Annotated in this window: 94 protein-coding genes and 2 tRNA genes (2 of these 96 cut by a window edge); 58 read left to right on the forward strand and 38 right to left on the reverse strand. The window is 39.4% G+C overall.

Annotated features, from left to right (window positions below; translation table 11 throughout):
- From J0A69_RS16630 to J0A69_RS16650, 5 genes are all read right to left on the reverse strand, one after another.
- Positions 1 to 112: the start of a glycoside hydrolase family 3 protein gene (locus J0A69_RS16630; protein ID WP_206587747.1), read on the reverse strand. Its footprint begins 1,451 nt before the window's first position; 112 of the gene's 1,563 nt are visible here — the first part of the coding sequence; the start codon lies at positions 110 to 112; its stop codon lies off the left edge, out of view.
- 102 nt (positions 113 to 214) lie between these two features.
- Entirely contained in the window at positions 215 to 1,477 is a 1,263-nt protein-coding gene (locus J0A69_RS16635) for an MFS transporter (protein WP_206587748.1), read from the reverse strand.
- The gene (locus J0A69_RS16640) at positions 1,458 to 1,952 is read right to left on the reverse strand and encodes a GNAT family N-acetyltransferase (protein ID WP_206587749.1); all 495 of its coding nucleotides are present in this window, start codon (positions 1,950 to 1,952) and stop codon (positions 1,458 to 1,460) included. Before J0A69_RS16640 ends, J0A69_RS16635 begins: the two co-directional genes overlap by 20 nt.
- A 10-nt stretch (positions 1,953 to 1,962) precedes the next feature.
- The gene (locus J0A69_RS16645; RefSeq protein WP_236032969.1) at positions 1,963 to 3,594 is read right to left on the reverse strand and encodes a glycoside hydrolase family 10 protein; all 1,632 of its coding nucleotides are present in this window, start codon (positions 3,592 to 3,594) and stop codon (positions 1,963 to 1,965) included.
- Positions 3,595 to 3,604: 10 nt separating this feature from the next.
- Positions 3,605 to 4,276 carry an N-acetylmuramoyl-L-alanine amidase gene (locus J0A69_RS16650; protein WP_206587750.1) on the reverse strand — a complete coding sequence of 224 codons (672 nt, stop codon included), beginning with the start codon at positions 4,274 to 4,276 and terminating at the stop codon, positions 3,605 to 3,607.
- 217 nt (positions 4,277 to 4,493) lie between these two features.
- Between J0A69_RS16650 and J0A69_RS16655 the strand changes: the two genes are divergently transcribed.
- Complete coding sequence (locus J0A69_RS16655; RefSeq protein ID WP_206587751.1) at positions 4,494 to 5,243, forward strand: DeoR/GlpR family DNA-binding transcription regulator; 750 nt, start codon at positions 4,494 to 4,496, stop codon at positions 5,241 to 5,243.
- A 69-nt stretch (positions 5,244 to 5,312) separates the two neighbouring features.
- Here J0A69_RS16655 and J0A69_RS16660 read toward each other — a convergent pair whose 3' ends face one another.
- Entirely contained in the window at positions 5,313 to 6,302 is a 990-nt protein-coding gene (locus J0A69_RS16660; protein WP_206587752.1) for a c-type cytochrome, read from the reverse strand.
- 230 nt (positions 6,303 to 6,532) lie between these two features.
- Between J0A69_RS16660 and J0A69_RS16665 the strand changes: the two genes are divergently transcribed.
- Positions 6,533 to 7,957, forward strand: coding sequence for an amidohydrolase (locus J0A69_RS16665; protein ID WP_206587753.1), 1,425 nt, complete (start codon positions 6,533 to 6,535; stop codon positions 7,955 to 7,957).
- 16 nt (positions 7,958 to 7,973) lie between these two features.
- Complete coding sequence (locus tag J0A69_RS16670) at positions 7,974 to 10,322, forward strand: patatin-like phospholipase family protein (protein ID WP_206587754.1); 2,349 nt, start codon at positions 7,974 to 7,976, stop codon at positions 10,320 to 10,322.
- On the opposite strand, the gene J0A69_RS16675 is transcribed toward J0A69_RS16670, so the two are convergent.
- Positions 10,303 to 11,406, reverse strand: coding sequence for a glycoside hydrolase family 43 protein (locus J0A69_RS16675; protein ID WP_206587755.1), 1,104 nt, complete (start codon positions 11,404 to 11,406; stop codon positions 10,303 to 10,305). The two genes, J0A69_RS16670 and J0A69_RS16675, sit on opposite strands and share 20 nt — an antisense overlap.
- Positions 11,407 to 11,610: 204 nt before the next feature.
- On the opposite strand from J0A69_RS16675, the gene J0A69_RS16680 reads away from it, so the two are divergent.
- The 5 genes from J0A69_RS16680 (at position 11,611) to J0A69_RS16700 (ending at position 17,636) form a co-directional block, all read left to right on the forward strand.
- Positions 11,611 to 12,168, forward strand: coding sequence for a gluconate 2-dehydrogenase subunit 3 family protein (locus tag J0A69_RS16680; protein ID WP_206587756.1), 558 nt, complete (start codon positions 11,611 to 11,613; stop codon positions 12,166 to 12,168).
- A gap of 12 nt (positions 12,169 to 12,180) precedes the next feature.
- Positions 12,181 to 13,878, forward strand: coding sequence for a GMC oxidoreductase (locus tag J0A69_RS16685; protein ID WP_206587757.1), 1,698 nt, complete (start codon positions 12,181 to 12,183; stop codon positions 13,876 to 13,878).
- A gap of 26 nt (positions 13,879 to 13,904) precedes the next feature.
- A complete protein-coding gene (locus tag J0A69_RS16690; RefSeq protein ID WP_206587758.1) occupies positions 13,905 to 14,768 on the forward strand; it encodes a sugar phosphate isomerase/epimerase family protein in 864 nt (287 codons plus the stop codon).
- A 115-nt stretch (positions 14,769 to 14,883) separates the two neighbouring features.
- Positions 14,884 to 16,152 (forward strand): alpha/beta fold hydrolase, encoded by a 1,269-nt coding sequence (locus J0A69_RS16695; protein WP_206587759.1) that lies wholly within the window; start codon positions 14,884 to 14,886, stop codon positions 16,150 to 16,152.
- A gap of 74 nt (positions 16,153 to 16,226) precedes the next feature.
- Positions 16,227 to 17,636, forward strand: coding sequence for a sulfatase (locus J0A69_RS16700; RefSeq protein WP_206587760.1), 1,410 nt, complete (start codon positions 16,227 to 16,229; stop codon positions 17,634 to 17,636).
- A gap of 14 nt (positions 17,637 to 17,650) precedes the next feature.
- Here the strand turns inward: J0A69_RS16700 and J0A69_RS16705 are convergent, their stop codons facing one another.
- On the reverse strand, positions 17,651 to 18,334 hold the full coding sequence (locus tag J0A69_RS16705) for a response regulator transcription factor (protein WP_206587761.1): 684 nt from the start codon (positions 18,332 to 18,334) through the stop codon (positions 17,651 to 17,653).
- The gene (locus tag J0A69_RS22745; RefSeq protein ID WP_206587762.1) at positions 18,331 to 19,893 is read right to left on the reverse strand and encodes a sensor histidine kinase; all 1,563 of its coding nucleotides are present in this window, start codon (positions 19,891 to 19,893) and stop codon (positions 18,331 to 18,333) included. The genes J0A69_RS16705 and J0A69_RS22745 overlap by 4 nt, the downstream gene beginning before the upstream one ends.
- Positions 19,894 to 20,005: 112 nt before the next feature.
- Between J0A69_RS22745 and J0A69_RS16715 the strand changes: the two genes are divergently transcribed.
- From J0A69_RS16715 to J0A69_RS16735, 5 genes are all read left to right on the forward strand, one after another.
- Complete coding sequence (locus J0A69_RS16715; protein ID WP_206587763.1) at positions 20,006 to 20,836, forward strand: GLPGLI family protein; 831 nt, start codon at positions 20,006 to 20,008, stop codon at positions 20,834 to 20,836.
- A 29-nt stretch (positions 20,837 to 20,865) separates the two neighbouring features.
- Positions 20,866 to 23,550, forward strand: coding sequence for a carboxypeptidase-like regulatory domain-containing protein (locus J0A69_RS16720; RefSeq protein WP_206587764.1), 2,685 nt, complete (start codon positions 20,866 to 20,868; stop codon positions 23,548 to 23,550).
- A gap of 172 nt (positions 23,551 to 23,722) precedes the next feature.
- Positions 23,723 to 24,826, forward strand: coding sequence for a Gfo/Idh/MocA family protein (locus J0A69_RS16725; RefSeq protein WP_206587765.1), 1,104 nt, complete (start codon positions 23,723 to 23,725; stop codon positions 24,824 to 24,826).
- Between the two features lie 273 nt (positions 24,827 to 25,099).
- On the forward strand, positions 25,100 to 26,083 hold the full coding sequence (locus tag J0A69_RS16730; protein WP_206587766.1) for a c-type cytochrome: 984 nt from the start codon (positions 25,100 to 25,102) through the stop codon (positions 26,081 to 26,083).
- A gap of 131 nt (positions 26,084 to 26,214) precedes the next feature.
- Entirely contained in the window at positions 26,215 to 27,213 is a 999-nt protein-coding gene (locus J0A69_RS16735; RefSeq protein WP_206587767.1) for a cytochrome C, read from the forward strand.
- 4 nt (positions 27,214 to 27,217) lie between these two features.
- Here J0A69_RS16735 and J0A69_RS16740 read toward each other — a convergent pair whose 3' ends face one another.
- Entirely contained in the window at positions 27,218 to 28,312 is a 1,095-nt protein-coding gene (locus tag J0A69_RS16740; RefSeq protein ID WP_206587768.1) for a Gfo/Idh/MocA family protein, read from the reverse strand.
- 91 nt (positions 28,313 to 28,403) lie between these two features.
- On the opposite strand from J0A69_RS16740, the gene J0A69_RS16745 reads away from it, so the two are divergent.
- The gene (locus J0A69_RS16745; protein WP_206587769.1) at positions 28,404 to 28,964 is read left to right on the forward strand and encodes an aspartyl/asparaginyl beta-hydroxylase domain-containing protein; all 561 of its coding nucleotides are present in this window, start codon (positions 28,404 to 28,406) and stop codon (positions 28,962 to 28,964) included.
- A gap of 11 nt (positions 28,965 to 28,975) precedes the next feature.
- Here the strand turns inward: J0A69_RS16745 and J0A69_RS16750 are convergent, their stop codons facing one another.
- Positions 28,976 to 29,446 carry a hypothetical protein gene (locus J0A69_RS16750; RefSeq protein ID WP_206587770.1) on the reverse strand — a complete coding sequence of 157 codons (471 nt, stop codon included), beginning with the start codon at positions 29,444 to 29,446 and terminating at the stop codon, positions 28,976 to 28,978.
- Positions 29,447 to 29,568: 122 nt separating this feature from the next.
- Between J0A69_RS16750 and J0A69_RS16755 the strand changes: the two genes are divergently transcribed.
- Positions 29,569 to 31,203: a M28 family metallopeptidase gene (locus J0A69_RS16755; RefSeq protein WP_206587947.1), complete on the forward strand. Its 1,635-nt coding sequence runs from the start codon at positions 29,569 to 29,571 to the stop codon at positions 31,201 to 31,203.
- Positions 31,204 to 31,235: 32 nt separating this feature from the next.
- Here J0A69_RS16755 and J0A69_RS16760 read toward each other — a convergent pair whose 3' ends face one another.
- From J0A69_RS16760 to J0A69_RS16790, 7 genes are all read right to left on the reverse strand, one after another.
- Complete coding sequence (locus J0A69_RS16760; protein ID WP_206587771.1) at positions 31,236 to 31,802, reverse strand: mycothiol transferase; 567 nt, start codon at positions 31,800 to 31,802, stop codon at positions 31,236 to 31,238.
- Between the two features lie 17 nt (positions 31,803 to 31,819).
- The gene (locus tag J0A69_RS16765) at positions 31,820 to 32,203 is read right to left on the reverse strand and encodes a VOC family protein (protein ID WP_206587772.1); all 384 of its coding nucleotides are present in this window, start codon (positions 32,201 to 32,203) and stop codon (positions 31,820 to 31,822) included.
- A 1-nt stretch (position 32,204) separates the two neighbouring features.
- Positions 32,205 to 34,100, reverse strand: coding sequence for a DUF4153 domain-containing protein (locus J0A69_RS16770; protein ID WP_206587773.1), 1,896 nt, complete (start codon positions 34,098 to 34,100; stop codon positions 32,205 to 32,207).
- 95 nt (positions 34,101 to 34,195) lie between these two features.
- Positions 34,196 to 36,481, reverse strand: a complete 2,286-nt coding sequence (tamL, locus tag J0A69_RS16775; RefSeq protein WP_206587774.1) for a translocation and assembly module lipoprotein TamL — start codon at positions 36,479 to 36,481, stop codon at positions 34,196 to 34,198.
- Entirely contained in the window at positions 36,471 to 41,372 is a 4,902-nt protein-coding gene (locus J0A69_RS16780; RefSeq protein WP_317194882.1) for a translocation/assembly module TamB domain-containing protein, read from the reverse strand. Before J0A69_RS16780 ends, tamL begins: the two co-directional genes overlap by 11 nt.
- A 316-nt stretch (positions 41,373 to 41,688) precedes the next feature.
- A complete protein-coding gene (locus J0A69_RS16785; protein ID WP_206587775.1) occupies positions 41,689 to 42,123 on the reverse strand; it encodes a VOC family protein in 435 nt (144 codons plus the stop codon).
- Between the two features lie 18 nt (positions 42,124 to 42,141).
- On the reverse strand, positions 42,142 to 42,750 hold the full coding sequence (locus tag J0A69_RS16790; RefSeq protein WP_206587776.1) for a hypothetical protein: 609 nt from the start codon (positions 42,748 to 42,750) through the stop codon (positions 42,142 to 42,144).
- A 222-nt stretch (positions 42,751 to 42,972) separates the two neighbouring features.
- On the opposite strand from J0A69_RS16790, the gene J0A69_RS16795 reads away from it, so the two are divergent.
- The 4 genes from J0A69_RS16795 (at position 42,973) to J0A69_RS16810 (ending at position 48,350) form a co-directional block, all read left to right on the forward strand.
- Complete coding sequence (locus J0A69_RS16795; RefSeq protein WP_206587777.1) at positions 42,973 to 45,351, forward strand: TonB-dependent receptor; 2,379 nt, start codon at positions 42,973 to 42,975, stop codon at positions 45,349 to 45,351.
- The gene (locus J0A69_RS16800) at positions 45,351 to 46,508 is read left to right on the forward strand and encodes a PepSY-associated TM helix domain-containing protein (protein WP_206587778.1); all 1,158 of its coding nucleotides are present in this window, start codon (positions 45,351 to 45,353) and stop codon (positions 46,506 to 46,508) included. The genes J0A69_RS16795 and J0A69_RS16800 overlap by 1 nt, the downstream gene beginning before the upstream one ends.
- A gap of 139 nt (positions 46,509 to 46,647) precedes the next feature.
- A complete protein-coding gene (locus tag J0A69_RS16805; protein WP_206587779.1) occupies positions 46,648 to 47,187 on the forward strand; it encodes a hypothetical protein in 540 nt (179 codons plus the stop codon).
- Between the two features lie 50 nt (positions 47,188 to 47,237).
- The gene (locus tag J0A69_RS16810; protein WP_206587780.1) at positions 47,238 to 48,350 is read left to right on the forward strand and encodes an endo-1,4-beta-xylanase; all 1,113 of its coding nucleotides are present in this window, start codon (positions 47,238 to 47,240) and stop codon (positions 48,348 to 48,350) included.
- Positions 48,351 to 48,426: 76 nt separating this feature from the next.
- Here J0A69_RS16810 and J0A69_RS16815 read toward each other — a convergent pair whose 3' ends face one another.
- The 10 genes from J0A69_RS16815 to mltG form a co-directional block, all read right to left on the reverse strand.
- Entirely contained in the window at positions 48,427 to 49,149 is a 723-nt protein-coding gene (locus J0A69_RS16815) for a 3-ketoacyl-ACP reductase (protein WP_206587781.1), read from the reverse strand.
- A gap of 68 nt (positions 49,150 to 49,217) precedes the next feature.
- Positions 49,218 to 49,949 (reverse strand): subclass B1 metallo-beta-lactamase, encoded by a 732-nt coding sequence (bla, locus tag J0A69_RS16820; RefSeq protein WP_206587782.1) that lies wholly within the window; start codon positions 49,947 to 49,949, stop codon positions 49,218 to 49,220.
- A gap of 101 nt (positions 49,950 to 50,050) precedes the next feature.
- Positions 50,051 to 53,056 carry a PVC-type heme-binding CxxCH protein gene (locus J0A69_RS16825; RefSeq protein WP_206587783.1) on the reverse strand — a complete coding sequence of 1,002 codons (3,006 nt, stop codon included), beginning with the start codon at positions 53,054 to 53,056 and terminating at the stop codon, positions 50,051 to 50,053.
- Between the two features lie 180 nt (positions 53,057 to 53,236).
- Positions 53,237 to 55,030 (reverse strand): hypothetical protein, encoded by a 1,794-nt coding sequence (locus tag J0A69_RS16830; RefSeq protein WP_206587784.1) that lies wholly within the window; start codon positions 55,028 to 55,030, stop codon positions 53,237 to 53,239.
- 198 nt (positions 55,031 to 55,228) lie between these two features.
- Positions 55,229 to 57,889, reverse strand: a complete 2,661-nt coding sequence (locus tag J0A69_RS16835) for a DUF7133 domain-containing protein (RefSeq protein ID WP_206587785.1) — start codon at positions 57,887 to 57,889, stop codon at positions 55,229 to 55,231.
- Between the two features lie 202 nt (positions 57,890 to 58,091).
- Positions 58,092 to 59,474 carry a purple acid phosphatase family protein gene (locus J0A69_RS16840; protein ID WP_206587786.1) on the reverse strand — a complete coding sequence of 461 codons (1,383 nt, stop codon included), beginning with the start codon at positions 59,472 to 59,474 and terminating at the stop codon, positions 58,092 to 58,094.
- Positions 59,475 to 59,710: 236 nt separating this feature from the next.
- A tRNA-Ser gene (locus tag J0A69_RS16845) sits at positions 59,711 to 59,795 on the reverse strand.
- Positions 59,796 to 59,957: 162 nt separating this feature from the next.
- Positions 59,958 to 60,941: a YihY/virulence factor BrkB family protein gene (locus J0A69_RS16850; protein WP_206587787.1), complete on the reverse strand. Its 984-nt coding sequence runs from the start codon at positions 60,939 to 60,941 to the stop codon at positions 59,958 to 59,960.
- A gap of 12 nt (positions 60,942 to 60,953) precedes the next feature.
- The gene (locus J0A69_RS16855) at positions 60,954 to 61,358 is read right to left on the reverse strand and encodes an acyl-CoA thioesterase (RefSeq protein ID WP_206587788.1); all 405 of its coding nucleotides are present in this window, start codon (positions 61,356 to 61,358) and stop codon (positions 60,954 to 60,956) included.
- A 2-nt stretch (positions 61,359 to 61,360) separates the two neighbouring features.
- Entirely contained in the window at positions 61,361 to 62,404 is a 1,044-nt protein-coding gene (gene mltG / locus J0A69_RS16860) for an endolytic transglycosylase MltG (RefSeq protein WP_206587789.1), read from the reverse strand.
- An 89-nt stretch (positions 62,405 to 62,493) separates the two neighbouring features.
- On the opposite strand from mltG, the gene J0A69_RS16865 reads away from it, so the two are divergent.
- From J0A69_RS16865 to J0A69_RS16880, 4 genes are all read left to right on the forward strand, one after another.
- The gene (locus tag J0A69_RS16865) at positions 62,494 to 62,907 is read left to right on the forward strand and encodes a (deoxy)nucleoside triphosphate pyrophosphohydrolase (RefSeq protein WP_206587790.1); all 414 of its coding nucleotides are present in this window, start codon (positions 62,494 to 62,496) and stop codon (positions 62,905 to 62,907) included.
- Between the two features lie 21 nt (positions 62,908 to 62,928).
- Complete coding sequence (locus J0A69_RS16870; protein ID WP_206587791.1) at positions 62,929 to 63,558, forward strand: L-threonylcarbamoyladenylate synthase; 630 nt, start codon at positions 62,929 to 62,931, stop codon at positions 63,556 to 63,558.
- Between the two features lie 45 nt (positions 63,559 to 63,603).
- Complete coding sequence (locus tag J0A69_RS16875) at positions 63,604 to 64,224, forward strand: WbqC family protein (RefSeq protein WP_206587792.1); 621 nt, start codon at positions 63,604 to 63,606, stop codon at positions 64,222 to 64,224.
- A gap of 84 nt (positions 64,225 to 64,308) precedes the next feature.
- Positions 64,309 to 66,840 (forward strand): ATP-dependent Clp protease ATP-binding subunit, encoded by a 2,532-nt coding sequence (locus J0A69_RS16880; protein WP_206587793.1) that lies wholly within the window; start codon positions 64,309 to 64,311, stop codon positions 66,838 to 66,840.
- Between the two features lie 73 nt (positions 66,841 to 66,913).
- Here J0A69_RS16880 and J0A69_RS16885 read toward each other — a convergent pair whose 3' ends face one another.
- Both J0A69_RS16885 and polX read right to left on the reverse strand, forming a co-directional pair.
- On the reverse strand, positions 66,914 to 67,201 hold the full coding sequence (locus J0A69_RS16885; RefSeq protein WP_206587794.1) for a hypothetical protein: 288 nt from the start codon (positions 67,199 to 67,201) through the stop codon (positions 66,914 to 66,916).
- Between the two features lie 73 nt (positions 67,202 to 67,274).
- Positions 67,275 to 68,984: a DNA polymerase/3'-5' exonuclease PolX gene (polX, locus tag J0A69_RS16890; RefSeq protein ID WP_206587795.1), complete on the reverse strand. Its 1,710-nt coding sequence runs from the start codon at positions 68,982 to 68,984 to the stop codon at positions 67,275 to 67,277.
- Positions 68,985 to 69,085: 101 nt separating this feature from the next.
- Between polX and J0A69_RS16895 the strand changes: the two genes are divergently transcribed.
- From J0A69_RS16895 to J0A69_RS16910, 4 genes are read left to right on the forward strand one after another with little or no spacing between them, the layout of a single operon-like run.
- Positions 69,086 to 69,484 (forward strand): EVE domain-containing protein, encoded by a 399-nt coding sequence (locus J0A69_RS16895; RefSeq protein ID WP_206587796.1) that lies wholly within the window; start codon positions 69,086 to 69,088, stop codon positions 69,482 to 69,484.
- Positions 69,481 to 71,103: a transcriptional regulator gene (locus J0A69_RS16900; RefSeq protein WP_206587797.1), complete on the forward strand. Its 1,623-nt coding sequence runs from the start codon at positions 69,481 to 69,483 to the stop codon at positions 71,101 to 71,103. The genes J0A69_RS16895 and J0A69_RS16900 overlap by 4 nt, the downstream gene beginning before the upstream one ends.
- 34 nt (positions 71,104 to 71,137) lie before the next feature.
- Complete coding sequence (pyrR, locus tag J0A69_RS16905; RefSeq protein ID WP_206587798.1) at positions 71,138 to 71,686, forward strand: bifunctional pyr operon transcriptional regulator/uracil phosphoribosyltransferase PyrR; 549 nt, start codon at positions 71,138 to 71,140, stop codon at positions 71,684 to 71,686.
- A gap of 2 nt (positions 71,687 to 71,688) precedes the next feature.
- Entirely contained in the window at positions 71,689 to 72,615 is a 927-nt protein-coding gene (locus J0A69_RS16910; protein WP_206587799.1) for an aspartate carbamoyltransferase catalytic subunit, read from the forward strand.
- Between the two features lie 51 nt (positions 72,616 to 72,666).
- Here J0A69_RS16910 and J0A69_RS16915 read toward each other — a convergent pair whose 3' ends face one another.
- Complete coding sequence (locus tag J0A69_RS16915; protein ID WP_206587800.1) at positions 72,667 to 73,287, reverse strand: outer membrane beta-barrel protein; 621 nt, start codon at positions 73,285 to 73,287, stop codon at positions 72,667 to 72,669.
- A gap of 108 nt (positions 73,288 to 73,395) precedes the next feature.
- Between J0A69_RS16915 and J0A69_RS16920 the strand changes: the two genes are divergently transcribed.
- From J0A69_RS16920 to J0A69_RS16935, 4 genes are all read left to right on the forward strand, one after another.
- The gene (locus J0A69_RS16920) at positions 73,396 to 74,112 is read left to right on the forward strand and encodes an ABC transporter ATP-binding protein (RefSeq protein ID WP_206587801.1); all 717 of its coding nucleotides are present in this window, start codon (positions 73,396 to 73,398) and stop codon (positions 74,110 to 74,112) included.
- Positions 74,105 to 75,739, forward strand: a complete 1,635-nt coding sequence (locus J0A69_RS16925) for a putative ABC exporter domain-containing protein (RefSeq protein WP_206587802.1) — start codon at positions 74,105 to 74,107, stop codon at positions 75,737 to 75,739. Before J0A69_RS16920 ends, J0A69_RS16925 begins: the two co-directional genes overlap by 8 nt.
- Positions 75,740 to 75,838: 99 nt before the next feature.
- On the forward strand, positions 75,839 to 77,206 hold the full coding sequence (locus J0A69_RS16930; RefSeq protein ID WP_206587803.1) for a cystathionine beta-synthase: 1,368 nt from the start codon (positions 75,839 to 75,841) through the stop codon (positions 77,204 to 77,206).
- Between the two features lie 9 nt (positions 77,207 to 77,215).
- Entirely contained in the window at positions 77,216 to 77,878 is a 663-nt protein-coding gene (locus J0A69_RS16935; RefSeq protein ID WP_206587804.1) for a hypothetical protein, read from the forward strand.
- Here J0A69_RS16935 and J0A69_RS16940 read toward each other — a convergent pair.
- Positions 77,856 to 78,575: a lysophospholipid acyltransferase family protein gene (locus J0A69_RS16940; protein ID WP_206587805.1), complete on the reverse strand. Its 720-nt coding sequence runs from the start codon at positions 78,573 to 78,575 to the stop codon at positions 77,856 to 77,858. The two genes, J0A69_RS16935 and J0A69_RS16940, sit on opposite strands and share 23 nt — an antisense overlap.
- A gap of 313 nt (positions 78,576 to 78,888) precedes the next feature.
- Between J0A69_RS16940 and rpsA the strand changes: the two genes are divergently transcribed.
- The gene (gene rpsA / locus J0A69_RS16945; RefSeq protein WP_206587806.1) at positions 78,889 to 80,658 is read left to right on the forward strand and encodes a 30S ribosomal protein S1; all 1,770 of its coding nucleotides are present in this window, start codon (positions 78,889 to 78,891) and stop codon (positions 80,656 to 80,658) included.
- Positions 80,659 to 80,915: 257 nt separating this feature from the next.
- Positions 80,916 to 81,530, forward strand: coding sequence for an outer membrane beta-barrel protein (locus tag J0A69_RS16950; RefSeq protein ID WP_206587807.1), 615 nt, complete (start codon positions 80,916 to 80,918; stop codon positions 81,528 to 81,530).
- Positions 81,531 to 81,595: 65 nt separating this feature from the next.
- On the opposite strand, the gene J0A69_RS16955 is transcribed toward J0A69_RS16950, so the two are convergent.
- A tRNA-Cys gene (locus J0A69_RS16955) sits at positions 81,596 to 81,666 on the reverse strand.
- Positions 81,667 to 82,020: 354 nt separating this feature from the next.
- Between J0A69_RS16955 and J0A69_RS16960 the strand changes: the two genes are divergently transcribed.
- The 21 genes from J0A69_RS16960 (at position 82,021) to J0A69_RS17060 (ending at position 108,827) form a co-directional block, all read left to right on the forward strand.
- Positions 82,021 to 83,286 carry a c-type cytochrome gene (locus tag J0A69_RS16960; protein ID WP_206587808.1) on the forward strand — a complete coding sequence of 422 codons (1,266 nt, stop codon included), beginning with the start codon at positions 82,021 to 82,023 and terminating at the stop codon, positions 83,284 to 83,286.
- Positions 83,287 to 83,325: 39 nt separating this feature from the next.
- Positions 83,326 to 86,409 carry a TAT-variant-translocated molybdopterin oxidoreductase gene (locus J0A69_RS16965; RefSeq protein WP_206587809.1) on the forward strand — a complete coding sequence of 1,028 codons (3,084 nt, stop codon included), beginning with the start codon at positions 83,326 to 83,328 and terminating at the stop codon, positions 86,407 to 86,409.
- A 17-nt stretch (positions 86,410 to 86,426) separates the two neighbouring features.
- The gene (nrfD, locus tag J0A69_RS16970; protein WP_206587810.1) at positions 86,427 to 87,791 is read left to right on the forward strand and encodes an NrfD/PsrC family molybdoenzyme membrane anchor subunit; all 1,365 of its coding nucleotides are present in this window, start codon (positions 86,427 to 86,429) and stop codon (positions 87,789 to 87,791) included.
- A gap of 2 nt (positions 87,792 to 87,793) precedes the next feature.
- Complete coding sequence (locus tag J0A69_RS16975) at positions 87,794 to 88,324, forward strand: DUF3341 domain-containing protein (protein WP_206587811.1); 531 nt, start codon at positions 87,794 to 87,796, stop codon at positions 88,322 to 88,324.
- Between the two features lie 13 nt (positions 88,325 to 88,337).
- Positions 88,338 to 89,039, forward strand: coding sequence for a c-type cytochrome (locus J0A69_RS16980; protein WP_206587812.1), 702 nt, complete (start codon positions 88,338 to 88,340; stop codon positions 89,037 to 89,039).
- A 2-nt stretch (positions 89,040 to 89,041) separates the two neighbouring features.
- Positions 89,042 to 90,334, forward strand: a complete 1,293-nt coding sequence (locus tag J0A69_RS16985; RefSeq protein WP_206587813.1) for a quinol:cytochrome C oxidoreductase — start codon at positions 89,042 to 89,044, stop codon at positions 90,332 to 90,334.
- Between the two features lie 22 nt (positions 90,335 to 90,356).
- Positions 90,357 to 91,388 carry a cytochrome c oxidase subunit II gene (locus J0A69_RS16990; RefSeq protein ID WP_206587814.1) on the forward strand — a complete coding sequence of 344 codons (1,032 nt, stop codon included), beginning with the start codon at positions 90,357 to 90,359 and terminating at the stop codon, positions 91,386 to 91,388.
- Positions 91,389 to 91,402: 14 nt separating this feature from the next.
- Positions 91,403 to 93,289, forward strand: a complete 1,887-nt coding sequence (locus tag J0A69_RS16995; protein WP_206587815.1) for a cytochrome c oxidase subunit I — start codon at positions 91,403 to 91,405, stop codon at positions 93,287 to 93,289.
- On the forward strand, positions 93,273 to 94,343 hold the full coding sequence (locus J0A69_RS17000; protein ID WP_206587816.1) for a COX15/CtaA family protein: 1,071 nt from the start codon (positions 93,273 to 93,275) through the stop codon (positions 94,341 to 94,343). The genes J0A69_RS16995 and J0A69_RS17000 overlap by 17 nt, the downstream gene beginning before the upstream one ends.
- Before the next feature lie 7 nt (positions 94,344 to 94,350).
- Positions 94,351 to 95,256: a heme o synthase gene (gene cyoE, locus J0A69_RS17005; RefSeq protein WP_206587817.1), complete on the forward strand. Its 906-nt coding sequence runs from the start codon at positions 94,351 to 94,353 to the stop codon at positions 95,254 to 95,256.
- A gap of 2 nt (positions 95,257 to 95,258) precedes the next feature.
- Positions 95,259 to 95,840, forward strand: coding sequence for a cytochrome c oxidase subunit 3 (locus J0A69_RS17010; protein ID WP_206587818.1), 582 nt, complete (start codon positions 95,259 to 95,261; stop codon positions 95,838 to 95,840).
- 27 nt (positions 95,841 to 95,867) lie between these two features.
- Positions 95,868 to 96,644 carry a cytochrome c oxidase subunit 3 gene (locus tag J0A69_RS17015; protein ID WP_206587819.1) on the forward strand — a complete coding sequence of 259 codons (777 nt, stop codon included), beginning with the start codon at positions 95,868 to 95,870 and terminating at the stop codon, positions 96,642 to 96,644.
- An 18-nt stretch (positions 96,645 to 96,662) separates the two neighbouring features.
- Positions 96,663 to 96,992 (forward strand): cytochrome C oxidase subunit IV family protein, encoded by a 330-nt coding sequence (locus tag J0A69_RS17020; protein WP_206587820.1) that lies wholly within the window; start codon positions 96,663 to 96,665, stop codon positions 96,990 to 96,992.
- A gap of 71 nt (positions 96,993 to 97,063) precedes the next feature.
- Complete coding sequence (locus tag J0A69_RS17025) at positions 97,064 to 97,732, forward strand: SCO family protein (protein WP_206587821.1); 669 nt, start codon at positions 97,064 to 97,066, stop codon at positions 97,730 to 97,732.
- A complete protein-coding gene (locus tag J0A69_RS17030; RefSeq protein WP_394369890.1) occupies positions 97,719 to 98,273 on the forward strand; it encodes a DUF420 domain-containing protein in 555 nt (184 codons plus the stop codon). The genes J0A69_RS17025 and J0A69_RS17030 overlap by 14 nt, the downstream gene beginning before the upstream one ends.
- Before the next feature lie 31 nt (positions 98,274 to 98,304).
- Positions 98,305 to 98,556, forward strand: coding sequence for a hypothetical protein (locus J0A69_RS17035; protein WP_206587822.1), 252 nt, complete (start codon positions 98,305 to 98,307; stop codon positions 98,554 to 98,556).
- 56 nt (positions 98,557 to 98,612) lie between these two features.
- Complete coding sequence (locus J0A69_RS17040) at positions 98,613 to 102,317, forward strand: ATP-binding protein (protein ID WP_206587823.1); 3,705 nt, start codon at positions 98,613 to 98,615, stop codon at positions 102,315 to 102,317.
- Between the two features lie 46 nt (positions 102,318 to 102,363).
- On the forward strand, positions 102,364 to 105,828 hold the full coding sequence (locus tag J0A69_RS17045; protein WP_206587824.1) for a hypothetical protein: 3,465 nt from the start codon (positions 102,364 to 102,366) through the stop codon (positions 105,826 to 105,828).
- Positions 105,829 to 105,891: 63 nt separating this feature from the next.
- A complete protein-coding gene (locus J0A69_RS17050) occupies positions 105,892 to 106,596 on the forward strand; it encodes an SDR family oxidoreductase (protein WP_206587825.1) in 705 nt (234 codons plus the stop codon).
- A gap of 5 nt (positions 106,597 to 106,601) precedes the next feature.
- Complete coding sequence (ispG, locus tag J0A69_RS17055) at positions 106,602 to 108,584, forward strand: (E)-4-hydroxy-3-methylbut-2-enyl-diphosphate synthase (protein ID WP_206587826.1); 1,983 nt, start codon at positions 106,602 to 106,604, stop codon at positions 108,582 to 108,584.
- Between the two features lie 48 nt (positions 108,585 to 108,632).
- Positions 108,633 to 108,827 (forward strand): DUF6728 family protein, encoded by a 195-nt coding sequence (locus tag J0A69_RS17060; RefSeq protein ID WP_206587827.1) that lies wholly within the window; start codon positions 108,633 to 108,635, stop codon positions 108,825 to 108,827.
- A gap of 54 nt (positions 108,828 to 108,881) precedes the next feature.
- Here the strand turns inward: J0A69_RS17060 and J0A69_RS17065 are convergent, their stop codons facing one another.
- From J0A69_RS17065 to J0A69_RS17075, 3 genes are all read right to left on the reverse strand, one after another.
- Positions 108,882 to 109,985, reverse strand: coding sequence for an acyltransferase family protein (locus J0A69_RS17065; protein ID WP_206587828.1), 1,104 nt, complete (start codon positions 109,983 to 109,985; stop codon positions 108,882 to 108,884).
- A gap of 285 nt (positions 109,986 to 110,270) precedes the next feature.
- Positions 110,271 to 111,155 carry a sterol desaturase family protein gene (locus J0A69_RS17070; protein ID WP_206587829.1) on the reverse strand — a complete coding sequence of 295 codons (885 nt, stop codon included), beginning with the start codon at positions 111,153 to 111,155 and terminating at the stop codon, positions 110,271 to 110,273.
- 157 nt (positions 111,156 to 111,312) lie between these two features.
- Complete coding sequence (locus J0A69_RS17075; RefSeq protein ID WP_206587830.1) at positions 111,313 to 111,513, reverse strand: dodecin family protein; 201 nt, start codon at positions 111,511 to 111,513, stop codon at positions 111,313 to 111,315.
- A 175-nt stretch (positions 111,514 to 111,688) separates the two neighbouring features.
- Here J0A69_RS17075 and J0A69_RS17080 point away from each other — a divergent pair, with 175 nt between their 5' ends.
- From J0A69_RS17080 to J0A69_RS22670, 4 genes are read left to right on the forward strand one after another with little or no spacing between them, the layout of a single operon-like run.
- Complete coding sequence (locus J0A69_RS17080; RefSeq protein ID WP_206587831.1) at positions 111,689 to 112,039, forward strand: MmcQ/YjbR family DNA-binding protein; 351 nt, start codon at positions 111,689 to 111,691, stop codon at positions 112,037 to 112,039.
- Positions 112,036 to 112,989, forward strand: a complete 954-nt coding sequence (locus J0A69_RS17085; protein ID WP_206587832.1) for an ABC transporter ATP-binding protein — start codon at positions 112,036 to 112,038, stop codon at positions 112,987 to 112,989. The genes J0A69_RS17080 and J0A69_RS17085 overlap by 4 nt, the downstream gene beginning before the upstream one ends.
- Positions 112,990 to 113,007: 18 nt before the next feature.
- Entirely contained in the window at positions 113,008 to 114,027 is a 1,020-nt protein-coding gene (locus J0A69_RS17090; protein WP_236032972.1) for an App1 family protein, read from the forward strand.
- Positions 114,018 to 114,140 carry a hypothetical protein gene (locus J0A69_RS22670; protein WP_262897725.1) on the forward strand — a complete coding sequence of 41 codons (123 nt, stop codon included), beginning with the start codon at positions 114,018 to 114,020 and terminating at the stop codon, positions 114,138 to 114,140. The genes J0A69_RS17090 and J0A69_RS22670 overlap by 10 nt, the downstream gene beginning before the upstream one ends.
- A 60-nt stretch (positions 114,141 to 114,200) precedes the next feature.
- Here J0A69_RS22670 and J0A69_RS17095 read toward each other — a convergent pair whose 3' ends face one another.
- Both J0A69_RS17095 and J0A69_RS17100 read right to left on the reverse strand, forming a co-directional pair.
- Complete coding sequence (locus J0A69_RS17095) at positions 114,201 to 114,725, reverse strand: FKBP-type peptidyl-prolyl cis-trans isomerase (protein ID WP_206587833.1); 525 nt, start codon at positions 114,723 to 114,725, stop codon at positions 114,201 to 114,203.
- A 7-nt stretch (positions 114,726 to 114,732) separates the two neighbouring features.
- A protein-coding gene (locus J0A69_RS17100; RefSeq protein WP_206587834.1) for a class I SAM-dependent methyltransferase crosses the window boundary here: on the reverse strand, positions 114,733 to 115,343 show its 3' portion. Its footprint extends 106 nt past the window's final position; the window shows 611 of its 717 coding nt (coding positions 107-717); its start codon lies beyond the right edge, outside the window — the gene reads right to left on this strand; it ends in the stop codon at positions 114,733 to 114,735.

Below are 115,343 nucleotides of genomic sequence, written 5' to 3' on the forward strand. Positions count from 1 at the left end.
CGTTTTGAATCAGATTTTCCAAAGCTTGGTAATTCTCCTCCGTATCATGGACAAAGGCAGCAGGGAAGAAAATCTGAGCAATTTTTTGCTCTTTTGAGAGGCTTGGGTTCATTGTGAGAATTTAAGAGATCCTTTTTTACCTCTAAGAGGAAAGGTTAGAAGATACTATACGGATCAAAAGGATTGTGGATTAGAATAAATCAAGGCAGCATACTTAGGAAGATTTCTTCCCAAATTCTTTAGGGTAAATTACTGAAGCGGCCATGGCTAAAGCTGGAATCATGGCGACTCCAACCCATACGAAGAATCCTGTGTACCCGAGCCATTCCTGAACATATCCAGAAAGCATTCCGGGTAACATCATTCCCATCGCCATAAAACCTGTTGCAATGGCATAATGGGAGGTCTTGAATAAACCTTCTGCAAGGTAGATTAAAAAAACCATGTAAGCAGCAAATCCAAAACCATAACCAAATTGCTCAATGATGATAACAGCCCCCGGATAAAGGATGCTATCTGGTTGGAAATAAGCAAGAGCAATATAAAGTAGGTTTGGCAAGTTCAGAGAAAGAGCCATAGGTATCATCCATTTGCCCAGTCCGTCTCTGGAAATGACGATTCCGCCTAAAATGCCTCCAATAAGTAAGGCTATCACTCCAATTGTTCCATAAAGAAAACCAACTTCTGAAGTACTCAATTCAAGACCACCTGTCGTTTTCGTATCCAAAAGGAATGGCGAAGCCATTTTGACAAGCTGGGATTCCCCTAATCGATATAGTAAAACAAACCCGAGGGATAAGCCAATATTTTTCTTGGTGAAGAAGGTGAAAAATACGGTTCCGAAGCTGGCTTTCTCTTTCCCTTCTTTTTTTACTTCCTCTACTTTTGGAGTAGTTAATTGATTAATAAGCGTTAGCAAAAGCATCAAACCCGCTACTATGGTCATGGTGTATGACCAAGCTTTTGTATTATCTCCCAAAGTTGTTTCCAAATACCCGGCAACTATAACTATTAAGCCCTGCCCGGTGATCATTCCGATGCGATAGAAAGTTCCTCTCAACCCCACGAAGAAAGATTGTTGCTCAGGTTTTAAGGCGATCAAATACATTCCATCAGAAGCAATATCATTGGTGGCAGATGCAAAAGCACCCATCCAGAAAAAGGCTAAAGTCAAAAAGAAAAAGTTGCTCCCTGAAGTTGTCAATCCCACTCCAAAAAACACGATTGACAGGATAAACTGCATGGAGAGGAACCATTTTCTTTTGCTTCCAATAAGGTCCACAACTGGACTCCAAATTGGTTTGATGACCCATGGCAGATAAAGTAAACTCGTATACAAGCCAATGTCAGTATTCGAAACGCCAAGCTTTTTATACATAATCACCGATACTACAATGATCACGATGTAAGGAATCCCCTCTGTCAAATACAAAGAAGGAATCCAGATCCAGGGGTTTTTAAGATTTTTTTGGGTCATTTTTTCGGATCAAATTTTCATAGATGCTGGTTTCGGAGCCTTCAATAACTTTGGCTTCCACAGCTTTTTGGTAAAATTCTGCTGGGCCTACTCCGCCGATTATTGCATAGGCATAGCCCATTTCACGCATGGATTCCAATGCCTTGATCAAAAGGATTTTTCCGATTCCTTTTCCTCGCTCTGATTCAAGTGTTCCAGTCGGACCAAAGAAGTTTCGGGCTGTGGTTTCATAGCAGGCAAATCCTAAAATATCGTTTCCTCTTTGAGCAATCCAACAAGATACAGGTTGTCTGCTAAATGCAATCTCAACTTCAGATTTCCAATATTCCCCAAACTGATCTAGCACCCATTCCGAAACCAAATGTTTTTCAGGAGCAATGGCTCTGCGAAAGACAATTTTCTCTTTTTTGAATAAGGTTTTTTCTACCTCTGAAATGGTAGGAAGTCCAATCAATCTGACGAGCATGTCTTTCATAATGCTGAATTTAAGGGATTTGATACACTTGGGTTTGGACTATTCTGCCAAAATGATCAATCCATCGGATGGCAAGATATTTAGTGTTCAGGCTGCTAACTTCCAAAGCTCTTGCTCTCATACCTCCTACCCAAACGGGATGAATTTCAGCATCCGCAAGTAAATTTAACTCATCAGCACCCTGAATCAACGCATAACGAATCGCAGGATCTAAAGGATTTGCCATCCTGATGGAAGTGACTTCTGAGTTGGCTTCCACACTAAAAACTACCGGAATATCTATTATCGCAGGAGACTTTGGTTGGAAAGCAGGAGGTAAGGTAGGCTCATTATACAGTTCATTTTTCAGCAATTGCGCGACATCCTGATTTTTGATTTTCATGGATTTGGCTGAGAAAAATGCATTTCCCTGAATGGTAGGAAGTGTTCTTGTATAAGAAATCTGATTATTTATTTCTTTTGGGTCCTTCCATGCTTCATCAGAATCATCTCTAATTTTATAAGGCCCATTTCCAATATAAATATTGGTGTTGTTATGGTTTCGAGCCCACCAATCATTCAAGATCCTGTGAGATGCCAAAGGATGCTCCATGCTCCAATATAATTGTGGAATCATGTAGTCTACCCATCCATTTTTCATCCATAGCAGCACATCTGCGTATAGGTCATCGTAATTGGTTTGACCTGCTCTGGTTGGCGATCCTTTGGGATCTTTATCCTGATTTCTCCAAACTCCGAAAGGCGATATCCCAAACTGTACCCAAGGTTTACTTGCTTTAATGGTTTCATTGAGAGCAAAGATGAGTTGGTTTACATTGTCCCTTCTCCAATCATCCTGCGATTGACCGGGTTTTTTATACTTGTTATAACTGGCCTTGTCAGGAAAATCCTCTCTTGGGATTTTGTATGGATAAAAATAGTCGTCAAAGTGGATTGCATCGATGTCATAATTATCCACGATCTCTTTGATGACTTTCAGCAAGTGATTTTTCACTTCCGGCAAAGCAGGATTATAGTAATACTTGGTTCCGTATTTCAGCATCCAATCCCGATGCAGATTGTAATCGTGATCTGGGCTCAGTTCCTCCGTTTTCAAATCCATCGTTGCCCGATAAGGATTCAACCAAGCATGAAATTCCATTCCCCGCGCATGAGCTTCATTGATCATCCAAGTGAGTGGATTCTCTGTGGTTTGTGGAGCTTTTCCCTGTTTACCAGTCAGGTATTTAGACCAAGGTGCCAAATTACTTGGGTAAAATGCATCCCCTGCTGTTCTGACTTGTACGATAACGGCATTGAAGTTGAGACTCTTATAGTAATCTAGGATTTCGAGGAAATCTCTTTTTTGTTTTTCGTAGGGATCATCCGGAGAAAGAGGCCAGTCAATATTCGCCACAGTAGCTATCCAAACTCCACGGAATTCCCTTGGCATTTCCGGCATTTGGTAGCTTAATGGTGCGAGTGCAACAGGAGTTTTTGGAAGAGTTTTAGTCGGAAGGTTGGAACCTGAATTAGGCGAAGGATTTGATCCGATCGGAGCTGAGGGACGAGTCCCAGGGCTTGTTGGCTTGGTTGATTTACAGGCGGATAAGATAAGGCCAAAGGCCAAAAGAAGGAAGAGATACCTAGAAAGGAATTTCATAAAAGGGTAATCAGTGCGTTGGTATAGGTTTCAAATTGAGATCTTCAAGATTTTTTCTCAGTCTTTTCATAAATGAATCCCCGGGATCCGTTTTGACAGTTCGGTAGTTTGGATCAGCTTCTTTCCACAGGTCTGTGTCTTGGAAATTTTGATATTCATGATGTCCAATGACATAATCAATTGGATACTTTTTTCGAAGGTGACGGATTAACATTTCATTTGCCTTCAACTGAGCTTTTGTAAGAGGATCCTTATCTCCACCTACATTTTCAATGCCAATTGCCAAGTAATTCAAACCGATGGTATGTCTTGCAAAAGTGGTTTCTGGTAATAATCTGAAAATCGTCCCGTCTCTATCAATCAAAAATTGACTGGAAACATTCAGGTTACTAGCTCCTGTCAAATCAGCTCTTCCTCCCAAAGTTGGCGAGTCAAAAACGTCAAAAGTAGACTCGATCGAATTGATTGCCGTCCAGTGAACCACCACCATTTGGGGTTCGATCACGGCTTCCTTTTTATCCAATCCATGTCTCTCTTTGAGGTATTTTAAAGAAAGCTCTTCGCGTTCTTCGTTCCAAGTGATTGGCTTTTCGAAGATTCTAAATGTAGCCTTTTGACTGCATGCAAATGAAAATGAGGCGATGAGGATAGCCCAAAGAGGAAGATTTTTCAAAAGTCTCATAATCGGCGAACTGGGTTTTAGATTTGTAAAAGTCAGAGAAAACCAAAATTCGATTTGGGATCTGCTTCTAGGAGATTTTTAAATCTTAGCTAAACTAGCATGAAAATGACAGGAATGGGAGGATCCGGACGCTAATTTTTGCAGTATTTTACCAATCAATCCTATTCCTTGCATGATCTTGCAGCTTTTACTAGTTTAAGCTTTCAATTCTAAAACTATGCTGAAAGAAGAAAGGCAGAAATTTATTCTCGACCAAGTTCATCTACATCACCGGGTATTGCTGAATGATTTATCTGAAAGCTTAAATGTGTCGATTGATACGGTCAGAAGGGATGTAAAAGAACTCGCAAAAGACAAAAAGCTTAAAAAAGTCCATGGAGGAGCGACTTCCTTTGGATTCATGAATTTCAGAAAGGATGAAGGGAATGTGTACCTGCAGTCCAAGAAAATAGCCATCGCAGAAAAAACGGTTTCCTTGCTTTCGGAAGGGCAAGTGATTTTAATGAGTGGTGGTACGACGAATATGGAGGTTGCCAAGATGATCCCCAAAAAATTGGCGCTGACTGTTTTTACTCCTAGTCTTCATGTAGCCATGGAATTGCTAGACTTACCTGAAGTAGAGGTGATTTTTTTAGGAGGGAAATTACTCCATGATGCCAAATTTGCCGTGGGAGGGACAGTTGTCAACTCACTTTCTCAACTTCGAGTGGATATGTGCATTCTCGGAACCGGATATCTGGATGCTGAATTTGGGTTGACGGAATTTGACTGGGAAGTGATTCAAGTAAAGCAAGCCATGATCCGCGCAGCAAAGAAAACCGTGATTTTATCAGTTTCAGATAAACTTCATTCGGTGCAAAAATATAAGACTTGTGATATGTCTGCTGTAGATGTTTTGGTTACAGAATTGGATCCTGAAAACGAAATGTTGGATGCTTTTCGTCCTTTTAATTTGACGTTAGTCTAAAAACAAAAAACTTACTCAAGAGATAAGTCCAGAGTAAGTTTTAGGCTTAACAGGTACTATTATTTTTAATTATTCAGAGCTTCCTGCAGGTGTGAACTTCACCACTTCTTTGGAAATAGGCTCAATGGTTTTCAGATATGCATAGATTGCTTTTAGATCTGATTCTTCCATTCCGGAATACATTGTCCAAGGCATCAAGCTGTTGAAATCACCTCTTGGGATTTTAGGAATCACATAGCCTGAGTCTGCATATTGCTTAAACTGACGCACAAATTGCTCCTCAGTCCAATTCCCGATTCCAGTTGGATCTTGGGTGATATTAGATGATCTCAAAACTGATCCATCCGGGTTACCAAATTCTCTTCCTCCTGAAAATGCAAACTCAGGAATGATTTGACCTTGATCGTTTACCGGTGTATGGCATTCAATACAACCTGAGGCATTGACCATATATGCTCCATAAGCTACCTGATCAGATGGATCAGGAATTTTCGCTGGAGTAGCGGCTGTAGGGATGGTTTTGATGATGAAATTCACTGGAAAATCAGCCTTTGAATCTGGAACTTCATATTCGATTGGATCCAAAGATCGAATGTATGCAATAATTGAATAGATGTCTTCAGGATCCATTTTTCCATAATAGAGATAAGGCATTAAAGGAAACATGGCTCTTCCGTCATTTGTAACTCCTGTGGTGATTACTCGGTAGAGTTCCCCATCGGTATAGTCCGAAATTCCGGATGGAGTGATGTTTTTAGCATAAAATACTCCTGGAAATCCCATGCTGTGATCAAATCTATCTCCTCCTTTACCCAAAGTACCTGGGCTAGGAGGACCTGAGAATAAAGAAAAGTCACGAGTGGAATGGCAATCCATACAAACGGTGACATGGTTTGCCAGGTAAGCCCCTCTTTCAATTCGCTCTTGACTATAATCCAATGTCAGGGGCTCGGGATCGGGAACATTTGGAAATGCAATTTGTAAATAGGCCAGACTTCCTATGATAAGGATGGCTACTATTCCAAAAAGGTAAGCGATAATCTTTAAAACTTTCTTCATAAAAAATGTATTAGGTTGGTTCTCTTGAAATTAGGAATAATAATTATTTCTGAAAATCAGCCGTAAGAATCTTCTCTAGATTATTTGAAACTTAAAAAAAAATCTTTGATAGGTGATAAAATGCAGTATTTCATTTTAGCAGATCGGGATATTTCAATTTTTATTTCTTAAAAGGCAGATTCTCTTTTACATTGATTATTTTCAGACTTTAATCAACCACACCCTTGAAAATGAAGAGAATTTTAACACTAGCCTTAGCCTTTTTTGCATTCGGTGCGATGGCTCAAGAAGATCAGGTACTAAAAAAACTAGATGAAAAAGCCGCATTTTACGGTGATATTTCAAAACAAATATGGGATCTAGCTGAGCTAGGATATTTGGAAAACCAAAGTTCTGCTTTGTTGCAGAAAACATTGACTGATGCAGGATTCACTGTGAAAGCAGGAGTGGCAGATATTCCTACCGCATTTATGGCAGAATATGGATCAGGGAAACCAATCATTGGAATCATGGCGGAATTTGATGCTTTGCCTGGCGTATCCCAAAAAGCAGTTCCATTCCGTGATCCAGTTATCGAAGGCGGGGCAGGACATGCCTGTGGACACCATTTATTTGGAACAGCATCTGTAGCTGCCGGTATTTCCACCATGGAGTGGATGAAAGAAAATAACATTAAAGGTACAATCCGAGTGTATGGCACCCCAGCCGAAGAAGGCGGTGGCGGTAAAGTTTATATGGCTAAAGCCGGAATCATGGATGATGTGGATGCAATGTTGCATTGGCACCCATCTTCTGCTAATAATGCAGGGGCAAACTCCTCCTTAGCTAATATTTCTACCAAATTCAGATTTTATGGTGAGGCTTCGCATGCTGCAGCTGCTCCGGATCGGGGTCGTTCAGCATTGGATGCTGTAGAAGCGATGAATTTTATGGTTAACCTGATGAGAGAGCATGTGCCACAGGAAACAAGAATGCACTATGTAATTACCAGAGGTGGTGAAGCGCCAAATGTGGTTCCAGCTTTTGCAGAATCCTATCATTATGTTAGACATCCAGATGCGATGAAAGTGAAAGAGATTTTTGCCAAAATGGTAGATGCAGCTGAAGGAGCTGCTCAGGGAACACAGACTAGGATGGAATATGAAATCATCAATGGTGTCTATAATTTATTACCGAATGAAACCCTAGCTACTGTTATGCATAAGAATCTGGAGCAAATCGGTGGGATTTCTTACAATGCTGAAGAGCGTGCTTTTGCGGAGGATATTATCAAGACCTATCCTGCAGGAGTGATGGTTTCTCCAGAAGATGCGACCAAAATTGCTCCTTTCGAAGTCAATGAAAAAGGTTCTGGTGGATCAACTGACGTTGGTGATGTGAGTTGGTTGGTTCCTACTGCTGGTCTTGGTACTGCCACTTGGGTACCAGGAACTTCTGCTCATACTTGGCAGGCTGTAGCTGCTGGAGGAACAAGCATAGGAAGAAAGGGAATGATGGTAGCCGCGAAAACGCTGACTTTGACAGCAATGGATATTTTCAAGGATCCATCGATCGCTGAAAAAGCAAAGGTAGAATTGGATAAAAGAAGAGGTGCTGGTTTTAAATACGAAGCTTTGACAGGAGAAAGATCTGCTCCATTAGATTACAGAAAATAACTCAAATCAACATTGAATGGCGGCTTTTAGATCTTTTCAGATTATTCTAACACTAGGTTTTTTACTCAGTATAACTTTTCCCAGTGCTGCTTTTCAAGAGAATAATTCCTCCGAAACCAGGCCTAAAATAGGTCTGGTTTTGAGTGGAGGAGGAGCTAAAGGAATGGCCCATATCGGAATCATCAGGTCCATGGAAAAGGCCGGGATCAGACCTGATTATGTCGTGGGGACCAGCATGGGATCTGTTGTCGGAGGCTTGTATGCTTTAGGGTATAGTGCGGATGAATTGGAAGAAATCATTCTGAATATTGATTGGGATCTGATTATTTCCAATCGGGTTGAATTCAATACCATAGCCTTCGAGGAAAAAGAGTATTACAATCGCTATTTATTGGAGTTTCCTGTAGTGAATGGGAAAATAGCTTTTCCTTCGGGTTTGATTGAAGGTCAGATGCTTTCGGAAGTATTGCATTATTATACCTGGCCTGCGAATAATTATAAGAGTTTTGATGATTTTCCGATTCCATTTCGATGCGTGGCAACTGATATTGCTACTGGTCAACCCATAATTTTTGATGATGGATACCTGCATGATGCCATGCGATCCAGTATTGCGATCCCTACAGCATTTACAGCATTTGATTTGGATAGTACCGCAGTGGTTGATGGAGGAGTTGTAAATAATTTCCCAGTTGATATCGCCAAAGAAATGGGAGCAGACATCGTGATTGGAGTTAATGTTTCTGATGAGGATTTTTTGGAAGTAGACCAATTAGGAGGTTTCGGAGGTATTTTGATGCAATTGGCGATGTCACAATCGCTTGCTAAAACTAAGGGGAATATTGAGCAATGTGATATTTATATCAAGCCTGACCTAGGGATTTATTCTACAGCAAGCTTTGGGAATTACAAAGAGATTTTGGCTTTGGGCGATGAAACGGGTCAGCTTTATTTTGATGATTTTAAGCAATTGGCGGATAGTCTGGGAAGAAATGATAAAGTGCTTGGAATAGGGTTCAAAGAAGCTCCGATTCAAATTTCAGGAGTTTCTTTTGTTGGAAATAGACTGTTTTCCACAAGTTTGCTTCAATCAAAATTAGGTATTAGTGCAGGAGAAACAGTTTCACGGGAAGAATTGGAAACAGCAATCCGACGGGTTTATGGAATCAATGGCTTTTATAAAGTGGATTACTCTTTGGTTCCTTTTGGTGAGGATAGATACAATTTAAAAGTCCGACTAAAGGAAAAGCCAGCCACACTTCTGAGTACAGCGATCCACTATGACAATCGATTTTCTGCAGGAATTCTTTTTAATTTAACTGCTAGGGATTTTATAGGGAAAAATAGCAGAACAGTGTTTTTGCTGGATGTATCAGAAAATCCAAAAGCTCGAATCGACCATTATAAATACTTTGCTGGAAATAAAAATTTAGCGTTTAATGCAAGATTGAATCTACTTCGCCAGCAATTGCCTCAATATGAAAATGGAGAAGAATCTTTCATTCTTGTGGATAGGAATTCAAGTCTTGTGGCGCAAATGATTACCACAGGATCACTCAAGCAATTTTTTGCCCTGGGAGCGATTTACGAATACAGTAAATCAAGGCTTCAGTTTAATTTCAACTTTTCCGACGCATTAAAAAATGGCGTTCAAAGCTCCCTTGGATTGAGATTTCGTTATTATAGAAATTCTCAAAACGACAGGAATTATCCAACTAGAGGTGCAGAGGGATTATTTGAACCTACCTTTCATCTGACCAATAATCTAACTATAAATCTGAAGTCTGGATTCGATGAATTAGTCCTGAATTTGGATGGAATTGAGATTCCGATTGCAAAAGAAGATCTTCCTGGATTTACAGATGCTTTGGAGCCAGATCCTTATTTTTCTATCCTTGGCAGATATAGTAAATTCCTGTATTTAAGCCCAAAATTTCAATTTAAACCAGAAGTAGCTGGTGGATTGACTTTGACTAATACTGCAGGTAGAGTTTATCAGGAATTTTTTGTGGGAGGCTATCAGAATATCCGATTTTCGGATACCAATTTTTGGGGATTGAACTATGCAGAAGTCCAATCCCCAAATTTTGCCAAACTTGGAATGAGTGCTCAGTTTATCCCTCTTAAAAAGATATACCTCCGAGCTGGTGCGAATTATTTGGGTTTTAGCGATACGTTCGCATTAAACGATGAAGAGTTTTTTGACAAACTTTTTCAGACTGATTCTTTCTTTGGTTTTGGAACAGATATAACTTATCAATCTATTATCGGACCGATCACAGTAGGAGTCAGTAGCAATAGTTCAGACAAAAAGCTTCGCTCTTATTTTTCCCTTGGTTTCTCCTTTAATTATTCGGATCGATAGTTTGAATGGACCCATCAGGCAAATGGGTCAGCTTAGTCATCTTGATATTTCGCAGGTGCGTTTCTCCAGAAAGCTGTGTGTCGTGGTAGAATAAATACCATTCGCCATTTACCTCCACGATGGAATGATGATTTGTCCATCCTTCCACTGGATTTAAAACTACTCCTTGATATGTAAAAGGTCCATAAGGATTGTCAGCTGTTGCGTATGCTATGTTATGGGTATCTCCTGTGGAATAGGATAAATAATATGTTCCATTATACTTATGAACCCAGGCTGCTTCGAAGAACCTTCTTTCATTGTCACCATTCAAAAGCGGATTTCCGACTTTATCCAAAATCTTGATTTCTTTGGGTGTTTCAGAAAATTCCAACATGTTATCGCTCATTTTGGCGATAATTGGTCCTAGGGCAGGCTGGTCATCTGCTGGTAGGCCATCAGTAGGTGCTGGACCTTTATCGTCAAATTTATTGTCTCGGTATTTCTGAAGTTGGCCTCCCCAGATTCCGCCAAAATACATGTAATACGACCCATCTGTGTCTTCAAAAACTGCAGGATCGATACTATAACTGCCTTTGATTGGCTCAGGTTGAGCAGTAAACGGACCGGTCGGAGAATCTCCTACTGCAACGCCGATTTTAAAAATATCCTGTTCATCCTTTGCAGGGAAATACAGATAATACTTGCCGTCTTTTTCTGCTGCATCCGGTGCCCAAAGTTGCCTCTTAGCCCAAGCAACATCTTCCACTCCCAAGACTTTTCCTGCGTCTACCACTGGTGAATCAGGAGAATCCATGGTATAAACATGGTAGTCCATCATATTAAAATGTGAACCTAAATCATCTTGAGAGACATCGGACTCAATATCATGAGAGGGATAGATGTATATTTTCCCATCAAAAACATGTGCTGAGGGATCTGCAGTGAATAGATCCGTGATCAAAGGTTGGGAAAGATACTTTGCAGCAGTACTGTCCACTACTACAGTTTCTTCTTCGACTTCAGAAGTTTGAGAGGAGTTGTTGCAAGCTGAAAAGCCAATGCTTACAGCTACCGCAGGTAGGATTCTAAATAGGTTATTCATAGGTTGGTATGTTTAGATATTGAGCTCAAGTTAAATTGAAAAAAAGATTTTTCAAGAAATCCTGGTGGAATTGCTTCCGCTACACATACCGTTAATTTGAAGCAAACCATTGATCTAAATGTCGAGCCAGATATAGTATTTGATATTCTGAATATCAATGAATTCGGTATATTGGACATACAAAAACCCATTTTAACCTTTCGTATGAATCGTAGAAAATCACTCAAAGTCCTTGGGGCTTCGGTTGCTGGTATTGCCGGTTTGGCACTTGTCGACTGGAAGTGGCAAATCATTGACAACCTCACTCACAAAGGATTTTTCACCTTGGAGGAGGAAAAATTAATCTCAAGTATTGCCGATACCATTATCCCAGAAGGTCTTCCCCCAATTGTTCCAAGTGCTGAAGCAAAACCTATTGGAGCATTAAGCACAGGAACTGATAAATATCTTATTAAACTTTTCGAGCAATGCTATGAAAAAGAAGATCAGGATCTGATCAAGCAGGAATTAGAGATCTTGAATAGTAATGCCAATTCCCAAATGGGTGATGATTTCTATAAGCTACCAAAGTCGGATCGTGAAAATCTACTCACCATGATGGGAACTTCAGAGGATGAGAATCAGAAAAAATTCTTTGACCTGATGAAAGAGCAGACCATTGTAGGTTTTACTACTGTCAAAGAAGTGATGGTTGAATACCGAGATTATAAAGTCGCTCCGGGCTTTTATACCGGATGTGCAGATGTTCCAGCCAAAGCTTAAACCACCCAGAAAATGCTACAAGATTCAAAAGAAAAGCGCACATACGACGCCATTGTGATAGGTTCTGGAGCCAGCGGAGGTTGGGCCGCCAAAGAACTAACAGAAAAAGGACTGAAAACCTTGGTTCTCGAAAGAGGAAGGATGGTCAAACATATTGAAGATTATCCTACAGCTTCCAAGGCACCTTGGGAATTTGAATTCCGTGGGGCCGTCCCTTTGGAAAAAAGATCAGGAATCGGTGGAGGAAGATGGTTGAGAGAAGAAACAGCTCATTGGGCTTTGGCAGATGATGAGCAACCTATTATCCAGGAGAAGCCATTTCGATGGTTTAGAGGCTATCATGTTGGTGGGAAATCTCTGCTCTGGGCAAGAGCCACGCAACGCTGGTCAGATTATGATTTTGAAGGTCCAGCTAGAGATGGATTTGCAATTGATTGGCCTATTCGCACCAAAGATCTAAATCCTTGGTATGAATATGTGGAGCGCTTTGCAGGTATCGCAGGAAGTAAAGATGGATTACCCGAACTTCCGGATTCTGAGGTGATGCCAGGCTTTGAACTGAGTTGCATTGAGCAATATTATAAAGAGCAGTTGCAGGCAAATTATGGAAACAGGCATTTGATACAAGGGCGATGCGCTCATTTGACTGATCCACAGGAAATCCATAAGCAGCAGGGAAGAAATAAATGCCAGAATCAAGCCATGTGTAATCGGGGTTGTGTCTACGGCGGTTACTTTTCTGCCAATGCATCTACTTTGCCATGGGCAGAGAAAACTGGAAATCTAACTGTCAGACCTGATGCTGTGGTAGAATCAATTATTTATGATGATGCAAAAGGAAAAGCAACTGGAGTAAGAATCATCGATCGTCATAGCAAAGAAGCCATCGAGTTTTATGCGAAAATCATCTTTGTAAATGCATCCACGATAGCTTCCAATGCGATTTTACTGAATTCAAAATCCAGTACATTTTCCAACGGAATTGGAAATGAAAATGGATTGATGGGTAAGTTTCTGGCTTGCCATAATTATCGAGGCAAAGGCTATGCAACTTTCGAAGGATTTTTAGATAAAGCCAACATGGGTAGAAACCCGGGCCATGCTTATGTGCCGAGATTCCGAAATGTTTTCAAACAAGAAACTGATTTTCTTCGAGGCTATTCCATTGGAATGTCTGGCGGAAGAAGCATGGGTTCGGATACTAGCATGATTGGAGATGAACTGAGAGATAATTTGCTCAATCAAAAATACAATGATGTCTGGGGATTGGCTTCTTGGATGCAGGGTGAAACTGTTCCTGTGGAAGATAATCACATGCGACTCAGCCCAGATCAAGTGGATAAATACGGGATTCCACAAATCATTCTTTCAGTTGAGTGGAAGGAAAATGATGATAAAATGGCAGCAGATTTCGTTGCTCAGCAAACAGAAATGTATGAGCGGGCAGGTTTCAAAAACATCAAAGTAGAAGATTCACATTCTGATCCTGGTTCGGACATCCATGAAATGGGAGGAGTGAGAATGGGGAAAGACCCTAAAGATTCTTTGCTCAATGAATGGAATCAATTGCATCTCTGTAAAAATGTTTTTGTAACGGATGGAGCATGTATGACTAGTACAAGTACCCAAAATCCAACATTGACTTTTATGGCGCTGACTGCAAGAGCGGCGAACCATGCAGTTGAAGAACTGAATAAATTGAATCTATAATAATTGAATACAAGTTTCTATTAAAAATGAAAATCAAACCTGTTTTACTGCTCCTTTTATTAATCGGACCTTTGATCTTTTTTGATGCCAATGCGCAGGAAAAAGGAGATCCTTTGATGCAAGTTCCACTTGGAGTCCAATCTTATTCTTTCCGGAATCATTGGGCAAATGGAGTGGAAGCTACACTCGATATAATCCAGAAAATGGGTTTCAAAGAGTTGGAAGGTGGAGCACCAAGAGGTGTAACAACAGAAGAATTCATTAAACTTTGCGAAGCTAGAGGAATAAGTATTCCATCCACAGGAACCGGCTTTGAGCAATTGGAAGAAAATCCACAGGCAGTAGCGGATCGAGTGAAAGCGTTAGGAGCAAAGTATGTAATGTGTTCTTGGTTACCTCATAATGGAGATTTCACCAAGGTAAATGCAGATCGTGCGATCAAGGCATTCAATGAGGGAGGAAAAGTATTGAAGGAGAATGGGATTGTTTTCAAATACCATGTTCACGGCTACGAATTTCAGCCTTATGAAAATGGAACTTTGTTGGATTATATCATCGAAAACACCGATCCAGAATATGTGTCTTTCCAGATGGATGTGATGTGGACTCATTTTGGAGGAGGGGATCCAGTGGCTTTACTCAAAAAGTATGGAGATCGATGGGTGTCATTGCATTTGAAAGATTTCAGGAAAGGGGCTCCAAAAGACATGACGGGCCTCACAGGACCAGAAAATGATGTTCCATTGGGGACAGGCGAACTGGATATTCCTGGTATACTTCGGGAGTCCAATAAAATCGGGATCAAGCATATGTTTATAGAAGATGAAAGTGATAACGAACTCGAGAATCTTCCGAAAAGCATTGCTTACTTAAAAAGCCTTAAATACTAAATTCTAGTGTAGAACAGGGTCGGGTTCTTCAGGTTAAAATTTGTAAAACATTGATCATTAGTGTGTAAATAACAATTTTAGTTTGTAAATTTTAGTTCGAACTAATCCAATTGTTATGAGAAATACATTTTTAACTGGGCTCTTTTCTTTTCTATTAATCAGTTTTTCAGGTTTCTCACAAGTTAAATCAAGACTTGTTTCCGTTGACGGGCGGATGGTGGAAGTGAAAACATCTGGTTTGGAGGAAAGGAAATTAATGCAACCTGTTGTGATTTTTGAATCAGGACTCGCAGAGGATTTATCGATTTGGGATCAGGCTTTTGCTCAAGTTTCTGATTATGCTCCCGTTTTATCTTACAATCGAGCAGGTATCGGTCAATCAGATTTATCCTCTGATTCAATAAGTATCTCCAGCCGAGCCCATGAGTTGAAAGCTTTATTGGAAGGAATGAAAATTGACCCCCCTTACATTTTGGTTGGCCATAATTGGGGAGCACTGATCAGCAGGGAGTTTGCAGCTAATTTTTCCAATGATGTAATGGGCTTGCTTTATTTGGATCCGATCACTGATTTAGATAATCAAGAGGATCTGACTGCTTTACTTACGAAAGATGGATTGGATGGAGCGCTTCTCTCAGAAGAATACCTTGAATTTTTAGAAACCCGAATGAATCGCCATAACCCTGGAGTCCAAAAAGAAGTTTCCGCATTCATATCCTTATTAAAAAACAACCAAGTGGATTGGGAGTCAAAAAAAGTAGAATTCCTCAAGTCCTCGGTTATGATTGGAAGAAAAGCTGATATGTTCCCAATGATGGGAAGATTGTCGATGGATTCGAGAGAGTTCTATAAAAAACTTATTGCTGGGAAAGTAGATTATTTTGAAGAATTCCTTCTAGACAAAACCAAAACATCATTGGTTTTATCTTCTGGTTCTATGAATATTTTGCCTTATCAAGAGCCACTTTTGATTTCTTCCAATGTTCAAAATCTAATTTTCAGCGATGTTGAATTTCAGATTTTGAATGCAGGACTAAAATTAGATGCGGATTCTTATGGTGAATATTTAGATGGTTTAGTTACCTACATGCCTAAATCACTGATTACTGAAAGGACTTATAATATGTTGGGCTATAGCTTGATGCGACATGATCAGTACGAACAGGCTCTGGTGCTTTTTGAAAAGAATTTAGAAAGATACCCTCAGTCCGCTAACGTTTATGATTCTTACGGAGATGGATTGCTTGCACTGGGAAAAGTAGAAGAAGCTATTCCTTATTTCGAAAAAGCAATTGAATTAGGGACTGATGTTTCCCACCGTGATTTGGAATTATTCCGAAAAAATCTTGCTAAGAGTAAAGAAATGCTGGCAAGTCAAAATTGATATTTGTTGAATTGCTTTTAATTGAATTCCGGGTTTTCGCTCGGAATTTTTACTTTTAGGCAAATTCAATATTAATGAAGAGAATATTTCTGGCGGTTGTACTAATCTGTTTAAGTGCATTTTCTGCATTTCCCCAAGATTTCAATGTTCTGATCATTCATGTAGATGATTTGGGCTGGGCGGACATAGAGCCATTGGGAAGTGATTTTTACGAGACACCCAACATTACCAAATTGGCAAAAGAGGGGATGCTTTTCACCAATTCCTACGCTGCAGCGGCTATTTGTTCTCCAACTCGAGCTGCTATGCTGACAGGAAAATATCCGGCAAGATTAGGAATTACAGATTGGATCAGAGCGAAATTTCAAGGAGTATCAACTTCTGGTCTGCCTGGAGAATATGAAGTTTTTGAAGATAAGCCATTGAAAACTCCCAAAATCCAAGGTTATCTTCCATTGGAAGAAGTCACCATCGCAGAACGCATGAAAGAGCATGGCTATCAAACCCTACATGTGGGAAAATGGCATTTGGGTGAAGAGGGTTATTGTCCTACTGATCAGGGCTTTGATGTGAATATTGGGGGCAATGACTTGGGACAACCACCTAGTTATTTTGATCCTTATTTACCTGAAAAGCCAAGGGAGTTTTATGAGATTACCACGCTTAAACCCAGAAAAGAAGGAGAGTTTCTGACTGATCGGGAAGGGGATGAGGTAGTAAATTTCATTCGAGAAAAAAAAGACAAGAAGTTCTTTATCCAATGGGCACCTTATGCAGTACATACTCCTATCATGGGTAAGCCTGAATTGGTGGAAAAATATAAGCAAAAAGAGCCCGGTGACCAAAGGAATCCTGTTTATGCGGCCTTGGTAGAAAGTGTCGACCAAAACGTCGGCAAAGTAATGGAAGCCTTGGATCAAATGGGATTGAGAGAAAATACCTTAGTGATTTTCACCTCTGATAATGGAGGTTTGATTGGAAATTACGATAATCCAATTACCAATAATTATCCGCTTAAATCGCAGAAAGGCTATCCTTACGAGGGCGGGATTCGCATCCCAACGATTGTAAGTTGGCCGGGCGTCATACCAGAAGGAAGCATAAATGATACACCTATCATCACCATGGATTGGATTCCGACAGTATTGGATTTTATGGGAGAAAACCCAAAGCTGGATGAATTCGATGGTGTAAGCTTGAAAGGAGTTTTAACTCAGGAAAGTGAGCTTTCAGCTAGAGATTTATTTTGGCATTTCCCCCATTATCGTTTATCAGATATTGTTCCGTATGCGATTGTAAGGTCCGGAGATTACAAGTTGATTCATTACTTTGATGGAAGTCCTGGAGAACTTTATGACCTGAATCTAGACCTCCAGGAATCAGTCAATGTGATATCAACCAGAAAGGCAATAGCAGATCAATTGCAGATGAAAATTGAAAACTGGTTGAAAGAAACCGGAGCTAGGTTGCCCGTAGGAAAGTAATTCAATTGACTTTCTTAGCACACCAATTTATAGCCATATCCTCGAACATTCAGGATTTGGATGTTGGGGTCGTCTTGAAGTTTTTTTCGGAGCTTAGTGATGAAAACATCCATGCTTCTTGCATTAAAGAAGTCATCGGCACCCCAGATTCTGGTCAGGATCAGGCTTCGATCAGTAATGTCATTGCTGTTTTCAAGTAGGATTTCCAGGAGTTGGGATTCCCGGGCAGTCAAGGGAGATTCTTTCTCTCCCAATTTTAAAAGCTGTCTAGTTGGATGAAATTCAAATTCACCAAGTTCTAACCAGTCCCGCTGCTGATTTTTAATCAGTTTTCGATCCAGTTGTGCATTGATTCGAACGATCAATTCCTCCATGCTAAATGGCTTTCGGATATAGTCATTTCCACCTTGCCCAAATCCTTTGACCACATCTTCTGTCTGGCCTTTTGAAGTCAGAAAGATAATGGGAGTGAAAGGATCAATTTTCCGGATTTGCTCAGCTAAAGTGAACCCATCCTTTTTAGGCATCATCACATCCAAGACTAAAATATCGGGTTTTGAGGCCTTGTATTTTTCCCAAGCGATGTCTCCATTGGCGCAAAGCAAAACCTCAAAATCTCGGCTTTCCAGACTTTCCTGAACGATCATTCCCAGGGAAATCTCATCTTCTGCTAAAAGGACTTTGGTTTTTGAGTTCATGGCCAAATGGTGGTAAATGAAGTACTATGAGGGGCGGTTTGCAAAATGATTTCGCCTCCATGTTTTTCTATAATTTTTTTGACATAGTAGAGACCGATTCCAAAGCCTTTGACATCATGGACATTGCCTTGAGGGATTCTGTAAAACTGCTCAAAGATTCGTTCTTTCTGGCCTGAACTGATTTTTCCGCCATTATCCCAGATTCTGATTTTGGTCTGGTTACTCTGATCCAAAGTGATCTGGATCTGATCTCCCCCGTATTTGATGGCATTGTCCAAGAGATTGGAAAGTGCATTCTCAAAGTGAAAAGTGTCTACTAAAATTGGCTTAATAGTAGAAGGAAGTGATAACTCGATTTTCTTCTCAGGTGCCAGTGTTTGGTATTTTTGAAGCAAAGATCTCAAAACAGGTTCCGGATCGATTTCTTCTGTTCGCAGCATCAATTGCTCCGAGTCCAGCGTGGCAGTTTCCAATAATTTCTCCACCATCAGATTCAGTTTATGCAATTGCATTTTGGAAATACCCAAATACCTTTTGTTCTTTTCCGGATCATTGGAAGGGTTAAATTGCTCGATACCTTCAATGGCTGAAAGGGTAGTGGCTATCGGAGTTTTAAACTCATGAGTAATATTTGAAATCAGATCCTGCTTGATTTCTGCGATTTCCTTCTGGTTTTTGATGGTTTGATAGAGGTAATAAAATGCAAAGGCAATAATCACTAAAAACAGCACAGAAGTTAGGATTTCAATGATTCCTCTCCTTAAAACGGTCAAAGCTGTATTTTCAAAGTACATTTCTAGCCTTTGACCTCTAGGTAAAAAAGTGGATTTTGACTGGGTTTTGAAAGGCATTTCCAAGGCCTCTTTTTCATGATAGGCTCCGTTCAGACTGTCTCCATCATAGTGCAGCAAACCATAATTAATATCGATTTTCTTTCGGGCAAGTTCTGCTTGTAGGTAGTTGTTGATTTTGTCAAAATCCAAGGAATCCCGGGTGATGGAAATGATGATTTGACTTGTAAGCTTTTTGATACTTCTTAAGCTATCTGCAGCTTCCAAACCTCGGAAAATGTTGATTTCGTTTATTTCATCAACTTGAAAATTATGTAAAGTATCCTGATGAAGTCTTAATTCATGATTTCCGGAATCTGTACTATCCTGAAATATTTCACCCGTGCTGGAGAGAGCTTTTAGTATCAGCTGACTTTTTCCAACACGCTTAAAAAAGCCCAAAGAACTCTTTGAGGTGTCGGAAACAATAAGGGAATCAGCCGAGCTATCATTCAAGAAAAACTTGGTTTTAACAGAATCGGGATGAAGAGATGGGGCTTGTTTCCATTCTAATCGTTGTAAATTATCTGTCAAGGTAACCACATCACTTTTTGCTATTTCAGCATAATACTCATCCAAAGCGGTATCCAAACTCCCTTGGATATCATTCACCAATTGGTTTTCGATGAGCTGAAACTGAGAGATGTTCCGATAGATCTGAACACCAATACTGATGCATAACGTAAATGCAATCAGAATCCCTATCCGCTTGAATTGTAGTTGTTTCACGACGCTAAATTAGGAGCAAACTGATTGAAAAACCGAATGTTAACACACGTTAACACTGCTTAACTCAGTTGTTTGGCTTGTTTTTATTGGTTTGTGTCAAAGAAAATAGACTATGAAAACCAAAATTTTACTACTCGCCTTTATTGCCTTCATGAGTTTTGTTGGGACTTCTTTTTCCCAAGGATTAACAGGAAGAGCGTATTACAAATCATCCTCCAATATCAAGTTTTCCATGGATAGCACCAAGATGGCTCCAGAAGTGATGGCTGATCTTCAAAGGCAACTCAAGAAACAGATGGAAAGAGAATACATTCTTTCTTTCAATCAGGGAGAGTCCAATTGGAAGCAAGCCGAAAGCCTAGGATCTGGTCCAGCTTCTGCCTCATCAGGTGGTGCGAGCATCGTGATCAATACTGGAAGCAGTGATTTGATTTTATATAAAAACCTAGCAGAGCAAACTTATTTGAAAGAAGAGGATCTCATGGGAAGAGAGTTTCTGGTAAAGGACAATTTGAATCTTTATGATTGGGAACTTACTGATGAAACAAAGAAGATAGGCAATTACGAATGCCAGAAAGCCACCTATTCAAAAATCGTGGATAGCAAGCGCTTTTCTACAGGTATGGAAGAAATGGAAGTCGTAAAAGATACTGTTCAGGTAGTGGCTTGGTTCACTTCACAAATTCCAGTTAGCCATGGACCTTCTGAATTTTGGGGCTTGCCAGGTTTGATTTTGGAACTGCAAAACAATGGAAGTACTCTAATCGCCGAAAAAATTGTGTTGAATCCCGAAGAGCCAGTTGAAATAGTAGTTCCTAATAAAGGTAAAGAGATGAGCAGCGAGGAATATCGTGCCCTTGCAGACGAAAAGATGCAGGAGATGATGAAGAAATATTCCGGTAAATCAGGAGAACATCAGATGACTATCAAAATCGGAAATTGATTTCTAAAACCTCCGAAAACTAAACCAACATGAAATTGATTTTTAAAAGTTTTGCAGGGGTAGTTCTCCTGTCCCTGCTCTCCTTTGCCTCTTTTTCCCAGACTAGAAATCTGACAGGGCAAGTGCTAGACTCCTTGAATCAGCCGATTAGCTATGCAAATGTGGTTGCAGTCAACCAAACAACTCAAAAAATCGGAGCTTTTGCCATTACTAATGGAGAAGGTAGATTTAAGCTTGCTCTGGTTCCAGGATCTGAATATTTACTTCGGATTTCATTTGTAGGATACAAGCAATTTGAGCGGGTGATTACAGATTGGTCGGCCGATGAATCGATCCAAGTGATTCTGACCAATGATGAAACTATGCTCGATCAAATCGAAGTAGTTTCTGAACTTCCTGTTACTATGCAAGGGGATACTTTGACTTACAAAACGGATGCATTTACGACTGGAACAGAGAGGAAATTAAAAGACGTTTTGGAAAAGCTTCCAGGCTTTGAAATTGATGATGAGGGGGGAGTTAAGGTCCAAGGAAAGAAAGTAGACAAAGTCATGGTGGACGGGAAGAACTTTTTTGATGGGGATACCAAGTTGGCTACTAAAAACCTTCCAGCTAATGCAGTGGACCGTGTTCAGGTACTTAAGAATTTTAACGAAGTGGCACCAGTAAGAGGCTTGGATACTGATGAGTCTTTAGCTTTGAATATTCAGTTAAAAGATGGAAAGAAGAAGCTGGTTTTTGGGGATTTGACAGCTGGTGCTGGGCCAAAGGAGCGGTATTTAGGCCATGCAAATGCATTCTATTATTCCCCAAAGTTGAATCTGAATTTGATCGCGGATGGAAATAATGTAGGAGAGCTTCCTTTCACCCTGCAGGATTATTTCCGGTTTAGTGGAGGGTTGGCTGGGCTTACGAGTAGAACTGGAACTTCTATTTCTATGAGTGGAGAAGATATGGGGATTCCGATGGCACAGCGAAATAATGCAGCTTCTTTGGAGACGGCTTTAGGCGCTTTCAATTTGAATTATAATCCAAGTTCAAAATGGAGACACTCAGGATTTGCAATTGGTTCTACTTCTAAAAATAGATTGGGGAGCATTTCCCAAAGAACCTACTTAAGAAGCGATGAGAATCAGCAGGAAACACTAAGTTCTGCTAGTACAGTTGAAAACAGTTCAGGTTTGATGAAGTACGCTGTGACTTATACTCCAAAAGAGGAAACTTATGTCAAATATTCCGTTTTCGGAAAGCTTGCGGACATTCAAAACAGGAATTTGCTGGATTCTGATTTTGGAAGCATCAGGCAACAAATAAATAACTTCCAAACCAGAAGACCTTATAGTGTACAGCAGAAAGCTGAATGGTATCATGCTCCTTCAGAAAAAAGAGTTTTCTCAATGGAGTTTAACTGGGAGAAAAAATACCAGGATCCTTTGTATGATCTGACTACAAATCAAAAGCCTTTTATGGGAGTTCTTCCTATCCTTGATCAGGAAAATTATCGATTCCTTCAGCAGCAGGAAATTCATTCCAGAACTTTGGAGGGATCATTTAACTATTATCATATTCTGAATGCGACTAACCATTTGAATTGGAGCTTGGGATATTCCGATACTAGACAGGAAATGATTTCTGATCTGAATCAGATTTTGCCAAGTGAAAACGAATCCTATGCAGAATTTGAGAATGACAACCAGTTTGGTATTCAGGATTTGTCCCTTGGGATGACTTATAAAACTAAGTGGAATGATTTCATTTTGAGTCCTTCTCTTTTTGCACATCGCTATGCATGGCAAGACCAGCAGTTTGAGAATGAGTTGACCCAACAAAAAACCTTGCTGCTACCTGGGATGTATGCCAAATGGGCGATTAAATCGAATAAGTCTTTGACCTATAGATTCCAGACTACAGCCAATTTCATGGATATCCAGAAACTGGCGAAAGGTTATATCATTCAAGATTATAACTCGATTTTCACTGGAAATAGGATGCTGGATAATGGGTTATTTACCAATCATTCTTTGAATTACAGCCATTATGATTTCTTCTCCTCTGTAAGTTTATATGGATCTTTAAATTGGCAGCGGAAGAGAAATGATATTGTCAACACCACAGATTTTCAAGGGATTAATAGGTTTTTGACCGTATTGAATATTACTCCAATTAATGAAAATCTAAACGGGAATCTGAGCTTTGATAAGAAATTCAACACGTTTAAAGTCACTGCAAGTGGGCAATGGAATTCATTTACTACGAATAACTTGATCAATGATGAGGTTAACCAAAACAAACAGTTTTCCCAAACCTATAACATGAAGGCTACGACTACTTTTTTCAAAAAAGTAGAAGTTGATTTCGGTTATACATTTTCAACCAATAAGTATAACGGTTTAAATTCCCAGAATACATTTAATACCCACACTCCGAAGTTTGAAGTGGATTGGGATATCTGGAAAGGTTTGAAATTAAATGCAGATTATGCCTTTAATACCTATACTAATACAGGAGCTGGAACGCAAAGCGAATTTGATTTCCTCAATGCATTATTGAGTTATCAGGGAAAATCCAGTCCATGGGAATTCAGATTTACCGTTTGGAATATTCTGGACACCCGCTCAATTCGAAGAGATAGTTTCAATGATAACTTGATCAGTACCTACTCTTATTTAGTCCAACCGAGGTACGGTTTATTTACTATCAAATGGGATATTTAAGTCTTTAGAGGTTGTTTTGGCAACCTCTTTTTTTTGCCTTTTGAGGTTTAAATCTTGACTAGAGAGGAGTTGGAGTTTTGGCTCTTACTTTAAATTGATTTTTGAACTGGAATAAGTTTCTTGTAACTTATAGCTAGACAAATGTTTCCACCCCAACCAAAATCAGTTTTTTATGAAAGAATTTTCAAGAAGAGATTCTCTTAAAACCATGTCGCTTGCGGCAGGAGCAAGTATCATTTCTCCCCTCAGTTTATTTGCAAATTCAAGCCGGCCCAAACGAGCAAAATTAGGAGTAGCGCTTGTCGGATTAGGTTATTACAGTACTGATTTATTGGCACCGGCTCTACAGCAAACAGAAAACTGTTATCTAGCTGGTATCGTGTCAGGTACTCCATCCAAAATATCGATGTGGAGAGGGAAATATAATATCCCAGCCGAAAACGTATACAACTATGAAAATTTTGATACGATTGCAGACAATCCGAATATTGATGTAGTCTATGTGGTTTTGCCACCTTCTATGCACAAAGAATATGTGATTAGAGCTGCCAAAGCTGGAAAGCATGTTTGGTGTGAAAAGCCGATGGCGGTCACAGCCGAAGACTGTCAGGCGATGATCGATGCCTGTAAAGAAAACAACGTTAATTTGTCCATTGGTTACAGATGCCAGCATGAGCCAAATACGCAGGCATTCCAAGAAATTGTAAAAAATGGAAAGTTAGGCAAAGTGTTGAATGTGGACTGTGCTGCTGGTTATAGGGAAGGAAGAACAGATCACTGGAAGCAAAAGGCTGAAATGGGTGGAGGTGTGATTTATGACATGGGTGTTTATGCCATTCAAGGAGCCAGGTTAGGATTCGGAGAGGAACCGATTGCTGTGAATGCTGCAAAAGTTTGGGCGGAGAGACCTGAAATTTATAAAAATGGATTGGGTGAAATTGTAGAGGCTCAATTGGAATTTCCTGGGGGAAGGATGGCAACTATAAAGACTTCTTTTTATGAAAACACTAATTTTTTAACTATTCAATGTGAAAAGGGAAAGATTGAGATGGAGCCTTTTTCGGGATATAATGGAAACAAGGGCAAGAGTCCTTTAGGAGAAATTAATTTCCCTTATCAAGTACCATGGCAGCAGGCAAATCAAATGGATCATGATGCGATGGCAATTATGGAAAAGACTCCGGTGCTTGTTCCAGGAGAAGAAGGACTAAGGGATATTAAAATAGTACAAGCGATTCTAAAATCTGCCAAAACAGGAATGAAGGTTACTGTTTAATTTTAACTAGCTCAAATTAAGGAGGTTTCTGATTTCAGAAACCTTTTTTTGTTTCAAAAAATATTTTTCAATAACTAAGAATAATACAATGTGTAATCGAAAAATTATACATAAATTATCTTCTGTTCATGAAAAGTGATTTTCATACCATTAAAAAAGTTGTTTGCAGTTTAGTTTTTTAAATCAATTCTTCAGTATTCCCAGTCATTTTTTGAAGGCTTGATCTCATTCTTAGAGTATGAATTTTTGAATTAGCAGCTAATAAATATTCTTATGAAAACAGTTTTAAAAATTTTTGCATGGGTAGCTGGAGTGTTACTCTTCGTTGTTTTAGCTTTTGTGAGCTTTGTCCTTTTAAAATGGGATCAAAAATATGACGCTCCCTACCCAGAGTTAAGTGCCACATCTGATTCCACAATGATAGCCAGAGGTAAGTATTTGGTCTATGGTCCAGCGCATTGTTCTGTTTGCCATAACTCAATGGATAAAATGGAAGCTTTGGAACGTGGAGAAATGCTTCCTTTAGCAGGTGGAATGGAGTTCGTTTTTGAACCCGGAACTCTTCGCTCACGAAACTTGACGCCTGATGAAGAAACTGGAATTGGGAAATTGACGGATGCTGAAATTGCAAGAGTGATGCGTTACTCTGTTGGTGCAGATGGTCGGCCACTATTTCCTTTAATGCCTTTTCAAAACATGTCGGATAGCGATGTGATTGCTATTATTTCCTACTTAAGGTCACAAGAAAAAGTTAAAAATGAAATCAAACCCAGTGAATATTCTTTTCTCGGAAAAGCGATCTTGGCTTTAGGTATGATTAAACCTGAAGGCCCAATTGAAACTCCCCCAACAACTATTGCTGTTGAACCAACCCCAGTTTATGGAAAATATCTGGCAAATTCAGTAGCCAATTGTGTAGGATGCCATTCACCAAGAGATCTCATGAGTGGCGCATTTATAGGCCCCAAGTTTAGTGGAGGGCTGATTTTAGAAGATGTGCCTGGTGCACCATTTATCACTCCAAATTTAACTCCAGATCCTGAAACAGGAGTGATGGCAAATTGGACTGAAGATGCTTTCATAGAAAGATTCAGAGCCGGTAAAGTTTACGAAAACACACCAATGCCATGGTCAAGTTTCGGTAATATGAGTGACGTTGATTTAAGAGCATTATATCGCTACATCATGTCCTTGGATCCTGTTTCAAATAAAGTTGAAAAAACACCATACATGCTGGAAGTTGGAGCTTCTGAATGAAGGATTCTAATTTCTAAATCTTAAAAACCAATCATTTCTTTCTACCCCGTTTTAAATCCTGATTTTTCTGGACTGGGATTTCTATTGCCAAAAATTAATGAAGAGTTTAACCCATTTAACCTTGACGCATTATGAAAAATCTAATCAAAGTGATTGCAGTGATTATTGGTTTGGCGTTGACAGCATTTATTTTTTTGATGCTATATGTTCAAACTAATTGGGACAGAAAATATGATAGTCCTTACCCTGATTTAAAAGCCAGTACCGATTCTGCCGCTATAGCACGAGGAAAGTATCTGGTTTACGGACCTGCACATTGTGCTTCCTGCCATATTTCATTAGATGATTATGAGGCGATGGAAGCCGGAGAGCAGGTTCCTTTGAAAGGAGGGGAGGTTTTTAATTTGAAAATAGGGGTTTTGACTGCTATCAACCTTACTCCAGATAAGGAAACAGGAATAGGGAATTTAACTGATGGTGAAATAGCCAGAGCGATGCGGGATGCTATAGGACATGATGGAAGAGTTCTGCCTCCTTTTATGCCATTTAAATTGATGACGGACGAAGATGTGATTGCAGTTCTTTCATTTTTGCGATCACAGACCCCAGTATCAAACAAAATCAATAAGCCAGAATATACAAGAGAAGGAAAATGGCGATTAAGTACTGGAAGTCACCAACCAAGAATCATTGAAGGAACACCTAAAAAATCAATTCCTAGAGAAGCTTCCGTTGTTTATGGAGAATATTTGGTCAATACTGTAGCAAATTGTGTGGGTTGCCATTCGGTAGCATCGATTGAGTATGGAGTGAAAGAATTTGAGTTTGGACCACTATCTGGTGGAGTTCAATTCGGAGGAACCAATGTGAACAATTATCGATTTATTACCCCAAACCTAACTCCTGAAAAGCAGACTGGAATTATCGCCAATTGGGGTGAAGAGGCTTTTTTAGCTAGGTTCAAGCAAGGAAGGATTTATGAAAATTCTCCAATGCCTTGGGGAAGTTTTGCAAGAATGGATGAGGTTGACATCAGAGCAATTTATAGGTATTTGAATTCCATACCACCTATTGCTCACAAGATTGAAAAAACCGTTTATGGTCCTGGAGAGGAGATTCCAAGTTTCTAAATCATCATTTTAGGAATACAGTTTTATTGGTTTTCGAACTTTCTACCGCTGCCTCTAAGATTTCGACTACAAGCAGGTTGTTTTCGAGGGAGCTTAGATCGTATGGAGAAGCTTTGATCTCTCCACGGATTATTGCTTTGAAATAAGTAAAAGGATCATCGTAGGGGCTTTCTCTTTTCTCTAGCTGAAAAACTTTCTCATCGAAACCATCATAGCCTTGAGCCATTCTTAATCGTAACGTTTTGCCATTGTCAGCAAATAGGGCGCCTGTCATGCCATAAATTTCCATGTCTTTTCTGCCAATGGGCCAGTTCCAGGATGGTTCTAGAATAACTTGGGAGTTTTCATAAGCTAGGATTATAGTGGCATCATCGTCTACTTTAGGATTATTTTCTGCTTGCAGCTGTTGCGCTACTGCAGTCACTGAAATTGGTCTCTCGCCTTTGTGAAGCCATGTGGATAAATTGGCGCCGTAGCATCCAAAATCTATAATAGCTCCTCCTCCATTTAGTTTTGGGTCAGTGAGCCATTCCAAGAATTCTGCACTTACTCCAATGTTTTTGGGCCCTCGATGTCCATCCCGAACGATTAATTTTCTCATTTCACCGATCTCTCCTTCTTCCAGGATTTCTTGAGCTTTTTCCACGGAAGGATACCAGGTGGTTTCATAGTTAGTGATTAAATGGATTCCATGCTTTTTGGCTAATTCTTCCATTCTTGATGCATGGGCTGCACTGACTGCCAAAGGTTTTTCTACCATAACATGCATCCTTTTTGGAGCTGCAGCCTCTACCACTGCTAGATGATCGTAAATATTTCCGAATGCAGTGACAGCTTCAGGACGGGTTGCAGTCAGCATTTCCTCTAAGTCATCATAAACCAGATCCATCGAAATCCCATACTGTTTGGTCAACCTTTCAGCTAGAGTTTTATTGGGCTCCGCGATCCCGACAATTTCTATGTCTGTTCTTTTATTTGCATCCAAAATCCACCCAACATGGCCGTGAGTCAGTCCTGCGACTCCAACTCGTAATTTATCCTGAGAAAAAGTCAGGTTGACAGAGCTTAAAAAGATCAATAAAAGGAGAAGGTATCTCATGGTTTTAAAGGTTAATTGATTCAAAATTTGGACAAAAGAGATTGAAAAGACAAATGATTTAGTTTATTTGGATAGGATCGTTTACAATAAAATGATTGACAAAGACAGAATTAAATTGCCATTTCAGTTCGATGTAGAAAAACTTCAGAATGAAGTTGAGGGGCTTGAGCATGTCGAATGGACAGAGCATTTTGTTAGGCAGAATTATAATGGAGATTGGTCGGTTATTCCGTTGACAGCTCAAGAAGGAAGAAACCATCCCATCCTAATGGCTTCTGCTATTCCAAATGGAGGTAAATTTATTCCAACACCCTATTTGGCTTTGTGTCCTTATATTTCTTCAGTTTTGGATAGCTTTTTATGTGAAAAGGCATCTGTTCGCCTGATGAAATTATCTCCAGGCTCTGAAATCAAAAGGCATCAGGATTACGATTTGGATGAAACAGAGGTAAGAATACATTTGCCTGTTTTTACCAATGAGAAGGTCAATTTTTTAGTAAATGATGTTCCTGTGAAGATGAATGAGGGTGAATGTTGGTATTTGAAGCTTTCTGACCCTCATCAAGTGGAAAATAAAGGAGATAGTGCAAGAATACACTTGGTTCTTGATTTGGTTTTGAATGACTGGTTGAAAAGGTATTTGGAGAATTAACACGCTAATGATTATGACCTAATCCATTTTTTCATTTTTGGGAAGCTTTCATAATCGGTTAAGTCCATCCAGACTAAAAGAGGCAAACCCCGATACTGTCCATTGGTATATTCATGGATTAGCATCTGTGAATCCCCTTTGTAACCATCTGGATGAAAAACGACTTCTGGAGGTAGACCCAAATGAATCAAAGCAGCGTAGGTCCAGCACATTACGCCCATTTCGTCATCTTGACTGGGGCTTCGATAGTTTTTTACATTCCCAATAATTGTCTCTTTTTCCTCAGCTGTCATCAAAGCAATATGCCCAGCTTCATGAAGTAAATCCCCAGGATATTTCAGCTTTTCAGGATCATAATAAAGTTTGCCACTATCTATTTTGAGGCCAGGTAAAAAGGTTTCTTCCTCTAGAGAGGAACTAATCGTGTGGATTCCAATTTCATCCAAAAATGTAAGAATTTGGGCTTGGTAGTTTGAAGTCATTTTAAAAATTTTTGATTTTCTAATTTATCAGATTAAAGGAAAGAAGAAAATGAAATAATGAGCAAATATTCAATTCAACCATTTTTTAAATTGTATTTTAGGAAGAACCAAACAAGACTATGATGAGAAAAACTTCATTTTTAATACTGGCTTTGGGTATACTCGGTGCCTGCAGCCAATCGGAAGAGACTAGCTATAAATTTCAGGTTTCCGATATAGAACCTGCTTTAATAAAACTTGCTTCTGATGAATTTATGGGAAGAATGCCATTTACAGAAGGGGAGGAAATCACGGTGGATTACCTTGAAAATGAATTTAAATCCATGGGTTTAGAACCTGGAAATGGCGATTCGTATTTTCAGGATGTTCCAATGGTGTCAATCCTAAGTCTTCCTTCTGAAGAGATGACTATTAGTTCCGCAAATGAATCTATCACTTTAGAAGGGCTCAAGGATTATGTCCTTTGGACACAGCGAACAGATTCCCTTGTGAGCTTTGAGGATGTTGAAATGGTCTTTGCAGGTTTTGGAATTGTAGCTCCTGAATATGGATGGGATGATTATAAAAACATCGATGTCAAAGATAAAATTGTGGTTATCCTAGTTAATGACCCTGGCTTTGGGACGGAAGATGAGGCATTTTTCAAAGGAAACACAATGACTTATTATGGCAGGTGGACCTACAAATATGAGGAGGCAATCCGTCAAGGAGCTTTGGGTTGTCTGATTGTTCATAATACCATCCCGGCTGGATACGGCTTCAATGTAGTGCAGGGAAAATGGAAAAATCCTCTATTATACTTGGACGAAAGAGGATCTGAAAAATACACTCCTGCCTTTGAGGGATGGGTGACCTTGCCTACAGCAAATAAGCTTTTTGAAATGGCAGGGCTCAACGGAAATGAATTATTGGCGAAGTCAAGAAAAGCAGATTTTCAGGCAGTTCCGATGAATTTGAAAGCCAGTTCTTCTATCCAAGTGGTTGCAGAATATGATGTCTCTAAAAATGTAATTGGGAAAGTGACAGGTGCTTCCAAGCCAGATGAGGTAATAATTTATACTGCACATTGGGACCATTTTGGTTTTGGGGCACCAGATGAAACTGGAGATAGCATTTACAATGGCGCACTTGATAATGCGTCAGGAACTGCGGCGTTATTGGCATTGGCAAAAGCATTCACAACTGATCCGAAACCTGAAAGAACGGTGGTTTTTCTAGCCGTGACAGCTGAAGAGCAGGGACTTTGGGGATCGGCTTATTATGCCCAAAACCCGATTTATCCAAAAGAAAACACAGTTGCGAACATCAATATGGATGGGATCAATCCTTATGGAAAAATGAAGGATGTTTCCCTGATTGGAATCGGTCAGTCTGAAATGGAAGATTTGCTCAATGTTGAATTGGAGAAAGTAGGAAGATATTCTGCTCCTGATCCTACTCCTTCAGCTGGTTACTATTTTAGATCAGACCACTTCAATTTTGCGAAGATCGGTGTTCCTGCACTTTATTTTAGTAATGGAATTGATCACTTCGAAAAGGGGAAGGAATTCGGAAAAGCGTTGGATGATGAGTATGTCCAAAAATATTACCACAACCCATCTGATGAATATGACACTTCCCGATGGAATCTTGAGGGAGCCGTAGATGATGTTCAGATACTTTATGAAGTTGGAAGGAATCTAGCCAACTCAGATACTTGGCCTAAATGGAAACCCAATTCTGAATTTAGGGCGATCCGAGAAAGCTATATGAAGTAAAAAAAAGAGGCAGTGTCAAACTGCCTCTTTTTTTATTGAGGTAATCTGGATCTTAGCAAAGCAATTTGACCCATGTGATTGGATTGGTGCTCCATGACATGAAACCATGCCCAGTGATTATTTGCCTGAGTCCCTTTTAATTTTGAGGAGAACCATTTATCGTCTTTCTCTTTTAAAAGTGCTTTCGTTTTCTCTCTTACCTCATCCCAGATCCCGAAATAATAAGCGATAGGTTTTCCTTGAAATTCAGCTCTAGCTGTTTCTCCAAGCTCTAGAGCTGTCATCCATTTTGCAGTTTCTTCTTCATTAAATTCCCTGCCTTCAAAAGTATACACTTGATAGAAAGCTTCGGTTGCAGCTAGATGCATAACCATGGCTCCGATTCTATTTGCTTTTTCATCTAGCAGAAAATCCACCTGGTCTTGGGACATATTCATTGTCAAGCGATGGATTCTTCCTTTGATATCATCCAGCATCGCCACCATATTTCCGATGTCTTGAGAATATCCTTTTGGAGGTTCGATTACTTGGGCATTTGATTTTATTTGAAATAGGAATAAACAAAATGTACTGAGGACAAAAATCTTTAACGTTTTCATTTTATATAGATTAAAGTTTAAATAGTTATTTCAATGGCATTTCCTTCCGGATCTAAAACAACACTTTCAAAGTAGCCATCTCCCGTTGTTCTGGGTTCTCCGGTTACTTGGAATCCATCAGTTCTTAGTTTCTCAGTTAGACTCAGAACCTTTTCTTTGCTTCCAGTAGAAATGGCTATGTGGGCAAATCCAAAGGAATAGTTTCGGTTTTGACTGGAATGGATTTCCGGTTTTTGCATCAGTTCGATTTGAGCTCCGGATTCAAAAGAGAGGAAATAAGAGGTGAAATTTTTGTTGGGATTGTGATATTTCTCTCCTGGAATCAGGTCAAAATAATGACAATAGAACTCCTTCATTTTTTCTACATCTTCCACCCAAATAGCCAAATGTGCAAGTTTCATTTTAGTTTTTTATACCGATCAAAATGACTCCAGAAAAATCCTCCACAATGCTTTCTTCTGAATTGTTGTTTTGAATATTTGTGAACAAAATTTTTAATTCAATGTCCTCATCTGAATAACTAAGAGTTAGATCTTCTTTTGGAATGTCATTTTTATATCCATTTCCATATTGATCCCTCAGGGTTGAAACAAAGGAGGCCAAATCAAATTCAGCATTACTGTTACCAATTTTAAAATTCAAGAAATTGGTTTCAGGGTCAAAGGACAAAGTTGCTTCTTCAAATCCAGGCACATCCCAATTGTCTTTGTAAAATCCGGGATTAAAATTGAAACGAATTTCAAAATCATACCCTTTGAGAATTCGAACTTTATCGTTTTCAATATTATATGAGAAATATTGCCCATCAAGGGAGTTTTCTTGACCTATCATATAATTTGGAATATACTTCAAGCCCATTGATTCTACGATGAACTGGCTATAGTCCAAATAGGTATAAGTGCCATCTTCTTTGGCTTTTATTGCCTCTTTATATAAAGTTGCCAGATCTTGATCAAACCAATTTAAAACTGAACCTAAACCATGGTAATCCTCGAGGTATTGAATAATTGAATTGACTTCTTCTAGTTGTTCCTTTTCCAACTGATTAGTGTTTTTGGAGTTTATGGCTTTTGGCTTTCCCTTATCTGAAAACTCCCAATAGACTTCATTTTTGATTTTTTCTTTGGATAATATCTGGTGTTCTTTAAGGATGGTTTCCAGACGGGACAGCTGATTTGATTCGCTTAAGCTGAACATGCTCCAAGGACCAAAGGATCCGAAAATCATAAAAGCAGCTAGAGAAATTGGGATTGTTTTGATTTTTCCTTTTCCAAAAATGAAGTAAAGTGCAATAAAGGTGAGCCAAATGCCCATTAATAAAATTATGTATCGATTGACCGTTAAGCCATATTCTTGAACCCTAATACCGATTGCTAAAAACAGTAATACGATCAGAGGAAATAATAAAAAATAAAATGCACGGTAAAAGGTTTTGATCCAGGAACTTTCCTTTTGATCCCGGATTGGAAATAATAGGAGGTAAGTAAATATGCCCAATACCGAAATCGCAATAATCATGTAGCTCACGATTCCTTTTGGCCAATCCCAAGTGAGAATGATCTTTCCTCCATAAAAATAAAGGATGGTCAAGTAAACTAGTAAAAGCGGAATCAGGATAAATTGTGTAAAGACTTTCAATCCTTTCGGATAGCTTTCTTGGGAGATAACTGCTCCCTGGTTTTTTGGAACTCCAGCCAAGAAAAACCAAGTGTTGAACACTCCTATGATTAAAATATAGATTTGAAAATATGTTTTGGGATCTATTTCAAGGGAGAAAAGCAAATGGATGGCACCTAAGGCCAAGGCAATTCCTATATAAAGGACAAACGAATACAAAGCCCCAAGGGCGATTCTGAGGAACAGACTTTCATTGAACTTCCAAAATGCATGATCCTCTTTCTCTTTCCAGTAGCCTATAAAAGAAACAAGGAGGTGTGCCGTGAGATTATAAACCAGATAGCGGATGTAAGGGACTCGTGTAGTAGAAAAAGTGTTTTCCTTGGGGAAAGAGAAATAAATAATAATCAAAATTACCAGTGCCAATACCCGGCCTATTATCCGATAACTTGGCTCAAGTTCTTTCTTTTCAGCATAAATGTCCACACAGAAAAACAAGGGGATACCAAGCGCGAAAGTTATTAGGAGATTGATCCATTCGAGGTTTTGATCGCCTAGGTCTATTTCAATAAGATATATCAATAAAAAAGAGCCTAAAGCAGCAGAAACTATACTTAAAGGAAACCTTAGAAAAGAATTTTCAGCATCACTTTTAAGTTGACTTATCGATGGGAATTTCATCTTTGGATGGATTTATTAGAAAAATAGTTTTTTCCCTCAACCGAAAAAAAGGAAAACGATTCAATCTTTATTAATTCATGTTAAACCTGTAAATGTTAGAATGGATATCCGATTGCAAAATTGAATATCAGATTTTCCTTTCTCCAGGTTTTACTGCCTAAGTCAAAAGTATTGCCCCAACGCTGTCCCTCTTCCAAATAAGGAACTCGTAATGGAGTAGCCAAATCAAATCGGATCACAAAAAACTGAATGTCTACCCTGATACCGAAACCGGTACCCACTGCAATTTCTTTCCACCAGCTGGAGCTAAACTTTCCTCCAGGCAATGCTTCATTTTCATTCATCAACCAGATATTACCGGCGTCCAAAAATAACGCCCCTTTCAGGTATGGCACTAGCGGGAATCTATATTCTACATTTCCTTCCAATCGAATATCACCAGATTGGTCAAAGTAAGAGTTGACATCAAAATTTTCAGGTTTATAAGTTCCAGGGCCAATGGATCTGATCCGGAAAGCCCTGATACTATTGGGACCACCCGAAAAATATTGCTTGGAATAGGGAAGCGAGGAAGAGTTTCCAAATGGTACGCCAACTCCACCAAACAATCGAGTGGCAATGGTTTGATCTTTAGCAAAGTTGAAATGATATCTCAAATCCAAATCTGTCTTCCCGTATTGAGCATATTCCAATCCAAAGATTTTCCCATTATCCTGACCAAATAAGTTGTCCAATGCATGCAGGGTATTCCCTGCAAAATCCAGGTTCAAACCTAAAAAATAAGCATGTGTTCGGAATTTATCATTTAGCTTATTGAAGTTGAAAGTATAAGTAATTCCAGCAATAAAATTCTGATCAAAACTTCTTCTTAAAAATGGATTGTCTTCCAGAATCTGCTCAAACTCAGGAGAAGTTTTCGACAAGTTGACAATATTCAGATTGATCGGATTGATTTCATGGTAGGCAAAGCGGTTTGCATTCCAGAAGTAACCATACTTTGCGTAGAAGGAATTTAGACGATATAAGCCACCTCTGCTGAGGTATTCAGTTCCTAAGCTGATTTTGGTTTTAGGCACGGAATAGCTGAATTTTTCCTTGATTGGTACAAAGAAAATAACCCGAGGGAAGATCAAATCTCCTCTTAATCCGAGTTCTAAGGATTGTAGTCCGGTACGATCTCCGCCAGCAATCTGAAACTCATATCCAATATTTGCTGAGATATTAATCGTTTCTCCTCCTTTGAAAGTGTTCCGGTTTCTATACACCAAATTCAAGGCTGGACCGGCAAAATTATTGGATTTGGAAACGCCCAAAAGCTCAGCTCTTACCGACCTTTTCGTCATGGGTGAGAGGTAAAAATAAGCAGCCAAATGACCGATGGAATCTTTCAAATCCATCTCTTCATACCTCAGGTTTACAAATTTGTAATTACCAATCGAGCTGATTCGATTGCTGGAAAGCCTTGACTTGGTAGGGTCGTAAAGATTGTCTTTTTCAATTAAGATGTAGTCATTTAACAAATGGGGCTTGAATACCAATTCACTTTGAATGAATTCTTTCCCATCCAAACTTACTGTGTCCGCATTTTCTTCCTCATTGTCTAAGGAATAATTTGGGAAAACCTGAATTTGATCTACTTGGTAAGGAATGATTCCTTGCGAAGGGACATTGTTTTTTAGCCGTAAGTAGAGTTTGAATTGTCTGGCAGAATCAGAAATATTGGTGTCTGCTTCGAAAATCAAATAGTCATTATTGAAATTGTAATAGCCTCGCTGTTTTAATTCTGTGTCCAAGCGATCTCTTTCTTGGTTCAATGCATTGAGGTCAAAACGACTTCCCTCTTTTAGCTCAGAGTCGGCTAAAAGCTCCTTGATTTCATGTTCAATTGGCAAAGAATCCCTTTCCAGAACCAATTCGGTTAAGGCATATGGATGAGATATTTCTGCGAAATAGGATACTTCTGCAAACTTGTTTCCCCGGTTAACTTCTGAACTGGCAGTCCCATAGAAAAAGCCTCTGTTTTCAAGTCTATTTAAAATCAGTTCTTCCGTTCGGGCAGGATCTACATCGCTGAAATAGACTGGCTCCTCACCAAATTTTTTATTTAAAAAGCGGTTAATGAATCCAGGTTTTTCTTTCTGGTTTTTATAATGTGCCCAAAGCCCCACATACATTCCTAGAAATTTGGAGTTTGGCTCCGGCCTTAAAAGCCCTTCGAGCTCTTCTTCTACTGCTTTAAAATCCTTAAGGTCTTTAGGGTGGTCCACTTCCAGTGATGCACCTTTGTACAGCAATTCATCCTCTGGAATGAATTTTTTCACACTACAGCTGCTGATTAGCCAAAGCATCAATAGAGGAAATAGAGGTTGTTTATTTTTCATTTTCCTCCTTCTTTTCATTTTCCTTTTTTTCTTCTTCGCTTGGACTTTCAGTGGATACCGGAGCTTTCCATAGTTCACTAAACTCATTAAACTCCCGGTTGAAAATCAATCCAGCTCCAGTAATGACTAATTGCCCATCAATCACACTTTCGAATTGATTTTTTCGGAAAGCTCGGATTCTCCATCTTCCATCTTCCGTCAGCATGTATTCAAAACTGATATTTGCCAAAATGGAATTACCTGACTGGGTAGAGGAGCTTTGGGAGCTGCCTTCCAAATCGACTTGGCTTCCAACTTGCACCACAAGTCTATCGTCAAAAAGTGTTTGTTGTGCGTTGATGTTCAAATCAGTACGATTTTGTCCTGTACCGGATTCATATTCTCTATAAGTATCCAGATCCACGCCCAATTGGAAACCACTATCTCCAAAAATTCTACTTGAAAGAGCATTCATTTGATCGGAAAGTACTTGACTGGCGCTGTTTCTAGCGATTGCAGCTGCTCCACCATTTGAGCCGTCACTTCCCTGAGAAGGGAAAAACCGATTCAGCACTAAAAGCGAAAACACTTGCTTGTTTAATTCATCTTCTTGTTCATTGATCTGAAGAACTTGTGAATAGACACTTCCTCCAAAAGATCCCCTTTGGTTTTCCGGCATATCCAGCGTAAATGAAATCTCAGGCTTCAGCAATTCTCCGCTGACATTCAAATAAACCAGAAATGGAATTTTCCTTTTGTATTGAGATTGAGTCTCTTGATTACTTCCAGTCAATTGGGAGGACATCAAGTCTGAAGCTGCAGTTTCAACTTCATAGATCGCTCGGATTTCCAGGTTGGCATCCATTGGGTCGCCATTCCAAGTAATTCTACTTCCCGGGCTAATATCAAATTTCTTACTGATCAGATTATACAAGGACATCTCATAATGTCCGTCAGTGATTTCGTAAGCACCACTCAGCGTTATTCTACCATTTGGATTGATGTCCATCTGTAAATCTGCGCTTCCAGAAACGAGTAGGTTATCCCCTGTTTTTGGGTCTATGACAATGGTGAATTTTGCATTTGGATCTGCAGATAAAATTGCCTGAATATCATATCCAGAAAATGCAGTGGTAGTTTCTTCCAGCTGAGCCGTCAGAATATCATCTGGGTTCTGCTTGTTGACAAATAAAACCACTCCATCACGCTCCACAAGATCCAATTCGGTTTCAGGAATAATCAACGTAAGATCTGTATTATCCTTGATGGTTAAATTTGCGCGTACAATCGGTAAGACCAGATCCCCTTTGATACTGACATCTGCATCAATCGTGCCTTTGCCATACAATAAATCACTTTCCTCATCGGTAGAATTGACTACCATAAAGTTTTTGGCAGTCAGATTTAGGTCAAAACTTGGATTGGTCAAGTCCTCTGTAAGTACTTTACCATTGATGTCAAAGGTATTGTTATCCGTATCTCGAATGGTAAACTGATCAAAATAAATCCCTTCATTATCTGCCCTTATGGTTTCATTGGAAAGCAGGTATTTGGTATTGATCTCTGTTGGGACGAAAGAAGCTTCATTGAATTTGAATTCCCCTTGGTATTTGGGCTCTGTGGTTGAACCACTGACATTCAAAGTTCCGGAAATAAAACCTGAGGCATCCGTAATTTGATCTTGAGAGAGTTCAGCTATTTTCTCCATTTGTGCTTTGATCAAGTCAAGCTTGATATCAAGATCTCCACCGTTTTCGCTGGCTACAAATCCACCGTTCAAATCCAGATCAATTCCTCCATCTCTTAGCTTCAAATCCAGAATATAATTCCCAAGACTTTTGGCAGTGGCTTCTAAATCCAAATTCCCAAGCGGCACGCCTATAGCTTTTAGACTGTCAATTTCAAGTTTACCCATTAGGCCAATAGCAGTAAATGGATTTTCAACTACTAACTGACCGTTCATTTTTCCTCCAGCAATCAACTCATCGGGATTCAATAAACTGGTGAAGGTTCCAAGCCTGAAATTGTTAAAAACAACAGCAATATTCTCCTCAGTGAACCCCGGGATATTTCTATCGAAAGTGAGTTCTTGACTGTTTCTGGTAAAGCTAAAATCTTGGAATCCCAGGTAATTTGTGGCATAGATTACCTCATTCGTTTCTGGAATGCTCCACTCCGCTTTATTTAGAATCAGATTTTCCGGATTGATATGAATGCTCATAGAATCTCCCGAAAAGCCAATATCAGAAGCAATATGTGCCAGTTTCTCTTCCTCTACGAGCGAGGTAAAATCAAAATAAACTCTTGAATCGGAAAGCTTTCCTGTCAAAGTGGTTCTATCCATATTCAATGGTCCTGAAGTCAATTGCTGGAAACCAAAGACCAAATTCATGGTATCTCTGTTGGAAATTAAATCCAACTTGATGCTGTCAAGTTCTGTTCCTGCGTAATTGATGTAGGGTAAATCGATGGATGCCGTAACAGAATCCAGATTTTGATAATAGGCAAGTTGAACACTGCCAGAATCCAATTGCTCCAATCCCTGAAAAAGCACTTCGTTCAATAATGGATCTTCCGAAATCCGAAGCTCCATGTTCATCACAATATTGGTGTCCAAAGGCACTAGCGTAGAATCAGCCTGACCGAAATAGGCCAAGAAATGATTCTGAAGCGCTTCAGCCAAAGCCTGTGGATTGGTGTTGGTTTGAAGAAATCCATTCAGCAGTTTACTGGCAACGTTGATGCTGGTAGAATCTTCTTGGATTTTGGCTTGAAGGTCTAGGGTTCCTGTGGGATAGGTTTTGTCATCATAAAGAATCAAACCATCATGTAAAGTGGTGCTGATATCAAAATCGTTTGGATTTCCTGTGAATTTTGCCTCTAGCTGTAGCCTGGCTCTGGATTGTTTTTCTGTGAAACCGAGGCGGTAAAAATCAGCTCCTTTCAAGTCCAGATTCAAATCAATAACTGAATTGACAGAGTCTAAAACCAGCTCACTTGTGAGATCAAAATCCAGGAATTCATCTTTCAAGTTTAAGGATAGGTTGCCATTTCCATTTTCCATGTCGCCGGCCAGCTTTAGTCCAGAATAATCCGAACCATAAAGTTTCAGACGTTTGAAATCAGATTCTAAGTTTGCAGTCAGGTCATAGATTGAAGTTCCTTGGCCTTTAGCTTTGATTTCCAAACTGAGGGTGTCAAGATCTGGATTCTTTAAGAGTGTTTCTAATTGCAGCTGATTGACTTGCAGATCCAAATCAAAGCTAAGTTGATTTGCATCCTGATAGCTTGCGTCTAGTGTTATATCTCCCAAATCAGAATCCAGTTCTAGCTTGGCCAACATGTCCTGTAGACTTCCTTTAGCCTGAGCCTGAATGGCAATAGTCTCAGGAAATTGGATTCCATAATCTGCTTCATTGATAAATGCTAGCAGCGTTTTTCTGTTTGTTTTAAGCCCTATTTCTGGGAAATCTACTTCCATCAAATCTAGGTTTGAGGCATTTGAAACAGAACCATAGGTTTGTAAGGATGTCTCTCCCCATTGAAAATCAAGTATCGGAATCTTAATGATTTCTAAGTTTCCATTTGCCTCAATCTCACCCGTAAAAGGGTTTTTTGCCAATTCTTGAAGAAGGGTATCCTGTGCTAAAGATGGATCAAAAAAGTAACTGTCTTTGATGTCAAGGCGAACTTCCGTTATAGCTAACTGTAACTCAGATTTGTCTGGATTATCCAGTAAATTTTGAATCGAAGCGTAGCTAAGCTTTGCATTTGAGGAAAGAAAACTCCGATTGGTTTCAATTGAAAAATTCTCAATAGCCAATTGGTTTTCGTCAGCGGTAAGGGCAATGATTAAATCTTTTAATTCAAAACCACTGGCTTCTGTAAACTGGGCTTTTTCAAGATTCAATGCCAATGAATTTTCTTGCAGATTTAAATCCTTTGCTTCAAGATTCAGGTTTTCAAAATGAAGAACCTCTGGATTAAAAAAGCCTGAAATAGGAGCTTCGTCTTTGGTTTTATATTCCAAAACATTGTCTTGAAGGGATAAGGATTTTACGTTAACCAACCATTCTGGCCAAGTGAATTCCGATGTTTCGGCGATAGAATCAGAAGTAGGGGGAGCAGTTGAAACAGAAAAATCATGGAATAATATTTCAGAATTTGCCAATGAAACCTGATCAATCACAACTTTCTGATTAGGTAGATCTATCTCTGGAATCTGTAAAATAAAATCACCGATTTTTAGCTGTGCAACCTGCTGATCAACCGTGTTTTCATAGTTTAAATTGATGTCATTGAGACTTAAATTCTCTATGCTGATTTTTGGTAAAATGGATTCTTCTTCCGTTTCTTCTGATGGAGGAAATGGTTTTGTTTGTTTGTAGCTAAGACTAGTTTCAGTCAAGGAAATCTCCTTGATTCCAAATACATAATTCTCCAGATCTAAGGTTGGAATAGCCAATTCAAAATCCCCCAATTTGAATTTCACATCCGTTCCCATTACCTCATCTTGGTAGCTGATGTCCATATTTTGGAGAGAAATGGGAGATAAGGTGATGTTTAGAGGGCTACCCTCTGTTAAAACACTGTCTTGAACTGCCGTGCTGTCTGTAGAGCTAAAGGCATCAATCAAAAACTCATAATTGAATTTGCCTGTACTTTCTGGTCTTTTTATTCGTGCGGTCAATCCATTCCACTGAAATTGACTCACTTGGATAGCGCCATTTTGAATTAATGGGATCAATTCAAGACCAGCTTCCAATTCATCAGAATAAACTAATGTATCCCCAAGATTGTCCGAGATGTAAAATTCTTCCAGGCTGAGATTGCCGGAAAATGTGATAAAAAGTTTGCCTATTCTGACTTCTGCACCGGTTTTATCTTGGAGATAAGAGGTTGCTTTGTCCACAATGATTCCCTGACCCCACGGGCTTCTTACAAACAAGACCAGGACTACAAATAGGAATAATAAAATGCCTATCGTAATGCCCAGTATCTTTAAAAACTTTATCAGGTACTTTTTAATGGCTTCAGATTAAAGAATGAAACTTTTGCGAAGTTTTCACATCTTGATTAAAAGACCAAGAAGTAAGCCAGAATGTTACAGGAATGATAATTAAATGACCAGTTTTTTTATTCTGTGTGAATTAAATCCAAGCAATCCTAAAAAAATGCCAAGACTTCCAACCGGAAATCTTGGCATTTGAACTTTTATATGCTAAGGGTTATTCTTCACCTTCTTTCAAATTATAATTTACCATCCAGCCATTTCCATATTTATCTATAAAACTCCCAAAGTAAGAGCCCCAAAATGCTTTTTCATAAGGCATTTCGATTTTACCGCCGGCAGATAAACCATCGAAGAATTTTTTACCCTGTTCTTTACTGTCTGGCATCAGGGAAATGTAATTATGGTTACCTACGTTCAGTTTATGCCCCATACTGGGCATGATGTCACTAGCCATGATTTTTACTTCATCAGAGATTTTTAGGGTTACGTGCATCACACGATTTTTCTCTTCGTCAGAAAGATGATCCATTCCTGGAATTTCGCTGAAGTAGTTGAATCCTCCGTCAAAATCACCTCCAAGGATGCTTTTGTAAAAAGTTATGGCCTCTTTGGCTTGACCGTCAAAATTTAAATAAGGATGAATTTTCATAGTACTTGGGGTTATAGTTTAAGATGCTTCAAAAGTAGGTTTGGATGCTGTCCTTTTTTCCAGGTAAAAACTTAAAGTTGACAATAGTAGTCCCAATAAAACTACGGAGCAGGCAGCGATCCAATTGATATAAGAAATCTGAATGGCAATAAGCTGAAGAGAAAGTCCCGCAAGCCATACTAAATGGCCATTTAAAGTTCTTCCGCTTCGGGTTTTTAAATCATACTTACTTTTCCCTTCATCAATCATTGGTCTAAAAAAATCCCGATACTGCCAGAGCAGAATCAAATTCAGGAGCATTAAAAAACCAAGGACGAAAGGTGTCCCTCTCCAGTTTAGGGAAATAGTTACTATCAAAATGTTTCCAATCATCGGTATCATCATGATGCTTCCCAATAATTTATAACGCGTAGTTACCAGCAAGTAACCGATTACGATTTGGCTGTAGGCAATAAACTTCCCGTAAAATCCTAAGCCATAAGGTTCAAGTTCTTCGATCAGCCATACCGGTCCGATCCAACCGAAGAACTGATGTTCATGGAATAATTTGGCCATTCCGGCACCCCAAAAGGTAAATCCCAAGAAAATCGAAATTCCCTGGATCATTAAGAATGGGATTTTTTTCATAGTGATTGGCTGGATTAGATATAAAAATATTCAATTATTCGTGAAAAAGGTACTCCCGTGAATTTCCTCCTACTGGTTACAATTTGTGATTGGAGATTTAAAAAAGGTGATATTCAGTGGAATAAAACTTTTTCTTAATTTTCCTTAGATTAATTCTAAATAAGTCTTGTTTAGAATCATTCTAAGCAATAAGTTTGCGACATCATTGAAAACTAAACCATCATGAATCGCAGATTTATATTATTACTGAACCTATTTTTCCTAGTTGGGTATCAAGTTTTGGCGCAGAATGCCGTCATAAAAGGGACTGTCCTGACGGCGGATAAGCAGCCGCTAGAATTTGTCAATGTGGGAATAAAAGGTCTTGCTAAAGGCTCAACAACAGACCGCAATGGATTTTTTGAAATCAAAAACATAGAGCCTGGGACTTATTCTGTTTTTGCATCTTTTGTGGGTATTGAAAAACAAGAGAAAAAAGTAAGCCTGACTGCAGGACAAACAATCACCTTGGATTTTTCGATGGCAGAAACATCTACAGAGCTTTCAGAAATAATTGTGACGGATTATAATTCCAACCGCTTTTATGCCGACAGCAATTTTACAGTTGCAAAATTACCTCTGACAGATCTTCAAAATCCCCAAGTCTACAACTCTATCTCTCAAAAATTATTGAAAGAACAGGTTGTCACAAATATGAATGATGCATTGAAAAATGCGACTGGCGTGGCAAGGCTTTGGGAATCTACCGGAAGGGGAGGAGATGGAGCTGAATATTACTCTATGCGTGGATTTGCAGTACAGCCTACCATGGTCAACGGGATGCCAAGCTTGAATAATGGTAGCTTGGATCCAGCCAACGTGGAAAGTGTAGATGTAATCAAAGGTCCATCGGGAACGCTTTTCGGAAGTTCCGTTATTTCTTATGGTGGATTGATCAATATCACTACAAAGCGTCCAGGCGATTTTTTTAGAGGTGAAGTTGGTTTTATTACCGGAAGCTTCGGTATGAACAGATTGACTGCAGACGTAAACGTTCCATTGAATAACAATGCTGCTTTCCGTGTGAATACCGCATATCAATCCAAGAATTCATTTCAAGATGCAGGAGAAAGCAATTCACTTTTCATCGCTCCATCATTTAAGTTTAAAGCAAGTGAAAGATTGACCTTCTTGATCAATACAGAGTTTTTGAATGCCAATTCTGTCAATGCTCCGATGATCTTTTTGAACAGAAACAATCCATTGACTTACTCTTCTATAGATCCTTTTGAGAAACACTATGATCGTTCTTTCACCGGAAATGAGCTAAGCATCAATAATAATTCTTACAGCCTACAAGCTCAGGCTTTTTACAAATTGTCAAATAGCTGGACTTCACAGACTGTCATCTCCAGAAGTTCGTCCAAAACTGATGGATACTACCACTACCTCTACGATTTCAGTGATGGAGATACTTTCGGAAGGTATATCTCAGATAGAAATGGTCAGACTTTGACTACAGATGTTCAGCAGAATTTTATCGGAGAGTTCCAAGTGGCAGGATTGAAGAATAAGATGATTGTTGGCTTGGATTATTATGACCAAGACGTGCTGAATGGGAGTACTGGTTGGGTTGCTAATGGAGCAATGACGCTTTCCGACGGAAATGATACAGGAGTTTTGACCCAGGCTGGTGTCGATGAGTTGTTGAAGGGTTCTTTCGAAGGAAATTCTACTGCCTCAACTAGAGTGCTGAGTGCCTATGTATCAGATGTGGTTGAATTGACTTCACAGCTTTCTCTGATGGCAAGTGTGAGAGTAGATAATTTCAAAAATGAATCTTGGGGTGCTGAATCAGACCAAAACACTCAAACAGCAGTTTCTCCAAAATTTGGAGTGGTTTATCAGCCGATTAAAGACAAGGTTTCTGTCTTTGGAAACTACATGAATGGATTCGTGAATATTGCGCCTGCCGCGGTAAGCGATGCAGATGGTACCAACACCCGATTCAAGACTTTTGATCCTGAAATTGCTAATCAATTGGAGTTTGGCGTGAAAACGAACCTGTACCAAGATAAGATTTCTGCAACCGCCAGCTACTATAATATCAAGGTAAAGAACAGAGTGATCACCGATCCTAACAACATCAATAATTCCATCCAAGGAGGAGAAGTGTTGAGCAAAGGCTTTGAGTTTAGTTTGATTGCTAGCCCTGCGAAAGGCTTGAGTTTAGTTGCGGGGTATTCTAAAAATAATGCTGAAGTGACTGAAGACAATCCTGAAAGTGGATACTTGGGTTTGAGACCAGAGTCAGCTGGACCAGATCAATTGATCAATTTCTGGGCAAGCTATAATTTCTCAGCAGGTTCTTTAAAAGGTTTCGGTCTTGGCTTCGGAGGAAATGCTGCCAGCGAATATTTGACTTTGAACAGAGAGAATATCGGGACTTTTGCATTGCCTGCCTATCAGGTTTTGAATGCCTCTCTTTCTTATACAGGTTCGCAGTATTTTTTAGCCCTGAAAGTCAACAATCTGACTGATCAAAAATATTATTCGGGTTGGTCTACCGTGACGCCACAAAGCCCAAGAAACTTCTCTTTAAGTCTCAATTATAGATTTTAATGAATTTTAAAAAGACTCTTCATAAACTACACCTGTGGCTCGGACTTTCGTCCGGGCTGGTGGTGTTTATAGTTGCCATCACAGGTTGCATTTACGCTTTTCAGGCAGAAATCAAGGACTTGACTTATTCTTTTCTTTTTGTAGAAGCTCAGGATAAAGCAGTTCTTCCTCCCAGTGAAATCAGTGAAATTGCTTACGATGCTTTTCCTGAAGGGCATCTTCATGCTGTGCTTTATCCTACCAAAGAAAAATCAGTTCAGGCTATTTTCTTTAGCTATGGAGAGGGGAATGATCATTATAAAATTGCCTACATCAATCCCTATTCAGGTGAAGTATTAAAACTAAACGATGAGTATGCAGACTTTTTCAGGATTGTATTGGACGGTCATTTTTATCTTTGGCTTCCTCCGGAAATCGGTCAACCCGTGGTGGCGTCATTTACTTTGGTATTCTTATTCATGGTGATTTCTGGTTTGATCCTTTGGTGGCCAAAAAAGAAAAAGAACCTAAAACAAAGCCTCAAAATCAAATGGTCTGGAAGATGGAGAAGGAAGAACTATGACCTACATCAAGTTCTGGGATTTTATGTGATGACATTTGCCTTGGTTTTTGCAATCACAGGACTTGTTTGGGGATTCAGCTGGTTTAGAAGTGGTCTGTATTCAGCCATGTCAGGTGGTGAGGAATTTGTGGAATACTATACTCCTGCCTCTGATTCTTCTCAGGTTTATTCAGGCGAAATTCCGGTATTGGATGCGGTTTGGATGAAAATGAATGCCTATTATCCAGAGGCAGAATGGATTGAAGTTCACCCTCCAGAATATGAAGGAGCCGCCATCGCTGCCAATGCCAATCCAGATGCCTCTACTTATTGGAAATCAGACTACCGGTATTTTGACCAAAACACACTCGAAGAACTTCCTGTAGACCATTTTTACAATCGCTTGGAGGAGTCCACTTTTGCCCAAAAAGTCATGCGACTGAATTATGATGTGCATGTCGGAGCGATCGCAGGTTTGCCTGGGAAAGTATTGGCTTTTTGCTTAAGTGCCATCATCGCGTCTTTACCAGTGACAGGCTTTTTGATTTGGTGGGGGAGAAGAAATAAGGAAAAAAGGAAAGCTGTCAAATCCAAAAGAGAATTGGAAATGGCCTAGTGGAGAATTATTAAGATTGGATTAGTAAGGCTTTGAATTGCGAAACGGCGAAGGATTTTAATTCTTCGCCGTTTGTGTTTATTTCTAAAACTAATTCTATCAAAATCATTATTTTGGATTCCTAAATCTTTTTAAAAATATGGCAACTGCAAGTGAATTAGCTCCTGGAAGTAAACTCAATCATCCAAAATTCGGAACAGGGATGATTTTATCAGTAGATGAGACTTATTACAAAATCTATTTTTACAATACAGAAGAAGTCAAAACTCTGGCTAGAGATTATGAAGGTTTTACCATAGAGGAAGCCAAAGTTCCGGATTTCCCTATGCTAACCATGAAGGATGTAGAAAGGGCCATTCGAGAGGCTTTGATCCAAACTTCAGAGCGAGCTCCAATCGTTCCTTTGGGAGGAAAGTGGATGGGAGGTAATGTTGTTTTCGAACCGAATGACGAAAACCTTCAAACCAAAGAAATTCCAATGGAGACTTTCTTTCATAAAATCGTGATGGTAAGAGAGAAGCTTCGGGTTTTGGAACAAAACATCAATAATCATCCTAAATTGGACGATGAAGACCGAGTTCACCTCCAGCAATACATCACGCGATGCTACGGTTCCTTGACTACTTTCAATGTCCTCTTTGCATACAAAGAAGATCAGTTCAAAGGCAGCGGATCTTAAGGATATGATCTGTGAGATTAGACTTTAGAAGACTTTAAACCTATAAAACCATGATAAAAAACACTTTTCTATTTGTAGCAATGGCTATGCTTCTGACTTCCCAAAAACCCAAAGATCAGGGTTTGAAGGATGTTTTTGAAGATAGCTTTTACATAGGCGTAGCATTGAACTCAAGACAGGTAGCTCCCGAAGCAACACAGGAGTTTGAATTGATTAGTACCCATTTTAATAGCCTAAGCCCTGAAAATGGATTGAAATGGGCTTTGGTTCATCCACAACCTGAGACTTATAATTTTGAGTTTGGAGATGAATATGTGGCCATGGGAGAAAAACTTGGAGCATTTACCATTGGACATTGCTTGATTTGGCATCAACAGGTTCCTAACTGGGTTTTTGAAAATGAGTCTGGTGAAATGTTGGACAAAGATGCCTTGATTAGCCGGATGGAAGCGCATATCGAAACCGTGATGGGTCGATATAAGGGAAAGATTAAAGGTTGGGATGTGGTCAATGAGGCTTTCAATGAAGATGGTTCATTCAGAGAATCAAAATGGTATAAAATTGCGGGAAAGGATTTTATCAAAGCGGCTTTTAGGAAGGCAAATGAAGTAGATCCTGAAGCTGAATTATATTATAATGATTACAATGTCTGGAGAGCTTCGAAGCGGAAAGGAATTCTGGATTTTGTGAAGGAAATGAAAGCTGAGGGGATTCGGATTACTGCAATCGGGATGCAAGGTCATTACACAGTCAATGGCCCATCTATCGAAGAAATTGAACAAGGGATTTTGGATATTTATGAAGCCGGATTCAAAGTGGCTATCACCGAATTAGATGTAGATGTTTTGCCAAGACCGAGAAATTCTGAAGGAGCCGATTTAAATATTAATTATGCCAATTCACCGGAGTTTAACCCTTACAAAGATGGAATTACCCCAGAGGGAAAAGCGCAGTTAGCGAATAGATATGGTGAAATTTTCAAGTTGTTTGAAAAGCACAAGGATAAAATCAACCGCGTCACTTTTTGGGGATTGTATGATGGAAGATCTTGGTTGAATAATTTCCCGGTGCGTGGCAGAACGAATTATCCTCTACCCATCGATAGAGATATGAAATTGAAAGAGGATGTTTTCAATAGTATTAAAATGGCTGTAGAAAAATAAACCAAAAAGCGGAGGGTATAGTCCTTCCGCTTTTTCAGTTTTGCACTTTTTCTGATTTAAGAATTAGCCACAATTTTTATGGATTTGTAGACCAGAACTCTACATTTTTCACCAAAGCTCTTTTTGGTAGTTTTAAATGAGATACAAGCAGTTCGGCAAAATCCTCCGGTTGTAAAACTTTGTCTGGATTACCATCTGTCAGATTATTTCCAATGGCCAGATCAGTTGCAATAGTGCTTGGTGTCATATTGAAAACACGTATATCGGATTTTCGAACTTCCATCATCAGAGATTCAGTCAGGCCATTAAGCCCAAATTTCGAAGCACTGTAAGCACTTGTCATTGCATTTCCTTTTTGACCAGCTGTGGAGGAAACATTGACGATATCGCCGGATTTTCTTTCCAACATGCCTGGAAGGACTTCATGAATCACATAGTAAACTCCGAATAAGTTAACCTTTACGATATGCTCCCATTCACTTACCTCCAGATCCAGGAATTTCCCAAACTTGCCAGTTCCGGCATTATTCACCAATATATCAGGAACTCCGACTTCAGAAATCAGGGATGCGATTGCAGTTTTGATACTGGTGTAATCTGACTGGTCTGCCACCGCTATGGCAACTTTCAGCGAAGGGTCAATTCCAGCGACTTCTTCTTTAACTTTCAATAAATCTGACTCTGTTCTGGATAAAATGGCAAGGTGAACTCCTTCTTTTGCGAGAGCTGTAGCGATTGCTTTACCTAATCCTTTTCCTGCGCCAGTAATCAAGGCGACTTTATCTTTTAGTGATTGCATAGTTTGTGTTTTCAAATACTAATTCACTAATCAAAAACCAAGGGCAAGAGTTCAGTGAATTGGAGATTTTACTTTGAAAACAACTCTATTGTATAATCCAGTAATTCCGTTCCACCAATTTTCCCATGTCCAGGAATTACAATCTTTGTTTCTGGGAATGTTGATTTTACCTTTCTTACTGTGGATGGCCAAGCGGCGACATTTGCATCTTCTAGATTACCATTCCCAGCTCCCAAAGCTTTGATCATACATCCTCCAAAAATCACTTTGTCTGAAGGAACATAGGATACAAAATTGTCTTTGGTATGTCCCTCTCCTAAAAATTGATTGACAACTTTTACACCTCCAGCTTCAAGTTTGAGTTTATTTTTAAAACCATTTTCAGGAAGGGGATATCCAGCCGTTTTAGCCAAGTCTATTGTCTTTTCAGAAGCATAAGAAGGAATCCCCTTTGCATGAAATTCATTCAATCCACCCAAGCAATCCCAGTGAAAATGCGTGGCAACAACTCCTATGACTTTTGCTTTTTTATCTCTCTCTAACCAATTAATCAATACTAAACTGGCTTCCTCATTTGCCGGAGTATCGAAAACCAAAGCTTCTCCTTCATTCATCACGATCATTCCGTTGCATGCGACTTTTCCAAAATCCTCTGTATTGAGATAACTTACATGGACAAAGGTATTTGCACTGATTTGCTCTATTTGAAGTGTTTCAGACTTGTAAACAAAAAGAGTTTCTTGAGCTAAAAGAAAAGTGACCGGGAAAAATAAAAGTAAGAAAAGCAATGTGTTTTTCATTGTCGAAAAGGTTTTAGAAGGAGAAATAATTGGATCTTTTTCCAAACAAAATCCCAGCCTATTTTCATAAGCTGGGATCATTAATCGACTATTTTTGAATTTTATTTTCGTAGTGTTTCCAAGTAGCTTACAAGGTCAACAATTTCTGTTTGCGAAAGTGGAAACTTCGGCATCAGGGATTCATCTTGTTGCGTGACACTTTCCACATCCACCAACTTATAGACTTTCTGTTCGCCGCTTCCTACCAATTTCACCACCAAATCATTTTCGGTTTTGGAATTGACGATGCAGGTGAATTCTGTTCCATCCTTCATTTTCACCAACTGGGTTTCATAGCCAAATCCCATTCCTTCAGAAGGGTTGATGATGGCATTGATCATAGCTTCCTTGGATAATTTATCACCTATTTCAGTCAAGCCTGGTCCAAAATCAATTCCCTCATTTCCGATTTTATGACAAGCCAGACAATAAGTTGAAGCAATGGTTTTTCCTTTTTCAACCGAACCTGAAGCCGCAACCATTTTGGCCACATCGTATTCATTTTTGGTGGCATCGCCGAAGAACTCGTTAGCCTCTTTTCGGATATTTCCATTCCAGGAGGAAAGCAGGATTTTCTGGGCGATAGGAAGTACATCCGCTGGAATTTCATTGGATTTTGCAAGCTGCCAGAGGTAAGGTTCTGAGTTATATCCCTTCGCAGCTTCGGCAGCTGCAGTTCTTATTTCAAGTGACTTAGACTCATCAGTATAAATATCCGCAAGCAATTTTGCCATGCTTTCATTATCGATCGTTCCGAATTTCGTAATAGACTGGATTGCTTTTTCCTGATCTGGATTTTCAAAGGATTTCTCAATGTCATTCATGCCATAAAGCGAAGCATAGATGTTTGCTGCCATCTGAGAATGCTGATTGTTTTCACTTTGGTAAACCAAAGCTTCCAATCGATCCTTATCCTCCTTCAATTGATACTTGCTGACGATATCCAGGAAATCCCTGTCATCAGTTATTTCATTAGCTGTCTTTTTGGCAAGTGACAAAACTTGAGTGTCAGGATTGTTTCTATCAAAGTTGATTTGACGAAGAATGATTATCTGATCTTCTTCTGGAGCATTTGCCAGAAGTGCTTTCAAGGTTCCATTCTTCTCAGCTGGATTTTGGAAATCCAAGGCTCGATAAAAAGCTTGATTGTTTCGGCCAGGCTGGGTAAGAATGATTTTTCCTAATAGATCGGATGTGTTCTTTGCCCTAGATCTCCAAACAATGTCTTTTGCAGCCTGACTTTCCATCCAACCAGAACCCGCATTTTCCAGGTAAACTGGTAAATATTCATCCCAAAAACCTTCAGCAGCAATGCCTAAAGCTTCCAAATACCATCTGTCTCCCGGTTCATAATTAGCAGCCAGTTTTTGCCAAACTTCAGAATTGTCTTTATATCGAATAGCCAAGGCAACTTCTCTTCTGACAGCTGAGGATTCATCGCCAGCCATTTTCAGTAAAAAGTCTGTTTCATCCATTTTATTATTTCGATAAGCCCGAACAGCAGCTACACGGATATTTTCATCTGCATCAGTGGAGGCAGTTTTGATATAATCGTTGCCGTTTGGCAACTTGGTCAGAACCCAAAAAGCTCTTGCACGCATTCTGCTTTCGCCTTCTGTAAACAGTTTTTCCAGCGCATCTTTTGCTTCAGCTCCTTTTTCCTGCAAAGCCATAAATGCCTTAAAATGCGTGGCACGATTCGGATTTTGTAATAGCTTGATCAAAGAAGGGATAGAGGAATAATCAGGCTTTTCAACTTTGTAATCCACTCCCTTAGGCGCCACGCGATAAATTCTTCCTTTGTCCAAGTCACCCATGGCATGTCCACCCACGCCTGGATCGTACCAATCGGAAACAAACAAAGATCCATCTGGAGCAACCGTCACATCTGAAGGTCTGAACCAATTGTCGCGGGGATTTCCATCCAGAATATTAATGATTTTGGCATCGAAGCCTGCTCCATTTGGGGAAATGGGATAGGACCTTACTATGTTAGGACCTGCATCCGAATGGATCATCTGATTCTGATATTCTTCAGGCAATAATTTCCCTTCGTAAATCAGGATACCAGTCGGAGAACCGGCATATGTTTGCAATAAATTTGGAACTACGCCAGGATCGTTCAAATGCCAATGCTGCTTGAAAACTGAATCCTCCATATTGATTCTTCTAGCTCTCCAATCCTGGCCAGTCATTTCATCTTTGAAACCATAGTTTCCGTAATCCATCACATAATTGATTCGGGTACTTCGGTTTCCATCGTCATCATTATCGGATTGCCACATTCTGCCATAGCTGTCAGTTGCGACCTCGAAGTTGTTTCTGAAGTTCCATGCCAAGACTTCCACATCAGATCCATCTGGATCCATTCTGAAAACCATTCCTTCTCGGTAAGGTTGAGTTTGGCTATTGACAGGTCTGCCTAAAGGATCGAGGATAGGGGAGCCATCTGCATAGTGAATGCCTTTTCCTTCATTGCCATAATTGAAATATAATTTTCCATCAGGACCGAATGTGAAGGAATGCATACCGTGATCGTGTTGCACACCACCCACACCTTCGAAAAGGATTTCCTTTTTCTCAGGTACATCATCTCCATCAGCATCTGTGAAAACATACACATAGGGGCTGACCGAAACATATACCTTATCACCAAAAACAGCGATTCCCAAAGCAGCATTTATGTCATTTCCTTGATAAAAAACCTTAGACTCGTCTGCCACACCATCTCCATCTGTATCTTCCATGATCAAAATCCGATCTCCCTCTCCTCTGGTTGGATTTCGGGGGTTTAGAGCCGTTCTGTAATTATATGCTTCCGCAATCCATACTCTCCCTCGATCATCAATGTCCATATTGGTTGGATTGGACATCATAGGCTCGGATGCAAAAAGAGTTAGCTCTAGCCGATCATCCGCTACCACTATTCCGTCAACTGCATGTTCAGCAGAGCGCTTTTGCTCATCAGTGAGTTGTTGATATTCCTCATCTGTCATTTTTGGTTTTGCATCCTCACAGGAAAAAAATAAGCAGATCAAGGGCGTTAAATGCCAGCTTCGAAGTTTCATAGGTTATGGGTTTTTGAGATTTTTAGAAAAAAACCAATTCTAATGTAAAGCTTTGAAGCAAGCGAACCAACCCATCCTCAGAGTTTTATAGGATGTTAGAGTCAAACGGTGAATTTTGACTATAAATAAAAAAATCCATCTCACGAGAAATGGATTTTATTGGTTAATAAATAGATAGGATTAGGTAATAGCAAGCTTGAATGACTCAAGCTCAGATTGTATAGCTATTAGTTGGTTTTTCATTTTCTCCAAAATCTCCTCCGAATCGATCTGTGCAGATTTGATCAACTCTTGGTAATACAAAACTCCTTGCTCCAGGTTTGATCGGAATTTCTCCAAGTAGCTTTCCTGCTTTGGAGTTGGGTTGGAAAGCATTTTTTGAAATTCGGTTTTCAAATGGTTGACATAGAGTTGAGCCTCTTTCACAAACACATGAGGACGCTCGAGATCCAGATTTAAATTTAGCTTTCCATAAATATGGGCAACCATTTCCTTCAGACTGAAAACCCCTTTGAAATAAGCCAAATTTGGCCCTGGACAAATAGTCACTGCATTCAGATTTCTTCTTGGATTTGCTCCATTTGCCAAGATAGCTGGGGCGCTTAATCCTTCACAAAGGCAATCTTTTTCTGCGATTTCCTGATATTCCTCAGCGCTGATTTCTCCTTGTTGAAATTGTTTGCTTTTTAGGTTTTGGTATTGTCTAGAAGCGGTGCAAATAGGTTTCTCGGTAAACTCAGTGCTGAAAGAAAGGAATTTTTTATAGCAGGGACTTCCGGGACGGTTGTTTTCCAATCTTCGAATTCTTTGTTCCTCACCGCTGCTGTTTCTCAGGTTATTAAAAGGGACACCCAAGGGAGAGGCATGGCTGAGATAATAATCGGACTTTTTGGATTTCAGGATTCTCTGCAAGGTGTCTTCATCTACAGATGTAGCTTCTGGAACGAGTAGAAAAGGGCTGCCCCAACCTGTACCGTCCAACTCGTAATAATTTCTAAGGAAACTGTCTTCCTTCGAATTCCCGATACCTCCTTGGTAAGTGATTTTGAGCGATGAGTGTTCGGAATTTACTGAAGTGCCTTTTTCTGAAAGAGCTTTTTGGTAAACTTCAAAAAGAGATTCCTTCAGGCTATTTCGGTTGTTTTTGAAATCCTCCAAGATGGGTCCAATCAAAAAACCATCCGTGGCAAAAGCATGACCTCCGCAATTGAGACCTGATTCTATTCGAAACTCTGAAACCCAAAGTCCTTTCTTGGCAAGGAATTTCCCTTGAATCAATGCTGATCTATAGTCAGATACTTTTAGGATTATCTTCTTTTCGGAAATACCATTAGCATCAGGCAAGAAGCAATCAAAATTCTCTGCATAGCTGTACAAGGCAGGATTTAATCCCGCGGAAAATATAACAGACCCTTTGATTTTACTATTGGCAAATCCTCTCAAAGAAGCCAAAGCATCTGAATATTCCCTTCCCAAGGCATTTCCGCTTTTATCATAATTCAGCTTGTCCACCTTAGTCATGATATTGACATCGATGGAGCCTGGTTGGATTAGGGATTGGATGTGTGGGAATAGATTGATTTTCTCTTCTGGTGAAGCTTCTAGGAAACGATCAAAACTTGCTTTAAATGGATGATTATTTGGAAGTAAATCCGCATAGGCTCTGATCAAATCAGGGTTTTTCAAGCCATTTTCTTGATAGTTTTTTAGCTGCAGATCTACCACATCCTGTGTCAAATTCAAAAAAGCTGTGATGCGTTTTGCTCTGAAATCCTCTTCTTTTTCGCTGATTTCTTCAAAGGGTAGATTGTATTTCGAAGCATAAATTTTCCTCATGTCTTCCAAGAGATGATCATCCATGATCGAGATGACGCTGGAAATACCAAATTGGGCAACTTTCATCGGGCTGTCGACTGTATAGCCCAATCCCATGACAGGAATATGAAAAGAATGCGGCGATGTAGTTTGAATCATTATTTCTTGACGAATTGGAAGATTCAAAAGTAAGTCCGCGTTTTGGAGAATACGACTGTTTTGAACTGGCTTTACTCAGGCTTAAAAATGATTAAAATCAGCTTTTTTGATTGTTTAGCATTCTTTGATCGTCTAAAAATAAAACTGCCAAGTCCGATTGTGTCAGACTTGGCAGTTCAAATGCAATTATAAGATTTCTTACTTCTGCTGCTCCAAGAAGGTTACCAAAGAAGACAGTTCCTCATAAGAAAGTGAGTTTGCCAACCCTGCTGGCATGATGGAGTTTTCCATCTCTTTTCTGCTTCTGATGTTATTCTTCTTGACAGTAGTGGCATTTCCAGTGATATCCCTGAGAGTTAATTCATCAGCAGATTCAGCTGTGATAAAGCCCATATAAGTTTCTCCATCTTTGGTGTCTATCATAAACGAAGCAAAACCTTGGGAAATAGAAGCATTTGGTTTCAGGATAGATTCAGTAATCTGGTCGCGATTCATGATAGAACCGATTTGTCCCATGAATGGACCTTTCATTACTTGACCTTTCTCAATGCTGTGACAGGCGATACAACCCTGACTAGTGAATAAAGCTTTTCCTTTTACCGGATCTCCTTTCACTTCACTCATAGCCAAAATCACGTCTTCAATGGAAGATTCGCCTACCTGACCTTTTTTATTCTTGATAGCTTCCAAGTCCACTTTTGTTTCTTCCACTATCAATTCTTCAGTGACAGTTCCAAGCTCGGAGATTTCCATACGATGACGGTCGTTTAAACCCGCAAAGAAATTCTTTTTGGAAGGATTGGCATTGCTGTATTCTTGAACCAAGAAGTCCTTGATTTTATCAGAAGACTCCCAAGTGATTCCTTTGTAATAAGGACCATGTGTATCTGGTCTGGTACTCCACCACCAGCTGCCATCATAAGGAGCTTCCTCTTGATACAATCTGGATATAGTGGTCAAAATCTCATTCTTTAATTCTTCATCTTCTGAGTTTTCGTAAGCTTTCATCAAGCCTTCCACAGCTTTTGGATCATGCATGTATCTCAAAGCCCAAAGTGCAAGTTTGGGATTGGAGTCTATTGCTTCCACTGTAGCATCTACTGCCTCTAATTCAACCAAAGATTTTACTGCCAAGTGAGGCAAAATTATTGCAGAATTTGGAGTGGCATGAGGACCTTCAGTTCCCGGTTCAGGGATTTTTGCAGTAGCTGGAGCTTGGATTTCCAACAAAGTTTCCGCTGCATCTTTTTTACCCAATCTTCCTAAACCAACAATCGCAGCTGCCTGCACTCTTGGATTTGCATCATGAACTGCAGCAATAAATGCCTCTTCTGGTACATTTGACAAACAGCTTTTTCTATCTGCCAAAGCTCTCAAAGCGAACTCGCGAATTTTGTCTTCTTCGCTTAGCTTAAGTAATTCCTCAACACCGCTGGCACAAGCTGCTTGTGCATAGGTATAGATTCCAGCTACTCGATTTTGAAGAGGAAGCGATTTATCTTGGGCAATTTTCAAAGCGGCCATAGCTGCCTGATCTGCCTCTCTTTTCAATAACTCTTGTTGGGCATGGAATCTAGTCACAGAATTATTAGCTTTTAATATTTCAGCCAATTCTTCAACTGATGCGGCTTTTAAATCTGGGAAAGCTTCGTAAGTCCAATCTTTAGGAACTACTTTCACCACATAGCCTTTTTCAGGGCTACCTTTATATCCAGCACCATCCCAAGCCGCCAAGAACATTCTACCCGATCCATCCACATCTACATCTGTGATCTGGGAAAGCTTTATAAATCTTTCATCTTTTTGGGTAAAGCCAGGTCCATCCATCGTAACTCTATGGATAAAGAGTTGGCTTCTGCCCCAATCAGCCATCATAGGCACATGGTTGTATTCAACAGGCCATCTGTCATCGTCCATGAAATAGGAGCCAGTACCAGATCCACCACCAAGATCTGCCAAAGCAGGGATGATTTCATCTGTAAAATTTTTGAAAAGGCTTGGATATCCGTACTCACCACTTTGTACATAATGTATAAATCGGATGTTCCATCCACCGCCATCGTTGGTATTTCCTCTTGTGTAAACATTCATGAATGGATCGATTGCCACATCATAAATATTTCTTGTTCCATGAGCGTAAACTTCCATTTCGGTACCATCAGGTCTTACTCTGACAATTCCTCCGCCAAGCATGGTCATTTTCTTTCCGCTTCTATCTTCTGCTTCATGGAATCCAAAATCCCCAACAGCGATATAAATCCAACCGTCAATTCCCATTCGGATACCATTCGTCGCATGGTCAGTTCCTCGGCTTCTTAGTGATTCTGGGGAACAGATGTTTTTGATCAAGGGATTAGCTGGTCCATCAGCAACTCCATCCCCATCTTTGTCGACAAATTCGACCAAATCCATTCTTTCAGCTTCGCCTGTCGACTCATTGAAAACTGTATGCAAAACAAAAACCTGATCTCCTACAGCCATGATTCCTCGTGGATTGTCCACTTTGACGAACTCAGAATGAGTTTCGTAAGTCCCATCATTGTCACTGTCGATCAATTTAATGATGCTTCCTTTTCCAGGTTCTTTTCCCAAGGAGCCCATCATATCTACACCGACGAAAACTTCACCCGTTGGAAGTACAGCAAGACATGCAGGACTAGGCACCAAGTCCGGTCCGGCAATATTTTCCATGACCAAAGCAGTGGTATCTGGGGTGAAAGAAGCGGGATCGAATCCGGTAGGAGAGTAATACTCCTTTAATTCCTGAAGATCAGAAGTTGTAGAAGTTTCGTACTTAGAACATCCAAACAGGGTTGTAAGAGCAAATACTCCGAGCAGAGAGATTTTTGATTTAGTCATACTAAAAAAGCGAATAGGTTACTGTTGTTAATCTTTTACAGATTTTAAGGCCTCCAAATATAAGGGATTCATATCCTTTAAGCCTTAAGATGCCTTGATTCCTTGTTGAACCTACCGCTTCGATGGATGAGTGGTTGTATTTTTCTGGGGTTTCGGAGAATGAATTTCAAGTAAAAAGTCTAAACTCTTCGTTCAAATTCACTTACTTTTCTTTCTCTACTCTCTCGTCAATTGCCTTTGCTCTTAACTCAATAAATTTATTGGGACCGTTTTCAGTTTTGATCAACTCAAAAGAATCATAAAGTTCACCGATAGCAGTATAGCTTTCAAATAATAAATGATCTCCTTTGACAGTGATAACTTGAAAAAGCTGGGTGTTTTCTCCACTTCTATCTTTTGTAGCTCCCAGTTCCGTCCAATCACCTCCCACCTCATACATTTTTCCACCGCTTACTGAAACCACATAGACGGTTCCTGTTTGATCTCTCAAATTGACTCCCTCCAGAATATTTTCTCCGGGAGAAACTCTTCCGCGAGCGTAGCTATGATCATGTCCTTGAAGAGCCAGATCCACATGGTATTTATCAAAAATCGGTTTCCAGATTTCTCTTAAAGTGGGATTATCTCTGCCGGATGAAGCAGAATAAATTGGATGATGATAGGTGACAATGATCCATTTTTGTTTGGTGTTCTTCAATAAATTTTCCAGCCATTCTGCCTGAATGTCCAAATCTCGATTACTGTTCAAAGCAATGATTCTAGCATCTTGATAATCCATGTAATAGACTGTCTCCTCTAGACCTTTGGGTCCATTTTGGGGGAGTGTGAATTGAGGGTTCCACTGGATAGAAAGGCTTCTTTCCTTGGCAGCAGCTTCCAAAGAATCCTTGGCTCTGTATTCATGGTTGCCGGGAGTCGGGACAGATGGGATCATACTATGGATAAAGCCACCTGCGGTAAACCACTCATGCCATTCCTGTTCACGATGAGCAGAGTTGATCAAATCTCCTGCATGGATAAAAAATTTAGCATCCGGAGCTGTTTTGAACCCTTCGCGGATCAGTCTAGACCAAAGCTCTAAAATGTAGTTTTGAGCATCGCCAACATATAAAAAGGAGAATTCTTCATTTAAGTCCTCTGAGGCAGTTTCAAACTGAAACCATTCACTCCATCGCTCTCCATCACCAACCCTGTAGCCGTAAATAGTAGCGGGGCTTAGGTCCTTTATTTCGAGAGAATGGTAATTAGCTTTAACTTCTGCAGTTTGGATGTTTTCCGCGTCAAGAAGTTCGGTTTTAGCCTTAATGGTTTTCCCATTTTGCCAAAATTTTGGATCTCCAGTGGCTTTTGCTATCTCCACAAATCCTTCAGTAACTTCCGTGGAGGTTCTCCAAGTAATATTGATTTCATGCGAGGGCTTCTGTCCAAAATTTAGGATAATCCGATCAGGGTGTAAGTTGGGTTTGCTCCAATCAAACTCAAATTTGGGTTCCTGGTATTGTTTGATTTCCTGCGAAAAGGATTGAAAGACAAGGGCTAAAAAAAGAAGGGTACTTAAGCTTATTTTTCCTAGAGTATGAAGCATGATGATCTTGGGTTTGAAAAATGATGTTCCCTAAGATATGCTTAAAAATAAATTTGTACCACCGAAGCCTGACTAGATCGCCAATAATCACATTAAAATAATTCAGACGTTATTGTTTGGAAACAATAGCCAAATACAATTCAGACTTAGGTTTCTACCTGAGGAAAGGCCAGGCATCACACATGTTCGATGACTAAAAATGAAAAAACCCAAGCAATTTGCTTGGGTTTTAAGTGCAGAGGAAGAGGGATTCGAACCCCCGGTACCTCACGGTACAACGGTTTTCAAGACCGCCGCATTCGACCACTCTGCCATTCCTCTAGGTCGTTTTCAAGATTTCTCCTGATTCGGTTCGCAAAGGTAGGATAATTAGAAACTTTTGCAAAGCTGATCAGGTGTTTTTCTGCTAAGTGACTGATTTTTTGGAGGAAAAATTTATGATGTTCTTTTGTAAATCAATTTGGCTTGTCTGATTGAGAATATTCAATCATTATTTTTCTGTGAAATGGATTCGTATGCTTCTCCTTTCTCTGGGTTTAAAAGTTTTTTCTCCTCTTCAATCAGATCCAAACTGACATTCACCTCAAAACACACCAAAACAATCAGAGAGGTAATCAAAAGCCAAAGCATCAGCGCGATAAGCGTTCCGATGGACCCATAAAGCTTGTTGTAACTTGCAAAATTATTCAAGTAAAAGCTGAATCCATAAAATCCCAAAGTAATCAAAAGTCCCCCTAGTCTTGCTCCGATGGAGAAAAAGCGCCATTTGTCATGCACAGCTGGGGCAAAGCGAAAAATAAATGCGGTAGTGATGTAAAACATAAAAAGCAAAACCAAAAATTTCAAGGTAGAGAATAGAAAAATCATAAATCCAGAATTGAACACCTGGAGTTCGTCGAGCCTTCGGATAATTACGCTTCCCACGATCATGACTGTACTTGCCGCAAAAATGGTCAAGACAAGAATGAAAACGATGCTGGCTGCAATTGCTCTGGATTGGAAGAAACCTCGATTTTCTTTTGTTTGATAAACCGAATTGAAAGAGTTCATCATAGACATCACTCCTTGAGTGGAGGAGAATAATGCGAAAAAGAAACCTAAAGAAATTAAACTCTGGCGTGGTCTTGACACAATGTCCATGATGGTGGTCTCCGCTTGGGAATAAAGCTCTCCAGGTAATATTTCCTGTACGAATGTCAGAATGTTTTGGGTGGTGACTATTGGGAAAACATCCTGTAAATAAGGAATGATGTTTAAGAGAAAAAGTATCAGAGGGAAAAGTGCTAAAGTAAAACTGAAGGCCACAGAACCGGCACGTTCTACAATATCATCTTTTTGGAGTTGCTGGATAAAGATTCTCCCTACATCATATAGGTTTTTATCAGGATCACCGAAATGAACCTTCTGAAAATACTTGGCCTTTTCTTCCAGACGGTTCCGGTACAACTGAATCTTTTCTCTAATCACTAGCTAATAATTCTAAAAATACGGTTTCAATAAAGCTAATAAATTCTGAGGAGGTCTTGTTGGCTGATGACTGTCTTTTTTTAGAAAGGCTAAAGTTGTCCAACCTTTAGTAATCAGTTCATTTTCTTGATTGTACACTTCGTATTCGAATTTGATCCGTACACCCGGAATTTCAGGAATTGTTGTTTTTATGGTCAAAAGCTCATCGTATTTGCCGGGTTTAAGGTAAGTATAATGACTTTCTAGCACGGGCATCATGATTCCATCTTCCTCCATTCCTTTGTAGCTAAAGCCTATATTCCTCATGGCTTCTACTCGACCAACTTCAAAATACATCGCATAATTGCCATAATAGACATAACTCATCTGGTCTGTTTCAGCATAGCGAACCCGTACTTGAGTTTCAGATTGGTACATGATCAATAAATTTTAGCAGCATTCAGCGCTGCTTGATAGCGTCTTGCATTTACATTATGCTGCGCCAAAGTTGATGCAAATGAATGATAGCCTGAAAAATCTTCTTTAGCACAGAAATACAAGTAATTATGATCCTCAGGATTCAAAACTGCCTCCAGCGAATTGATGTCTGGAAGGTTAATAGGGCCTGGAGGTAAGCCAGCATATTTGTAGGTGTTGTAAGGGCTTTCTATCTCTTTATGCACATTTAGGACTCTTTTCAAAGAAAAATCACCCACTGCAAAAACCAAGGTGGGATCTGCCTGCAACGGCATTCCGAGGTTTAATCGATTTAGATAAACACCTGCGATTTTTGGTCTTTCATCAGATTTTTGGCTTTCTGACTGGACAATGGAAGCCAAAGTGCTCACCTCTTTTGGAGTCATTCCCAATGTTGCAGCCTTTTCTTTTCTTTCAGGAGTCCAAAAAGCCTGGTATTCCTTATACATTCTGTCAAAAAGAGCTTCCGGGCTGGTATTCCACCAAACTTCATAGGTGTTTGGAATAAACATGCTCATGATAGTCTCCTCCTCAAAGTCAAATTTTCTGATGAAAACAGAATCCTGAATGAGGTCTAAAAACTGCTCTTCGTTAATCTCAAGATTTTTAGTAATCCGCTCTGCCAAGTCTTCCTTTGTGCGGATGTTATTGAAAGTAATTCGAACCGGAGCTTGATTTCCTGATCTAAGATGCCGAACCAATTCTGTATTGGTCATTTTTGGGCTGATGATATAAAGCCCAGGTTTTACAGCATCTTGATACCCCAACACTTTTGAAACAAAGGAGAAACTGACCATATCATTGACCACCCTGTCCTCATATAGTTGGTTACTCACTTGCTTGAAAGTGGCGTTACTTGGAATTTTTAAGGTATAACTCTGCTCTGTTTCTAATAAACTATTGGGGCTGAAAAACACCTGATAGAAATAGAAGGACATGGAAATTGCCAAAACCGAAAAGGAGATGATCAATACCAGGAATATTTTGTTCTTTTTATCGCTTCGCATAGGGCTTCAAAAATAAGAAAAAATACTTTTACAGGGATTACTCTAATTCCCACTAAAAAGTTTCTCATCCCTTAGACTATATTTATTTGATGAAAATCATTCCAGTAACCTGTGCAATACTAATTCACCAAAATAAATTTTTGGCTGCAAAGCGATCCAGCAACATGAGTTTAGCGGGTTTTTGGGAGTTTCCAGGCGGAAAAGTGGAGGAAGGGGAAAGTCCTGAAACTTGCCTGATCAGGGAAATCAAAGAAGAGCTCGGAATTGTAATCAGGATAATTGAGCCCATGACTCCTTCAGTATATAGCTATTCTGAAGATAAAAATATTCAGTTATTCCCTTTTCTATGTTCTTGGGAATCAGGTGAAATCAACTTGGCTGAACATGAAAAAATTGTTTGGATCACTACAAATGAAATCAATGACTTAACTTGGGCACCTGCTGATATTCCCATTGCAAAGGAACTTTCAGAAAACTGGCAGGTTTTTCGAAGTAAGGCTTAGCGAAAGGCATAACATAAAATCATGGCTGCTGAATTTATTCGATTGTATGAAGAGAATCCTGATCCCAAAAAAATCAGGGAGATTGCAGATGTCCTAAGAAATGGGGGAGTAGTGATTTATCCAACCGATACCGTTTATGGACTGGGTTGTGATATTACCAATCTCAGAGCTGTGGAGAGAATCTGCAGGATCAAGGGAATCAATCCAAAGAAGCATAACTTTTCTTTCATCTGTGCCGATTTGAGTAATATTTCGCAGTATACAAGAGTGATTACAAAGCCTGTTTTCAAGATGATGAAAAAGGCATTTCCTGGACCATTTACATTTATTTTGGAAGCCAATACACAGGTTCCCAAAATTCTACATAGCAATAAAAAAACTGTTGGGATTCGTGTTCCAAATCATGCTGTTCCAAGGATGTTGGTTGAGGAATTGGGTCAACCCTTGCTTTCTACTTCCATCCACGATGAAGATGAAGTAATTGAATACAGCACAGATCCAGAATTGATCTTTGAAAAATACGAGCATCTGGTGGATGTCGTGATCAATGGTGGCTACGGTCAAAATGTGGGATCTACTATTTTGGATTGCATAGGAGACGAGGTGGAAGTTCTCAGAGAAGGGTTAGGAAAGCTAGAAGATATTATCTAGATCAAATTAAAGGCTTTTCAATAAGCCAAATCAAAGCGTTTATTTATGAAAAGAGTCGCTGTAGACTTGCATTTTCTTCCCTGTTTAGAGTTTTTTTCTTGTATCGCTGATGCGGATGAAATAGTTGTTTCGCCTCTTGAAATGTATCAGAGACAGTCTTACCTAAACCGCTGTAGGATAAGGTTGGCGAATAAAGTTGAGACGCTGAGTGTTCCTATCCAAGGAAGGAGGCCAAGGTTGCCCCTTTCGAAAGTTAGGGTGGATTATACCCAAAACTGGCAGAAAATTCATTTGCGTGGAATTCAGTCAGCTTATGGTAAAGCCCCTTTTTTCGAATTTTATTTCCCCTATTTATCTCCGGTCTATGAACAAAAACATGCCTGTTTGTGGGATCTCAATTTCGAAATGCTGACAATATGTCTCAAGCTTTTAAGGTATACTGGCAAGCTGACTGTAGTTGATGCGATAGAAAATGAAGAGGTGGATTTGGATATAAGAGGTCAAATTGGGCCCTCAGTGCATTTTTCAGAAAGAAATTACTATCAGGAAGTACCCTATACTCAACTTTTTGGCTTAGACTTTGAGCCCAATCTTAGTGTTCTCGATATTTTGTTTTGTACAGGGCCCGAAGCGAAAAAGCTTTTGTTAAGTTCTGTAAAAAATTAATGAACAATCCTCAAAAGGATTGTGTTTTTAAAACAAATTCGGTAACATACGTACAGGAATATTAAACAATCAGAAAGGAATTAAATGGAAGCTAAATTTTCAAACAGAGTCAAAGAGGTGATCTCTCTCAGCCGTGAAGAAGCGCTTCGCCTGGGACACGATTATATTGGCACAGAGCACCTCTTGCTGGGGATGATACGTGAGGGTGAAGGTGTAGCTGTTTCCATTCTTAAAAAACTTGGAGTTCCCTTAGACGAATTAAGAGGAGCGATCGAAAGAGCTGTGAAAGGTACAGCCAATCACAACGTGAAAAACATGGCCAACATACCGCTGACTCGACAGTCAGAAAAGGTGTTGAAAATAACGTATCTGGAAGCAAAAATATTTAAAAGTCAATTGATCGGAACAGAGCATTTATTGCTTTCTATTTTGAGAGATGAGGATAATATTGCCACTCAGATATTAAATAAATTCGACGTCAACTACGATTCTGTAAAAGAAATGCTAGAAATGCAATCTGATGGAGGAGCTTCTCCAAGAGCAAGAGCAGAAGCCGAGGATGGCGATGATGATGGTTCTAAATTATTTGGATCTACTGGAAGTGGTTCGGGAAGTTCCAAACCTGGAGCTGAAAAATCCAGAACTCCAGTCTTGGATAATTTTGGTCGTGATCTGACCAAAATGGCTGAGGATGATAAGTTGGACCCGATCATCGGTAGAGAAAAAGAAATTGAGCGTGTAGCTCAGATACTTTCCAGAAGAAAGAAAAACAATCCGATTCTTATTGGTGAGCCAGGTGTGGGTAAAACTGCAATTGCAGAAGGACTAGCATTGAGAATTGTGCAGAAAAAAGTTTCCCGCGTGCTATTCAACAAGCGTGTGGTGACTTTGGACTTGGCATCATTGGTTGCTGGTACAAAATACCGAGGTCAATTTGAAGAGCGAATGAAAGCCGTGATGAACGAGCTTGAAAAATCTCCAAATGTGATCCTTTTCATCGATGAGCTTCATACGATTGTAGGTGCAGGTGGAGCATCAGGTTCTTTGGATGCTTCCAACATGTTCAAACCAGCTTTGGCACGTGGAGAAATCCAATGTATCGGTGCCACTACGCTGGATGAATACAGACAATACATCGAAAAAGACGGCGCTTTGGCTCGTCGATTCCAGATGGTCATGGTAGATGCTACTTCTCCAGAAGAGACAGTTCAGATTCTAAACAATATCAAGGATAAGTACGAGGATCACCACAATGTAAACTACACTGATGCAGCAATTGAAGCATGTGTGAAATTATCAGATCGATATATTTCCGATAGATTCTTGCCAGATAAGGCCATTGATATTTTAGATGAGGCAGGAGCTAGAGTTCACATCAACAACATCCATGTTCCGGAAGAGATTCTGAAGCTGGAAGCTGAAGTTGAGGATATTAAGAATGAAAAGAACCGAGTGGTAAAATCTCAGAAATATGAGGAAGCTGCTCAGCTGAGAGATAAAGAGAAAAAACTTCTAGAACAGCTGGAAGCCGCAAAATTGAAGTGGGAGGAAGAAAGTAAGTCCAAGCGCTATGTGGTGGATGAGGAGCATGTGGCTGAAGTAATTGCAATGATGACTGGAATTCCTGCCAAACGAATCGCTCAGAATGAAGGCGCTAAGCTTCTTAATATGAACGAAGAGCTTGCAGGAAAAGTAATCGGTCAGGATGAGGCAATTAAGAAATTGACCAAAGCAATTCAGAGAACCCGAGTGGGATTGAAAGATCCGAAAAAACCAATCGGTTCATTCATCTTCCTAGGCCCTACAGGTGTCGGTAAAACAGAACTTGCCAAAATGTTGGCAACCTATTTATTCGATAAGGAAGATTCTTTGATCAGAATTGATATGTCTGAGTATATGGAGAAATTCTCCGTTTCCAGATTGGTAGGAGCGCCTCCAGGCTACGTAGGATATGAAGAAGGTGGTCAGCTTACTGAAAAAGTTAGAAGAAAGCCGTATTCAGTGGTTCTTTTGGATGAGATTGAAAAAGCTCACCCTGATGTCTTTAATATCCTCTTGCAAGTGTTGGATGATGGTATTTTGACAGATGGACTTGGACGAAGAGTCGATTTCAGAAATACGATTATCATCATGACTTCCAATATTGGAGTTAGAGATTTGAAAGACTTCGGAGCAGGAATCGGTTTTGCAAACAAAGCCAAGAATGACAATATGGATGATGTAGTAAAGTCAACCATTCAGTCTGCCTTGAAAAAAGCTTTCAGTCCTGAATTCTTAAATAGATTGGATGATGTAGTGGTGTTCAATTCTTTGACCAAAGAGCATCTCTTCAAAATCATCGATATCAGTCTAAATAAACTATTCTCAAGAATCACAGATTTGGGTTACCATATTGAGTTGACTGAAAAGGCAAAGGAATTCTTAGCTGAAAAAGGATATGACCAACAGTATGGAGCAAGACCATTGAATAGAGCAATTCAGAAATATCTGGAAGACGCGATTGCAGAAGAAATTTTGAAAGGGGACCTTTCAGAAGGCGATGTTATTACAGCGGATTATCCAGGTGAAGGATCGGAATTGACTATCACTGTAAAGAAGAAAGAAAAAGCAGATTAAGCTTTCTCATTATAAAAAAGAAACCCCGGATATTGATATTCGGGGTTTTTCTATTTTATGTGAATCTGAAAATCTAAATCGAAAGAATAAAGAATAGGAGTGATGCTCCTAAAACAACTACCATTTTTTGAGCCTTTTCTTTGTCTGGTTGAGGGATTTTCTTTTTTCTTAACACCAATACAGCCAAACTCAGAGCAACGAGTTGAAGAGCTAAACTCACACCGTTCAATGGACCCATCGGAGCTTGAACTATCAGAAATTTGGAATTGAATATCGAAAGTGTTCCCAGAATTATTCCTGTGATTCCAAACAAGAAGGATCTTTGCAATAAAATGCCATTAGGCTGGTCAGTCCATTTCATAGAAGGTCATTAATTCAAGCCCGAAGATAGGGAAAGAATAGATAGGAGAGTTGGTTACATCAATAACTTAAAATCAGACTAATTGAATTTGACTTTTTCGAGCTTTGAAATATTCCTCTATTTCATCCTTACTCAAGGCATTTAAAGTCATGTCTTTGGTCAATCCTCCCTTTCGCCCAACAAGTACTCCATATTTCATATCTGCATATCCGTCGATTTCATGCGCATCAGGATTGATAGAAAGCTTCACTCCTTGGTCCATTGCATACCGAACCCATCTCCAATCTAAGTCCAATCTCCAAGGGTTTGCATTGATTTCTATGACAACATTGTTTTTTGCGCAAGCATCTATGATTGTTTTATAGTCGATTGGATAACCAGCTCTTCTCAAAAGTAGTCTACCAGTTGGGTGTCCTAAAATAGTGGTGTATGGATTTTCGATAGCAGTCAAAAGTCGGGTCGTGGCTTTTTTGATATCCATATTCAAAATAGAGTGCACAGAGGAAACGATAAAATCAAAACTTGCCAAGACTTCATCAGGATAGTCGAGACTTCCATCGGGCAGGATATCACTTTCTATTCCTTTGAAAATTTTGAAAGGCGCCATTTCTTGGTTCAATTGATTAATCTCCTCATGTTGTTTGATGATCCTTTCCACTTCCAGTCCACCTGCATAAAAGGCAGTTCTGCTATGATCGGAAATGCCGAGGTACTGATATCCAGCATCTCTGCAAAACTCAGCCATTTGTCTGAGGCTATGCTTTCCATCGCTATAAGTTGAGTGATTATGCAGAATTCCTTTTAAGTCCTGATCCTGAAGTAGCTGAGGGATTTTATTTTCTTTTGCTAAAGCAACTTCTCCAAAGCCTTCTCTCATTTCTGAAGGAATAAACTGAAGGTTATTTAAACTGAAGAACTCCTCTTCTGAAGCATAATTTTTTTGGTTGAGCTTATCTCCAATTGTCTCTTTCTCATCCACCATTTCTGCCAAGTGTGAAGGAGCGGCAACTAGCATGAGTTTTTTCCAGATGAACTCTTTCTTTGTGCAAAAGTGAATGGTTATCTGAAGTTCAATTTCTTTGACTTTACCTCTCCAAGCAAAGGGGCCTGAAGCGCTCATATCCCATTCAATCTCTTTCCATTGTTTCAGTTTTTCTTTCCCTCCAAAAAGTGATTCTAAACCAATCAGCCATTCTGCCTCTGAGATGATTTCCATTTTTCTGGCATAGTCTCCGACCAAAGCAATTTCTGCTGTTGGGTAAATTTGTTTCAAGGTTTGATCAAAAGTCTCGATCTGTTCTTCGATGTCTGCATAAAGCCATTTTCCGGCATTTGAAGCCGTAAATTCCAGGTTTTGGATGATCGTTTCTTGGGTTTTTTCTCCAAATCCTTTTGTCTTGGCAACTTTCCCGGATTGGCAGGCTTCCATCAATTCATGAGTACTTGTGATTCCCAGTTCCTCCCAGAGCACTTTCACTTTTTTAGGACCGAGACCCTTTATCTGAAGGATTTCCAAGACGCCAGTGGGAGTTTTTTCTAAAAGTTCATCCAACACGGGAAAGCTTTCGGTTTTTTTGATTTCCAGGATAGCCTCGAAAATACTTTTTCCAACTCCAGGGATTTTTTGGAGTTCAGCGTCCCCAACTTCCATTAAATCCTGATCTCCTCTTTCCAAAGAATTTAAAGCACTTTGATAGCTTCTGATTTTAAATGGATTCTCCTCATGCAATTCCATGAGCTGAATTGTCAATTTTAATTTCTTCAGGATAGTCTTGTGGTCCAAAATGTTTTCTTTGAGTTGTGAATAGAGATAATTGTCTTGAAATATAGTTTCAATTTAAAACTTGAAACCTTAACTTAAAATTGAAATTTAATTCTGAAGAAATGAATTATTGGATGGTTAAATCTGAGCCCAGTTCTTATTCCTGGGAGGATTTTGTAGCTAAAAAAGAAGATGTCTGGGATGGGGTGAGAAATTATCAGGCACGTAATTTTCTGAGAGCGATGCAATTAGGGGATTTGGTACTTTTTTATCACAGCGGAAAGGACAAAGCCGTAGTAGGAATAGCTGAAGTTTCTGAAGAAAATTTCCCCGATCCAAAAGACAAGGATTGGTTGGCAGTTAAATTAAAAGTAAACAGCACATTGAAAAATCCCGTTTCCTTACAAGCAATCAAATCAGAAGATGCCTTATCTGACATGTTGATGTTGAGACAATCCAGACTTTCTGTGATGTCTTTGGAAAAAGCTGAATTTGAGCTGATTTTAAAAATGGGATCATGAAAATCATACTCACTAGTTTCTTTTTATTCTTTCTTCACATCACTCTTTTTGCTCAGGTGAAATTCATTGAGCGATTTGAGGTGCCTTCAAACATGTATGATCCTAATTTTGAGATCGCTCGTACCGATGATGGCATTGTCTCATTCCGAACAGTTCCGGAAAAAGGCTTGAATTTCAGAAGGAAGCTTCAGTTTTTTTTAAATAATACAGATTTAGATTCTACCACTTTAATAGAATTCCCCGTCAAAGAGGGTTTTGATATTTTAGGCTATGATGTGGATAAGAATTTTCTCTATCTGCTTTTTCAAAAAGGCTCTTCATTTAACTCCGAAAAGTATATTTTCAGAATAGATCTGGAGGATAACCTAGGGATTGAATTCGATGCCAGTAATTTATTGGATATGGAGCTAATTGAATATCTGGTATTGGAAGAAAAGGCAATTTTTTTAGGTAGTTCAGATGGCAACCCAGTTTTGCAGATTTTGAATCTGAAAGACAAATCCGTTCAAACCGTACAGGGAATTTATAACCCGGATACCCAAGTACTTCAACTGCGAAAAGTACCTGATCTCAAAGAAGTAGAGATGGTAATTAGTAGGAAGATTCAGAACAGAAGGAGAGAGATCTTGATAAACACCTATGACCTGGAAGGCAACTTGATGCGGGAGGTGAAAGTAGATCAGTTTGGTGACCAAGGTCAGGAGATATTGGATGGTTTGCTTTTGCCTATGAATAATTATCAGCAGGCCATGATAGGTTCATTTGGAATTGATCGAAGAGATGAGTACCAAGGTATGTACATCATGGATATCAATGAGTTTGGCGAATACGATTTCAAGATGTATACACTTGAGGACTTCCCTAACTTCTATAATTATCTGGAAGAAAAAGCAAAGGGTAAAAAAGATGCTGAAATACAGAAAGCAATAGAAAAAGACCGTGATCTGACCATTAATAACATCTATGCAATTAGAAATGTGGTCACCACGGAGGATTCATATTATGTTTATTTTGATCACTTCAATATTGTCAATTCCCGAGGCAGTACCAGACCTGGGTTGTATTCCCCTTCCAGTGCCTATCGATACGATAGACTGACCAGAATGGGCTATACGCCTTATTTTGCAGATCCTTTTTACCAGAGTACCCTTCCAAATGGAAGTACATTTCAGATCACTACCGAATTCCGATACATTTCAGCACATTTTGCCAAAGTTGCCAAAGCTGGCAATGTGATCTGGGATAATGCCAGCACTTACGATAACATGTCAACAGAGTATCCTGAGCCATTTGGAGAAGTGGCAGTTGTTGGGGATGATTTATATCATTTGTTCGTGGAGGATCTGGATATCGTAGCAAGTTTTTTCAGAAACGGAGAAAAAGTCTTTGAAAATCAGCATTTTGAATTGGAATTGACTGAGGAAAATGAGCGAATAAGAGATACAGACATGGAAAGTCTACGACTGGTTCATTGGTATGATCGTTATTTTTTACTCAGTGGAAATCAGAGTGTTCGCTATCAAGATGCCAGTGGAAAGGAGCAAACCAGGGAAGTCTTTTTTATCAGTAAAATTCTTGTGGATGGAGATTTGTACCAGCCTGAAGAGACTCTAGACTAGAAATTCTTTCTATATTTACCTCCAAATCCAACCCATGCAAAAAAGGCTAGTCTTAGACGAAGAACAGATTGCAATCACCCTCAGGAGATTCTGTCACCAACTCATCGAAAATCACGATGATTTCGAGAATACAGTCCTTTTAGGATTGCAACCTAGAGGTACCTTGTTGGTTGATAAAATTGTTGCCCTTCTTAAAGAAATCTCAGGTGTGACAGTACCTTCCGGGTATTTAGACGCCACTTTTCACAGAGATGATTTCAGAAGAAGAGATCTCCCTTTAAAGGCTAATGAAACCAAAATCAATTTCCTTGTAGAAGGAAAGAAGGTGATTCTAATTGACGATGTGCTTTATAAAGGAAGGTCAGTAAGAGCAGCAATGGATGCGATGATCGCATTTGGCAGACCTCAAAAAGTAGAATTGATGGTGCTCGTGGATAGAAAACTTACCAGAGATTACCCAATCATGCCTGACTATTTTGGAGTTCGGATCAATACCTTGGAAAGCCAGTATGTGATCGTAGAATGGAAGGAACAAGGGCATGAAAAAGATTCAATTTGGATCACAGAGAAAGATAAAAGTTAATCATGTCTCAACTCAGCACCAGACATCTGTTAGGAATCAAAAACATCACTCAGGAGGATGTGGAATTGATTTTACAGACAGCAGCAAATTTCAAAGAAGTAATCAACAGGCCTATTAAGAAAGTCCCTTCTCTCAGGGATATCACGATAGCAAATATCTTTTTTGAAAACTCTACCAGGACTAGACTTTCCTTCGAATTAGCAGAAAAAAGACTGTCTGCGGATGTTGTCAATTTCTCTTCCAGTAATTCTTCAGTGAAAAAGGGAGAAACTCTGGTCGATACAGTAAATAATATTTTGTCTATGAAAGTGGATATGGTGGTCATGAGACATTCCAGTCCGGGAGCACCACATTTTTTGAGCAGAAATGTAAAAGCCAATATCGTTAATGCCGGAGACGGAACGCATGAGCACCCAACTCAAGCGCTTTTAGATGCTTTTTCTATCCAAGAGAAATTGGGAGATGTAGCTGGGAAAAAAGTAGCAATCATCGGTGATATCCTACATTCTAGAGTTGCTTTATCCAATATTTTCTGTCTTCAGAAACTTGGCGCAGAAGTAATGGTTTGCGGTCCAATCACTTTGCTTCCGAAGCATATTGAGAGTTTGGGAGTGAAAGTGGAACTCGATGTCAGAAAAGCACTTCAGTGGTGTGATGTAGCGAATGTGCTTCGAATCCAATTGGAACGCCAACAGATTAAATATTTCCCTAGTCTAAGAGAGTACTCCCTTTATTATGGCATCAACCGAAAAATGCTAGAGGAATTGGATAAAGAAATTGTAATCATGCACCCTGGACCGATCAATAGAGGGGTGGAATTGAGTTCGGATGTAGCCGATTCCGAGCACGCTATCATTTTGGAACAGGTTCAAAATGGAGTGGCGGTGAGGATGGCTGTACTCTACTTACTGGCAGGAGCCAAAGGATAAAAAAGAAGGGGATTCAATGATTTTGAATCCCCTTCTTTTTTAGATTGAATTTTAGAAGCCTCCTATACCTCTCCATCTTCCTCCTCCGACATAAAATCCGAGAGTGAATCCAAAGTATTGATTGATAGCTTCCCCGATGACTTCTCCAGATGCATTTTGAAGGTTGCTTGTAGGAACAAAGTTATATTCTGCACCCATTCTGAATTTCCCTAATTCAACTCCAGCTCTTACCATTGGTGCCCATTTGAAATCTGCTTCCAAATCACCGATGTTATCTGGAGTATCAAAGTCAGTGCTGTTGATTTCGATACTGCTTAATGCAAAATAGCCAAAGCCAGCTCCAATGTAGGGAGCAACATTGCTTCCACCATTGTTGAAATAGTAATCCATAGTACCAGTCACGGAAATGTTACCGGAGATTTCTCCTTCGTAATCATCATTGATGTTATAATATGTGACGTCTTTTGCCAAAGCTGCCACTCCAAAACGGATCCCAACATTGAGGTTGTTTTTGAGGTTTACTTTTGGTTCTAAATTCACCAAAGCTCCAATTCCGCCACCTTTGGGAATTGCAGGACCTACATCCATCCCCATCCTAAATCTCCCTGCATGCTGGGCATTTGAAAAATTGCAAATGGCGAAGAATGAAATGATTGCTAGAAATTTCTTCATAAAATAGTGTTGAGTGTATAAAATTGATGGGATGCGATTAACAAAAAAGATTCCAAAATTTAGAAACCTAATCTTATAGACTGTAGTTTTAAGGTCAAATTCATTTTTATGCTAGTCGTTAATAATCTGGTCAAGAAATATGGAAAGCAAAATGCTGTCGATGATATTTCTTTTGAGCTTCAAGGTGGAGAGGTAGTTGGTCTTTTAGGCCCAAATGGAGCAGGGAAAAGTACAACCATGAAATGCATCGTTGGATTATTGCGAAAAACTTCCGGTGAAATCACAATCGGAGGCTATGATCATCTCTCTGTGGAGGCAAAAAAGCTTTTCAGCTATATACCTGAAACTCCATATGTCTATGATTTGCTGACAGTGAAAGAGCACTTTCAGTTTATTGGTCAGGCATATGACGTGAAAAACTGGAAAGAAAAAGGGGATGAGTTGATGGAGCTTTTCGAACTGGATGATAAAAAGGATAAGTTGGGCAGAGATCTTTCCAAAGGAATGCGTCAAAAGGTATCCATTTGCTGTGCTTTGATTCCTGATCCCCAAGTTTTGTTTTTTGACGAACCTATGATTGGATTGGATCCAAAAGCCATCAAAAACACCAGACAGATTTTTAGAAAATTGAAAGAAGCTGGAAAGACAATTTTGGTTAGCACCCACCTGATAGATAGTGTGGAAAATATTGCAGACCGAATTATGATCTTGAAGAGCGGAAAAATTCTCGGCAATGATTCAATTGCCAATTTGAAACAACAATTTGTGCAGGAGGAAGGGACTTCCTTGGAAGACTTGTTCTTAGAACTTACCAAAGATGAATGAAATCCGATTGCTCTTCAGGAAGGATATTTTCATCCTGATCAATAATATCAAACTCATTCTCAAAAACCCCTTAAGGCTTTTACCATACGCCGGGATGCTTGCCTATTTCTTTTTCATCTATTCGATGAGAATGAAAAGTAAGGGTGAAAGTACTCCGGAGTTTCAGGCTCCTGACATGGAGAATATGCCTCAGGTAGATTTTGGAGTGCAGAATGTTATTGGTGGAGTTACTTTGTTGGCTTTGGCTTTCTTTATTTTTCAATTATACAGAGCTACTAAAAACAATGTCAGTTTCTTCAAAATGGCTGATGTTAATTTGCTTTTCACAGCACCGGTAAAGCCTGAGAATATATTGATTTATTACATGGCAAGGTCAATTTTGCCTGCTTTGGGAGGTAGTTTTATCTTTCTTATTTATGGTGCAAGCCAGATGGCTGATCAGCTAGATCTGACAGTAGGAAATATTACATTTTTGATTCTGGGTTTTGCCTTATTCTTCTTCATGATTTTTCCTTTGCGGTTTTTGATTTACACCCTTCATACCAAATATGGTATTATGGAGTATATCAAATCCGGGGTAGCATTGCTGGGTATCACTCTTGGATTATTGATTTTGATTCCGGGTTTGATGGCAGAAAAATTCTGGCAAGGAATGTTTGCCTGGATAAGTTCGCCTTGGTTTAATCTCTTTCCGGTAGTAGGTTGGAGTAGAGGGATCATGAGCTATGCGATGCATCAGAATTTGATCTTATCCCTAAGCTTTTTGGCTTTGTTTGGACTTGCATATTTCTCAGTAGTGAAATTGGTCATCCAGTTTTCAGGATATTACTATGAGGATGTATTGGAGGCTACCAAGTCCAATGAGGAGAAATTAGAAAAAGTAAGAGGCAAAAAAGAAGTTTCAGAAAGTACCTATAGCCTGAATGCCAAAAAGCAGTTGGCATTGCCTGATTTTGGAGCTGGAGCAAAAGCGATTTATTGGAGAAATTATGTGCATAGCTCCAGACAGGATTTCCATCCACTCTTTGGGATTTACTCTTCCATCATGGCGGCATTGGGGATTGTCTTTGCCATCCTTTCAAATTTCGACTGGTTCTCTCATAAGGTCTTTTATGGCTATTTAATGATTCTCTTGGCCTTTTACTTTTTAGCGGGAATTGGAAGAGCATCCGTAGGAGATCTGAAAAAGCCATTTTTTATACTGATTCCGGCTAGATGGACTTCGAAGTTTTGGAATATGATCAAATTGGATCTCTTGCAAATATTTATTTTTTCAGCTTTGATGATAATTCCTTCAGTGTTTATTGCAGGACTCCATTGGGCCTTGATTCCACTTTTCCTAATTGGAATGATAGGACTCTATTTGATTGGCTTTGCGATCAATCTCATCCCTCAGGTAGCTTTGGAAGAAAGCTGGGATAGGATATTGATCAAACCATTGATGATTGGAGGGATCTTTTTATTCGGGATCATTCCTTCCGGAATTGCAGGGATTCTGATTTTTGTTTTGACCAAGCAATTTGTTTTTGGACTGTTGGCTCTAATCCTGGGTATTTCCTTTGTAACAGCCATTTTAATGCATGTTACCTTGGACGTCATCAAGCGGATTGAGTTTAAGGAAGTCTAAAGAGAACTATTTCTCCCAAAATTTTATTTTGTTTTTGATTGCCCAAAAAAGAATGGGCAAGAAAATTCCTGTAATTTTGGATACCAAATATGACTGACTATGATCTATAATTCCATTATCGATACCATTGGGAACACTCCCATGATCCGCTTGAATAAGCTGGCGAAAGACATCAAAGGCGAAGTACTTGTCAAAGTTGAGTATTTCAATCCTGGCAATTCCATGAAAGACAGAATGGCTGTGAAGATGGTAGAAGATGCCGAAAAAGCTGGGGTTTTGAAGCCAGGTGGAACGATCATAGAAGGAACTTCAGGTAATACAGGAATGGGCTTGGCTCTTGCCGCTGTGGCGAAAGGGTACAAGTGTATTTTTACAATGGCCGATAAGCAGTCTAAGGAAAAGATAGATATTTTGAAGGCAGTTGGCGCAGAAGTAATTGTCTGCCCAACCAACGTTTCTCCAGAAGATCCAAGATCTTACTATTCAGTAGCTAAAAAGCTTAATAGAGATATCCCTAATTCATTTTATCCAAATCAGTACGATAACTTATCCAATACAGCCGCCCACTATGAAACCACGGGCCCTGAAATCTGGAAAGATACAGATGGAAAAATCACGCATTACGCTGCTGGAGTGGGAACCGGTGGATCCATGTGTGGAACTGCAAAATACCTGAAGGAACAGAATCCAAATGTGGTTACAGTAGGTATTGATACCTATGGGTCTGTATTTAAAAAGTATAAGGAAACTGGAATTTTTGACGAAAAGGAGGTTTATCCCTATTTGACAGAAGGGATTGGCGAAGATATTCTTCCTAAGAATGTGGACTTTGACATGATTGATCATTTTGTCAAAGTAACTGATAAAGATTCGGCTGTGATGACGCGTCGTTTGGCAAGAGAGGAAGGACTTTTTGTAGGATGGTCATGCGGTTCTGCTGTACATGGTGCACTTGAATGGGCCAAAGAAAATCTAAAAGAGGGCGATCAGATGGTCATTATTCTTCCGGATCATGGGACTCGATATCTAGGAAAAGTCTACAATGACGAGTGGATGAGAAATCACGGTTTCTTGGAAGATAGAACCTTCTCTACAGCAAGAGATATCATTTCACAAAGAAATGGTGCTTATACTCTAGTTTCATCATTGAAATCAGATTCAGTTCGTGATGCCATTGGATTAATGAATAAAACCAGCGTTTCTCAGATTCCTGTGATGGAAAATGGAGAAGTCGTTGGTTCATTGACAGACAATAAACTACTAGCCAAAATCATTGATAATCCAAGCTTGAAAGATGCCAAAGTTGCTGATGTGATGGAAGATTCCATGCATTTCGTAGCCTTGGATAGCACTTTGGATGTGTTATCCTCTATGGTTGAGAAAGAAAAAGCAGTTTTGGTGCGGGATGCTCAGGATCAGATTCACATTATCACCAAACACGATATTCTGGAAGCTTTCACCAAGTAATCATTTCACATGGACCAATTAAAGCTTCAACGAATCATTGATTCTGGTGTTGATTTTAATATTTCTGAAATAATAGTCAAAGCCTGGACCTTATTTAAGGAAAGGGCTATGTTTCATATTGGCTTTGCTTTTCTGATCAGTACGATTCAGTTGGCATTCACCTTATATCTGCGAGATTTCGTCTTTATCTATTCTATTTTCATTAATCCACCATTGGTGGCTGGATTTTATCTAGTCGCGAATAGAATAACTCAAGGTGAATATTTGGATTTCCAGAATTATTTTGATGGATTTAAATACTTGCTTCCCCTTGTGATAGTCAATCTTATTGCGGGGATTTTCTCTCTTGCGGGGATAGTTCTATTTATTCTGCCTGGGATTTACTTATTGGTTGGTTATATGTTTGCCAACTTATTTGTGCTTTTTGGAGGCTTTGAGTTTTGGACTGCTATGGAGCTAAGCCGAAAGCTTGTGCATACCAATTGGTTCAAATTCTTCGGATTTACACTGATTTTACTTTTCATCAATATATGCGGACTACTTTGTTTATTGGTTGGCTTATTGGTGACAATTCCATTGACCTACCTTTCGGTTTATGTACTTTTTGAGGAGTTGACAATTGATGCAGCGGATGAGGTGGAGGATAAACCTACTCTTGACTTAGAACCATAGCTTCCAATCTATTCCTGCATTTTTCAGCTAGCTCATCCACAGTCGTATTGGAGGAAGGGAAAATTGCTTGAGAAAAATAGATTCTAACTTTTCCAGGACTCAAAAGAAGCGATCCTCTTCTATGGATTTGATCGGCATTGATAACTGCCATTGGGAGAATGGGGATTCCTGTCTCGATAGACAATCGAAAAACTCCTTTTTGAAAAGGCATCAGTGTTTCTTTTGAATCATTCCTGGTTCCTTCAGGTGCCACCACGATTGAAATCCCTTTCTTCAGGATTTTCACCAGCTTTTCAATGCTTGCTTTTCGAGATGTTGGATTTGCTCGGTCCACCCAAACAGCGACTTTTCCTACTACCCAGCCAAAAACAGGAACTTTAGAAAGTTCTTTCTTTCCCAAAGCACGTACTTGTTGAGGAATTGCTATTGGAATGACCGGAGCGTCAAAAAATGAGCGGTGGTTGAAGATGTATATGTAGGGTTGCTTGAGATCAATATGCTCTATTCCATGAATTTCAAACCTGAAACCTGATAAAATGCACCAAGTTCTTGCCCAGAGCCGGATAAAGAAAAATGAAATTTCGCCGGCTTTATCACTTATCAAAACAGGAATCACGATGAATATCCCAAAAATGACCATCAAAAGGCAAAAGATGGTCAAAGAGTAGATCGTATAAAGTGCCTGAATCACTTTCATCTGAAGAGAAAATTGGTAATTTTGGGTTATAATTTATTCTTAACTCTTTGCTTGCATTGGCCCCGGAGCGCTTCGGGGCTATTTTTATTGCAAATAGGGCATCTTTTAGAAAAGAAAGAAAGCAATCAGAGTATCTGATCCGTAAAAAAGTTGATTTTTTTTAACACAATTTACGAAATAAAAGAAAATCAGTACCTTTGCAGTCCGTTCGAGTGAGCGGAGGGATTTAGAAAGTTCTAAATCGCTGATTTACAACTAAAAACCCGCAGTCACATGACTCTACGACTGATGGGATTTCAGAGTCAACACTATTATGTCTAATAAAGAAGATTTTAACTGGGACAACTTCGAAACCAAAGGTTTTGGAGAAGGCTATTCAAAAGAGCAAAAAGCTCAGATGGAGGCAATGTATGCTGGTACACTAAATGAAATCACTGAGAAAGAAGTGATCAAAGGTGTAGTAGTAGGAGTAAATGACAAGGATGTAATCATCAACATTGGCTTCAAATCTGACGGTTTGGTTCCTTTGAGTGAATTCCGTGACGTAGCTGGTATCAAGCCAGGTGACGAAGTGGAAGTATTCATCGAGGAGCAAGAAAATGCTTTGGGTCAATTGATCCTTTCCCGTAAAAAAGCCAAAATCGTTCGTGCTTGGCAGGACATCGAAAGCGCTCTTGAGAATGACAGCGTAATCGAAGGTCTTGTAAAGAGAAGAACCAAAGGTGGTTTGATCGTAGATATCTACGGTGTAGAAGCCTTCTTGCCAGGTTCTCAGATCGATGTGAAGCCTATCAGAGATTTCGATATCTATGTAGGTAAGAAAATGGAAGTGAAAGTGGTGAAAATCAACCACGCAAATGATAACGTTGTAGTATCTCACAAAGTGTTGATCGAGAAAGATCTTGAAAAGCAAAAAGCAGAGATCCTAAACAACCTAGAGAAAGGTCAAGTATTGGAAGGTGTGATCAAGAACATGACCAACTTCGGTGTATTCATCGATTTGGGTGGTGTAGATGGTCTTCTTCACATTACAGATATCTCTTGGGGACGTATCAATCATCCAGAAGAAGTATTGCAGCTTGATCAGAAAGTTCAGATTGTGGTTCTTGACTTTGATGATGATAAGAAGAGAATTTCTTTGGGTATGAAGCAATTGACTGCTCATCCTTGGGATTCTTTGGCTTCTAACCTTGAAGTTGGTTCTAAAGTAAGAGGTAAGATTGTAAACGTAGCTGACTACGGTGCATTCCTTGAGCTTGCTCCAGGTGTTGAAGGTTTGATCCACGTTTCTGAAATGAGCTGGTCTCAGCATTTGAGAAACCCTGCTGACTTCGTGAAAGTTGGTGACGAAATCGATGCTGTTGTATTGACTTTGGATAAGGACGAAAGAAAAATGTCTTTGGGTATCAAGCAATTGACTGAAGATCCATGGACTAAGAACGACATGGGTACTAAGTACGCTGTTGGAACCAAGCATAAAGGTGTGGTAAGAAACTTGACTAATTTCGGTCTATTCCTTGAATTGGAAGAAGGTATCGATGGTTTGGTTCACGTATCTGACCTTTCTTGGACTAAGAAAATCAAGCACCCATCTGAGTTTGTTAAAGTTGGAGACGAGCTAGAAGTAGCAGTTCTTGAACTTGACGTTGAAAACAGAAGATTGGCACTTGGTCATAAGCAATTGGAAGAGAATCCATGGGATACTTTCGAGAATGTATTCCCAGTAGGATCTGTACACAAGTGTACTGTAGTTTCTAAAAATGATAAAGGAGCAGTTCTTGAGCTTCCTTACGGTTTGGAAGGTTTCGCAACCATCAAAAACCTAGAGAAGGAAGACGGTTCTCAAGTAGAAGCTGGAGAGTCTGAAGACTTCAAGGTAACTGAATTCTCTAAAGATGATAAGAGAATTGTCCTTTCTCATACTGCTATGTTCAAAGAAGAAGCAAAGCCAGCTAAGAAAGAAGCGAAGAAGAAATCTGATACAGGTTCTGCTTCCACTACTTCTGCTCCAGCTGAGAAGTCTACCCTAGGTGACTTGGACGCTTTGACTCAATTGAAAGAGCAAATGGAAGGTAAAAAATAATTTCAGATTCAATATTTGAAATTTAAAATAGAGAAAACGCCGGCTGTAAAGTCGGCGTTTTTTTGTTTTAACCACAGAGATCACAAAGGTCACGCAAAGAACGCATTTAGCAATTGCTTATTTATTGGTGTCCTGCTAATCCAGAACCTGTACTTTTTATAAAAAACATAGCCCGAGATTATATATCGAGTCCGTTGTAACAATTCCGTTTTTACTTCCGTCATGGCTAAACTAGTTTTATCATTTACTTTGATCTTATGAAAAATGCACTTTTACTATCGATTATTCTTTTAATTAGTTTTTCAGTTTTCGCACAGTCTGGGTTTGAGGTGAAGGGGTATTTTGGTGCTTCTTGGGCAAGAGCCAATAGAAAAGTTGATTTGATTGGAAGTAGTTCTGTCCAGATGGAAAACTTTAAAGAGGTAGGTGTACTTCTATCCAAAGGGATTGGAGAAAAATTCAAATTGAGTGCAGGGTTGAATTACTTACTAGGAGAGGTAAAATTTTTTCCTGCCCCTAATCCATGTATTAATTGTATGACAGGTTATTTACATAACCCTGATTTTCAAATGCTGTCTATTCCGATTTATGCAGAATATTCACTCAGTAGATTGTTTTATGTAGCGGCTGGTCCATTGGTTGATTTTCAATTGTCGGAAGGGAATAATTTTAGCGACCAAAACGGGATAGGGTATTTAATAGGTTTCGGAAGTAGAGTAAGTAAAGAGAAATTTACTTTTTCGGTATTTCCCAACTATAAAAGACATGGAGTAATTGAGAGGTATCCTGTTAATCCTTTTGATAATTCTGACAAATACAAACATATCCTGGAGGAGCTAGGAATTCAGTTTGGATTGGCATACAGATTTTAAGTCTTGATTGAAGCTATCCGGCTAAAAATAAAAAAGCATCCCGATTTCGGGATGCTTTTTTTGTGAGGTCGAGAGCGGATTCGAACCGCTGTACAAGGTTTTGCAGACCTCTGCCTAGCCACTCGGCCACTCGACCATTTTGGAAATGGAATGCAAATCTAGAGATTATCTTTTTTGAAGCAAAACTACCTTCAATTATTTTAGTCTTATTTGAATGAAAGGCATTCAAAGTGTTGATTTCCACCTTTAAAAAATCTTGGAAACGGGATATTTTTTTACTGGTTTGAAAATGTAGTTATTTATAAAGATTCTAAATAAAATTTCTTTTAAAAAAACCAGTCTAAAATATTGAAGATCAGATAATTAAAATGCCTTTTCATAGCGTTTAATGCACTTGATGTGAATTGATTTCTTATTTGAAAAATTGGCTTCGGGTAGTACCTTTGCAAGGGTTATTGAAAACCGCATAAACTATTTAATTAGCTATAATATGTTATCCAAACGCTCGTTAGTAGGGGTTCGATGGAATTTCCACACACTGGCAGTGCTGTTTTTCATGCTGATTGGGATTCAGGCTTTTGCCGCGGATCCTGCAGTTGATAGTAGCGATGAAGCTGTAGCAGCAGGTAAGGCTCTATTTAACACAAATTGTAAAACTTGCCATAAACTTGATGCTAAATTGGTAGGTCCTGCTTTAAGAGGAGCTACTGACAGGCAACCTGCAGAAAACGTAAAGAAATTTATCAAAAATTCTGCCGTAGTTATTGGTTCAGGTGATTCTTATTACAATGACCTGTATAAAGAGTACAACAATACGGCAATGCCAGCGCATGAGTTTTTATCAGATGATGATCTAAACAACTTATTGGCATACATCGAATTTGGCGACAAAGTTGATCCGGCAGCTGCAGCTGCAGCAGGAACAGGCGCTGAAGGTGGAGCGGCGGTAGCAGGTGGAGGCATTCCAAACGAATACCTTACCGTAATCTTGGTAGTTCTTGTAGTAGTTCTGCTTTTGATTTTGGCAGTATTGGGATTGATTATCTCTGTATTGACCAAATATCTGAACAAGCAAGAACTAGATGAAGATGATCAAGAGTTCGTTTCTCAGAAATTCAACTTGGGTAAGGTTATCAAGAGTGATGGCTTTATTATAATAGTGACAGCTTTGGTTGTGGCATTGGTAGCTAAAACAGCAATCGATGGTCTTTACTCAGTAGGTGTTCAGCAAGGTTATGCTCCTACTCAACCAATAGCTTATTCTCACAAGCTACATGCTGGAACTTTAGAGATCGAATGTCAGTATTGCCATACTGGTGTCGAGATCGGAAGATCAGCGAACATCCCTTCTCCTAATATCTGTATGAACTGCCACACCCATGTGCAGAATGTACAAGGTAAAGAAGGTGTTTCTCCAGAAATTCAGAAAATCTACGATGCTGTGGATAACAACACTCCGATTGAATGGGTGAGAGTTCACAACCTTCCGGATTTAGCGTACTTCAACCACTCTCAGCACGTGAAAGTGGGTGGAATTGAGTGTCAAACTTGCCACGGTCCTATTCAGGAAATGGAAGTGGTGGGTCAGCATAGTGCTTTGACTATGGGCTGGTGTATCGATTGTCACAGACAAACCGAAATTGCTACTGAAGGCAATGCCTATTATGATAAGTTGGTACAGATTCATGCAGATTCAAAAGATGCCCTAAAGGTGAAAGACATCGGCGGGCTTGAATGTGCTAAGTGCCACTATTAATTCATTATCCTTTTTGCAAATTCATTCCTAGATCATAAAATGAAGGAAAATAAAAAAACCTACTGGAAAGGGCTAGAGCAACTTAGCAACGATCCGGAGTTTGTAAAGCATGCCGATAAGGAGTTCGCAGAACTTCCTTCTTCCTTAAGTGAAGATGGCAGTGCCTCCAGAAGAGATTTTCTCAAGTTGATGGGATTTAGCTTGGCAGCTGCTTCTTTGGCAGCTTGTGAAGCTCCGGTTAGAAAGGCGATTCCTTATGTGAATAAGCCGGTTGACGTCAACCCATCTATCCCTAATTATTATGCATCCACTTTCTCTTCAGGAGGTGATTATGCATCTATTGTTGTTAAAACAAGAGAAGGTCGACCAATCAAAATTGATGGTAACGAGCTTTCTCCTATTAATAAAGGTAAAGTCAATGCAATCGTAGAAGGATCTGTTCTTTCTCTTTATGATAAGCAAAGATTGACAGGACCTTATATCGCTGGCGAAAAATCTGATTGGGCAACCATCGATTCGCAAGTGAAATCTAAACTGGCTTCTGCTGGTTCTGTGAAAATTGTTTCAAACACGATCCTTTCTCCTTCTACTTTAAAAGCAATTCAGCAATTATCTGATGCTGTAGGTGGAGTAGAAGTGATTCAGTACGATCCGATTTCAAATTATGGTATTTCCAAAGCTGCTGAAACTTATTATGGCACCGCGGGAATTCCTTCTTATTCTTTTGACAAAGCAAAGACCATCGTTTCTTTTGGTGCAGATTTCTTAGGAACCTGGATTTCACCGATTGAATTTGCTGGAGCTTATGCCAAAACAAGAAAAATCAGCAAAGAGAAGCCTGAAATGTCTAGACATTATCAGTTTGAATCCAATCTTTCTTTGACTGGTGCCAATGCTGATTACAGAACTCCAATCAAAGCTTCTCAAAGCGGATTGGCAGTTTTGGCTTTATATAATGCGCTTGCTAAAAAAGCAGGTGCTACTACGGTTTCTGCTCCAGCAGTGGAAATTGCACATTTAGAAAAGGCTGCCAATGACCTTTGGGCTGCAAAGTCTGCTGGTTTGGTGGTTTCAGGATCAAATGATCCAAATGTTCAAGTTGTAATCAATGCAATCAATGAATTGCTTGGTGCAAATGGAACTACAGTTGACTTTACTAATCCAGTTCATTTCCGTAAAGGAGATGATACCCGCATGAATCAATTCGTCAATGAATTGAAAGGTGGACAGGTTGGAGCAGTGATTTTCTATAACTGTAACCCAGTTTATGATTTCGCAAGAGGTGCTGAGGTTGCTGAAGGAATTGCAAAAGCTAAAGTAAGCATCGCTACTAATGGAACGATGGACGAAACAGCTTCTTTGGTTCAAATGGTAGCTCCAGATCATCATTTCTTGGAATCATGGAATGACTTCGAACCTAAGAAAGGTCACTTCTCTTTGGCTCAGCCAACAATTTCCCCATTGTTTGATACAAGACAGGCTCAGGATTCATTCTTGACTTGGGCTGGCTCTACTACAAACTATTATGACTTCCTTCAACTTAACTGGGAATCTGAGATTTTCACTCAAGTTGAAACTGGTTCTGCTTTCCAGGAATTCTGGGATCGTTCCTTATTTAATGGTGTCGTAGCTATCGCATCAGAAGCTTCTGCTCCAGCAGCTCCAGTAGGAGATGTAAGTGCAGCAGCTGCCAATGTCGCTAAAGCATATAAAGCTGACAATGCCGGTGCAGAGTTAGTTCTTTATACTAAAGTAGGTATCGGAAGTGGAGCTTTTGCCAATGTGCCTTGGCTTCAGGAAATGTCTGATCCTATCACCAAAGCAACTTGGGATAACTATTTGACAGTTTCACAAAAATGGGCTTCTGAAAACGGAGTAACCATGAATGAGGGACAAACTTCAAAAGCTTCTATTTCTGTAAATGGAAAATCTCTTGTTGTTCCTATTCTTATTCAACCAGGTCAAGCTGAAGGTACTTTTGGATTGGCATTGGGTTATGGAAGAACAAAAGCAGGTAGAGTTGCAAATGGCGTAGGTGTAAATGCTTACGAATTGCTAGATGCTTCGCAAGGTTTCGTGAATTTTGATATCACTTCAGGTGTAGAAGTTTCTGCAACTGGTGAATCTTATAATATTGCTAGAACACAAACTCATCAGACCTTCATGGGTCGTGAGAACGTGATTCAAGAAGCTACTCTTGCAGAATATAAAAATGATGCTGGAGCAGGTAGATACCATCCAGAAATCTACAAAGACGGAGAATTTGTAAAACCAAGCAAAATCTCTCTTTGGTCAGGTCACCAATATTCTCAGCATCACTGGGGTCTTGCTATTGACATGAACTCTTGTATTGGATGTTCTGCATGTTCTGTTGCTTGTCAGGTTGAAAACAACGTGGCTGTAGTAGGAAAGCAAGAAGTATTGAATAGAAGAGAAATGGCTTGGATCAGAATTGATCGCTATTATTCTTCTGATGCTCCTGCTGATGATTTGAGAGGAATGGAAGTGGCTTCTGAAAATCCAGAAGTAACATTCCAGCCTATGATGTGTCAGCAGTGTAACAACGCTCCATGTGAGACTGTTTGTCCTGTTGCTGCAACAACCCACTCTTCTGAAGGTCTGAATCAAATGACCTACAACAGATGTATCGGTACTAGATATTGTGCAAACAACTGTCCTTATAAAGTACGTCGATTCAACTGGTTCAAATACCATGACAATAAAGACTTCCCTGCAAACGTCGCACAAAACGATGATTTGGGTAAGATGGTATTGAATCCAGATGTAACTGTACGTGCCAGAGGTGTGATGGAGAAATGCTCTATGTGTGTACAGAGAATCCAGGCTGGTAAACTAGCAGCTAAACGTGAGAAGCGTAAGATTCAGGATGGAGAGATCAATGTCGCTTGTGCGGTTGCCTGTCCTACTGATGCCCTTGTATTTGGAGATATGAATGATGCAAATAGCAAGGTTTCTCAATTATTGAAAATCAAAGAGAATACAACTTCAGCTTTGAAAGAAGTAAATGAGGAAAGAGCATATCACGTATTGGAGGAGATCAACGTAAGTCCAAACGTTTGGTACTTCACCAAAATCAGAAATAAAGACAAAAACGAAGCGTAATCATAATTTTATAAACTATGCAGGTTACTTCATCCGTACGTGAGCCGTTAGTTACCGGAGGTAAAACCTACCATGATGTGACACATGATGTGTCCCGTCAGGTAGAAGGAAAGCCAACTTTACTTTGGTTTCTTGCCTTCCTAACAGCCGCTGGTACTTTGGCTATAGGATTAATTGCCGTGACTGCCACCGTTTGGGAAGGCATCGGGATGTGGGGGTTGAACAAAACAGTAGGTTGGGCATGGGATATCACCAACTTCGTTTGGTGGGTTGGTATCGGTCACGCTGGAACGCTGATTTCAGCAGTATTGCTTTTGTTCAGACAGAAATGGAGAACATCCATCAACAGAGCTGCTGAAGCGATGACAATTTTTGCGGTTATTTGTGCGGCTATGTTCCCGGTTCTTCACATGGGTAGGCCATGGTTGGGAGCTTACTGGGCACTTCCGCTTCCAAATACATTTGGTTCGCTTTGGGTAAACTTTAACTCTCCACTTCTTTGGGACGTATTCGCAATCTCGACTTATTTCTCAGTTTCTTTAGTATTCTGGTACATCGGTTTGATTCCGGATTTTGCTACCATCAGAGATAGAGCAACTGGCTTGAGAAAAGTGATTTACGGAGCACTTTCCTTTGGATGGGATGGAGCTGCTAAAACTTGGATGAGATACGAATCAGTTTCTTTGATTCTTGCCGGTTTGGCAACACCACTTGTACTTTCTGTACACACAATCGTATCCTTTGACTTTGCAACTTCAGTGATACCAGGTTGGCACACGACGATCTTCCCTCCATACTTTGTGGCGGGTGCAATTTTCTCTGGATTTGCCATGGTATTGACCTTGATGATCATTACCAGAAAAGTTTTCAAATTGGAAGATTACATTACCATGACTCATATTGAGTTGATGAACATTGTAATCATCATCACTGGTTCTATCGTAGGTATCGCTTACATCACTGAATTCTTCATTGCATGGTATTCAGGAGTAGAAGCTGAGCAATATGCATTCATCAACCGTGCAACTGGTCCTTACTGGTGGGCATATTGGTCAATGATGACTTGTAACGTAATCTCTCCTCAGCTTTTCTGGGTGAAGAAAATCAGAACTTCTATCATTGCAACATTTGCTTTGTCAATCGTTGTAAACATCGGTATGTGGTTCGAGCGTTTCGTAATTATCGTAACATCCTTACATAGAGATTACCTTCCTTCTTCTTGGGCGATGTTCTATCCATCTATCACAGATGTTGGGGTATACTTATTCACCTTCGGATTGTTCTTTACACTTTTCTTCTTATTCGCTAAGTTCTTCCCAGTGATCAACATGGCTGAAGTGAAGTCTGTATTGAAGTCTACATCTGCTAAAGTCCGCAAATAATCATGGAAAAAGATAAGAACTTTATTTTGGGAGTTTACGACGATGAGGACGTATTGCTCCATGCCGTATCTGAAGTAAGAGCTTCGGGTGTCAAAATTCATGAAGTATTCACTCCTTATCCGGTTCACGGATTGGAAGATGTACTCGGATATAAGAGAAGCCGCTTGCCAATCGCTGCATTCCTTTTCGGAATGTTGGGTACAACATTGGCCTTGACCATGCAATTGTACATGATGCGATTTGACTGGCCAATGATTATCGGTGGTAAAGACCATGCAGCTATTCCGGATTTTATCCCGGTTACTTTCGAATTGACTGTACTTTTGGCAGCATTCGGAATGGTAGGTGTATTCATGGTTAGTTCAAATCTTAAGCCTTGGGCTCAACCTAGGATCTTTGATTTGAGAAGTACTGATGACAAGCATATCATGGCAATTGATATTGCAAACAACACAAGTATGGAAGTAGCAAAAATCCAGGAAATTCTTAAGTCTTCCGGTGCTACAGAGGTGAATAATAAAAGTTTTGAATAGTAATTCTGGAAAAATGAAGATTGCTAAAGCACTTAGTTTATTGGGGATTGCAGCAGCTGGAATATCGCTTGTGGCTTGTAAAGCCGACGGTGATAACCAGGGATTGGAATATGCCCCACAGATGTATCACTCTGTTGCATACGAGCCATTGACTCAGATTAAAGATGAGACCAAAGGTGAATGGTTGTCAAATAGAGAAGATGGAAAAGGGGAGTTCTTTAATAGTAACATTAATAATCCTCATGGTATGAACATGAGAGAGCCTGTTGCTGGAACTGTTCCTAGAACAAAAGATGGATCTCTTCCTTACAGATACAAAGCTTTTGAAATTGAAGAAGCTAGCGTGAATGTTAAAAACCCAATCGAATTGAACGATGAGGTTTTGAAAGAAGGCGAAAGGTTATTTCAATTGTATTGTACCCCATGCCATGGAAAAGGTGGTCAAGGAGATGGTACTGTTGGTATGATTATCGGTGGTGTGGCAAATTTGACTGGTGGGGCCTACGTAGGTTTATCAGAAGGTCATATTTATCACGTGATCACAAAAGGTAAAGGTAGAATGGGAGCTCATGGTTCTCAGATCACACCTGAAAATAGATGGAAGATTGTTCACTATGTGAAACAAAAACTTCAGGGAGGTCAAAATGCTGACAATGCAGTAGCAGTCGCAGAAAAAGCCACCCAAGAAACTCAAGTAGAAACTCCAGCGAATTAATTATGGCTCACGACGTACAGCATTATAATTTGGATCAAAAATTTGATTTTACCGCAGCGACTAAGAAGTCGATCTTCACGGTATTGATCATTGGTGCAGCCTTGTTGGTCATCGGTATTGTGATGGCAATGTTTGGTGGACACCACGAGGAAGCTGCTGAGGCAGGAGGACATGCATTCCATTGGTACGAGCGTCTTTACGCTAACCTTTGGATCAACAATGTCTACTTCACAGGAATTGCAATTATTGGAGTTTTCTTCTTTGCTATTCAATATGCCGCTCAGGCTGGTTGGTCAGCTCCGATTTCCCGAGTGATGTTAGCATTTGGAAACTGGTTGCCATTCGCAGGGATTTTGATGATTGTTACTTTCTTCGTAGCAAATCATGATTTATTCCACTGGACTCACGCTTATTTGTTTGATAAGAATTCTCCGGAATACGACAAGATCATCGACGGTAAGGGAGCTTTCTTCTATTGGCCAATGGCTAAAGGAACATTCCCAGCTTTCTATATCTTGAGAATGGTTTTATTCTTTGGATTCTGGGTATTCTTCTTCAATAAATTTAAAAAGATTTCTGCTGCGGAAGATCAATTAGGTGGCACCTCTCATTGGTTTAAAATGAGAAGCTGGTCTGCTTATTTCATCATTTTCTTTGCAGTTTCTTCTTCCATCAGTGCATGGGATTGGGTGATGTCAATTGACACTCACTGGTTCTCTACACTATTCGGATGGTATGTATTCTCCTCTTGGTTTGTTTCCGGCCTTTCTGCTATCACCTTGATGGTAATCTTCTTGAAAGGAAGAGGCTATTTGGAAATGATCAATGAAAATCACGTGCATGATCTTGGCAAATTTGTCTTCGGATTTACCATTTTCTGGACTTATTTATGGTTTTCACAGTTTCTTTTGATCTATTACGCAAACATTCCTGAGGAATCTGTGTATTTCATAGAAAGACTTTCCAGTGATGTTTATGGTCCATTCATCTTCGTGAATCTTGGAATGAATTTCTTCTTGCCATTCTTGATCTTGATGACCAGGGATGCAAAGAGAAATGGAATATTCTTGAAGTTGGTTTGTACCCTAATCATCGCGGGTCACTGGGTAGATTTCTTCCTTATGGTTCAACCAGGTACTCTTGGTCATAATGGCGGAATCGGATTCATGGAAATTGGAATGTTCCTAATTTATGGTTCATCAGTTACATTGGTCGTATTAGGAGGATTAGCAAAAGGTAATCTGATTCCTAAGAATCACCCAATGCTTGAGGAAAGCTATCATCATCACATTTAATATTAGCCGAAAAAATTAAGCTATGTACGGATTTCTGATTGGAGTAGGAGTTTTATTGTTACTGTCCATCATTTGGATGGTCTATAGAATTCAAACCTTAGTCTCTGTGGTAAAAGGATCTGACAAACAGATTGCTACAGGAAGTAATAAGGTCAATGCTATCATGTTCATTTTGTTCTTATTAGTTACCGGATTCTTGATGTTCTGGTACTCTATCAAAGAATTTGACAATTATGAACTACCGGTAGCGTCTGAGCATGGTGTGATTACAGACAGCTTGTTCTGGATCACCATGGCGGTAACAGGGATTGTATTCCTGATTACACACGTTTTGTTGTTTATTTTCCCTTACAAATACCAATACAAAGAGGATCGTAAAGCAACATTCTACCCTGACAACAACAAGCTTGAAATTATTTGGACAATTGTTCCAGGTATCGTTTTAGCTGGTTTGGTGATTTCAGGTTGGATAGCTTGGTCTGACATTACAGCACCTGCTCCTGAAAATGCTCATGTTGTTGAAATCATGGGTTCTCAGTTCCAGTGGGATGTGCGATATCCAGGTAAAGATCAGGTTTTGGGAGATTATGATTACAGATTGACTTCAGCGATCAATATCCATGGAGTTGATTTTACAGATAAGAATTCTGCGGATGATTTTCCATCCCCAAGAGTTGTAATCCCTAAAGGAGAGCCTGTTCTCTTTAAAATCAGAGCTAGAGATGTATTGCATTCTGTTTTTGCTCCTCATATGAGACTTAAAATGGATGCAGTGCCAGGTATGCCTACTCGTTTCTGGTTTGTACCTACCAAAACCACTGCAGAAATGCGTGTGGAAACTGGTAATCCTGAATTTGAGTATGAGATTGCTTGTACAGAGATATGTGGGCGTGGACACTTTTCTATGAAAAAGATTATAGAAGTAGTAGAACCAGCGGAGTACCAGAAATGGTATGCAGAGCAAAAGTCTTTCATTCAGATGAATCCTGCTTTGGCGGATGTGCAGACTGAACCAAAAGAAGTAGCAGAAGTTCAATTAAGCGAAGGTAATTAACAAAATTAGAGATTATGTCAACAGCATCTGTCGCAAACCATGATGTAGCTCACGATGATCACCACGATCACGAGCATCATGATAATTTTGTAACGAAATATTTATTTACTACTGATCATAAAATGATCGGTAAGCAGTTCTTGGTAACAGGTATTTTCTGGGCAATTATCGGTGGGTTCCTTTCCATCTTGTTCAGATTGCAACTTGGTTTCCCAGATATGAGTCTTGAATTCCTTCGTCCACTTTTGGGCGGATGGTTAGATGAAGCTGGTAAGTTGGATCCAACATTCTATTTGGCTTTAGTAACAATGCACGGTACCATCATGGTATTCTTCGTATTGACTGCCGGATTGAGTGGTACGTTCTCCAACTTCCTAATTCCATTGCAAATTGGTGCTAGGGATATGGCTTCAGGATTTATGAACATGCTTTCCTATTGGTTCTTCTTCCTTTCAGGAGTTATTATGTTCATCTCTTTATTCATTCCTACTGGTCCTGCCGGTGGTGGTTGGGTAGTTTATCCTCCTCTATCTGCTCTGGAGCAAGCAATTCCTGGTTCAGGATTAGGGATGACCTTGTGGTTGGTTGCTATGACCTGTTTTATTGCATCTTCCCTTTTAGGAGGTATCAACTACATTACGACTGTAATTAACCTTAGAACAAAAGGGATGTCTTTCTCTAGACTTCCTTTGACAATCTGGGCATTCTTCTTGACTGCTGTGATTGGCTTACTTTCTTTCCCTGTTTTAGTTGCAGCGGCTCTTCTTTTGATTTTCGATAGAAGCTTTGGTACTTCATTCTACCTTGCTGATATCTATATTAATGGTGAAGCTCTTCCAAACACTGGAGGTAGCCCAGTTCTTTACCAGCACTTGTTCTGGTTCTTAGGACACCCTGAAGTTTACATTGTATTGCTTCCTGCTTTAGGTATTACTTCTGAAGTAATTGCCACAAACTCAAGAAAGCCAATCTTTGGATATAAAGCGATGATCATTTCCATGTTGGGAATTACCATCCTTTCATTCATTGTTTGGGCACACCACATGTTCGTATCAGGTATGAACCCATTCTTGGGATCTATCTTCATGTTCTTGACTTTGATCATTGCGGTTCCATCTGCTGTAAAAGTATTTAACTACCTAACCACACTTTGGAGAGGTAACTTGATCTTTACACCTGCGATGTTGTTCTCAATTGGTTTGGTGTCCTTCTTTATCTCTGGTGGATTAACAGGTATTTTCCTTGGTAACTCCGCTATTGATATTCAATTACACGATACTTATTTCGTAGTAGCTCACTTCCATTTGGTAATGGGTTCTGCTTCATTCTTCGGTCTTTTGGCTGGTGTATATCACTGGTTCCCTAAGATGTTTGGAAGAATGATGGATGCGAAACTTGGATACGTCCACTTCTGGTTGACATTCATTGGAGTTTACATGGTATTCTTCCCAATGCACTACATCGGTATTGCTGGTTTCCCAAGAAGATATTACTCTTGGACTAACTTCGAGTTTGCCAATATGTATACTGATTTGAACATGTTTGTATCTGCTGCTGCTATTATAACATTTGCTGCTCAGTTTATCTTCTTGTTCAACTTCTTCTACAGCATGTACAGAGGCCGTAAAGCTACACTGAACCCATGGAGATCAAATACATTGGAGTGGACTACTCCATTGCATCCAGGACATGGTAACTGGCCAGGTGAAATTCCTGCAGTTTACAGATGGCCTTATGACTACTCTAAGCCGGGTGCTGCTGAAGACTTTATTCCTCAGACAGTTCCACTTTCAGCAACGCCAGAATCAAACCTTCCTCACGAGCAGGAGCAGGTAAAACTTGAAATGGAGATTATGAAGGAAGAGGCTGAGGTTTTGGTTGCAAATGAATCAAAGCATTGATAAAAAGATAAGCAGCTTTCGCAGAGTTAGTTTTCTCACTGTGATAGCTGTTTATTTTCTGATATTGGTAGGAGGGATAGTCAGAACTACTGGTTCTGGAATGGGCTGTCCCGATTGGCCAAAATGTTTTGGAAGTGTAGTACCTCCCACAAGTGTGGAACAACTTCCAGACAACTATCAGGAAATTTACCTAGAAAAGAGAATTGCCAAAAACGAAAGGTTTGTGGCTACCCTTGAAAAACTTGGATTTGCTGAAACAGCAGCTGCGATTGCAAACGACAAATCAATTCTGATAGAACAGGAATTCAATCCATTGAAAACATGGATTGAATATGTGAATCGATTGATTGGAGTACTGATTGGTTTCTTTATCATCCTTACAGTTTGGAAGTCATTTCCACTTTGGAAAGTCGATAAAGTTCTTCCGATTCTTGCAGTAGCTTCGCTGATTCTGGTTTTGTTCCAAGGTTGGATTGGATCTTTGGTAGTATCTACCAATCTTCTTCATTGGATGATTACATTTCACATGATGCTTGCAATACTTCAAGTTATCATGCTGATTTATCTCTATCATCGATCAGGAAGATTTCTTCAATCCAAAGGTGTCAAGATGGATGTTCCTTCCAAAATCGAATGGCTTTTAATAGCAGCTTTGTTTCTAATGATCATTCAAATCGTTTTGGGAACACAGGTTCGGGAAGAAATAGACCAAATCTCTTTTGCACTAGGTAATATGTTGAGGGGAGAATGGATAGAAAGAATAGGTTTACCTTTTCTAATCCACAGATCTTACTCACTCATCTTGTTGGGAGTTCATGTTTTGTATTTCTTTTGGGCATTTAAATACACCCTTCGAAAATCTAGCATAAATTATTGGTCTCAGCTGTTGATGATTTTGGTGATTATTGAGATCGCCACTGGAATGGGAATGGCATATTTTGCAATTCCGGCATTTCTTCAACCTATCCACTTGGTGATAGGAACACTTATCGTAGGAATTCAGTTTTTACTGATCTTACAATTGCGAGAGCAAAAACAATTTCGATTAAAGTAAATTGAAAATGAGGACAGTTGAAGTAACTGACCATAGTATTTACCACTTGGTTATCACTAGAGTAAGAGTCTATTCTGATTTGTTAAAACTCAGATTGTCTGCCCTAGTTACATTTTCTGCTGTATTTGGTTTCATCTTGGGTGATTCAGGTACTTCATTTGGTTGGTCTGGATTCCTTGGATTGGCACTTGGAGGATTCCTGATCAGTGGTGCCTCAGGCGCTGCAAATGAAATCATGGAGAGAGACTTGGATAAGTTGATGAAGCGGACAGAAAACCGCCCACTTCCTTTACAATTGATCTCCTTAGTAGAAGCATATTGGTTTACTTTCTTGGTTGCATTTACTGGAATTGCATTGCTTTGGATTTTCACCAATCCATTGACAACCTGGTTAGGTGTGCTAAGCATGGTTCTCTATGTATTTGTATATACTCCTCTGAAAAGAGTTGGTCCGATAGCAGTTTTTGTAGGAGCTATTCCAGGAGCAATGCCTCCCTTGTTGGGATGGACAGCTGCAACTGGCTCAATATCTTATGAGGCGCTAATCATCTTTGGTATCCAGTTCATTTGGCAATTTCCTCACTTCTGGGCTATCGCCTGGGTAAGTGATGAGGATTATAAAAAGGCAGGTTTTAAGCTCTTGCCTAGTGGGGGAGGAAAGGATTTGAATACAGCCATTCAAATCATGATTTATACGCTGTTTCTACTTCCTTTGGGATTGCTTCCTAGTTATTTTGGATTAACTGGACTCAATTCTGCAATAGTAGCTACAATTTGCGGCGTGTTGTTTTTGGCGCAGACATTCTCTTTGATGAGAGACTGTTCCAGAAAATCAGCGCTTAAAATCATGTTTGGTTCATTCTTATACTTGCCAATCGTTCAGATCGCGTATTTACTTGATAAATTACCCTAATTATGGAGAAAGAACTCAAGTATGTTGATTTAGTGGAGCAACCGATCTCCATGCACCCTAAGAAATTTGCCCTTTGGCTTTTTATGGTGACTGTGGTGATGATCTTTGCTGCGATGACTTCTGCTTACATTGTAAGACAGTCAGAAGGAAACTGGTTAGAGTACGATCTTCCTCAAATATTTTGGCTGACTTCAGGTATTGTAATTTTAAGCAGTGCGTTTTTGCAGTTTGGCTATGCATCTGCTAAAAAAGATAATTTGACAGGATTGAAAATAGGTCTAGCAGGAGCTGTTATCCTAGGGATTTTATTTCTGGTTGGGCAATGGTATTCCTGGGTAGCCTTGGTAGATGAGGAAGTATTCTTTGTAGGAAACCCATCTGGTTCATTTCTATACGTGTTTACGGGATTACACGCCTTACACTTAATCAGTGGTGTGATATTTCTGATTATTGTATTAATTTCGAGTTTCAGATACCAAATCCATTCCAAGGCCATGGTCAGAATGGAAATGGCAACGACCTACTGGCATTTTCTGGGAGGTCTTTGGCTTTATCTGTTTATGTTCTTGCTTTTAAATCATTAAAATAAAACTAGTACAAACCAATAATTTATGTCTGCGCATTCTACTGCTATAGGAGTAAGCTCAAAAAGAGGCATTTGGGGAGGTGGTAATGAACCTCTAAAAGCCAGCTATGGAAAACTCATGATGTGGTTTTTCCTACTCTCCGACATTTTCACTTTTGCTGCTTTCTTGATCACTTATCTCTCAATCAGAGTAAGTTATCCAGCTTATGCCGGTCCTGCCGGAGATTTTGTTGGTTCTAATGAATATTGGCCAGTTCCTGAATTGGTATTTGATGCTATTCCATTTGTGCATGGTATTCATGCTCCTTTGGTTTTCGTTGGTATCATGACATTTATTTTGATCTCTTCATCTGTTACAATGGTATTGGCAGTGGAAGCTGGTCATAGAAATGACAGAAATGATGTAGTGAAATGGTTACTTTGGACTATCCTCGGAGGTGCAACTTTCTTAGGTTGTCAAGCATGGGAATGGAATCACTTCATTCACGGCACTGATGGAGGTAGCACTTTGACTTACATTAATTCAATGAATACCCTTGTTACCGAATTGGTACATGGCGCTAACTTGAATGTAAACGAATACGGTCCTGCATCTTTTGCACAATTATTCTTCTTCATCACAGGATTCCACGGATTCCACGTGACTATTGGGGTCTTCTTATTGTTCCTTTGCTTCTATCAGGCGGCAGTAGGTATTTATGACAGAAGAGGTCATTATGAAATGGTTGAAAAAATCGGTTTGTACTGGCACTTTGTAGACCTTGTTTGGGTATTTGTGTTTACCTTATTCTATCTGATCTAAGCTTTAAATTTTCGAGATATGGAAATTCAACAAAATAAATCAACTCTTGAAGTTCATCCACGGAACGAAGAGAAAATCAAGAAAATCTGGAAAACTGCCGGAATTCTTTTGGCTATTACGGTAGCAGAATTCATCATGGCATTTACCATGGAAAGAGGCTTGCTATTATATTTCCTTTTCATTGCTTTGACAATTTGGAAAGCCAGATATATCATGTTGGAATTTATGCACCTGGGTGATGAAGTGAAACCTTTATTTTACTCTATCATCGTGCCTTTGATCTTTTTAGTGTGGTTATTGATTGCACTCGCAAAAGAAGGATCTGAAATTTTCATGATGCGCTGGTAAGAGAAAAAAAAACTAAAAAAAGATAGGTTGAAGAGAGACACTTCAACCTTCTTTTTTGTTAAGTAAAAACTATGAGAGGAATTAGGATTTTGCAGGGCATGGTTTTGGTCTGCATTCTATTGATACCGGTTTTAATATTTATGTTCCTGAGGGGATTTGGTTCTAATACCTACGATATCCCGATCTATTATGAACATGGAACCAATAATCCGTTTAAAGCTTGTCCAATTGGAGACACTACTCAGCATTACATTCCTGATTTCACTTTTGTGAATCAAGAGGGGCAGCCTGCAGGGAAGGAAGACATGGAAGGAAAAATTACTATTGTTGATTTCTTCTTTACCTCCTGTCCAAGTATATGTCCCGTGATGTCTGAAGAAATGGAGCGCGTCAATGATATGTTCAGGGATGAGCCAAGAGTCCAAATACTTTCAATCAGTATCGATCCTGAGTTTGATACTCCTGAAATCCTTAAAAAATATGCTGAGGAGCACGGTGCTGAACCAGGGAAATGGGATTTCCTATCTGGAGGAAAATTGGAAACATATGAATTGGCGAGGTGTGGATTTGTTCTTCCTACTTTAGACGGAAATGGAATTCCTGATGATTTTGTTCACAGTGATAAATTTACCTTAGTAGATGAACAAGGAAGAATCAGAGGGTATTACAGCGGAACTACCAGAGAAGATGTCGATTTATTAATTTTGGAAACAAAAATCTTATTACATGGAAATGAGTAAGCCAACTCTTTTGGAAAATGAGAGGAAAGTAAAAAGCTGGATTATCGCTATTTCAGTAATAATCCCGATTGCTGTTGCGGTATTGCTATTTATGCCGGCTAAAGTTAATGTGGGGAGTGATTGGGTTTATTTCCTTCCACATCTCAATGCAGTTATTAATTCTGCTGCTACTATCGCATTACTTTGTGGATTGTATTTTATTAAAACAGATAATATTCCTTACCACAAAGCTTCAATGAGTGTTGCATTTGTGCTTGGAGCTATATTCCTGGTTTCCTATGTGATTTACCATGGAGCAGCAGATAGCACCAGTTTTGGTGGAGAAGGCTGGATTAGACCTGTTTACTATGTGCTTTTGCTGACACATATTGCATTTGCAGCAATCGCTTTATTTCCGATTTTATTCGCTTATTATTATGGATATACTGATCAGCGTGTAAAACACAGAAAGCTTGTTAAATTTGCATATCCAATTTGGTTGTATGTGACAGTTACAGGAGTAATTGTGTACCTGTTGATCAGCCCATATTACGTGCATTAAACTACTGACGTTAAGATCCGTAGATTACCATATGAATCGATTAATAAGAATTGCTTTAGTCTTTGCATTTTTCCTGTTTAGCCAGGTAAATACATTTGCACAATGTGCGATGTGTAGAGCCTCTGTGGAAAACAATGTGGCAAATGGAGAAACGAGTATCGGAGCTGGGTTGAATGCCGGGATTCTCTATTTGTTTGTTATGCCTTACCTAATGGCCATGGTAATTGGTTTCTTTTGGTACCGGGCAGCAAAGAAAAAGAAAGCTAAATTTTCAATTCAATGAAATCTCTTAAAAAGCAAAGTTTGATACAGGCTTTGCTTTTTTTATTTTTAGCCTAAATGAGCTATGAATCCCGACGTCTGATCATTTTGGTCAGTGTTTTCTCCCTCCTGATTGTTTTAATCCTCAATTTCTTTTTCTTCCAAAAAAGCGATGAGGAAAGCTTTTTGCAAACTTTACAGGAAAGGGTTCAAAAAGTTGATAGGGAATTTGATGAGGATTTCATTCAAATACTTCCCAATCTCAGATCTGCAGATTCAATTTCCTTTGAGAATTTAAGTTCGCTTGAAAATTTTCATCCCTATTTTATTTTAAGTCCTGAAAAGGAGTTGCTCTATTGGTCCAGCTTTACTTTTTCATTTGACTTCGATCAGGTAAACGATGAAAAGGAATACCAACTCATCGAGGATCCTTATGGTAGCATCTTGTTGAAAACAAGGACATTGACTCGGAATGGAAGTTCATTCATCCTTGTGCATGCGCTGCGGTTAATTTACCCAGGTAATATCGAAAATGATTATTTAGTCACTGGAGCAAACCCTGATGTTTTTGGAAATGACAGGTTTGAGCTTTTTGTAAATCCGGAGGAAGGAGAGTATCAAGTAAAGAATCCAGCAGGAATACCTCTTTTCGGAATAGATTTCCTTTTTGGATATCTACCTGCAGATCGCTTAGTCAATCCTGCTATCCTAATCTTTTTTACATCAGTTTTCCTCTTGTATTTCCTTTTAAGTTCAGATTTTGTTCTGAATATTTGGAAGCGAAGGCATCGATGGCAAGCGATAGGTTATGCAATTTTGGTGTTGGTAGCCTTTCGTTTGATGATGCTACTCTTGGATTTTCCGGGAAGCTATTTGAATCTTACGCTATTTGATCCTAGCAAATATGCCTCTTCTTGGCTTAATCCAAGTTTGGGTGATTTGTTACTTAACACAGTTTGTTCGGTTATCATTTTTGGGATGATCATTTTTCATCTGGCATCCAAAGAGATGAGACTCAAAATCCAAGCACTTCAGACAACATCGGAAATCAGGGTCTTCGGGATCATTATTCTATTGATCAGTTCGCTTTCCTTGTTGATGATTTGGATGCTCCCAAGAGATATCATTTCCAATTCCCAATGGGCTTTGGATATCCGATCAATTCCCTCATTTGATTGGTTTAAAGGTTTAAGCTTCCTGATTTTATTTCTTTGGGGAGCTATTTATGTCTTGCTCTCTCTGACCTTGATCAGTTTGGTGTTAGAGATAGCCAAAAAGAAAAAAGAGCTTTTCAAGGGTCTTTTGGTACTGAGTATTCCTGTATCATTGGCACTGTTTTACTTTTCCTTGTGGGGAGGAATAGTCTGGATTATTCACATTGGATTTTTGATATTGATGATCCGATTTGAGCTTTTCCGAAATGTATTCAAGCTTGGCTTTGATACATTTTTGACTTTCTTTTTTGCTTGTTTGGTCACAGCAGGCATCTGTGGGATCAGTACTTTTCAAACTGAGAAAAATCAATTGATTCAATCAAAAATCAGGTTTGCCAATCAAAACTTGATTGAAAACGATCTCATGACGGAGTTTTTCCTAAGTGAGATATTTAGCCGGATCAAATCAGATTTGTTTATTCAAAACCGAATGGCTGATCCTCTACTTTCTAAAGATCCGATCGAAACCAAGATCCGAAGAATTTATCTCGATAATTATTTTGATCAGTTTGAAGTCAAAGTTGGGATTTACTCCTCCTCAGGACAGCAATTGCAGGGAGCATTGGATTTGGGAAGCCTGAAGGATTTACGTTTGAATTACATCAATAGTGATTTTGCGACAAGCGTAAAAGACTTGTATTTCATCCGTGGCAATGAAGGCAATGGCGGAAATAAGTTTATCGCATTCATCCCGTTGACAAAAGACAATTCTAATCAAGGGACCATTTTTTTGGAGTTGAATCAATTAAGAGTACAGCCTACGAGTGTTTACCCAAAGTTGCTTCTAGACAAAGAATATTCTGAAAGGCTAGATCCAATCAGGTACGATTACGCGGTTTTTCGAGGTGAGGAATTGATGCGCAGCACAGGAAGTTTCAATTATCTAAATGAGCAATTAATCTCGAGACTAACTGAAAGGAAACTGATTGCTGAAGGCATCCATGTCGGCGGATATCATCATTTGGGGATTTTATCTGGAGAAGATTTGATTCTAGTTTCGTCTCCCAACATTGCGACTTCTCATTTCTTTGGGAATATTTCTTTGTATTTCGTCGTCTTTGTGATCCTTACATTTTTGACGATTCTGATCAATACCTTATTCAAAGGATATCGGAATTTTGAATTCAATTATTCTACGAAGCTTCAGCTATACCTAAACTTCGCCTTCTTCTTTCCAATAATAATTATCAGCATCATTACGATTGGTTTGCTTGCCAATAGTTACCGAGACGATTTGGATAGACAATACATTCAAAAGGCTAATTTGATCCGAGGGAATTTTGGAAGCTTTCTGAACAATCAAAAAGCTGAAAATATTGACCGAGATTTGATCAATGAGGAGGTCAATAATCTGGCAAATACCATTGCCAGTGATTTGCATGTTTATACCGATCAAGGAAGGCTGGAGGCCTCAAACAGACCTAATATTTTTGACAAAAAAATACTGTCAACTTGGATCAATCCATTGGCAATTGCTGAGATAGAGGAAAAAAATCAAAACCAATTTCTAGCAGATGAGCAAATTGGTAAATTGTATTATAAGTCAGTTTACCTGGCAATTCCTGCTGCCAATAATCAAAGTAATCTTGGGATTTTGGCAGTTCCTTTTTTCGAGTCTGAGGCAGAATTAAATTCCTTGATAGCGGATGTCTTGAGCAATATTTTCAATGCTTTCGTAGTGATTTTCATCCTCTTTTTGATCGTATCCTATTTTGTTTCCAAAAATCTGACTTTTCCATTCAAGTTGTTGACGCAAAAGCTCAAAGCAACCAACCTGGAAAACAACGAACCCATGCACTGGGCTTCCAAAGATGAAATCGGTTTGTTGGTAAATGAATATAACAACATGCTTTTCAAACTTGAATCCAGTAAAAAAGTACTGGCTTCAACAGAAAAAGAATCTGCATGGCGAGAAATGGCCAAACAGGTAGCGCATGAGATCAAAAATCCATTAACACCAATGAAGCTGACTTTGCAGCATTTGCTTCGTTTGGAAAGTGCTGGCCAATTAGATGATCAGCAAAAATTGCGGAAATCTCTGGAAACATTGATACACCAAGTGGATGCCTTGAGTGGGATTGCATCCTCCTTTTCTACTTTTGCGAAAATGCCACTTCCTAAAAATGACCTGATGAATTTCAAAGAGATTCTGTATCAGGTTTTGGAACTGTTTAAGAATGACGAACGGGTCAATCTATTTTTCAAAGATGATTCCTACACAGAAGACATTCCAATTATGGGAGATGATAAACTGTTTGGAAGAGTGATTTCTAATTTGATTATCAATGGGATTCAGGCAGTGGAACCAGATAAAACTCCTGAAATCAGAATTTGGCTCTGGATGAGCGATCAAGCGGTTTTTTTGGAAATAACAGATAATGGAAAAGGAATTCCACCTGAGCTCCGTGATAAAATATTCATTCCTAATTTCAGTACTAAAAGTCAGGGTTCTGGACTTGGGTTGGCCATCGCTAAAAGTGGAGTAGAAACCGCTGGCGGAAAGATTTGGTTTGAAACTGAGCTAAATGTGGGAACGACATTTTACCTTACTTTTCCACTCCTCGGATAAATTTCCAATTTTCTTACCTTGGAGATAAAAGCCTTTCAATTTGAAAATGCGCAGCTGGATTATTTCCTTGATTTTTGTTTTGGCTTGCATTGCTACTTCCAATGCGCAAGAAAAGTGCGTTTGGGTTAAGTCTTCGACCTTTCAAGAAAAAGCTGTGATGGATTCGCTTTCTGTGGTAGAAGAAAGCATACGGATTTCCGATCCTGCAGGAAATAAATATGATTTTATCTATGAGTTGAATAGCAATTCTCTTCAGATTTTATTCCCGAAGGAATCTATTCCCGATTCAGTCCAGCTTTGCTATCAGACTTTTGTGGTACGATTTGATCAGCCTTTGGCAAAAAGAACGCTAATGGTTGATTACGATTCTAATGCACTTTTTAAAGATACCCGGGTTTTGGAATCAGCCACATTTGATTTCAGAGAGGAGCTTTTTCCAAGTACCAATTTGTATAAATCAGGTAGCTTGACCCGAGGAATTTCATTTGGCAACACACAGAATGTATTTGTCAACTCAGCCCTCAATCTTCAATTAGAAGGGGATATTTCCGAAAATCTAAAAATCAGAGCCAGTATTACCGATCAAAATGTTCCTTTCCAACCAGAAGGAAATACCCAGCAAATTCAGGATTTTGACAATGTCTTGATTGAGCTATATAACAATGATTTTAGCTTGGCAGCAGGAGATGTTGTATTGCAGCAGAGGCAATCTGAATTTTTGCGGTATTACAAAAATGTCCAAGGCTTACAATTCACATCCAATTATAAAATGAAGGAAAATTGGACTGCAAGCTCCCAAGCATTTGCCTCCATTGCCAAGGGAAAGTTTGCCTCTATCCAATTGCCGATTTTAGAAGGAGTATTAGGACCCTACAGGATTCAAGGGCCTCAAAATGAACGCTTCGTGATCATCATGGCTAATTCCGAGAGGGTCTTTTTAGATGGAAAGCAATTGCAACGCGGATTTAATGCCGATTATGTGATCGACTACAATCAAGCTGAAATTACTTTTACTCCCAAAGTTTTGATCACCCAATATTCTCGAGTCAGAGTAGATTTTGAATATGCCGAGAGAAACTTTAGCCGATCCATTTTAGGCGCAAACCATAGCCAGAGCAATGGAAAGGTGGATGTTTATATGAATTATTACCAGGAAAAGGATAACCGAAATAGACCGCTTTTCACGGAGTTTTCTCAGGATGAATTAAGACTTTTAGCCTCTGTAGGGGATGAGACTCAAAATGCATTGATTCCAAGAATCGATTCAGTATCCTTTGATCAAAACCGGATTTTGTATGAAAAAATAACTGATTTTGATCCTTTAGGAGATCCATTGGTTTATTATCAATATTCTACTGATCCTGCAGTTGCGCATTTCGCGTTGTCATTTTCACAGGTGGGGCAAGGAAATGGGGATTATCGAAGAAAGAGTCAGTTGGCCAATGGGACTGTTTTTGAGTTTGTTCCTCGGGTTAATGGTGTCTCGCAGGGGAATTACTCCATCTTAACTCAACTCCCGGCACCGGACAGCAAAAGGATGCTTACGGCAGGGACAAGAATAAAAATCGGTGATCATGAGAAAGTCTACACCGAGTTGGCTTTGTCTTCCCAAGACAAGAATCTTTTCTCTACGATTGATGATCAGAATAATCAGGGTTTGGGTTGGAAGGTTGGTCTGATGTCTGAGCAGCGTAGCTCCAAACTTTTCGAAGGCTATCAGTTTTCTGGACAAACTGAGTTTGAATACAATGCGGCCAATTTCACTTTTATTGACAGGTTCAGGTATATAGAATTTGATAGAGATTGGGGGCTTTCACCTGAATATTTTAAAACCCCAGCAGCAGAGCGGTTTTTCTGGACGAAAGTCGCTTTGGAGAAAGATCAAAAAAACCGCTTTGATTACAGAATCTACTTAAGAAACAGGCAGGAGGTATTGAATGGAAGCCAGCATACTGCCAATTGGAACTTACAGCTTGGTAAGCGAATCAATATCAGACAGGAGTTTTTTAGTCTCAGAAGTGACTTGGATACCTTGAAAACAGATTGGAAAAGGTATTTGGGAGATATCTCTTTTCAATCGAAAATTATCGTCCCCGGTTATCAGTTTTCCATCGACAGGAATTCATTGAAAAATAGCGAAACAGATTCTGTGCTGAGTACAGCAATGAATTTCAAACAGCATTTACTTTATCTGAAAAGTAATGATTCTCTCTCTTATTCCTTTTTGGCAGATGCAGCCTGGAGAGAGGATAAAGCTCCTTATTTTGGAACCTTAGAAAATGACACCCGAGCTTTTACTTCCAATTTTACTTTCAGAAAGCAATGGACCAATCATAGCTTGAGTAATACGTTTACCTACCGTGAATTGGAATATGTGTACCGATCTCTGCCATCAGAGTTGACCGTGATGGGGAAGTTGGATTACCAAGGGAGTTTGGCTAAAAATGCCATTCGGAACGAACTGAGCTATGCGATTGGCAATGGCCGGGAGCTTCAACGGGAATTTGTTTTTCTTCCGGCACCAAATGGGGATGGAACTCATACATGGCGGGATGACAACGGAGATGGGGTACAGCAGTTGAATGAATTTTATATCGCTATCAACCCTGAAGAGAAACAGTATATCAAGATTTTTGTACCAACTGACACCTATGTTCAAGCCTATACAAGTATTTTGAATTACAGATTGCAAGCGAGATTTCCGGAACCTTGGAAAGAAGCTGGTGGATTTAAGTCCTTGCTTTATAAATTCTCCAATACAACTAGTCTGAGTGTCGAGAAAAAAGTGACGTCAGAAGATTTTGCTTCAAGGATAAATCCATTCATTGGTAATTTGGATAGGGAGAATATTCTGTCATTGCGTCAAGTTATCCGAACCTCTTTCTTTTTTAATAGAGCTTCAGCGATTTATGGTTTTGATTTTTCACTTTTCGACTCACAACTTAAACAATTGCTTTCTGGAGGATTTGAGGACCTGATCCAAAAAGACTGGAAACTCAATACGCGATATAATTTTTCTTCCAGTACATCGCTAAGATTGATTGCAGGAAAAGGGATGCGGGTATCGGGATCGGATTTTCTTGAGAATAGAAATTATACCATAGATCAGCATAGTTTGGGTCCCGAATTCGCTTGGCAGCCAACTCCATTTTTCAGGACTACTGCCTCTTATTCCTTTACGGGAAAAGAAAATACAGCAAATATTGAATTCAATGAAAAAGCTTCATTGCATCAGATAGGCTTGGATTTGAGATTTGCGAAAGCAATCAAAACAACCTTGACTGGAAATTTCAAATTGATCCAAATCGATTACAATGGGATTTCAAATTCACCTGTGGGATATGAAATGCTTCAGGCTTTGACTCCTGGCACGAATGTGACTTGGAATTTTAATTGGCTTCAAAAAATTGGGGAAGGCCTTCAGTTGAACCTGGTATACGAAGGAAGAAATTCTCAAGGTTTGGATCGGATTGTCCATGTGGGAAGAATGCAAGTTTCAGCACTGTTTTGATAAAAAAATGTAACTTTGTTCCATCTAGATAGTTGTCATACTAACTATTAAAGCACTAATTAAATGAGTAAAAGTATCCTAGTAACAGGAGGAACAAAAGGGATAGGAAGAGCCATCATTGAGCGTTTTGCAAATGAAGGTTTTGACGTGATCACTTGTGCAAGGAATGAAAAAGATTTGACTGAACTGAGAGCCGATTTGGAGCAAAATCATGCTTTAATTCACGTTTTGGCAGTAAAAGCGGATCTCTCTAAAAAAGAAGAAGTTTTGGATTTTGCTGAAAAAGTCAAAGCTTTTGGAGTGCCAGATGTATTGGTGAACAATACTGGTGTTTTCCTTCCGGGTGCCATTTTGGATGAGCCTGAAGGGAATTTTGAATTGATGATGGAGACGAATTTGTACTCCGCTTATTATTTGACCCGTGCTTTGATAGGTGGGATGAAGGAACGAAAGAGTGGACATATTTTCAGCATGGGATCCATAGCAGGCTTGACAGCTTATGCCAATGGCGGAAGCTATGCGATTTCGAAATGGGCTATGCTAGGCATGACCAAATGTCTTCGGGAAGAATTAAAAGATCAGCACATCAAAGTAACTTCAGTTTTACCTGGAGCAACGTACACTGCCAGCTGGGAAGGAGTGGAATTACCGGAAGAACGATTTATGAAAGCCGAAGATGTAGCTGAATCAGTATGGTCAGCTTATAACCTTTCGCCTCGAACCGTAGTTGAAGAAATAGTGATCAGACCCCAATTGGGAGATATCTAATTTATATGGAGCCAATAATTAAATCACTGGATCAATTGTATTGTAATAGCCTGACGAGCTATTCCCGAAGAAAAACAATTCCTGTCAATGTGGGTGGGGTTTTGATCGGAGGAGATAATCCTATTGTAGTTCAATCCATGACTACAGTTGACACCATGGATACCCAAGGTTCGGTAGAGCAATGCATTCGCATGATTGAATCGGGATGTGAGTTAATCCGGATTACAGCGCCAAGTATCAAGGAAGCTGAGAATTTAAAAAACATTAAAAATGAGCTCCGCAAAAGAGGATATCAAACACCTCTTGTGGCAGATATACATTTCACTCCGAATGCAGCTGAAGTAGCAGCCAGGATTGTGGAAAAAGTCAGAATCAATCCGGGGAACTATGCCGACAAAAAGAAATTTGAAGTCATAGAATACACCGATGAGACCTATCAGGAAGAACTGGATAGAATCAGAGAAAGATTTCTGCCTCTGGTGAAAATCTGTAAAGAACATGGTACTGCGATGAGAATTGGTACCAATCACGGTTCCCTTTCTGACCGAATCATGAGTCGCTATGGAGATACTCCGCTGGGGATGGTGGAGTCGGCTTTGGAGTTTTTGAGAATCTGCGAGGATGAAAATTATTTCGATATCGTAATTTCGATGAAGTCTTCCAATACCCAAGTAATGGTTCAGGCCTACAGACTTTTGGTTCAAAAACTAAATGAAGGAGGATTTAAGCCTTATCCATTGCACTTAGGAGTAACTGAAGCTGGAGAGGCTGAGGATGGAAGAATCAAATCAGCTGTTGGAATCGGGACACTTTTGGAAGATGGCTTGGGAGATACAGTGAGAGTTTCATTGACTGAAGATCCTGAATTTGAAGCACCGGTAGCAAAAGCTTTGATCGATCGGTATACCCATCGACTTCCTCATGCTGCAATTCCTGAAATTCATCAATACCCAATTCATCCATTTGATCATGAAAAGCGTCAGACTGCTGAGGTTTTCAATTTTGGAGGTCATAATGTGCCTCGAGTTATCACTGATATTTCCAAAATAGAAAAGATCACTGAAAAAGAGATTAAGCAAACTGGCCACTTCTACCTACCAGAATTGGATAAATGGAAAATGAATGATCAAGGTTGTGATTTCGTTTATTCTGGTTCTAATCCAATTCCTTTCATGCTTCCAAATGGAATGAAAGAAATTCAAAATGAGGATGTTTGGGCGAGCCAAAAAGATCAAATCAATAAATTTCCATTATTTGATTTGGCATCCTTTCAAGTGGCTAAGAATTATCATTCAGAGTTGAATTTTCTGGAAATTTTTGACACTGAGATTGAAAAAGCTATTCCATTAATTGAGTCTCGAAAAGATACTGTTTTGATCCTAAAAACATCAAACAAACATGCCATGCCGGCTTTGAGAAGAGCTTTTGTGACTTTGATGGAAGCAAAAACCCAAATCCCGGTGGTGGTCAAAATTGCCTATCCGGATCAAAATCAGGATTTGACGATGCTTTATGCGGCTACGGATGTGGGAGGATTGCTGATAGATGGATTGGGAGATGGAATCTTTATTTCCTTGGAAAAAGAGCATCAAACAGATCGTCAGGAGATTTTGGATCAGGTCAAATTGCACAATTCTGTTGGTTTTGGAGTCTTACAGGCAGCCAGAACAAGAATGTCCAAAACCGAATATATCTCCTGTCCATCTTGTGGAAGAACACTTTTTGATTTGCAGGAGACAACGGCCATGATCCGTAAAAGAACCGATCATTTGAAAGGAGTTAAAATTGGAATCATGGGTTGTATCGTAAATGGGCCGGGTGAAATGGCCGATGCAGACTACGGCTATGTAGGTTCTGGAAAAGGTAAAATCACCCTTTACAAAGGAAAAGAAGTGATGAAGCGATCTGTGCCTTCAGAAAAAGCTGTGGATGAGCTAATAGAAATCATCCGTGAAGATGGAATGTGGAACGAACCCGAAACGATTTAATAAAACTTATTCGACCACAATTCTGTTGTTTACTCAAATTCAGAAATTATGTCAGAAAATAATAAAGTAAAAGAATTCTTTAAGTTGGGAGAAGTAGGGAACTATTTTGTCAGGGTTTTTCAAAAGCCTGATCCCAACCAAAAGTCAAATCTGAATCTAAGAATGATGCATGGGATCAATAAGATTTCAATCATTGTATTTCTACTAGCTATCATTGTTTGGACCATCAAAAGGTTCATCTAAGTATAAATTCAAAAAGAAAAGGTCATTTGGAAAACCAGATGACCTTTTTCGCTTTTATATCCTGAAGAAAATCTTCTTCCGATAGAGGAAGTAACAAAGGCCCCACATCAGAGCCAATGTGCATAAGACAGTAATAATCCCCAATCCATGCTCTCCAAACCCTAAAAGCTCCAGAAAACCTGTTGTGAATATTCCTACAGTTCTATTTAACCAACGGTGACCTAATATTTCTGCGAAAAGGTAAATGAAAATAGAATTCATCCCGACGATTATAAAAGGAAATGCTTTGGATTGATATTTTTTTACATCAATAAGCCAAAAGGAAAAAGCCAATGCGATTAAAGCCCAACCTCCCGATGCCAAAGCAAATGAGCTAGTGCTGATTCTTTTGATAATTGGGGTGATACCTAGTAAATCCAATCCGTATCCTAGGACTAAGCCTGCAATCCCTGCAATTAGAAATAGTTTGATCTTTTCCTGATCTGTTTTTTTAGAAAGGAGAATGTTTCCACAAATAGCTCCCCAGATTGTATGAGCAGCTGTTGGGATACAATTAATCGCTACCCAACCTCCATTATTGATTTTTCCCATTAATATCATATCCATATAGTTTCCAAAATTAGTCCCATGCTCATATGGAACTGCTGGATTGTACATTCTATAAAGAACTTCGGTTAAAATCAGGAGCCCGATAGAAACCCCCAGTTGAATTTTCCAGGACTTATTGATTAAAAAATAGGTGACTAGAATGGTAAAAGACAACTGCGTCAAAACGTTCCAAAGTTCAAAAACCAATTCCCCACTATAAATGCAATGAAGACCTGTGCCGAACAAAAAAAGCAACAAGCATCTCTTGAGCATATGCTTCGTTACTTGGGATCTGTCTGCATGATTTGCCAGTCGCTTATTTAAAGAAAATGGCATGGCTACTCCCACAATAAACATGAAGAATGGTTGTATCAAGTCCCAAAATCGGAGTCCATTCCAAGGATGGTGGGTGAATTGAGTGAAAAAAGAATTAAGGAAACCGGGTTCGGGAAAAGCTTCCAGCAAAGAATCATAAACCAAAGCAGCTTCTGCAATCAGCAAAAACATGGTTAATCCTCGAAAAGTATCCAGTGAAACAAGCCTTTTCGAAGGAGAAGAAAGATTGTCCATAAAGTGGTGGTTGTATGGGTTTCTTCTAAACTAATCAATCGGAATTAATAGGCATAAAAAAAGGTGCAGAATCTCTGCACCTTCCTCTATTTTAAGACTTAATCTCTTTTTTTACTTTCCTTTTTTGCAGCTTTTGCAGCTCTTTTTTCTTTCAGTGTTTTAGCAGGGGCCTTTTTTGTATTAGGTTTGCCCTCAGGTTGTTTTGCCATGGTTTTATTGTAGCTGGAGTAGATGCTACAAAGTCTTTAACGATGGAAATAAAAAAAGAGATAAACTGTCCTATAATTATTTTCTCTTGAAAATCCGCTGAAAAGGAGCAAGATTCTGTCCGATAAAATCTTCAGGATAATTTTCTTCATCCGGCAATCCTACTGGTAAGTTTTCATCATCTGAAGGCCAGTAATTCGTCTTAAAAAGGAAGTCCCAAAGGCTCAAAGAAATCCCATAATTAAATCCATTTGGATGAGTTTCAGGTAGATTTTTAGCATGATGCCATAAATGCATCTGTGGCCCATTGATTATATAACGAAATGGTCCCAAAGGAATATAAAGATTGGCATGCCCTAATTGCCCTACCACCAAAGTGAAAATATGGACTATAAAGAAATCGGTGATCCCAAAACCAATCATGGCTAAAGGAATATATTCCAATGTTCTATATAGGATGTTTTCCATCCAATGATATCTCAAAAGTGCAGCAAAACCCATTTCTCGGGTACTGTGATGAACTTTATGAAATTCCCACATCCAACCAACGTTATGATACATTCGGTGAATGGCCCATTGCATAAAGTCTCGAATGATGAAAATCAGTACTAATTGAAGCCAACCTGGAAGTTGATCGACTTTAACGGCAACAGTATTGGTGATTCCAAATAAGCCCAGGAAATCATTAAAAGCTTCCACAGCTACCATGGAAAGCGCATTGTAAGCGACTAAAGCAAATAGGAAATAATTCCAGAAAAGATAAAAGATGTCCAGCCAAAAGTGCTCTCTGATGATTGGCTGGTTTTTTCTCCAAGGGAAGAAAACCTCCAATAGCCAAATCACAATAGATGCCCCGATCAGCCAATAAAAGTAATTGTGCCAAGAGGGATGCAGGACTTCATTGACCAAATAATTCCAATAGCCATAATAGCCGTCAGAAATTGCTTTGATGTACTTTTCCATGGCGCAAAGATGGTTATTTTACCTTTTGATCCGGGTGATTTTGATCACAAAAGGTTTTGACTTGCTAAAATTTACACAACTAATGCAAAGACCACAAAATCATAAAAAGTGCAACACGTGGCTGCACTCTTTATTTTCAATGAGAAAACAAAAGTAATCAATCTACTCTGAACGAAACCTTGCACACACATCCATAGGAACTCACTTTCCCATCTTTTACATGTGCTTTGATATCTTTGACATACACTGAATCTATGTTTCGAACAGTCTTAGAAACTTCATCTACTGCATTTTGGATCGCATGCTCAATACTTTGGTCTGAGGAAGAAATAACTTCCAGCACTTTAACTATACCCATGTTATTTTGGTTTATATGAAAATTTAGGTTCTCCTTAGAAGTTAAGGATTTATCCCTGTACTTAAAATTTTAAGTAGATTTAATCGAAGGTCAAGTCGAAGATTAATCTTCGGTTTTGAAATTTTCCCACACTTTTTTCTAATTTCAAAGACAAGGTTTAAACTTCAATAAACAGATGACATTAGCTTTTTATCGTGACTATTGCCTAGCCAAAGCAGGAGTCACAGAGGACACACCCTTTGACGAGGATGCACTTTGTTTCCGGGTTGGAGGAAAGATTTTTTCAATCACTTCGATCTCTGCTTTTCAATATATCAACCTTAAATGTGATCCTGAAAGGGCAGTGGAGTTACGCGAACAGTTTCCGGGGATTACCCCAGGCTATCACATGAATAAAAAACAATGGAATTCTGTCAGCACTACTGGTAACGTACCAGATAGATTGATATTAGAATTGGCAGATCATTCTTACGAGCTTATCTTTGGGAGCCTACCTAAAAAACTACAGGCAGAAATTCGCCCATGAGTTACTTCTCTGTTCGCCAAGTCTCCAAGTCCTATGACACCAGGTTGGCTCTTTCTGATTTTTCTTTAGAACTCGAAAAAGGTTCATTTCTTTCAATCGTAGGAGCAAGTGGATCTGGAAAAAGCACCTTGCTACGAATTATGGCAGGTTTGGAAGTTCAGGACGCAGGGGAGGTTTTTTTGGACGGGGAAATGATTTTAAACCCAAAACATAAATTGGTTTCAGGGTACGATGAAATCAAGTTGATCCATCAGGATTACCATCTTTTTCCCAATTCTACGGTGGAGGAAAATATTGCAAGACCTTTGTTGCAATACGATAAAAAATATGCAAAGCAGCGTGTAGAGGAACTACTGGGTCTTTTAGGGTTGAAAGAATTTAGAAACAGGTATCCTAGACAGCTTTCTGGTGGGCAACAACAAAAGGTAGCTATTGCTAAGGCACTAAGTGTAGAACCTGAGCTGTTGCTGCTGGATGAGCCTTTCAGTTCGCTAGACACGATCCAAACTCACCAACTGATTTCGGAATTGAAGAGCTTGTTCGAAGAATTGGGGACCACTGTCGTTTTTGTGACTCATGATCTGGATGATGCTTTAAGACTGACCGATAACCTTTTGATTTTACAAAAAGGGAAAACTGTCCAAGTTGGGAACTCCAAGGAATTATGCGAAAAACCTAAATCCCGATATGTAGCCAGGTTATTCAGTCCCATTAATCTTATTCCGGATCGGTTTAATTCCTACCTAAGGCCCTCTGATGTCAAGTTGAGAAGTAAAGGAACATTGATGGGGCATGTCTTAGATTCTCGCTATTTGGTTCATTACAATAGCTTACAGATCAGGTTAAAGAATGGCGGAGAGATATGGGAAGTGGATGACCCTTTGAGAAAATATAAGATCGGGGATCGGGTTTATTTAACCTGGGATGAGGAAAAAGTGATGCTCCTTTGATCTCGAAAGGATTAATCCATGTCAAAAAAAAGGAATATTCTTTTAAGTGTTTTATATGAAATAAAACTGGTCTTAAACCAAACGATTTTATGGATTTGGATCAAATTGGGATTGGTGAAATCTATTTTGATTATTCCTTTTGAGGGTTTTGGCAATGAAGAAGAAATTTTACTGGTAGGCCGTGTCATAAGAGACAATAGGGTAGGAGCCTCAAGTCCTGAAGACAGCATTTGGAAGAATATCGGTAAAATGCGCAGGAGGTTTATGAGTACAGTGATTCCAAATGTGCAGGTGAAAGCCGAATTCCAAGGTGAAGCATTTTTCGCCAAAACTGATGAAGAAGGTTATTTTGAGTTCAAAATCCGTCCCAGTAATGGATTAGTGATGGATACCAACTGGCAAAAGATCAAGCTGACACTGATGGATCAAGTGATCCGGAACCAGGGAGATATAACTGCCATTGCAGATGTTTTTTTACCAGTCGGCAACATTGATTATGGTATTATTTCTGACATCGACGATACCATCATTCCTACAGGAGCGATGAAGATTCTAGAAATGCTAAAAACCACTTTTGCAAAAAATGCACATACCAGAGTTCCGTTTCCTGGCGTGGCTGCTTTTTATAAAGCTTTGCAAAGAGGTACGGATGGACATGAAAGCAATCCTTTTTTTTATGTATCGAGTAGTCCTTGGAATCTTTATGATTTTCTTCACGAGCTTCTCCAAATCCATAATATTCCAAAGGGCCCATTGATGCTTCGGGATATCGGATTGTCTAGAACAGAGTTGATCTCAGGAAGTCATTCAGAGCATAAACTGGAGCAGATCCGTCAAATCCTCAGCACTTATACCCAGCTCAACTTCATCCTTATCGGTGATAGTGGACAGGATGATCCCGCTATTTATTTACAGGTTGTAAAAGAATTTCCAGGAAGAGTTTTGATGTTGTTTATCAGAGATGTCCATGCCTCAAGACATGCTTTTGTTGAAAAAATAAAGTCTGAATTAAGTGAGCTAGGGGTAGCATGTTATTGATAAAAAATACCTTGGAAGCCTCTGAATACTCTTTGTCCAAAGGATGGATACTTCCTGAAGACTTAAAGGAAATTGCCGAGGAAAAATTAAGAGACGAAAAAGCCAACGCCTGATCTTTAAAAATCAAAGAGGTAAGATTTTTCAACCTTACCTCTGAATTTTAATTTTTCGAATTAATCATGCATTCCATGTTCTCCATGAACATGTCCATGCTCCAGCTCTTCTTTGCTTGCTTCTCTGACTTCAATGATTTTCCCATCAAAATGCAAGTCAAAGCCAACCAAAGGATGATTGAAATCCAACAATAATTCTTCTCCAAGATCTTTCAGGATTTTAGCTTGCATCGGGTATCCGTTTTCATCCATAAGTGGAAGGAAGTTGCCTTCTGCTAGCATCTCAGGATTGAAACCCTGTTGATCTGAAAACTGTGATTTTGGCAGGTTAATGATCAATTCATCATCCGGTTCTCCATAGGCCTCATTGACTGCGAGGGTAAATGAAAAGTCCTCACCTTGGCTTTGGCCATTCAATAATTCTTCAAATTTTTCTGGCAATCCGCTTTGACCAAAAAGAAAATAAAAGGGATCTTCTTCATCTCTAATTTCTACACTAAATGGAGCTGATTCGATTTCGTCTTCGAATTTGCTGACTTTCAATTCATAGGTCAAACCGACCACTGTATTCGTTTCAATTTTCATCTGTTCATTATTTAATTCCGTGTCTCAACCGGATGCTCAATCTTTCTTTCAAAACCTGCCATTTGGACCTTGGTGTGGAATGAGAAAGTGGTTTTTGAGACCGGAAGACAAAATATTGGTAGTCTTTTTCCTGAAAGAAAACGGGATAGGTTTCCATTTTTTCCAGGTAAAAGCCACTTGCTGTAATGTTCTTAATCAATTCTCCTGAATCCAAAGGCTGATCAATAACCTGCAATTTTTCAGGTTCGTTTTCAATCATCCATTGCAGATATCTTGGTGCAGGGATATGTATGAAAATCACCGAATCCTGATGGGAATGCTCTTGAATTTTCTGGAATAATCTGAGATGCTGATCGACTGGTATATGTTCCAAAACATCCGGAAATACAAAAAAGTCAAACGTCTGATTAGGCTTATGGAAATCCGACATGTCTGAAACTTCAAACTTCAGGTTTTTCTGATTTTTCCAAAGCAATCTGGCTTTTTCGATACTTTCTGGACTGATATCTACAGCCAGTACCTCTCCTTCTTTTAATTGTCCGGCAAGCAAGCTACTTACAGTTCCTATTCCACAACCCACTTCCAATATTCGATGATGGGATTTAAGCCCGGCAGCGA

It is taken from the genome of Algoriphagus pacificus, assembly GCF_017254845.1.
Taxonomy (GTDB): domain Bacteria; phylum Bacteroidota; class Bacteroidia; order Cytophagales; family Cyclobacteriaceae; genus Algoriphagus; species Algoriphagus pacificus.

Bases quoted from the DNA above. Each gene is read 5' to 3' on its own strand.
- J0A69_RS16635 (WP_206587748.1), bottom strand. From the start codon at position 1,477: ATGACCCAAAAAAATCTTAAAAACCCCTGGATCTGGATTCCTTCTTTG.
- J0A69_RS16640 (WP_206587749.1), bottom strand. From the start codon at position 1,952: ATGAAAGACATGCTCGTCAGATTGATTGGACTTCCTACCATTTCAGAG.
- J0A69_RS16645 (WP_236032969.1), bottom strand. From the start codon at position 3,594: ATGAAATTCCTTTCTAGGTATCTCTTCCTTCTTTTGGCCTTTGGCCTT.
- J0A69_RS16650 (WP_206587750.1), bottom strand. From the start codon at position 4,276: ATGAGACTTTTGAAAAATCTTCCTCTTTGGGCTATCCTCATCGCCTCA.
- J0A69_RS16655 (WP_206587751.1), top strand. From the start codon at position 4,494: ATGCTGAAAGAAGAAAGGCAGAAATTTATTCTCGACCAAGTTCATCTA.
- J0A69_RS16660 (WP_206587752.1), bottom strand. From the start codon at position 6,302: ATGAAGAAAGTTTTAAAGATTATCGCTTACCTTTTTGGAATAGTAGCC.
- J0A69_RS16665 (WP_206587753.1), top strand. From the start codon at position 6,533: ATGAAGAGAATTTTAACACTAGCCTTAGCCTTTTTTGCATTCGGTGCG.
- J0A69_RS16670 (WP_206587754.1), top strand. From the start codon at position 7,974: ATGGCGGCTTTTAGATCTTTTCAGATTATTCTAACACTAGGTTTTTTA.
- J0A69_RS16675 (WP_206587755.1), bottom strand. From the start codon at position 11,406: ATGAATAACCTATTTAGAATCCTACCTGCGGTAGCTGTAAGCATTGGC.
- J0A69_RS16680 (WP_206587756.1), top strand. From the start codon at position 11,611: ATGAATCGTAGAAAATCACTCAAAGTCCTTGGGGCTTCGGTTGCTGGT.
- J0A69_RS16685 (WP_206587757.1), top strand. From the start codon at position 12,181: ATGCTACAAGATTCAAAAGAAAAGCGCACATACGACGCCATTGTGATA.
- J0A69_RS16690 (WP_206587758.1), top strand. From the start codon at position 13,905: ATGAAAATCAAACCTGTTTTACTGCTCCTTTTATTAATCGGACCTTTG.
- J0A69_RS16695 (WP_206587759.1), top strand. From the start codon at position 14,884: ATGAGAAATACATTTTTAACTGGGCTCTTTTCTTTTCTATTAATCAGT.
- J0A69_RS16700 (WP_206587760.1), top strand. From the start codon at position 16,227: ATGAAGAGAATATTTCTGGCGGTTGTACTAATCTGTTTAAGTGCATTT.
- J0A69_RS16705 (WP_206587761.1), bottom strand. From the start codon at position 18,334: ATGAACTCAAAAACCAAAGTCCTTTTAGCAGAAGATGAGATTTCCCTG.
- J0A69_RS16715 (WP_206587763.1), top strand. From the start codon at position 20,006: ATGAAAACCAAAATTTTACTACTCGCCTTTATTGCCTTCATGAGTTTT.
- J0A69_RS16720 (WP_206587764.1), top strand. From the start codon at position 20,866: ATGAAATTGATTTTTAAAAGTTTTGCAGGGGTAGTTCTCCTGTCCCTG.
- J0A69_RS16725 (WP_206587765.1), top strand. From the start codon at position 23,723: ATGAAAGAATTTTCAAGAAGAGATTCTCTTAAAACCATGTCGCTTGCG.
- J0A69_RS16730 (WP_206587766.1), top strand. From the start codon at position 25,100: ATGAAAACAGTTTTAAAAATTTTTGCATGGGTAGCTGGAGTGTTACTC.
- J0A69_RS16735 (WP_206587767.1), top strand. From the start codon at position 26,215: ATGAAAAATCTAATCAAAGTGATTGCAGTGATTATTGGTTTGGCGTTG.
- J0A69_RS16740 (WP_206587768.1), bottom strand. From the start codon at position 28,312: ATGAGATACCTTCTCCTTTTATTGATCTTTTTAAGCTCTGTCAACCTG.
- J0A69_RS16745 (WP_206587769.1), top strand. From the start codon at position 28,404: ATGATTGACAAAGACAGAATTAAATTGCCATTTCAGTTCGATGTAGAA.
- J0A69_RS16750 (WP_206587770.1), bottom strand. From the start codon at position 29,446: ATGACTTCAAACTACCAAGCCCAAATTCTTACATTTTTGGATGAAATT.
- J0A69_RS16755 (WP_206587947.1), top strand. From the start codon at position 29,569: ATGAGAAAAACTTCATTTTTAATACTGGCTTTGGGTATACTCGGTGCC.
- J0A69_RS16760 (WP_206587771.1), bottom strand. From the start codon at position 31,802: ATGAAAACGTTAAAGATTTTTGTCCTCAGTACATTTTGTTTATTCCTA.
- J0A69_RS16765 (WP_206587772.1), bottom strand. From the start codon at position 32,203: ATGAAACTTGCACATTTGGCTATTTGGGTGGAAGATGTAGAAAAAATG.
- J0A69_RS16770 (WP_206587773.1), bottom strand. From the start codon at position 34,100: ATGAAATTCCCATCGATAAGTCAACTTAAAAGTGATGCTGAAAATTCT.
- tamL (WP_206587774.1), bottom strand. From the start codon at position 36,481: ATGAAAAATAAACAACCTCTATTTCCTCTATTGATGCTTTGGCTAATC.
- J0A69_RS16785 (WP_206587775.1), bottom strand. From the start codon at position 42,123: ATGAAAATTCATCCTTATTTAAATTTTGACGGTCAAGCCAAAGAGGCC.
- J0A69_RS16790 (WP_206587776.1), bottom strand. From the start codon at position 42,750: ATGAAAAAAATCCCATTCTTAATGATCCAGGGAATTTCGATTTTCTTG.
- J0A69_RS16795 (WP_206587777.1), top strand. From the start codon at position 42,973: ATGAATCGCAGATTTATATTATTACTGAACCTATTTTTCCTAGTTGGG.
- J0A69_RS16800 (WP_206587778.1), top strand. From the start codon at position 45,351: ATGAATTTTAAAAAGACTCTTCATAAACTACACCTGTGGCTCGGACTT.
- J0A69_RS16805 (WP_206587779.1), top strand. From the start codon at position 46,648: ATGGCAACTGCAAGTGAATTAGCTCCTGGAAGTAAACTCAATCATCCA.
- J0A69_RS16810 (WP_206587780.1), top strand. From the start codon at position 47,238: ATGATAAAAAACACTTTTCTATTTGTAGCAATGGCTATGCTTCTGACT.
- J0A69_RS16815 (WP_206587781.1), bottom strand. From the start codon at position 49,149: ATGCAATCACTAAAAGATAAAGTCGCCTTGATTACTGGCGCAGGAAAA.
- bla (WP_206587782.1), bottom strand. From the start codon at position 49,949: ATGAAAAACACATTGCTTTTCTTACTTTTATTTTTCCCGGTCACTTTT.
- J0A69_RS16825 (WP_206587783.1), bottom strand. From the start codon at position 53,056: ATGAAACTTCGAAGCTGGCATTTAACGCCCTTGATCTGCTTATTTTTT.
- J0A69_RS16830 (WP_206587784.1), bottom strand. From the start codon at position 55,030: ATGATTCAAACTACATCGCCGCATTCTTTTCATATTCCTGTCATGGGA.
- J0A69_RS16835 (WP_206587785.1), bottom strand. From the start codon at position 57,889: ATGACTAAATCAAAAATCTCTCTGCTCGGAGTATTTGCTCTTACAACC.
- J0A69_RS16840 (WP_206587786.1), bottom strand. From the start codon at position 59,474: ATGCTTCATACTCTAGGAAAAATAAGCTTAAGTACCCTTCTTTTTTTA.
- J0A69_RS16855 (WP_206587788.1), bottom strand. From the start codon at position 61,358: ATGTACCAATCTGAAACTCAAGTACGGGTTCGCTATGCTGAAACAGAC.
- mltG (WP_206587789.1), bottom strand. From the start codon at position 62,404: ATGCGAAGCGATAAAAAGAACAAAATATTCCTGGTATTGATCATCTCC.
- J0A69_RS16865 (WP_206587790.1), top strand. From the start codon at position 62,494: ATGAAAATCATTCCAGTAACCTGTGCAATACTAATTCACCAAAATAAA.
- J0A69_RS16870 (WP_206587791.1), top strand. From the start codon at position 62,929: ATGGCTGCTGAATTTATTCGATTGTATGAAGAGAATCCTGATCCCAAA.
- J0A69_RS16875 (WP_206587792.1), top strand. From the start codon at position 63,604: ATGAAAAGAGTCGCTGTAGACTTGCATTTTCTTCCCTGTTTAGAGTTT.
- J0A69_RS16880 (WP_206587793.1), top strand. From the start codon at position 64,309: ATGGAAGCTAAATTTTCAAACAGAGTCAAAGAGGTGATCTCTCTCAGC.
- J0A69_RS16885 (WP_206587794.1), bottom strand. From the start codon at position 67,201: ATGAAATGGACTGACCAGCCTAATGGCATTTTATTGCAAAGATCCTTC.
- J0A69_RS16895 (WP_206587796.1), top strand. From the start codon at position 69,086: ATGAATTATTGGATGGTTAAATCTGAGCCCAGTTCTTATTCCTGGGAG.
- J0A69_RS16900 (WP_206587797.1), top strand. From the start codon at position 69,481: ATGAAAATCATACTCACTAGTTTCTTTTTATTCTTTCTTCACATCACT.
- pyrR (WP_206587798.1), top strand. From the start codon at position 71,138: ATGCAAAAAAGGCTAGTCTTAGACGAAGAACAGATTGCAATCACCCTC.
- J0A69_RS16910 (WP_206587799.1), top strand. From the start codon at position 71,689: ATGTCTCAACTCAGCACCAGACATCTGTTAGGAATCAAAAACATCACT.
- J0A69_RS16915 (WP_206587800.1), bottom strand. From the start codon at position 73,287: ATGAAGAAATTTCTAGCAATCATTTCATTCTTCGCCATTTGCAATTTT.
- J0A69_RS16920 (WP_206587801.1), top strand. From the start codon at position 73,396: ATGCTAGTCGTTAATAATCTGGTCAAGAAATATGGAAAGCAAAATGCT.
- J0A69_RS16925 (WP_206587802.1), top strand. From the start codon at position 74,105: ATGAATGAAATCCGATTGCTCTTCAGGAAGGATATTTTCATCCTGATC.
- J0A69_RS16930 (WP_206587803.1), top strand. From the start codon at position 75,839: ATGATCTATAATTCCATTATCGATACCATTGGGAACACTCCCATGATC.
- J0A69_RS16935 (WP_206587804.1), top strand. From the start codon at position 77,216: ATGGACCAATTAAAGCTTCAACGAATCATTGATTCTGGTGTTGATTTT.
- J0A69_RS16940 (WP_206587805.1), bottom strand. From the start codon at position 78,575: ATGAAAGTGATTCAGGCACTTTATACGATCTACTCTTTGACCATCTTT.
- rpsA (WP_206587806.1), top strand. From the start codon at position 78,889: ATGTCTAATAAAGAAGATTTTAACTGGGACAACTTCGAAACCAAAGGT.
- J0A69_RS16950 (WP_206587807.1), top strand. From the start codon at position 80,916: ATGAAAAATGCACTTTTACTATCGATTATTCTTTTAATTAGTTTTTCA.
- J0A69_RS16960 (WP_206587808.1), top strand. From the start codon at position 82,021: ATGTTATCCAAACGCTCGTTAGTAGGGGTTCGATGGAATTTCCACACA.
- J0A69_RS16965 (WP_206587809.1), top strand. From the start codon at position 83,326: ATGAAGGAAAATAAAAAAACCTACTGGAAAGGGCTAGAGCAACTTAGC.
- nrfD (WP_206587810.1), top strand. From the start codon at position 86,427: ATGCAGGTTACTTCATCCGTACGTGAGCCGTTAGTTACCGGAGGTAAA.
- J0A69_RS16975 (WP_206587811.1), top strand. From the start codon at position 87,794: ATGGAAAAAGATAAGAACTTTATTTTGGGAGTTTACGACGATGAGGAC.
- J0A69_RS16980 (WP_206587812.1), top strand. From the start codon at position 88,338: ATGAAGATTGCTAAAGCACTTAGTTTATTGGGGATTGCAGCAGCTGGA.
- J0A69_RS16985 (WP_206587813.1), top strand. From the start codon at position 89,042: ATGGCTCACGACGTACAGCATTATAATTTGGATCAAAAATTTGATTTT.
- J0A69_RS16990 (WP_206587814.1), top strand. From the start codon at position 90,357: ATGTACGGATTTCTGATTGGAGTAGGAGTTTTATTGTTACTGTCCATC.
- J0A69_RS16995 (WP_206587815.1), top strand. From the start codon at position 91,403: ATGTCAACAGCATCTGTCGCAAACCATGATGTAGCTCACGATGATCAC.
- J0A69_RS17000 (WP_206587816.1), top strand. From the start codon at position 93,273: ATGAATCAAAGCATTGATAAAAAGATAAGCAGCTTTCGCAGAGTTAGT.
- cyoE (WP_206587817.1), top strand. From the start codon at position 94,351: ATGAGGACAGTTGAAGTAACTGACCATAGTATTTACCACTTGGTTATC.
- J0A69_RS17010 (WP_206587818.1), top strand. From the start codon at position 95,259: ATGGAGAAAGAACTCAAGTATGTTGATTTAGTGGAGCAACCGATCTCC.
- J0A69_RS17015 (WP_206587819.1), top strand. From the start codon at position 95,868: ATGTCTGCGCATTCTACTGCTATAGGAGTAAGCTCAAAAAGAGGCATT.
- J0A69_RS17020 (WP_206587820.1), top strand. From the start codon at position 96,663: ATGGAAATTCAACAAAATAAATCAACTCTTGAAGTTCATCCACGGAAC.
- J0A69_RS17025 (WP_206587821.1), top strand. From the start codon at position 97,064: ATGAGAGGAATTAGGATTTTGCAGGGCATGGTTTTGGTCTGCATTCTA.
- J0A69_RS17030 (WP_394369890.1), top strand. From the start codon at position 97,719: ATGGAAATGAGTAAGCCAACTCTTTTGGAAAATGAGAGGAAAGTAAAA.
- J0A69_RS17035 (WP_206587822.1), top strand. From the start codon at position 98,305: ATGAATCGATTAATAAGAATTGCTTTAGTCTTTGCATTTTTCCTGTTT.
- J0A69_RS17040 (WP_206587823.1), top strand. From the start codon at position 98,613: ATGAGCTATGAATCCCGACGTCTGATCATTTTGGTCAGTGTTTTCTCC.
- J0A69_RS17045 (WP_206587824.1), top strand. From the start codon at position 102,364: ATGCGCAGCTGGATTATTTCCTTGATTTTTGTTTTGGCTTGCATTGCT.
- J0A69_RS17050 (WP_206587825.1), top strand. From the start codon at position 105,892: ATGAGTAAAAGTATCCTAGTAACAGGAGGAACAAAAGGGATAGGAAGA.
- ispG (WP_206587826.1), top strand. From the start codon at position 106,602: ATGGAGCCAATAATTAAATCACTGGATCAATTGTATTGTAATAGCCTG.
- J0A69_RS17060 (WP_206587827.1), top strand. From the start codon at position 108,633: ATGTCAGAAAATAATAAAGTAAAAGAATTCTTTAAGTTGGGAGAAGTA.
- J0A69_RS17065 (WP_206587828.1), bottom strand. From the start codon at position 109,985: ATGGACAATCTTTCTTCTCCTTCGAAAAGGCTTGTTTCACTGGATACT.
- J0A69_RS17070 (WP_206587829.1), bottom strand. From the start codon at position 111,155: ATGGAAAAGTACATCAAAGCAATTTCTGACGGCTATTATGGCTATTGG.
- J0A69_RS17075 (WP_206587830.1), bottom strand. From the start codon at position 111,513: ATGGGTATAGTTAAAGTGCTGGAAGTTATTTCTTCCTCAGACCAAAGT.
- J0A69_RS17080 (WP_206587831.1), top strand. From the start codon at position 111,689: ATGACATTAGCTTTTTATCGTGACTATTGCCTAGCCAAAGCAGGAGTC.
- J0A69_RS17085 (WP_206587832.1), top strand. From the start codon at position 112,036: ATGAGTTACTTCTCTGTTCGCCAAGTCTCCAAGTCCTATGACACCAGG.
- J0A69_RS17090 (WP_236032972.1), top strand. From the start codon at position 113,008: ATGTCAAAAAAAAGGAATATTCTTTTAAGTGTTTTATATGAAATAAAA.
- J0A69_RS22670 (WP_262897725.1), top strand. From the start codon at position 114,018: ATGTTATTGATAAAAAATACCTTGGAAGCCTCTGAATACTCTTTGTCC.
- J0A69_RS17095 (WP_206587833.1), bottom strand. From the start codon at position 114,725: ATGAAAATTGAAACGAATACAGTGGTCGGTTTGACCTATGAATTGAAA.